Source organism: Acidovorax sp. sif0632 (assembly GCF_019218805.1).
Taxonomy (GTDB): Bacteria; Pseudomonadota; Gammaproteobacteria; order Burkholderiales; family Burkholderiaceae_C; genus Acidovorax; species Acidovorax facilis.
The window spans coordinates 286,226-401,568 of record NZ_JAHUWW010000004.1 but is presented as its reverse complement, the minus strand read 5'-3'; the positions used below and the strand labels follow the sequence as shown (position 1 = coordinate 401,568).

Below are 115,343 nucleotides of genomic sequence, written 5' to 3'. Positions count from 1 at the left end.
ACAGCAGGAAGCCGCTGGCCATGGCGCCAAGCACGAAATACTTCATGGCCGCTTCTGTGGCCGTGGCGTTGTCACGGCGCAGGGCCACAAGCGCGTAGCTCGACAGGGTCAGCAGTTCCAGGCCCAGGTAGATCACGAGGAAGTTGTTGCCCGAGATCATGATGAACATGCCCAGCAGCGCAAACATCGACAAGGTGAACATTTCACCTCCGCGCATCATGCCGCGATCTGCCGCGTAGGGTCGGGCATAGACCAGCGTGATCATCATGGCCACCGTGGCGAAGCACTTGAGCCAGTTGCCCATGGCATCGCTCACCACCATGTTGCCAAACCCATAGAAGGTGTTGCCGCTGCTGGCGTACATGGCCTGCAATCCAGCCACCACGGCGAGCGTGAGCAGGGTGAGCACGTAGGTGGCGGTGCGGCGGGCGCTGTGCACGCCCAGGTCGACCAGCGCGATCACGCAGGCCATGGTCAACAGCACGATTTCGGGGTAAATCGCGAGCCAGCTGATGTTGTCAATCATCTTCTTGAATCTCTTAGTTCAGCTTGGACAGCGCAACATGCTTGAGCAGTTCCGCCACCGAGGTGTCCATCACGTCCGTGAACGGACGGGGATACAGGCCCATGGCCAGTACGGCAATGCCCAGCAAGGCAAGCACCAGGAATTCGCGGCTGTCGATGTCGGTCAGGCCCTTGACGTTGTCATTGCCCACTGGCCCCAGGTATACGCGCTTGAACATCCACAGCGTGTAGGCGGCACCAAAGATCAGCGCAGTGGCGGCGGCCAGACCGATCCAGAAGTTGGCCTTGACAGCACCAAGGATCACCATCCACTCGCCCACAAAGCCGGCAGTGCCTGGAAGGCCGCAATTGGCCATCGCAAACAGCAGCGCAAAGGCCGTGAAGTTGGGCATGGTGTTGACCACACCGCCGTAAGCGGCGATTTCACGCGAATGCACGCGGTCATACAGCACGCCAATGGACAGGAACATCGCGCCCGAAACAAATCCGTGGGCAATCATCTGCACCAGACCGCCAGACACGCCCAGATCGTTGAAGATAAAGAAGCCCAGCGTCACAAAGCCCATGTGCGCCACAGACGAATACGCCACCAGTTTCTTCATGTCCTTCTGGACCATGGCCACCAGACCCACATAGATCACGGCAATCAGCGACAGGGCAATCATCAGCCAAGCCCACTCGCGCGAGGCATCGGGGGCGATGGGCATGGAGAAACGCAGGAAGCCGTATGCGCCCAGCTTTAGCATGATGGCTGCCAGCACGGCAGAGCCTCCGGTGGGCGCCTCCACGTGCACGTCGGGCAGCCAGGTGTGCACCGGCCACATCGGCACCTTCACAGCAAACGCCGCAAAGAAGGCAAAGAACAGCAGCGTCTGCGCCGTACGGCTCAGCGGCAACTGGTGCCACGTGGCAATGTCGAAGCTGCCGCCCGACTGGTTGTACAGGAAGATCAGCGCGATCAGCATCAGCAGCGAACCGAGCAGCGTATACAGGAAGAACTTGAACGCCGCGTAGATCTTGTTGGGGCCACCCCAGATACCGATGATCAGGTACATCGGAATCAGCGTGGCTTCGAAGAACACGTAGAACAGCATGCCGTCCAACGCCGTGAATACGCCAATCATGAGGCCCGACAGGATCAGGAAAGCCCCCATGTACTGGTTGACGCGCTCGGTGATGGACTCCCAGGAAGCCACTACGACGATGACTGTGATGAATGCCGTCAGCGGCACGAACCAGAACGAGATGCCATCCACACCCAGGTGATAGTGGATGTTGAAGCGTTCGATCCAGGCTGCCTTCTCGACAAACTGCATCGCCGCCGTGCCCAGCTGGAACCCATCGTACAGGGGTAACGTCACCAGGAAGCCAACCACGGCCCCCACCAGCGCCAGCCACCGCACCGCGCGGGCATGCTCATCCCGCCCAATGGCCAGCAGCAGTACACCGAAGGCAATCGGTGCCCAGATTGCAAGACTCAACAGACCCATTTGTTGTTTTCCTTATTTGATGAGCTGCAACAGAGCATCGCCCCAGACAAACCAGGTCATCAGCGCGAAGACACCCAGGATCATCACCAGCGCGTAGTGGAAGATAAAGCCCGACTGCATCCAGCGCACGATGCCGGAAACTCCACGCACCAACTTCCAAGAACCGTTCACGAGAGCGCCGTCGATGATGGCCTGATCGCCTACCTTCCACAGCCCGACACCCAGCGCACGAGCACCACGGGCGAGGATGTTCTCGTTGATCCAATCGAGGTAATATTTGTTTTCCAGCAAGGTGTAGAGCGGCTGGACACGTGCCTTGATGCCCGCAGGCAGCGCAGGATTGACCATGTACATGTAGTACGAAGCAGCTACCCCCGCCAAAGCAAGCCAGAAAGGCGCTGTCTGCAGACCATGCAGTGCCATCCCCACCGGACCGTGGAAGATTTCTGCCAGCTTCGCCATGGCCGAGTGCTTGGCCGCATCGACAAAGATCACGTCCTTGAAGAAGTCACCAAACAGCATGGGCTGGATGAACATGAAGCCCACCACCACCGAAGGAATGGCCAGCAGCACCAGCGGCACCGTCACCACCCAGGGGGATTCGTGTGGCTTGGCATCGTGCCCGTGGTGATCATCATGACCATGGTGGTCGTCATGGTGCGCATCCGGGTTCTGGTCGTAGCGCTCCTTGCCATGGAAGACCAGGAAATACATGCGGAACGAATAGAACGCCGTGATGAACACACCTGCGAGCACGGCAAAGTGCGCAAAACCGGCTGCGGGCAGTTGGCTGAAGTGCACGGCCTCAATGATGCTGTCCTTAGAGTAGAAGCCCGAGAACAGCGGAGTACCGATCAACGCCAGCGAACCCAGCAGTGAGGTGATCCAGGTGATGGGCATGTACTTGCGCACGCCGCCCATCCAGCGGATATCCTGGTTGTGGTGCATGCCCATGATGACCGAGCCGGCCCCGAGGAACAGCAGCGCCTTGAAGAACGCGTGGGTCATCAGGTGGAACACTGCCACCGAGTAAGCCGATGCGCCCAGCGCTACGGTCATATAACCCAGCTGCGACAGCGTGGAATAAGCCACCACACGCTTGATGTCGTTCTGGATGATGCCCAGGAATCCCATGAACAACGCCGTGATGGCACCAATCACGAGGATGAAATTCAGGGCCGTATCAGACAGTTCAAACAGGGGCGACATGCGCGCCACCATGAAAATGCCCGCGGTCACCATGGTTGCCGCGTGGATCAGCGCCGAGATAGGGGTTGGACCTTCCATCGAGTCGGGCAACCACACGTGCAGCGGGAACTGGGCCGACTTGCCCATCGCACCAATGAACAGGCAGATGCAGATCACGGTGATCAGCATCCAGTCGGTGCCGGGGAATGGCAGACCACCCAGCTCACCCGTCTTCGCGAACACTTCGCCGTAGTTCAACGTGCCAGCGTAAGCTGCGATCAGGCCAATGCCCAGGATGAAACCGAAGTCGCCCACCCGGTTGACCAGAAAGGCCTTCATGTTGGCAAAGATCGCCGAAGGCTTGTTGAACCAGAAGCCGATCAGCAGGTAAGACACCAGGCCCACAGCTTCCCAACCGAAGAACAGCTGCAGCAGGTTGTTGCTCATCACCAGCATCAGCATGGAGAACGTGAACAACGAGATGTATGCGAAGAAACGGTTATAGCCGTCGTCCTCTTCCATGTAGCCAATGGTGTAGATGTGCACCATCAGCGACACAAAGGTCACCACGACCATCATCATGGCGGTGAGGCTGTCCACCAGGAAGCCCACTTCCATCTTCAGACCACCAACAACCATCCAGGTGTACAGCGTCTCGTTAAAACGCGCGCCATCGATCGCAACGCTCTTGAGCGTCATCGCAGACAACACGAACGCCACGAGCACGCCCAGGATCGTCAGGGTATGGCTCAGGCGTCGGCCTATCCAGTTACCACCAAAGGTCGTACCAAAGATGCCGGCCAGCAAAGCACCCGCCAGCGGAGCCAGTGGCACGGCCAGGAGCGTTGAAGCAGAGAGGGTTTGACTCATTCTTGAGAACCTTGGGAATACGGGTAGCCCATCAACCCTTGAGGGTGTTGAGGTCTTCCGCGTTGATGCTGGACTTGTTGCGGAACAGCAGCACCAGGATGGCCAGGCCGATGGCCGATTCGGCTGCCGCCACGGTCAGGATGAAGAACACAAACACCTGGCCGTGCATGTCGCCCAGGTAGTGGGAGAAAGCCACGAAGTTCATGTTCACCGCCAGCAGCATCAATTCGATGGCCATCAGCAGCACGATCAGGTTCTTGCGGTTCAGGAAAATCCCGATCACCGCGAGCGCGAACAACATCGCACCCAGCGAGAGAAAGTGTCCCAATGTCAGCGTCATGCTTTTTTCTCCTCGACGGCCGGCTCTGCCTGTGCTTCGTCCACCGGCTTCTGGGTCGCTGCGACCTTCACCACTTCCAGGCGGTCCGCAGCACGGACGCGGATCTGCACCGAAGGATTGATGGCCTTGCTGTCCTTGCGCTGGCGCAGGGTGAGCGCAATGGCGGCAATCATGGCCACCAGCAGAATCACAGCTGCGATTTCAACGGGATAAAGGTATTCGGTGTAAAGCAGCTTGCCCAACGCCTTGGTATTCGAATACGGGACCACCTGCCCCGCAGCATCCACCATGGTGGCGACGGCCTTGGGCTCGTCCATGCCACGAAACCCGCCCATCAGCACAGCGGCCATTTCCAGCGCAATCAAAGCGCCTACCGTGGCGGCCAGGGGAAAGTGCTTCCAGAAGCCTTTGCGCACCGTGTCGATGTGAATATCAAGCATCATCACGACGAACAGGAACAGCACCATCACCGCGCCCAGGTACACGAGCACCAAGGCAATGGCGAGGAATTCGGCTTTGAGCAGCAACCACACCGCTGCCGCCTGCGAAAACGCGAGGATGAGATAGAGCACGGCATGCACAGGATTGCGCGCGGTGATCACCCGGAAGGCTGCAAACAGCAGCACAACCGAGAAGAGGTAGAAGAAACCAGTCTTGGCGTCCATGAATCGGGTCTTTATAGAAAGTCTGGCAAAGAGGCTGAAGCCTGCACCGCTCAGCGGTACTTGGCGTCCGCAGCCTTGGCTGCCGCAATTTCACCTTCGTACCGGTCGCCCACGGCCAGGAGCATGTCCTTCGTGAAATACAGATCGCCACGCTTTTCGCCGTGGTATTCAAAGATGTGCGTCTCCACGATGGAATCCACCGGGCAGCTTTCTTCGCAGAAACCGCAGAAGATGCACTTGGTCAGATCGATGTCATAGCGAGTGGTGCGGCGGGAGCCATCGGCACGGACGTCCGACTCAATCGTGATCGCCATGGCGGGGCAAACGGCCTCGCACAACTTGCAGGCGATACAACGCTCTTCCCCGTTTTCATAGCGGCGCAGCGCATGCAGACCGCGAAAACGGGGTGAAAGAGGCGTTTTCTCTTCCGGGAACTGCACAGTCACCTTGCGGCGAAAGGCATAGCGGCCCGTGAGGGCCATGCCCTTGAGCAACTCCACGAGCATGAAGCTCTTGAAGAAATCCTTGAACGAAAAAGGTGCAGCAGCAGCAACAGCAGTCATTTGTGTCCCCGCTTATTTCCAGATATTCCAAGGCGAGAGCAACCACCCGCCGACAAACAACAAATACACCAGCGTGACTGGAATAAAGATCTTCCAGCCCAGACGCATGATCTGGTCATAACGGAAACGGGGGAAGGTCGCCCGGATCCAGATGAACATGGACACCACAAGGAAGGTCTTGATACCCAGCCAGATCCAGCCGGGAATCCAGTTGAACAACGCACTGTCGATGGGGGGCAGCCAGCCGCCAAGGAACATCAGTGCAGCCAGGATGGAAACGAGCCACATGCTGGCGTACTCAGCCAGGAAGAAGATCGCAAAGCCCATGCCGGAATACTCCACCATGTGGCCGGCCACGATTTCCGCCTCGCCTTCCACCACGTCAAACGGGTGGCGATTCGTTTCAGCAACCCCAGAGATCAGGTAGACCAGAAAAATGGGCAGCAGCGGGAGCCAGTTCCAGGACAGGAAGGTCAGGCCCTTATCCGCAGCCATGCCACGCCCCTGCCCCATCACGATTTCGGTCAGGTTCATGCTACCGGAGACCATGATCACAACCAGGAAGCAGAAGCCCATGGCAATTTCGTAGCTCACCATCTGTGCGGAAGCACGCAGCGCACCGAGAAAAGCATACTTGGAGTTCGAGGCCCAGCCTGCAATGATCACACCATAGACCTCAATCGAGGTGATGGCCATGACCAGCAGCAGACCTGCATTCACATTGGCCAAGGCCACATCGGGGCCAAAGGGAATAGCCACCCAGGCAGCCAGTGCCGGCATGATGGCCATGACAGGTCCCAGGACAAACAAGCCCTTGCTGGCCGCCGTGGGCTGGATGATTTCCTTGGTCAACAGCTTCAGCGCGTCAGCGATAGGCTGCAGCAACCCCATGGGACCCACGCGGTTGGGTCCATGGCGCACCTGCATGAAGCCCAGGAGCTTACGCTCCCACAGCGTGAGGTAGGCCACCGCACCCATCAAAGGCGCCAGGATACAAACGATCTTGATCAGGATCCAGAGCACCGGCCAGACGATGCCAGTCCACCACCCAAAAGAAAGCAGGTTCAGGCCCGCGTTGTAGATCGCGTCGATCATGCGGCCACTCCTTCACGTGCCATGCGCGCGTCGGCAGTGAGCTGCAACGACGTGGAACGGCGCACCAGGCCGTCCAGTTGATAGATGGATGCGACCACGGGTTCACCTGCTGCGGCTGTCGCAGCGACTGGCACCGTCCTCACAGCGTTCGACATCTGAGCAGCCGCCAATTGCGTGACCGTGCCCGCTGGGGCATTCGTGGCACGGGCCAGCACGTCCTGCGAGGTTTCAAAGTCGAAGCCCGGTACACCCAGCAGATTGGCCAGAACGCGCAGAACCTTCCATGCAGGACGGGCGTCACCCAGAGGGCGCACCACGGCGTGGAAGCTCTGCAGACGGCCTTCCGCATTGACGAAGCTGCCAGACGTTTCGGTGAACGGGGCAATTGGCAACAAAACGTCACTGAACTCCATGTTGGCCTTGAAGGGGCTCAACGTGATCACCATGTCTGCACCAGACAGCGTGGCAGCAGCGCTGGCGCCCGCAGCGGAGTCGTACACCGGCTCAGTATTGAGCAACAAGGCTGCCTTCAGACCACCGGAAAGCATCTGGCCCGCATTCAAGCCACCATTGACAGGATGAGCCCCCACGAACTGAGCACCCACCGTATTGGCGGCTTCCGTCAGGTAGCCGACGGATGCCCCCGTGTTCTCACCAATCCAGTTGGCCAGCGCCAGCAATTGCGTAGCCTGTGCATGGTGCGCAGCTGCGTTGCCCAACAGCAGCGCCTTGCGTTCGCCACCCAGCAGGGTACGGGCGATCGCCAAGGCACCCTCGGTCACGGCACCTGCCCCCGCAGGCGCAGAAGCACCCTTTTCCTGCGCCACCGCAGCAGCGATGCCGCCAAGCGCCGCCACCCATTGGGCAGCAGGCTGCAGCAGGGAGTGTTTCACCGGCATTGCCCAGTCAGCCAGGGCCGAATCAACCACACTGACCTGACAGCCGTGGCGTACTGCCTGGCGAATGCGCTGGGCGAACAACGGATGGTCCTTGCGCAGGTTGGAGCCCACCACAAGCACACTCTGCAACGTGGACAACGAGGCAATGGACGTGCCAAGCCAGCGGATACCTTCGGGCGCTGCAAAATCAGCATTGCGCAGGCGGTAGTCAATGTTGTCACTGCCCAGACCACGCACCAATGCAGAAGCCAGGTACAACTCTTCGACCGTGCTGTGCGGACTGACCAGAGCGCCAATGCTGTTGGCGCCGTGGTCATTCTTGATGTTCTTCAAACCGTTGGCGACGTATTCCAGTGCGGTCTGCCAATCGACCTGCCTCCACACCCCGCCCTGCTTGAGCATCGGCTGGGTCAGGCGTTCGTCGCTGTTGAGCGATTCGTACGAGAAACGGTCACGGTCGGCAATCCAGCATTCGTTGACAGCCTCATTCTCGAACGGCACCACGCGCATGACCTTGTGGTTCTTGACCTGAACAATCAGGTTGGAACCGGTCGAATCGTGGGGGCTCACCGAACGGCGGCGCGACAACTCCCAAGTACGGGCGCTGTATCGGAAAGGCTTGCTCGTGAGCGCACCGACGGGGCAGATGTCGATCATGTTGCCCGACAGCTCGGAGTCCACCGTATCACCGGTGACCGTTGTGATCTCCGAGTGCTCGCCGCGATGGATCATGCCCAGCTCCATCACGCCAGCCACTTCCTGGCCAAAGCGCACGCAACGGGTGCAGTGGATGCAACGGCTCATTTCCTGCATGGAAATCAACGGGCCAACATCCTTGACAGGTACCACGCGCTTTTCTTCTTCGTAGCGAGAAGAAGAGCCGCCGTAGCCCACGGCCAAGTCCTGCAACTGGCATTCACCGCCCTGGTCGCAGATGGGGCAATCCAGCGGGTGGTTGATCAGCAGGAACTCCATGACCGACTGCTGGGCTTTGATAGCCTTGTCGCTCTTGGTGCGCACGATCATGCCCTGCGTCACCGGCGTAGCGCACGCAGGCATGGGCTTGGGAGCCTTTTCCACATCCACCAAGCACATACGGCAGTTGGCAGCGATCGAAAGCTTCTTGTGGTAGCAGAAATGCGGAATGTAGGTGCCCGCCTTCTCGGCCGCATGCATCACCATGCAGCCTTCGGCGACTTCCACTTTCTGACCGTCCAGTTCAATTTCAACCATATGTTTTCTCGCGATCAGACGGAGGTCGCGGCCTGCGGGGCCTTGTTCCGGATCAGTGCCTCAAACTCGGGACGGAAATGTTTGATCATGGCGCGCACAGGCATGGCAGCGGCATCGCCCAGCGCACAGATCGTGCGCCCCTGGATGTTGTCTGCCACAGAATTGAGCAGGTCCAGATCGCCTTCGCGCCCCTGACCGTGCTGAATACGGTCGATCACGCGCCACATCCAGCCCGTGCCTTCACGGCATGGCGTGCACTGGCCACAGGATTCGTGGGAATAGAAGTACGACAGGCGCAGCAGACTCTCGACCATGCTGCGGGAATCGTCCATCACGATCACAGCGCCCGAACCCAGCATGGAGCCAGCCTTTGCAATGGAGTCGTAATCCATCGTGCATTCCATGATGATGGAGGCAGGCAGCACCGGGGACGAGGAGCCACCGGGAATCACTGCCTTGAGCTGGCGCCCCTTGCGCACGCCACCGGCCAGTTCGAGCAGCTTGGCAAAAGGCGTGCCCATGGGCACTTCGTAGTTGCCGGGCTTTTCCACATCGCCCGAAACCGAGAAGATCTTGGTGCCACCGTTGTTGGGCTTGCCACACTCCAAGTAGGCTTGGCCGCCATTGCGGATGATCCACGGCACGGCCGCGAAGGTCTCCGTGTTGTTGATGGTGGTGGGCTTGCCGTACAGACCGAAGCTGGCAGGGAACGGCGGCTTGAAGCGCGGCTGGCCCTTCTTGCCTTCGAGCGATTCGAGCAGCGCAGTTTCTTCGCCACAGATATAGGCACCGAAGCCATGCGCCGCATGCAGCTGGAAGCTGAAGTTGCTGCCAAGGATCTTGTCACCCAGGTAACCGGCTGCGCGCGCTTCTTCCAACGCTTCTTCAAAGCGGTCGTAGGTCTGGAAGATTTCACCGTGGATGTAGTTGTAGCCCACAGAGATGCCCATCGCGTAGGCCGCGATGATCATGCCTTCGATAACGATGTGCGGGTTGAACTGAAGGATGTCGCGATCCTTGCACGTGCCAGGCTCGCCTTCATCGGAGTTGCACACGAGGTACTTCTGGCCTGGGAACGAGCGGGGCATGAAGCTCCACTTGAGGCCGGTGGGGAAACCCGCACCGCCACGGCCGCGCAGGCCGGATTCCTTGACAGTGGCGATGACCTGGTCCTGCGTGAGCGGTTCACCGCCATCGGTGCCCAGGATCTTGCGCAGCGCAGCATAGCCGCCGCGCGCTTCGTAGTCCTTGATGCTCCAGTTCGCACCATCCAGGCCCGCGTAGATCTGCGGGTTGATGTGGCGGTCGTGGAAGCAGGTCTGGACGCCCGTGGCCTGGAACTGCGAGAGGATCTGTGCAGCGGTGGTCATGCTTGTCCCTCCGCCGCACGCAGGCCGTCGACCAACTGGTCGAGCTTGTCGTTGTCCATGAAGCTGCACATCGTGCGGTCGTTGACCAGCATCACGGGCGCATCGGCGCAGGCGCCCAGGCACTCACACTGCTGCAGGGTGAACAGGCCATCGGCCGTGGTCTCGCCCATGGTCACACCAAGCTTCTTTTCAAGGTGGTGCAGCGCCTTCTGTCCGTCGCGCAGCTGACAAGGCAAGTTGGTGCACACGTTGAGCTTGTACTTGCCCACCGGCTGCTGGTTGTACATGTTGTAGAAGGTCGTGACTTCATGCACGGCGATCTGGGCCATGCCCAGATACTCGGCAATCACCGCTTCACTTTCAGCACTGACAAACCCCTGCTCCTGTTGCACGATAGACAGGCAGGCCATCACTGCAGACTGCTTCTGCTCGGCGGGGTACTTGGCCACTTCACGCGCAAAACGCGCGCGGGTCGATTCGGTAATCATCGGTCAATCTCTCCGAACACGATATCCATGGTGCCAATGATGGCCACGGCGTCCGCAATCATGTGGCCGCGAGCCATTTCGTCCAGCGTGGCCAGGTGCGCGAAACCAGGCGCACGGATCTTGAGGCGGTACGGTTTGTTGGCGCCGTCGCTCACCAGGTAGATGCCAAACTCGCCCTTGGGATGCTCCACCGCAGCATAAGCCTCACCCTCGGGCACGTGAAACCCTTCAGTGAAAAGCTTAAAGTGGTGGATCAACTCCTCCATGTTGGACTTCATGGATTCACGAGCGGGCGCAGCCACCTTGTGATTGTCAGTAATGACAGGACCCGGATTGGCTTTGAGCCAATCCACACACTGCTTGATGATGCGATTGGATTCGCGCATTTCCTGCACGCGCACCAGATAGCGGTCGTAGCAGTCACCTGTCTTGCCCACGGGTACATCGAAGTCCACACGGTCGTAAACATCGTACGGCTGGGTCTTGCGCAGGTCCCAGGCAATACCGGAGCCACGGATCATGGGGCCGGTCATGCCCAGGTTCAGCGCACGCTCGGGTGGCACCACACCAATACCCACGGTGCGCTGCTTCCAGATACGGTTGTCGGTCAGCAGGGTCTCGTACTCGTCTACGCAACCGGGGAAGCGCTTGGTGAAGTCGTCGATGAAATCAAGCAAAGAACCTTGGCGGTTCTGGTTCATGGCCTCCAGGGCCTTGGCGTTCTTGATCTTGCTGACCTTGTATTGCGGCATGGAGTCCGGCAGGTCACGGTACACACCGCCTGGACGGAAATACGCTGCATGCATGCGCGCGCCAGAGACGGCTTCGTACATGTCGAACAGGTCTTCGCGCTCGCGGAAGGTGTAGATCAGAATGGTGGAGCTGCCACAGTCGTTGCCATGCGAACCCAACCACATCAGGTGGTTCAGCAGGCGCGTGATTTCCGAAAACATCACGCGGATGTACTGCGCACGCAGGGGCACTTCCAGGCCCAGCAGCTTTTCGATGGCCAAGCAGTAGGCGTGCTCATTGCACATCATCGAAACGTAGTCCAATCGGTCCATGTAGGGCAGCGACTGGATGTAGGTCTTGTGTTCGGCCAGCTTTTCGGTGGCACGGTGCAGGAGGCCGATGTGCGGGTCGGCCCGCTGTACGACTTCGCCATCGAGCTCCAGCACCAAGCGCAGCACACCGTGCGCCGCCGGATGCTGCGGACCAAAGTTCAGGGAATAGTTCTTGATTTCAGCCATGGTGGTTCACATGGGGCGCGGGCGCCTTAGTGCAGGCCTCCGTACTTGTCTTCGCGGATGATGCGCGGCGTGATCTCCCGCGGCTCGATCGACACGGGTTCGTAAACCACCCGGCGCAGCTCTGCGTCGTAGCGCATCTCAACATGACCAGACAGCGGAAAGTCTTTGCGGAAGGGATGGCCAATGAAGCCGTAGTCGGTCAGGATACGGCGCAGGTCATTGTGGCCGTCGAACACAATACCGAACAGATCAAACGCTTCGCGCTCGTACCAGTTGGCGGAGTTCCACAGGTCGGAGACCGAGGCCACCACCGGAAAATCATCATCGGCGCAGAACACCTTGACCCGCACACGCTGATTCAGACTGACGGACAACAGGTGCGAGACCACGCAGTACCGGGGGCCTTCACGCACGGCATCGGCATATGCCGAATAGTCCACGCCACACAAATCGATCAGTTGCTCAAAGCGGCAACCTTCAGCGTCACGCAACACGCGCATGGATTCGAGGTAGTCAGCCGCATCAACGACCAAGGTGACCTCATCCAACGCCACCGTGATCTGACGCACCATCGCCCCCAGGGCGGCGGCAATATTGTCTTTGAGTTTTTCAGGCCGAATGGCAACAGCGGTCATCATCAACCCTTCAGACACGAGCAATGGTGTTGGTACGGCGAATCTTCTGCTGCAGCTGGATGATCCCGTAGATCAAAGCCTCCGCCGTGGGCGGGCAACCTGGCACGTAGACATCCACCGGAACAATGCGATCGCAACCACGCACCACGGAGTAGCTGTAGTGGTAGTAGCCGCCGCCGTTGGCACACGAGCCCATCGACAACACCCAACGCGGCTCGGACATCTGGTCGTACACCTTGCGCAACGCAGGCGCCATCTTGTTGCACAGCGTGCCGGCCACAATCATGAGGTCAGACTGGCGCGGGCTCGCGCGGAACACCTCCGCCCCAAAACGACCGATGTCGTAACGCGCCGCCGCAGCATGCATCATTTCGACGGCACAGCAAGCCAAGCCGAATGTCATCGGCCACAGAGAGCCGGTCTTGGCCCAATTCACCACCGAGTCGTAACTCGTGGTGATGAAGCCTTCCTTCATCACGCCTTCAATCATTGCATCATCCTTGTTGAGGCTCGCTCATTCCCAATCCAGGGCACCCTTTTTCCACTCGTAGGCAAAACCCACAACCAGAATGGCCAGGAAAATAACGACCGCCACGAAACCAGCGACCCCCACCTCATGCAGCGTCACCGCCCATGGGAAGAGGAATGCAATTTCGAGATCGAACAGAATGAAGAGAATGGCCACAAGGTAGTAGCGCACATCAAACTTCATGCGCGCATCCTCGAAGGCTTCAAAGCCACATTCGTAGGGAGAGTTCTTCGCGGCATCCGGGCGGTTGGGGCCCAGTATGTAGCCGAGTACAAGGGGGACAACGCCTACGGCGATGCCGACCAAGATGAACAAAAGGACGGGGAGGTACTGATCGAGGTTCATCTTGAGGATGTGCTCACCGCTGTGGCCTTGCCCGTCAGGACCCGAGCCGGGTCATGCAGGCAGGCCTTTGTTTTGGTGCCGTCGGCGAGACTCGAACTCGCACAGCTTTCGCCACTACCCCCTCAAGATAGCGTGTCTACCAATTTCACCACGACGGCTGATTTTTGCATCTGGATGGCATGAGGAACCTTGCGGTTTTGGCTTTCCAGACAATCCAGAATTCTACTCCGGAAAAACCCTGCTTCGGCTTACGGAGCCCAATTTAGTGCAGATTATTTGGTGGGGATCTGCGCTGCACCCGAGGCGGGCACGGCAGGAGCCACAGCAGCATCCGAAGCCGACAACGAAGGCGCACCTGCAGGCACTGCAGCAGCGGGATTTTCCAGCACGCTACCCGAACTGGCAGGACGCGCATTGCCGAAATAGGCCAGTGCCAGCGTTGCCACAAAAAACACCGCAGCCAGCACCGCCGTAGTGCGCGACAAGAAGTTGGCGCTACCGCTGGCACCAAACAGGCTTCCGGAACTGCCACTGCCAAACGCTGCGCCCATATCGGCACCCTTGCCATGCTGGATCAGGATCAGGCCAATCATCCCCAAGGCCGTCAGCATCTGCACAGCCAACACCACATTCACGATCACGTTCATTCTCTGTTCACTCCTGATTGAATAGTTTGAAGGGCAGCCTCAACGGGCGGCCGCAATGATTTGAAGGAAATCGGGCGCTTTCAGCGAGGCACCGCCAACAAGGCCGCCATCGATATCCGGCTGGGAAAGCAACTGGGCGGCATTGGCCGCATTCATGCTGCCGCCGTACAGCAGGCGGATTCGATCCGCATGCTCGCTGGCCGCAGACAGCTGTGCCCGCAGCACTGCATGCACTGCCTGCGCCTGCTCAGGCGACGCCGTGCGGCCCGTGCCAATGGCCCAGACCGGTTCGTAAGCCACCACCACTTCGCTGATGCAGTGACCATTGAGGTGGATCACAGCCGCCAATTGACGCTTGACCACCACCTCGGTCTGCCCAGCTTCGCGCTCCTGAAGAGTCTCGCCCACGCAGACGATAGGCGTGATACCTGCCGCCAGTGCGCGCTGCGCTTTCTCGGCGACCACCACGTCGGTTTCACCATGGTATTGGCGGCGCTCTGAATGCCCCACGAGCGCGTACCGCACACCAAAGTCTTTCAACATGGCGGCCGACACCTCTCCGGTGTAGGCACCTGCTTCGTGCTGCGATACATCCTGGGCAGCCACCGCCACCAAAGACCCCAACGCAGCAGCCTGCACCTGCGCCAGATAAGGCGCCGGCACCGCAACGGCCACGTCACAAACCGCGTAAGCCAGCCCCGCCAAGATGCCTTTCAGCAAAGCATCGTTGGCAGCCAGACTGCCGTTCATCTTCCAGTTGCCTGCGATGAGTTTTCTCTTGTTTTTCATGATCACCACGTCAAAACAATCTTGCCAATGTGCTGATTTGACTCCATCAGCGCGTGGGCCTTAGCAGCCTCTGTCGCCGCAAATGTGCTGTGAATGACGGGCCGCACACGCCCCGCCACCAGCAGAGGCCACACATGCTCGCGCAATGCACGCGCAATCGCCCCCTTGAATGCCACAGAACGCGGACGCAAGGTGGAGCCAGTAATGGTCAACCGGCGGCGCAGCACCAAACCCGCATTGAAGTCGCTCTTGATGCCCCCCTGCACCGCAATGATGACAATGCGGCCGTCCTCAGCCAGGCACTGCACCTCGCGCGCCACGTAGTCACCTGCCACCATGTCCAGCACCACATCCACGCCTTTGCCCTGCGTAATGCGATTGGCTTCTGCCACAAAATCCTGCGTCTTGTAGTTGATGGCCTCGTGGGCCCCCAGCTGCAGGCATGCCGCACACTTTTCGTCGCTACCTGCAGTTGCAATGACCGTTGCGCCAAAGGCCCGCGCCAATTGAACAGCCGTCACGCCAATACCACTGGTACCGCCTTGCACCAGCAAGCTTTCACCCGCCTGCAGATGCCCCCGGTCGAACACATTGCTCCACACGGTGAAGAACGTCTCGGGCAGTGATGCAGCCTCGACATCGCTAAAGCCATCAGGCACCGGCAGGCACTGCACCACAGGCGCCACGCACCATTGGGCATAACCACCACCCGCCACCAGCGCACAGACGCGGTCACCCACCCGGATACCCGCCTCGGCCATGGCTGCAGCATCCCCCGACTCCACCACTCCCGCAACTTCCAGGCCCGGCAGGTCAGACGTTCCAGACGGAGGGGCATAGTGCCCCATCCGCTGGAGCACATCGGGGCGGTTGATACCGCTGGCAGCCACACGGATCAGCAGCTCACCGACACCCGCCTGCGGCACGGGGCGCTCACCCAGGCGCAAGACCTCGGGTCCACCAAAGGAAGTGATCTCGACAGCACGCATATTGCGATTCATGGGACGGTCAATTTTTGAGTGATTTTGGCTGCCAGCACTTTATTTAAAAGCACAAGCAGCTACAAAATCAATAGCAAAAATCCGATCAACCGACAATCTGCCCGGAACCGCTGTCCGAAGGCAAGGACTGTTGCTGTTGCTGTTGATCCGCGGGCTGACGGCTCCCGTCACGACCATGGTCACGGCGTGGTTCGCGGTCGCCGCGCTCTGCTGGAGCAGGACGGTCGCTGCCGCCGGCAGGACGATCGGCCAGCACCTTCATCGACAGCTTGACGCGGCCCTTCTCGTCGGTTTCCATGACCTTGACCTTCACGATCTGGCCTTCGGTCAGGTAATCGCCCACGCGTTCAACGCGCTCGTGGGCAATCTGGCTGATGTGCAGCAGACCATCCTTGCCGGGCAGCAGATTGATCAGTGCGCCGAAGTCCAGGATCTTGGTCACAGGGCCTTCGTAGATCTTGCCAATTTCGACTTCGGCCGTGATCTGCTCGATGCGCTTCTTGGCCTCGTCGGCCTTGGCTGCGTCAGTGGCGGCGATGGTGATGGTGCCGTCTTCCTCGATGTTGATCTGGCAGCCGGTTTCTTCGGTCAGCGCACGGATCACCGCGCCGCCCTTGCCGATCACGTCACGGATCTTCTCGGGGTTGATCTTCATCGTGTAGAGCTTGGGCGCAAAGTTCGACACCTCAGTCTTGGCTTCACCCATGGCCTCTTGCATCTTGCCCAGGATGTGCATGCGCGCTTCCTTGGCCTGGGCCAGGGCGACCTGCATGATCTCCTTGGTGATGCCCTGGATCTTGATGTCCATCTGCAGCGCAGTAATACCAGCCGTGGTACCCGCCACCTTGAAGTCCATGTCACCCAGATGATCTTCATCACCCAGAATGTCGGTCAACACGGCAAAACGGTTGGCATCCTTGATCAGGCCCATGGCGATACCCGCCACATGCGCCTTCATCGGAACGCCCGCGTCCATCAGCGACAGGCAGCCACCGCAGACCGAGGCCATCGACGACGAGCCGTTGGATTCGGTGATTTCGGACACCACGCGCATGGTGTAGGGGAATTCTTCCTTCGTCGGCAACACGGCAATCAGAGCGCGCTTGGCCAGACGACCGTGGCCGATTTCGCGGCGCTTGGTCGAACCCATGCGACCCACTTCACCGGTGGCAAAGGGAGGCATGTTGTAGTGCATCATGAAGCGGTCTTCATACTCGCCAGCCAGCGCATCAATGCGCTGAGCGTCGCGCTCGGTGCCCAGCGTGGTCACCACCAGCGCCTGGGTTTCGCCACGCGTGAAGAGCGACGAGCCATGGGCGCGGGGCAGTACGCTGCCACGGATTTCGATAGGGCGCACGGTGCGCGTGTCGCGGCCATCGATCCGGGGCTCGCCGGCTAGGATCTGGCTGCGCACGATGCCAGCTTCGATATCGAACAGCATGCCTTCAACCTTGACAGCGTCGAACTCGACACCCTCAGCCTTCAAGGCTGCCATCACGGCCGCATAAGCTTCGCGGCAAGCCTGCGTGCGGGCTTGCTTGTTGCGGATCTGGTAGGCAGCGCGCAGCTTGTCGTCGGCCAGGGCCACCACTTTGGCGATCAGGGTTTCGTCCTTGGCAGGGGCTTCCCACTGCCATACGGGCTTGCCAGCATCGCGCACCAGTTCGTGGATGGCGTTGATGGCCACATTGCCTTGCTCGTGGCCAAACACCACAGCGCCGAGCATGATTTCTTCGGACAGTTGTTGCGCTTCGGATTCCACCATCAGCACGGCGGCCTCGGTACCTGCCACCACCAGATCCATCTGCGAGTTCTTGCGCGCAGTCTGACCAGGGTTGAGCACGTATTCGCCCTTGATGTAGCCCACGCGTGCGGCGCCGATAGGACCGTTGAACGGGATGCCAGAGATGGCCAGGGCTGCACTGGTAGCGATCAGGGCTGCGATGTCAGCGTCCACCTCTGGGTTCAGCGACACCGTGTGGATCACCACATGCACTTCGTTGAAGAAACCTTCGGGGAACAGCGGGCGGATCGGACGGTCGATCAGACGGCTGGTCAGGGTTTCGTGCTCGCTGGGCTTGGCTTCGCGCTTGAAGAAGCTGCCAGGGATCTTGCCTGCAGCGTAGGTCTTCTCGATGTAGTCCACCGTCAGGGGGAAGAAGTCCTGTCCTGGCTTGGCACCCTTGGATGCCACCACGGTGGCCAGCACCACGGTGTCATCAATGTTCACCAGCACAGCGCCGGAGGCTTGGCGGGCGATCTCACCCGTTTCCATGATGACGGTCTTGTCACCCCACTGGAAGGTCTTGGTGACTTTGTTGAAAATGCTCATGTTCAGCTCCTGTTTTAATAGCTGGTAGTGCTCTACCAGATTGGCTTGGAGAGCAATTCAGAACACGATGCCATTCCAGGGAACCTGCACACCAACCCATGGCGGCAACTTCATTGGAATGACACAGCTTCGCTCTGTTTTGCGACTCCGAAGTAAAAAACGCCTGAGCTAGCGGACTAACCCAGGCGTTTTCGCATGCGATTGCAATTACTTGCGCAGACCCAGCTTGGCGATCAGCGCGGTGTAACGGTCAGCGTCCTTGGCCTTCAGGTAGTCCAGCAGCTTGCGACGACGGCTCACCATGCGCAGCAGGCCACGGCGACCATGGTGGTCCTTGGCATGCGTCTTGAAGTGGGGGGTCAGTTCGTTGATGCGGGCGGTCAGCAGGGCCACCTGCACTTCTGGGCTACCAGTGTCATTGGCAGCACGGGCGTTCGCCTTGACGACTTCGGCCTTGATGGAGGATGCGATCATTGTTTTTCCTTGATAAGGCCCGCAAAGGAAGCTGGGCCGTGGTTTTTACTTGCGCCAGCGGCTGGAACGGCTGCAGGCGTGCGTCTTGCACCATGCAAAACCTAGTGATTATAGCCCCGGTAGCAATTGGACCTTGCCAAGCAGGACACGATCTAGAACACTCGCACCCAACTCGCACCCAACTCGCAACCAACACCACAATCACCCAGTGACACAGAAAGCCTCCAATGACGCAAGCCTATGCAAACAGAGCGCGCAGACTTTTCCGACTCTCCCGGCAACACATTGCTCTCTCCACAGCTCCTGTCGCAATGGCCTTCTGCTTGCTGGCCAGCCCCGAAATCACTTGGGCCAAAAGCACCCAAAACAACCAAATTGCCACGACCAGCAGTTCTACGAAGAAAAAAGGTGTGACCAAAGTAACCCACCAACGAAGTGCCTCTGAAGAAACACCTGCCGAGCGCGATCGAAGGATGTATCGCGAATGCAAAGGCATGCACAACGCTGGGGCATGCAGGGGTTACACGCGGTAGTTCTCCCGTCAGACGCCGCTCATCGCCAAGTCAATGCCACTCATCAAGTGCAGACGAACGGTATCAGAAAAATCCAAATAGTATTTCGCCATGCAGCAAATGCAAACCTCTTATCGCGCTCGCTTCCTGTGGCGCAACCTCAGCACAAGCTACTCACGGGCCAACCGTGGGTTCACTATCGTTGAGTTGATGGTGGTCGTTTTGATAGTGGCCATTCTGGCCGCACTGGCACTACCCAGCTTTAATCCAATCATTGAGCGCTGGCGCGTACAGCAGGCACTTAAAGGCCTGGAATCCAGCATCTACTATGCACGCGCGGAAGCTATCAAGCGAGCGAGTACCATCTCAATCCGCAAGAACCCTACAGGCACTGACGGCTGCACACTTGCTCCAGGTAATGCTGATTGGGATTGCGGTTGGTTCGTTTTTGTAGACACGAATAGCAACGGAGTTTTCGACGCAGGCGAAGAAGTTTTACAGAGATTTACTGCCCCACGGAACACTCAGGTTACGCGCACAGCCAATTCTGCAAGTATGCAATTTGATCGTTGGGGCCGGATCACAGGCCCCTTCGTCGGCTTCAGCCTAGTTCCCCACAATAAAAACATTTCTGATCTGGCTGCTCGCGGCCTTTGCGTAAGTTCTGGGGGACGAATCAGAACCATCAAATCCGAAGAACTGCCATGCACAGCCGGCTAAACCCCATGCCACACATCGCCCCACGTCAGCAGCGCGGTATCACGCTTATCGAATCCCTTGCCGCCATAGTAGTTGCAGCACTGGGCATCGTTGGCGTTCTGGGTATGCAGATGCGAACCCTCAGCGACACCCAAACGAGCGCCTACCGCGCACAAGCCATTCGCCTGATTGAGGATCTGAGCGAGCGCATGAAAACCCATCCCAATGCACTGGGGAATATTGACAGCTATACCGTCGGCTGGCGCGCCGGTCCCGCCCCCACCCCGCAAGCCGCCAAGCTCTGCCAGGGCGCCACCGAGTGCACACACGCAGAGTTTGCGGCTTATGACTTGCGCGAATGGAAACGCACACTGGAGCGAAGCCTCCCATTGGGTGATGCCGCCGTTTTTTTTGCGCCAGCCGAAACCGTAGCCGGTAGCCGCCGCCAATTGGGCGTGATGATCCGATGGCGCGAAAACGAGCGCAGCACCGACAACGCGTATCTCGCAGATTTACTGACAACGGCAAACAATCTGGGGGGCGATGCGGGGGCACCTCTCTGCAACGCCAGCCCCACATCTACACCTAGGTACACCTGCCACCTCCAATACATACCTGTCGGTAGCCGTTGCGCCCCTTACTTTGCCGACTTCACTGTGAAGTATTTCTGCCCAGGGCCGCAGTCCTGACATCGTCTGACTCTACTCGCTTCATTTTTCTATCAGGCAAGCCCGGCATGAAATACTCCACTTTAAGGCCCAACACTCAGCGCGGCGTGACGCTGCTTGAGCTGCTGGTTGGCATCACAATTGGCCTGCTCACGATCGCCGTGGCGATGGGTGCGCTCATGGTGTCGCGCGGCGTCACTAGCAGTGTGGGTGATGTCAGCGACCTTCAGCAGCAAGCCTCCTACGCCTTTCGCGTCATTGGCTCACAGCTGCGGCAGTCTGGGTCCATCAAGCTCAAGTTATCGGCGGCCCAACTGGATGACAACACTCCAGTGCTAGCAGGCGAGGCAGTGGCGTTTGAGACTGACTACACCGACGGCACCAGCTCATTCACCTTGTCGTCAGATACGCTGAGCGGGCTGGACTCCCCCGGAGCCAGCGAATACAAATTGACCACAGGTTATCGCAACTACAAAGAAAACGTTTATCTACGCAAGGATCCTAGTGCGCCCCCGGCGCCTGAATCCGTGTTGCGCGACTGCCTGGGTGAAGAGGGCACCTCCACCCTGCTTCGAAGCCAATTTGTGTTGAATGCAGCAACGAACGAATTGCGTTGCGCTGGCACCGGTGCACCTCAGCCGATTATTAGGAACGTAGCCAACTTCCAGGTTCGTTACCTGATGCAAACGGCCGCAGGCACAGGCAACCCCAACCTGCGTTATGTCAATGCGGCTACCGTAGGCGCTCCCGGCACCCCGGGCTGGGCCCAGGTGTTTGCTGTGGAAGTCTGCCTGGTACTTTACGGCAGTGAGAAATTGAATCTTCCTGCAGGAAGCACCTACACAGACTGCGACGGCGCCACGCCAGTGGACCTGATCACATTGGCAGAACCCCGAAACCAGCGGGTGCACATGGTGTTCCGGAACGTCTACCAACTGCGCAGCCAAGGGCTGTCAGGCTAACCCACCCACAGTATTGCCATGCAACGCATGCCCTTCCCCCATTACTACTCACGACAGCCGCAACGCCAAAGAGGTGTAGCACTGTTTGTTGTTATTGTTTTTGTGATGCTTTCGATGCTGCTAGCACTATGGGCATCGCGCACCTCCATGTTTAGCGAAATGGTGGTTGGGAACGATGCCGATTACCAGCGCGCTTTTGAGGCTGCACAGGCACTGATACAGGATGCCGAACTCGACATCCGCGGAGAAAAGGCGGACGGTAGCGACTGCCGCATTCCAACACCTACAGCGTGTCGCGGAGGAAGATCTAACGTTGCGCAAGTTCCCTTAGAAACATCCGAGGCGGCCGTATTGTTGGCCGATCTAGAAAACATCACCACCGGGCCTCGCTGCATGAATGGACTTTGCCTGAAGCGGACAGGGCGTCAGGATTTCTGGAATAACGCCAGCGACAAAGCAGACCCCCTAGTTGACTTCACGCTGGCTGAAATGACCGTCGATACAGTGGGTGCGCGCTACGGCCAATACAGTGGTGCGCAACTGAGCTCCGACCCCAACGAGCCCAAAGGCAATCCTATTTTGAGAGACCAGTCAGCCAACAACCGGGGCGGCTGGTACTGGATTGAGGTTTTGCCCTACATATCGGATTCAGATAAAGGCGCTTTGATTTCCGGAGGTCCAAATCATTTGCCACTGAATATGCGACCCAATGTCGTATACCGCATTACCGCTATAGCCTATGGACGCAAAGTAAGACGCCAAGCAGGGGTCGACGTCCCGGTAACGATGGCCGTGCTGCAACAGACCTACGCCCGCCAAAAGGTCAAGAACTAGCTGCAAGTTCAAAAATGATAGTTTTTGTCGCTTGATGCAAAAGCACTAAAGCTTAACTTACCTCCATTCGATCAGGAGCACACCATGCCCCAAGCCGTTCGCAACCATAGATATTTCAAAAAGAACCTGATTGCCATGGCCGTTGGCGCGGCGTTGGCACCACACGCCAGTTGGGCGTTGGATTTTTCCCAGTCCCCGCCTGGCACCAAGGAGCCCTATGTGGCACCCAACATCATCATCTCGCTCGACGATTCGACGAGTATGAACGCTAAGGACATGATTGGGAATACGAAGACCCGCACGCAGGTACTCAAGGAGTCGCTGATAGAAGTTTTCAGTGACACCAGCTTACTGCCTGATGGGAAGATCCGGTTTGCATGGCAAACCATGGGCAACTGCACAAAAGTGGGAGGGGTAGCTTGGGCGCCAGATTTGAATGCAGCTGCAGCGTCGGCCACTACAGCCACCAACAAGAATGTCATGCGGAAGCTGGATACGACACACCGGTCGAATTTCCTCTCGTACATGAACAATTACACGGCCTGCACCAACACACCTACCCACGATATGGTGCAACGGGCCGACCAATACATGCGGGCTACATTGCACCAGAATGGCCCGTGGGCTTCTGTACCGGGAACAACCAGCACGCCATATCTTGGATGCCGGCGTAACTTCCACATTTTGTTGACCGATGGTGGCTGGAATGGCACAGAGCGGCAAACAACGCCGCGCAACTATGACAACCAAAATATCACTTTTGCAGGTGATAACACGCAGTACAACAGTGCGAATACTGACACCCGGGTTTATCGCGACACCGAAAACTACACCACCATTGCTGACTGGGCATTCAAAAGCTGGTCGGACCCGTTGAAAACCAGTGGTCTGACAGGCTCTGTCACGCCACGATCTGATTACAACACCGCTCCAGCTACAGAAACCTTTAAGAACAGGGTGACCAACTCCACTGCCACACTGAATAAATATTGGAATCCACGCTACAACCCTGCCACCTGGCCACACATGGTCACCTACACCATTGGCTTTAGTACCGATGCGGCTCCCAAGAGAAACTACAACAATGCAGGCACTGATCAGGGAACAATTACCGCGCCTTCCTCCTTGCTGCCGTACGACTTTGACGGAAGTTTTGCTGAATACGCAAATGGTACCTACTCATGGAAAGCCCAGAGTAAGGACAGGGGCCACGACATGTGGCACACCGCAATCAATGGCCGAGGTCGTTTTTTCTCTGTAGAGAAGGGTGAGGATCTGGCCAAAGCATTTCGCCTGATCATCGGCGACATCAGTACGGCCACTGAACCTGATCGAGGGTCCACGGCCACCAGCGGGAGCAATGCCTCACGGAATGATGTTGCCAAATATATTGCAAACTATATACCAGCAGAAGCTTGGAGAGGTTATGTCACTGCCGAAACAGTGAAGCCGGACGGAACTACGGTTCCTACGCCCGGCTGGGCTGGAAAAAACACGGCAGAACTTCTTGACGAAGCAGGATTCAGCGTTAGTAGCCGCCTGATTCTGAGCTATAGCACCCAAACTAACCTGGCGACTAGTCAGGAAAAGGGAGGTATTCCTTTCCGATGGGCAGCCGACGAAAGCAATCTCAGTACAGCACAGAAGAACCTCTTAAATCTCAAGAAGGACGGTAGTAGCGATACGCTCGGACAAGATCGGCTTAACTATATCCGCGGTGATCGCACCAAAGAGGGCACGGCCACGCCTCCCAACTACACCGCCACCAAACCATTCAGAGAAAGAAAATCACGCCAGGGCGATATCGTTAACTCGGAAGTATGGTATGTCGGAGCGCCATCAAGCAACTATGCATGGAAGGGTTACGCGGCCTTCACTCGGGCACACAAAACCCGTCTGCCAATGATCTACGTTGGTGGGAACGACGGCATGCTGCATGGCTTTTCAGGGGTAGACGGTGTTGAAAAGTTGGCTTATGTGCCCAAAGGGGTGATCCCTGTATTGGGGCGTTTGGCAGATACCGACTACAACGACAATCATCGCTATTATGTGGATGGTTCCGCCATGAGTGGCGATGTGGATGTCAACGGGGGCAAAGACCCTAGCGACCCCGACTACGGCATTTACGCTCCGGATTGGCGCACCCTGCTGGTGGGCACCCTGGGAGCGGGCGGCAAGGGCTACTTTGTACTGAACGTTACGAACCCAGGCACTACAGCACCAGCCCCAGGCGACTTTACAGAAGCCAATGCCCAACAGATTGTAGTGATGGACAAAACGCGCCATGCGAGCGAATCCGTGGCGACCGTCGCAGCTTGCGAAGACACAGCCATCACCCCTGCGGCGAATAAAGAGGCTTGTTTGGCAGCCGCCGACATGGGTCACATCTTCGCCAAACCTGTGCTTGACGAGAACAACCCACAGCGCACCACGCAAATTGTGCGCATGAACAATGATCGCTGGGCTGCGGTGATGGGCAATGGCTACAACAGCAAGAGCGAACGGCCCGTGCTGCTAGTGCAATACCTGGACGGTGGCAAGGAGTTGTTGCGGCTGGTAGCAACGGGCACAACAGCAACGGGCAGCCACACCAACACGACCGACAACGGTCTATCTGCCCCGCGCTTGGTAGACATCAACAGTGATGGCCGTCCTGATGTGGTCTATGCGGGCGACCTGAAAGGCAATGTATGGAAGTTTCTCATTGCGGACAGGGACGAGAGCAAATGGGGCGTAGCACGCTGGGGCAGCCTGGCCGATAGCACCACCAACCACACCACCAACGGGGTGCCGCTGTTTACCGCCAAGGGAGGAACAGAGGGCTCGCCCAACTCTCGTACCCTGGCGCAGTCCATTACAGCAGTGCCTACAGTGCGCGCCAATGATCGCAAGAAAGAAATTGACGCTGGGGGCGGCAAAAAGAAGACTGTGGCCGTGGGCGGCATGATGGTGGCTTTTGGAACCGGACGCAACATCGCTACCGACGACCCACAGAATGCCAACAAACAAACACTTTACTCTGTGCTAGACAACACGAGTTACAAGCTGACTGGGGCTAAAAAGGATCGCGTAGCAGTCTGCGCTTCCACTTCAGACACCGCGTGTGAGGAGCTGGTGAAGTCCACCGACGACTTACCAACACCTGTAACCCAGGCGAGTTTGGTACAGCGCCAGATTCCCACTACATCCGTCTTTACGCGCGATGGTCGTCAGTTCTGGACTATCGATGCAACTACGGCGTTGGACTGGACCACCAACAAGGGTTGGTACATGGATCTGCCTGAAACACGCGAACGCCTGCTCAAGCCTATGGAGTTTTATGACAGCAGCAACATGCTGTCGGTGTTCTCTCAAATCCCCGCCAAAGGCTCACTGGTGGACAACAGTGTGGAGACTTGCGAAGCGGGCTCTGTGGAAAAGGAACGTCAGTATTGGACTCTGATCAACATCATGGACGGCAAACGCCCGAGCGTGCAGATCATGGACACCAATGGGGATGGCAAGTACAACCTAACCTCTGACATGGGAGCTTCCCGCATGTCAGTGGCCGCAGGCTCGCACACAATGATTCAACGCGGAGACAAAATTCGTATCAGTGGCAAAAAGGCCGACGGCACCGAAGACGGCGAGGACAACGCAACGTTCCCAGAGCAGAGCATGCGCCCAAGCTGGCGGCAACTGCGCTAAGCTCAATCTCCATCAGGAGTAGTTTTTATATGAAACGACAACACCGTGGCTTTACGCTCGTCGAGATCATGGTTGTGGTGGCCATTATTGGCATTCTCACAGCCATAGCCATGCCTAGCTACAATGAGTACATTCGTCGTGGGCACCGTGCAGACGCCCGTGCCGGACTGTTACAAGCACAGCAATGGCTCGAGCGTGCGTCAACAGCCACTGGAACATATCCAGTCGTACTGCCGGCACACCTTACGTGGGTTGGGGACACCACCAAGCGATACACGATTAGTTTTCAAGCAGGAAATACCAACTCAGCCTACACCTTGATTGCAACCCGCCGAGCACCTGGCCCTCAAGCAACAGATCGGTGCGGAGACTTCACTCTCACCAGCACAGGTATGCGTGACGCAATCAATCTGACCGGTATCACTGCGGCAGAATGCTGGAACAAATAGCCTCTGAGCTACTATCCCGGGCGCCATGATTGATTTAGCGCCATCCCACACCCACCAAGCGCTTGGGCTCGCAACCCAAGCGCTTTTTGTTTCCAACCCCAACCCGCGTGTTGGTTGCGTCCTTGTTTCTCCCGGTGGCGAGGTCATAGGCCAAGGCTCGACGCAGCGCGCTGGCGGCCCGCACGCTGAAGTCATGGCGCTGCGTGATGCCAAGGATAGGGGACTGGACACCCTGGGCGCTACGGCCTGTGTCACCCTGGAGCCCTGCTCCCACCAAGGGCGAACGGGACCTTGCTGTGATGCGCTGATCCAGGCTGGCATTGCCAAAGTGGTTGCTTCGTTGGCAGACCCCAACCCCCTGGTAGGCGGGCGCGGGTTTGACCGGCTGCGTGCGGCAGGGGTGGAGGTCGTGGTCGGCCCGGGGGCTGAAGAATCCCGAGAACTCAACATTGGTTTTTTCAGCCGCATGATCCGGGGTACACCCTGGGTGCGGCTGAAAGTTGCAAGCTCGCTGGATGGCACCACCGCCCTGAACAATGGCGCCAGCCAGTGGATCACGTCACGCGCTGCGCGGGCGGATGGACACGCGTGGAGGGCCAGGGCGTGCGCTGTATTGACGGGCATTGGCACCGTGCTGGATGACAACCCCCGGCTAGACGTCCGCGAAGTTCCCACGCCACGCCAGCCCCATGTGGTGGTGGTGGACAGCCAGTTGCAGTTGCCGACCGACGCCAATCTGCTGATGAAAGGGCGCGATTGTTATGTCTACACAGCCTCTGACAACGAAACCAAGAAGACAGCTTTGCAAGCCTGTGGTGCTACGGTGATCCACCTGCCCAACGCGAACGGCAAGGTCGATCTTTCGGCAATGCTCCAGGACCTGGGCCAACGGGGCATCAACGAGCTGCATGTAGAGGCTGGGCACAAGCTCAATGGCTCTCTGGTCCGAGAAGGCCTTGTCGATGAGCTGTTGCTGTACCTGGCACCACGGCTTTTGGGTGCGGGACGGGGAATTGCAGACTTTGGCCCGTTGACGGCCTTGGCCGATGGGCTGGCGCTGGAATTCAAGTCCGTAGAGACCTTGGGCGCGGACTTGCGTGTTGTGGCACGGGTGCAGGGACGCGACAGTTTCTAACTCCCCCACCCCACACTCCCGACAGGCACGGGCTTCGCCATGCGGAAGGTAAAAAATGGGTGGGGCAACGACCGAACAACAGCAGCTGGTGGGCTCTGCGGGCGCAGCCAAGTGGGAAGTGCCTGCAAAACAACGCAAGCCCCCAGCCGCAAGGGGCACTCACCCTCGCAGCACAAAGATGACCCGCCACCACCACCCAGCTCAGCCCACCTCCGCAGAAGACGACAGCCTCGGCAAGGCGGCTGCGTTTTGATACTAAAAAAACTCTCACAAAGACACCAGCGCCAAACTCGCTCAAAACTTGGGCTTTGCACAAGCCAGATACCTCGCGACTTTCACTGGATGGCAGTTGCGCGCTCGCGCCGTCGTCATCGCTGCTGGGCGGCGACGACCCTCGCGGCACGGCCCATTGCCACCTCTCCTCCCCAGTCCTTTCCGCACCACACCAAAACAGTGCAAAACAACGCACCATTCTTTGGCGCGATTTTTGCTTCAACTTGGTGCAAATCTGGTAGCTAGGCTCGAAACGCACCAGAACAGATCAACCAATCGCGCGAGGACGTTATGGAAGCACTCAAACAGGGCACTGATGCCCTGTTCATTCTTCTGGGGGCCATCATGGTGCTGGCCATGCATGCAGGGTTTGCCTTTCTGGAACTGGGCACGGTTCGCAAAAAGAACCAGGTGAATGCGCTGGTCAAGATCCTGGTGGACTTTTCGGTGTCCACCGTGGTGTATTTTGTGGTGGGCTACAGCGTGGCCTATGGCACGCATTTCTTTGTGAGCGCGGAATCGCTGGCGCAGCAAAACGGCTACGCACTGGTCAAGTTCTTCTTCCTGCTCACTTTTGCGGCTGCCATTCCGGCGATTGTGTCGGGCGGGATCGCGGAGCGGGCCAAGTTCTGGCCCCAGCTGATGGCCACGGCGGTCATTGTGGGGTTTGTCTATCCGTTCTTTGAAGGCATTGCCTGGAACCAGCACTTTGGGGTGCAGGCCTGGATCAAGGGACTGACGGGCGAAGAGTTCCACGACTTTGCGGGCTCCATCGTCGTGCATGCCATGGGCGGGTGGATCGCCCTGCCGGCCGTGATCCTGCTGGGCTCGCGCGCCAACCGCTACCGTAAAGATGGCGCCATCTCTGCCCACCCGCCTTCCAACATCCCGTTTTTGGCGCTGGGCGCCTGGGTGCTGGTGGTGGGATGGTTCGGCTTCAATGTGATGAGCGCGCAAACCGTGGACAAGCTCTCCGGCCTGGTGGCCGTGAACTCGCTGATGGCCATGGTGGGCGGCACGTTGGCGGCGTTGGTGCTGGGCAAGAACGACCCGGGCTTCGTGCACAACGGCCCGCTGGCCGGGCTGGTGGCTGTGTGCGCGGGCTCCGATCTGATGCACCCGCTGGGAGCGCTGGTGGTGGGTGCCGTGGCAGGAGCAATCTTTGTGGTGATGTTCACGCTCACCCAGAACCGCTGGAAGATCGATGACGTGCTCGGCGTGTGGCCGTTGCATGGCCTGTGCGGCACATGGGGCGGGCTGGCTGCAGGCATTTTTGGCAGCAAGGCGCTGGGTGGGCTCGGTGGTGTGAGCTTCTCGGCCCAGTTGATCGGCAGCACCCTCGGCGTGGCCTGGGCGCTGGTAGGTGGCCTGGTGGTGTATGGCATTCTCAAGAGCACGGTGGGCCTGCGGCTCACGCAGGAAGAGGAATTTGACGGGGCTGACCTGTCGATCCACAAGATCAGCGCCACGCCAGACCGCGAAGTGAGCTGGTAAGCCCGGCGAGGCGCTGAGAAGGCCACTGCCAACCTGGCAGCCGCTGTGGCGGAGTTGGCGCCGCGTCTGACAAGCGCGGCCACCGCCACAAGGTCACAATCGCGCCATGCTTTTATCGACCCCTGCCATTCCAGCGTTTCTGGGCAACACGGCCCGCTACGGCTGGCTGGCGCTTTTGGCCGTCATCGTCGCAGGCGCAACCAGCGGCTGCGCCGGCCTGCCCAAGGACGTGGAGCGGCCGGTGTCGAGCGCCCTGGCCTCCCCCGCAGGGACGCCCCTGGGCCAACTCGTGGAGGAGCGCCGGGCATCGGCAGGCGGCCGCCACCCCTCGGGGTTCCTGCTGCTCAGCGGGCCACAGGCAGCCTACAGCAGCCGCTTGGCGCTGGTAGATGCCGCGCAGAAAACGCTGGACCTGCAGTACTACGCCATCCATGCCGACGCCAGCACCGAGCGCCTGCTGCTCAGTGTGGTGGCCGCAGCCCGGCGCGGCGTGCGTGTGCGGGTGTTGCTGGACGACTTTCACAGCGTGGGCCGGGATGCGCAGGTGATGCGCCTGGCCTTTGTACCCAACATCGAGATGCGCATGTTCAACCCGCTCACCGGGGCACGGGGCTCGCCGCTGGGGCGCATGTTCAGCGCGTTGAGCGACTTTTCGCGGGTGCAGCAGCGCATGCACAACAAGCTCTTCATCGCCGACAACGCCATGGGCGTCACCGGGGGCCGCAACTTGGGGGATGCCTATTTCGGCAATGCCGACTCCGGCAATTTTGTGGACCTGGACGTGCTGGCCGCAGGGCCTGTGGTGCAGGATCTCTCCCGCAGTTTCGACAGCTATTGGAACAACGAGCGCGCCTACCCCGTGCAATCGCTGGTCACGCGGGAGGAACTGGACATTCTGCGCGAGCGCATGCGCAACTCGGATGCCGTGCAGCGCGAGCGTATCGCAGGCCAGGGTGGCGCCCTGGCACCGGACAGCCAGCCCGTGCAAGACGGCCGGCGAACCACCGCCGCCCAGCGTGCGCGCATCTGGGACTACCAGCCCATGGACCTGGCGCAAGCGCAGTTCACCTGGGCCCCTGCGGCGGTGCTGGTGGACAAGCCTGCCAAGATTCCGCCCGATGGCACCTCCCTGGCCGCGCTGCCTGAAAAGCCTCCGTCCCGGGCCACCCCCCTCGCCGTCGTGTCGCGGGGCGCTGCGCGTGCGCCAGCCAAGGCCCCCACCGAAGCCCTGACCGTGGCGGCCGGTGCCGCTGCCACCCCCGAATCGTCAGCGTCCAATCCCGCCAACGGCATCCCATCGGCCACTGCAGCAGTGTCTACCCCCGACCCTGCAACTCTTGATGCCCAGACCGATACCGTGGTGGATGGACTGCTGCACCTCATGGGACAGGCGCGGCGCGATCTGCTCATCATTTCGCCCTACTTCGTGCCAGGGCCCGACATGAAGCAGGCCTTTGCAGCCGCACGCGCGCGGGGCGTTCGGGTGCGGGTGCTCACCAACTCGCTGGCCTCCAACGATGCACCCATTGCCCACGCAGGCTATGCGCGCCACCGGCCCGATCTGCTGGCCATGGGCGTCGAGCTGTACGAAATGCGCAGCGAGCTCACGGGCGTGCTGCGCGGGGCACTGGGCTCCACGGGCAGCACGGGGGGGCGTGATGGTATCAGCGGTGCGGCCAGTTCTGTCGGCAGCTCACGCGCCATGCTGCACTCCAAGATTCTGATCATGGACGGCCGCCTGCTGGTGGTGGGTTCGATGAACCTGGACATCCGCTCGCAGCGGCAGAACACGGAGATCGCGCTGCTGATCCGCAGCAGCGACCTGTCACGCCGCGCCACCACGCAGATCGAAACGGCATTGCGCGAAGCCGCTTGGCATGTGCAGTTGCGCGATGGCGGCCAACTGGTGTGGCATGCCCCCGAGGGCAGCGGCCTGCCAGATGCCACCACCGAACCCGATGCCAGCGCGCCACTGCGGCTGATGCTGCAACTGCTGGGCCCGCTGGCGCCGGATCACCTGCTCTAGGGATGGCCTGCATAACTCCCTGCGGTCGGTGATAGCGCGGCCTCGGGCGGTTCGCTGCGTTGCTTTTCTTGCCAATAGCTGGGCTATTGGCTGCAAAAAGACGCCTTGCGGCCCATCCCGATCCGCACTACCACCGACTCGCGAGGGTTATGCAGGACATCCCTAGATCAACCCTCGGCTGGCTGCAATGCATCCACCCACGCGGTGATCGCCCGCTGGTCCGTCATCGTGCGCACGTGCTGGTAGGCGACCTCGGCCTCCGGAAAGCGCCTGCGCAGGAGGTTGAGCCATTGTTTGAGCCGCCCCGCGCGCTGGCGTGGTTCCAAGTCGTCACACACCAGTTGCCAGAAGGCCGCCAGGTGCGGCAGCAGGTCGGCCCAGGCCACCGTGTCCGCGCCGGGCTGCCCCGCATCCGACGCGCGGATGGCCCGGGCCAGTCCGGGGTCAGCCACCATGCCGCGTCCGAGCATCAGCGCATCGCAGCCCGACACTTCGCGGCAGCGCTGCGCGTCGGCCACGGTCCAGATCTCGCCATTGGCCACCACGGGGATGCCGACCGCCGCGCGGATGGTGGGGATGTGCTCCCAATACGCTGGGGGCCGGTAGCCGTCGGCCTTGGTGCGGGCATGCACCACCAGCTCAACAGCGCCGCCCGCCTGCATGGCCTGCGCACATTCGCGCATCAGCCCGGTGTCGTTGAAACCCAGGCGCATCTTGGCGGACACGGGCAGGTGCAGAGGCACGGCGCGGCGCACAGCGGCCACCACGGTGGCGATGCGCTCGGGCTCCTGCAGCAGCGCCGCGCCCCCGCCGTGGCGGTTGACAACCTTGGCCGGGCAACCAAAGTTCAGGTCGATCCCCTCGGGCCCCAGGGACGCCAGGCGTGCGGCGTTCTCAGCCATGCAGACGGGATCAGAGCCCAGCAGCTGCGCACGCACCGGCACACCGGCCAGCGTGCGGCTGCCGTTGTGCAACTCCGGCACGTAGCGCAGAAACACCTTGTCCGGCAGCAGCGTGCCGGCGATGCGGATGAACTCCGAGACGCAGCGGTCCACCCCGCCCACGCGGGTCAGCACATCACGCAGCACAAAATCCAGGAGCCCCTCCATGGGGGCAAGCAGCAAGGTCATCGCGAGAAAGGCCACCGGGCCCAGCACCCCAGAACAGAGCGCAGCCCGCACACAGCCAAAATATGAATCAAAAAGGGCCCTAGCGCTTGATGGATAAGCGCAAGCAGCTATTAAATATATAGCAAATACTGCTTTTGCAGCCATGCTACGACCAGTGGCAGCCCGCCATTGTGCGGCAGCGAGGTCATCACAGCGTCATGGCGGCTTGCTGCAATCACCGCCATTCACCCGTGAATGGAGAACCCCATGCTGCTACAAAAAACCGAAAAAGCCCGCCTGGAACTCTTGCCCGGCGTCCGCACCCTGAGCCTGCGGGAGCGTTCTCTGCTGCTCCTGGTGGATGGCAAACCGCTGTCCGACTTGCAGGCCATGTACAACGGCATCGGCGCGCAGATTGTCGACAACCTCATGCGCCAGGGTTACCTGGCCGGCCCGGCCGAGCTACCGCCGCCCTCCGTCGCGCAAACTGCTGCACACAACAAGCCATCCATCCAGCGCCCGGAGCCCGGCGATGCCCTGCGCTCGCTGGCCGGCGCACGCATGTACCTGTTCGACACCTGCGAGCGTCTGTTTGTGCGCCGCGACCCCGTGCTGGCGCAGCAGTTTCGCGAGGCGTTGCGCGCCGCCAAGGACCGCGCGAGCATGCTGGACGTGGGCGAAGCCATGTTTGAAGAAGTAGCGATGACCGCGGGGGCCGAACGTGCTGCCAGCCTGCGCGAAAGGTTCGAGCAGTTGATGCCTTCTGCGCCTTCGGCCTCCGAGCCGTTTGACTCGACCCAACCCTCAGCACTGGCTTGAGTGGCAGGTTTTTTGAAACATGACTTGCGCAAAGCGGGGGTCAGGCAAGCGGTTCACCCCATGCCGAGGCGGCTGTTGCATCCCGACTTGCGTAGGTCCTGTGAAAATGATGCCGTGATCAGGCCGCAGCCAGCCGCCACAACGAAGTGACCTCCGCCGCACGGGCAGCGTGCAGGGCGTCACCCGCATCGGCCGCCTTGGCATGGTGCGGCTTCACATCGTGCCGGCCACGCACCACCAGCCCCGCATCGGCAATCCATTCGAGCAGTTGCGCGCGTGGGCGCAGGCCCAGGTGTTCGGCCAAGTCCGACAGGATCAGCCAGCCCTCGCCGCCAGGCTCCAGATGGTCGGACAAACCCGCCAGAAAGCCTTTGAGCATGCGGCTGCCTTCGTCGTACACCGCGTGCTCAATGGGCGAACTGGCCCGTGCGGGCACCCACGGGGGGTTGCACACCACCAGGGGCGCGCGGCCAGGCGGAAACAGGTCGGCCTGCAGCAGCTCAACCTGTGGCATGACACCGAGGCGCTGCAGGTTCTCCCGCGCGCAGGCCAGGGCGCGCGGGTCCTGGTCGGTGGCCACCACGCGCTGCACCCCACGGCGTGCCAGCACGGCAGACAGCACCCCCGTGCCCACACCAATGTCAAAGGCCAATGTCTTGCTAGGCAGAGCCGTGTCGGCCACCAGGCCCACGTATTCGCCGCGCACGGGCGAGAACACGCCGTAGTGCGGGTGGATGCGGTTGAGCGGTGGAGCGCCAAGCGCTGGCACTTCTACACCCTTTTTGCGCCATTCGTGCGCGCCCACCAGGCCCAGCAACTCACGCAGCGTGGCCACCGAGCGCTCGCCCGTGGCCGGGCCCCAGGCCTCGGTGCAGGCCTGGCGCCAATCGGGCGCACGGCGCAGGTCAATGCTGTAGTCGCCTTCGAGCGGGATGAGCACCGACGCCAGCACCCGCGCGCGCTGCGCCTGCGCCTGGCGGTGCAGATGAAAGGCTTCGGCGGGGGTGGCGGCAGCAGCTTTTTCGGCGGCCTTGGCAGCGGACTTGCGGGGTTTGGCCGATTTGCCCGCCTTGCCGGACTTGGCATCGGCCCGGCGCATCAGCGCCTGCAGCAGCATGCGGGCGTTCTGGAAGTCGCCCTGCCACAGCAGACCCGTGCCTTCACAGGCCATGCGGTAGGCCGTGTCGGCGGCCAAGGTATCGTCGGCGGTGACAACCCGGCGCGGGGCCGGGGCACCACTCTCGGAGCGCCACTGGGCTTGTTGAATCTGGCCCTGGCGGCTCCATTCGATCATTGAGTGCCTTTGCGTGACTACGCGTTGATGGGGCGCTTCAGGCGCACTTCTTCGATCTTGACGCCCCCCACCACAGCCGTCTTGGCGGTGGAGAGTTCGCGCTTGAAGCCCGCCAGTTCGTGGAACCGGATGGCGCGCTCGTTGCGCAGCGGCACCCACGCCGTAACGTTGGTGCAACCTTCTTCCTGCAGGCCGTCGCGGGCAGCATCCCACAGAGCCAGACCCACGCCTTGGTTCCAGTGGGTAGGTGCAGCGTAGATGGCCCAGATTTCACCAGTGGTGGGGCGGGATTTTTCATCGCGCGAGCGGTCGTAGCCGACAAAACCGACGATCTTCTCGCCGTCCACGGCCACCTGGACCTGGGGCTCGCAATATTCAATGGCCTCGCGCCAGTAAGCCTGGCGCTTTTCGACCGACATGGATTTCAACTGCTCGTCTGGCACCAGCCCTTTGTAGACCTCTTGGGCTGAGACGGTATGGATCTGGGCAATGGCTTTGGCATCGCGAAGCGTGGCGGGACGAACCTGGATACTGGACATGAAAAAACCGAACGAAAACAGGGAAAGAAAAAACGAAAGGACCGGCATTGTCGCCGCAAACGGTTTTTCCCCCTGTCCGGCCCCCTCGCAAACCCTCTGTGGGGCCCTCTCAAATGCCTGTGTACGTAGCATTGCGGCGCCGGTAAAGCGGCTGCCGCTGCGGGCTGCGCCGCAAGCAACACCCAGCAGCGGGCGCCAAGCAGGATCTCAGGCCAGCGCCATGGAGCCCGAGAGCGAAGTCCCCGCCGCACCGGCTGCCGCCGCTGCACGCTGCACCAGCGCACGCTTGTTGCGGGGGCGCGGCACATGCACGGCAGGAGGCGCGCCGTTGATGGCCGAGAGCCCCAGCACCAGCGTGACGGTGCGCGAACACCCTTCCTCGCGCTCGTCGCTCGCATAGGCACGGTAGCTGCCGTTACCTTGCCCGTGGCGGCGCTGCACCGTGTGGAAAGCCACACGCACGCCGCTGACGCGGTGGCCCCCAAAAGGCAGCACGCGCAGCCGCGCATCGCAGTCCAGCGCCAGCCCCAGATTGCCATCGCGGTTGATGAGATCGGTGCGGATGGCACGCCATGTCTGCCCCTCGTCCATTGAAAACTGCCAGGTGCCTGCCTGGGCGTCCAGGTGCTCGATCACCACGCCAGCCGACGCCTGCGTGCCAGGGCAGTTTTCTTCCACGATCTGGGCCAGCGTGTTGCCCCCCAGCCCCGTGCTGCCCTGCGGCGAAGCGATGGCCGCCGGTCGTCGTTCGCCGTGGTGGCGGGACACATCGGAAGCGGCTGAACCTGGGTGAAGTGCATTGGCAGTCATGGGAAACCCTTTGAAAAACGAAGGTTGCGCATTGATGGATGGTTGGTACGCACCCCCTCAGGTGCTTTTCAATGCTTGACGGAAAGTCTAGAAAGTGCACAACGGAGCGTCCATCGCACAAATGGACTAGTCCGCAACAGTGTGTTGTGCGCAATACTTGCTCATGACTTACGCAAAACAGAGCTCAGGCAAACGGTTCATCCCAAGGCAAGGCGGGTGTTGCATCCCGGTTTGCGCCGGGGCTGTTGCTGTATGACTGCCCGCCTTTTGCTGGTGGACGACCACAACCTGTTTCGCACCGGGCTGCGCCTGATCGTGCAGGACCACCCCCGCGTGGGCACGATTGCCGAGGCGGGCTCGATTGCCGAAGCCTGCGCACTGCAACTGGCCGATGCCGACCTGGTGCTGCTGGACATCCAGCTGCCCGGCATGAGCGGCCTGGACGGGCTGCGCCTGTTGCGCCAGGCCTGCCCCCGGGCGCGCATCGTGCTCGTTTCGGCCAGCGTGGCGCCCGATGCGATCCATGAAGCACGCGCCCGGGGCGCCGATGGTTTCCTGCCCAAATCCGCCAGCGCCGAAGACATCCTGGAGGCCATTTCGTGCGCCTTGTCGGGGCAGCCGTGTTTTCCGATCAACAGCGGCAACAGCGCCACCACGCGCGGGCCGGACACGCCGTCGCTGACCGCTCGCCAGCTCGACGTGCTGTCGCTGCTGTGCACCGGCAAGCCCAACAAGGTCATAGCACGCGACCTGGGCCTGAGCGAAAACACCGTGCGTGTGCACGTGGCGGCCATCTTTGCGCAGCTGGGCGTCAACAGTCGCAGCGCCGCCTTGCTGGCGGCCCAGCGCCTCGGCCTGTCCACCCCCCAGCTCCATGACTCCCTCTGAGGCCCTGCCGGTGCAGCCGGATGCCGCCCAGCCCCCCACCCGCTGGGGATGGCCGGCGTGGGAGCGCGATGAGGTGCTGCGCGAGCAGGTGGCCCTGCTGCGGCACAACTTTCCGATGACGCTGCTCGCATCGCTGGCCACCGCGCTCGGCACGTTGTGGGTCATGGCGCGGGTGGCCGAGCCCCAGGCCATCACGGTGTGGCTGGTGTCCCACGCACTCGTGGTGGCCGGGGTGTACCTCACGCTGCGCAGCATTGCGCCTTTCACCGACCCGGCGCAGCAGGCGGCGCGCAAACTGATCGCCTGCATGGCCGCCATGGGGCTGAGCTGGGGCAGCCTGGGGTATGTGGTGCTCTACTGGGGCACCCCCGAAAGTGTCATCTACGCCATCGGCATCATCAGCACAGTGTCGTCGGGCGCACTCGGGCTGGGGGCCCCGCTGTACCGCGCCTATGTCACCTACCTCACCTGTGCCATCGGCGGCGTGATGATGGCGGTGGCGCTGGCTGGCGGGCCTGTGATGTGGCCCGCGCTGTTTCTCACCGGTGTCTACTATGCGCTCACGGGCATGCAGGCGCGCACCGCCGACCGGGCCACACGGCGCAGCATTGCGCTCAAGCTGGAAAACGACCGGCTGGTGAACCAGCTGCGCGCCGAATCGCAACGCGCCCTCGCGGCCCAGGAGGCCGCCGAGAAGGCCGACCGCGACAAATCCCGTTTCCTGGCCGCTGCCAGCCACGACCTGCGCCAGCCCTTGCACGCGATGGGCCTGTTCCTCGAATCGCTGCAGCGCAGCCCGCTCAACGACCACCAGCTCACCGTGCTGGGGCATGCCCATGCCGCCTCGGGCGCGGCGGCCGAGATGCTGACCACCCTGCTCGACTATTCGCGGCTGGAAGCCGGTGTGGTGAAGGTGCGGCCCGATGCCTTTGCCGTGCAGCCGCTGCTGACGGCGCTGGAGCAGGAGTTCGGCGTACAGGCCGACACGGCGGGGCTGGTGTACCGCACACGGGAGACTTCGGCAGCGGCCTTTGCCGACCGCTCGCTGGTTGGGCTGGTCATGCACAACTTCATCTCCAACGCGCTGCGCTACACCGCCAAAGGCGGTGTGCTGATTGCGTGCCGCACGCGCGGCAAGCGCCTGGCGCTGGAGGTCTGGGACACGGGGCCGGGCATCCCCCGGAGCCAGTGGGACAACATCTTCAAGGAGTTCCACCAGCTCGGAAACCCCGAGCGCGACCGCCGCAAAGGTCTGGGGCTGGGGCTGGCCATCGTGCAGCGACTTGCGCGCGAGATGAACACCTCGGTCGAGGTGCTGTCGCAGCCGGGGCGGGGTTCGGTGTTCCGGCTGTGGCTTGACCGCTGGCAGGGTGCGCTGGAGGACGACACCGCGCCTGCGCCCGATACCGTCAGCCTCGTGGGCCTGAAGGTGCTGGCCATTGACGACGATGAGGCCGTGCGCCTCGGCATGCAATCGTTGCTGCACAGCTGGGGCTGCCAGTGCATCACCGCAGAGTCGAGCGCCGATGCGCTCGAATGCCTGGAAGACATCACACCCGACATCATCATCACGGACTTCCGCCTGCGCCACGAAGAGACCGGCAAGCAGGTGCTGCAGGCCCTGCGCGCCTACCTGGGCACCAGCGTGCCCGCCATCATCATGACGGGGGATACGTCACCCCAGCGCCTGCGCGATGCGCAGTCCACCTCGGCCCTGCTCCTGCACAAGCCGGTGTCTACAGGCCAGCTGCGCGATGCCATGGTGCAGCTCATCACCCAGCCGCAGCCCGTGCCACCGGACAGCATGCCGCAGGACGACGACGAGGGGACGGCTACAACCAGCGCCGCAGCATCCCCATGACCTGGTCAAACCGGGCGCCATAGGGCGGGTAGAACAGCGAGCCCATGGACCAGCGCGACTGCACCAGCACCGACTTCTGGTGGCAAAAACGCAGGAAGCCTTGCTCGCCGTGGTAGGCGCCCCAGCCGCTGTCGCCCACACCACCAAAGGGCAGGTTGTCGTGCGCAATGTGCATCAGCGTGTCGTTCACCGTCACGCCGCCGCTCACGGTGCGGCGCAGCACATCGTCGCGCACGGCCTCGCTCTGGCCAAACCAGTACAGCGCCAGCGGGCGCGGCCCGGCATTGATGTGGGCGATGGCATCGTCCAGCCGTTCGTAAGAGATCACGGGCAGGATGGGGCCAAAAATCTCTTCCTGCATGAGCTGCATCTGCGACGTAGCGCCAAACACCAGCGTGGGCAGCATCTGGCGGCTGGCGCCGTCGCCCAGGGTACCCACCGTGTTCACAACGGGCTTGCCAGCAGCGGGGTCAATGGTCTGCACTTCGGCCCCCTGCGTCTGTGCCTGCTGCAGCATGGTGCGCAGGCGGGCGTGGTGGCGCGGCGTGATGATGGATGCGTAGTCGGCGTTGCCCTCGATGGTGGGAAACAGGCGCGCTACCGCGGCCCGGTAGGCCTGCGCAAACTCGCCCTCGCGGCCGCGCTGCAGCAGCACATAGTCGGGAGCAATGCAGGTTTGCCCCGCATTGAGCAGCTTGCCGTGCGCAATCTTGAGCGCCGCATCCGCCATGTCGCAGTGGCCGTCGATGATGCAGGGCGACTTGCCACCCAGCTCCAGCGTGGTGGGTGTCAGGTTCTGCGCCGCCGCTTGGGCCACCTTGCGGCCCACGGCGGTCGAGCCGGTAAACACCAGATGATCGAACGGCAGGGAGGCAAACAGGGCCGAAAGGTTGGCATCGCCCTGCACCACACAGAACTCGTCAGGTGAAAAAAACTGGGCCACCAGCAACGCCAGCTGGGCCGAGGTGTGGGGTGTCAGCTCGCTGGGCTTGAGCATCACGCGGTTGCCCGCCGCCAGCGCCGTGATGGCGGGCGCCAGGGCCAGCTGCACCGGGTAGTTCCACGGGGCAATCACGCCCACCACGCCCAGCGGCTGGCGCTGGATGTGCGCACTGGCGGGCTGCAGGAAGATGGGCGTGCGAACCTTGCGGGGCTTCATCCACCTGGCCAGGTGGCCCAGCGTATGCGACAGCAGGGTGCGCAGCACAAAGAAGTCGGCCACCTCGGTCAGGCGCGGAGAACGCATTCCAAAGTCGGCCTGCACGGCCGCTGCCAGCACCGGGCCATGCTCATTGAGCATCTTGGAGATGCGCAGCAGCCGCTCGCGGCGCACCAGCAGCGGCACATCCACATGCGCGCGGCTGGCCTGGCGTTGAAGATCGAAATGGGCGTGGATATCGGCGGGTGTCATGGTTGGATCATAGAAGACACCCCGACAGGCGCGTCACGAAAAAAGCAGAGGCGACACCGGTGCAGGCTCCCTGTGGCTCCGCGCTGGATGGGGCATGGTGCGGGGCAGCGCCCGGTCAGGAGCGCCCCCTTCAGCGCACTTCGCGCGCCTCGACGTCCGTGACCTCAGCGGCGCCAGGCAGGATGCCACCTCGGCGCGATGCTGCGGTCTCTTCGCTGGCGTCAGGTGCCGCTGGCGCGGCGCCACGGCGGCCTGCGGACCAGCGCTCGGTAGAGCGAAACACCGTGCTGAAGCCCGTGCGCGGGTCCATGCGCATGACCCACGGGGTCACGGGGCGGCCAGTCAGGCGAGCCCAGCCCGCGCGCAACGCCCAGACCAGCGCGAGCACCATCACCGCCACCAGCAGGCTGGCAAACAGCACCAAGCCCATGGCGACGACCACTACCCGCAGCAAAAGGCGCACAACGCCCGCAACAAAATCATTCAAACGTCACCTCTCCTTCACATCTGGGAAGAGGGGAAAAGGGGTTACCCCCTTCTCCCCTGGTCCCGATCAACCCTGCGGCGCGGCGCTGAACTGGAACACCCCCGGTTCCAGCACCGGGTTCACGCTCACAGCGATCACGCTCTTGGGAGGGAACTGTCCCTCCAAGAGCAGCTTGGACAGCGGGTTTTCAATGCGCTGCTGGATCGCCCGCTTGAGCGGCCGCGCACCAAACACCGGGTCGAACCCCACCTTGGCCAATTCTGCCAAGGCAGCATCGGACACCTGCAATTCCAAATCCATCTTCGCCAGCCGGGTTTGCAGCAGTTGCAGCTGGATCTTGGCGATCGAGGCAATGTGCTGCGCATCGAGCGCGTGGAACACCACGGTCTCGTCGATGCGGTTCAAAAACTCGGGCCGGAAGTGGTTCTTGAGCTCGCCCCACACTGCTTCCTTGATGTCGTCCGAGTCCTGCCCCACCATGGCCTGGATCAGGTGCGAGCCGATGTTGCTCGTCATCACAATCACCGTGTTCTTGAAGTCCACCGTGCGGCCCTGACCGTCCGTCAGACGGCCATCGTCCAGCACCTGCAGCAGCACGTTGAACACGTCGGGGTGCGCTTTCTCCACCTCGTCGAGCAGCAGCACGCTGTAGGGCTTGCGGCGCACGGCCTCGGTCAGGTAGCCGCCCTCTTCATAGCCCACATAGCCGGGCGGTGCACCGATCAGGCGGGCCACGGAGTGCTTCTCCATGAACTCGCTCATGTCGATGCGGATCAGGTGGTCTTCGCTGTCGAACAAAAAGCCCGCCAGCGCCTTGCACAGCTCGGTCTTGCCCACGCCCGTGGGGCCGAGGAACAGGAACGAGCCCGTGGGCCGGTTGGGATCGGACAGGCCCGAGCGCGAGCGGCGGATGGCGTTGGCCACCGCAGCAATCGCCTCTTGCTGGCCCACCACACGCTCGTGCAGCTTGGTCTCCATCTGCAAGAGCTTGTCCTTTTCGCCCTGCATCATCTTGGCCACGGGGATGCCCGTGGCACGACTCACCACCTCGGCGATTTCTTCGGCACCGACCTGCGTGCGGAGCAGGCGGCGCGCGGCAGGGGCGCCGTCCTTGCCCGCCTCTTGCGCCTGCGCTTCCTTCAGCTGCTTTTCCAGCTCGGGCAGCTTGCCGTACTGCAGTTCGGCCACCTTGTTGAAGTCGCCCTTGCGGGTGAATTCTTCGATCTGGAATTTGAGCTTGTCGATGGCCTCGCGCACATGGGCGCTGCCCTGCGCCTGGGCTTTTTCGGACTGCCAGATTTCGTCGTAATCGGCGATTTCCTTTTGCAGCTTGGTGATCTCTTCCTCAATGAGCGCAAAGCGTTTTTGCGAGGACTCATCCTTCTCGCGACGCACCGCTTCGCGCTCGATCTGCAGCTGGATCAGGCGGCGGTCGAGCTTGTCCATGACCTCGGGCTTGGAGTCCATCTCGATCTTGATCTTGGACGCCGCCTCGTCGATGAGGTCAATCGCCTTGTCGGGCAGAAAGCGGTCGGTGATGTAGCGGTGGCTCAGCTCGGCGGCAGCCACGATGGCCGGGTCGGTGATGTCCACGCCATGGTGCACTTCGTACTTTTCCTGCAGGCCGCGCAGGATGGCAATGGTGGCTTCCACCGTGGGCTCGCCCACCAGAATTTTTTGAAAGCGCCGCTCCAGCGCTGCGTCTTTTTCGATGTACTTGCGGTATTCGTCCAGCGTGGTCGCGCCCACGCAATGCAGCTCGCCGCGCGCCAGGGCGGGCTTGAGCATGTTGCCCGCATCCATCGCGCCTTCGCCCTTGCCCGCGCCCACCATGGTGTGCAACTCGTCGATGAAGACGATGGTCTGGCCTTCGTCCTTGGCCAGCTCGTTCAGCACGCTTTTGAGGCGCTCTTCAAACTCGCCGCGGAACTTGGCGCCTGCGAGCAACGCAGCCATGTCGAGCGACAGCACGCGCTTGCCCTTGAGGCTCTCGGGCACCTCTCCCGCCACAATGCGCTGGGCCAGGCCTTCGACGATGGCGGTCTTGCCCACGCCGGGCTCGCCGATGAGCACGGGGTTGTTCTTGGTGCGGCGCTGCAGCACCTGGATGGCGCGGCGGATTTCATCGTCGCGCCCGATCACGGGGTCGAGCTTGCCCATGCGCGCGCGCTCGGTCAGGTCCAGGCAGTATTTGGCCAGCGCGCCACGCTGGCCTTCGGCCTCGGCACTGTCCATCTTCTGTCCGCCGCGCACGGCCTCAATCGCAGCCTCCAGGCTCTTGCGCGTGAGGCCGTTGTCCTTGGCGATCTTGGCGGCTTCGCCCTTGCTATCGATCACGGCCAGCAAAAACAGCTCGCTGGCAATGAACTGGTCGCCGCGCTTGATGGCCTCTTTCTCCGTCGCTTGCAGCACGCGGCCCAGCTCGGGGCCGCCCTGCACCTGGTCGTTGCCCTGTACCTGGGGCAGACGCTTGACGGCGGCTTCCGCCGCTGCCAGCAGGCCGGGCACGTTGGCGCCCGCACGCTGCAGCAGCGCCTTGGGTCCGTCGTCCTGCTTGAGCATGGCCACGAGCATGTGCACAGGCTCGATGTAGGCGTGGTCGTTGCCCAGCGCAATGCTCTGTGCATCGCTCAGGGCTTCCTGGAACTTGGTGGTGAATTTGTCGAGACGCATGTGGATGTCCTCCGAATTGCGCTGCACTTGGGGCAAATCTTCCGGAATTTCAAGACGACGCCCCAGCGCAGGCCTTGCGCCAGATCAATCTTCGCCCAGGCGCTCTGATGCCTTGAACCGATTCATTTGATCACCGCCGGCTCAGACCGCCTGCGCAGAGCCCGCAACGCAAAAAAGCGCAGGCGGAATACCGCCTGCGCTTTTTTTAGGGTCTGCGAGAAATTACTTGGCGGGAACGACGATCACGGTATCGCCCTTTTTGCCATCGGCTCCCGTATCGCCCGTGGCACCGGTAGCGCCAGTGGAACCCTTGGCACCGTCATAACCGGGAGCACCCGAAGAACCGGTGGCGCCAGTGGCACCCGTTTCGCCCGCAGGACCGGGAACGGCCACCGTGGCACCGGTCGAGCCGGTTGCGCCCGTAGCGCCAGCAGGGCCTGCCGGGCCCGGGACCACGACCACGGGGGCAGTAGCGGGAGGGGTCACAACCGTTTTCTCGCAAGCGGCAAGACCAAAAGTAACGATAAGTGCAGCGAGCAGCAGGGATTTTTTCATGGGAAGCCTTGTAGGAGATGAAGCGCACGCGATGATGAAACTGTGCGGAGAGTTTCTTTCTGGCTGCAACTGTGGCGTTCAACAGTCACTGCCAGCGGTAGTGCTAATTTATCGAGGCCCCCCCTGCCGCCTTGTAGGACGGCCCGACGACTGCTTGTGGTTCCTGGCGATGCCTCACCGCAACCCAGTGAGCCGACGAACTCCTGGTGCAGATGAAACCTTCCATCCGCCCCATTCACAATCCCTACAAAATTTATAGCTGCCATCGCATTACCAATAAGCGCTAGCAGCCAATTTTGCTCAAAATCTTGTTTGAGCCACCGCTCCAACAAACTGCGCAGACGTGCGTCGGCCGCTCCGCAACGCCAGCAGCCCCAGCAGCGCGGCCAGCCCACCCAGGCCCCAGGTCGACAGGGTAGGGATGGCCGCCGGGCTGGGTGCCAGCAGCACGGGGACCACCGGGTCGTTGATGGTGCCGTCCTGCGCGCCAAAGCTGTTGTCGCCCCAGCCGCCGTCCGTCACGTCGTAGGTCACGGTGTTGCCGCTGATCTGCAGGTTCACGGGGTCGTAGTAACGGCTGGACAAGGGGCTGTCGGGTGTGGGGCCGTACTTCTTCACCGTGAAGCCCGTGAGGTCTGGAAAGGTCACCGCCACACGCACCGTCTCACCCGGCTGGCAGTTGATGAGCCGCAGGCGGAACGCCCCGTGCGGCAAAGTGGCGCCGGGGTACGGCGCCGGTGCCGCCACCGGGCCGGTGCCCGCCAGGTCCAGCTGGCAACCCGCGCTGCCATCCACCACGCCCACGTTGACCGGCCCCGACCCGGTGTTCGTGGGTGTGGGCAGGGTTTCAAAACGCGCCTGCACAGTGCAAGCGGCCGTCACCGCTGCCGTGGTGTAGGTGCTGCCCGCCAGCGTGCCGCCGCAGCCCGTGACGGCCGCAATGCGGTAGCCCGCAGCGGGCGTGACGGTGAAGGCGCCCGTTTGGCCTTCGGCCACGTTGACGTCCCCAGCCGGATTGATGCTGCCGCCCGCCCCCGCTGTGGCGGTGACCGTGTGCAGGGCGGGTTGACTCCGTTCCACGGTGACGGTGTAGGTGCGCCGGGCCACGCCGTTCTCAGCCACCACGTCCACCTGGATGACATTGGCACCGACCGCAAGCGGCAGCGGCGCAGTCGCCATTCCGCTGGTCACCACCACACCGTTGACCGTGATGGACGCCCCGGCCTGCGCCGCCACCGGTGTCAGCGACAGCTGGGCCACCCCATGGGGCACCGTGGCGGTATACGCCGTCACGCCACCGGCAAATGCCGGGCTGAGCGCCCCCTGCGACAACGCCAGCGACGCGAGCGCGGCATTGGGGGATGGCGAGGCATTCACCAGCACGGTGATGCCCCCCAGACCATTGGCGATGGCAATGTCCAACAGGCCGTCCCTGTTGAAGTCGGCAACCACCATCTGCTCGGGCGTGCCGCCCACAAACCGCAGGAGCGGCGCACCCAGCCCACCCGGGGCGCCCTGACCACGCACGATGGCAAGCTCGCCCGAAGCTGCGTCAGCGGCCACCAGATCGGGCCCGCCATCGCCATCAAAGTCAGAGGCGGCAAGAACGCTGGCAGAGATTCCCGCGCCGTAGGTGCCGACCATGCTCAGCGCCTGCCCGGGCGCGGCAGCCAACGAGGCAATCTGCACTCCTGCGGAGGCAAACACCCCTGCCCGGCCCGTCTGGCTCCAACCGGCAATCGCGCTCAGGGCGCCTACGCCCGCCGGCACATAGACGGGATCGCCCGGATACGAGGCTGAGGACAGCGAGGTGCCCACGGTGCCCACGGACGTTGCGGCCACGATGTCGGCACGGCCGTCCTGGTCGACATCCAGCGGGGCAAACCCCTTCACGTCATCCCACGACGCCACATCCAACATTTCGATGGAGCCCTGCGGGCTCACGCCGACCCACTGGATGCCTTCGTAAACACCTGCCGTCTCTGGCGCCCACACGGCCGCGTACGCGGGGTAGCCAGCCCCCCGGAAATTGCCAATCACCACTGACCGCGGGGCCAGGCCAATGAAGGACCGCTGCCCGGCCACCGTGAAGGTGCCCCGGCCATTGCCGAGGAAGACCATGATCGTCTTGTCAACCTCGTTCACCACGGCCAGGTCCGCATGCCCGTCCCCATTGAGATCGCCAGCAGCCACGGATCCCGCGCCCGCACCGGCATCAAGCCGGGTGCTGAATTCAAATCCACCAGCACCATCGCCACGCATGATCCAGACAGCATCATCGTCACGGTGCGTCACGGCGACGTCGGCGCGCCCGTCTTCATCAAAATCGGCGACGGCTATCGCCTGGGTGTAACGCTCTGGGATTCCGTAGGCACGTGCTGCAGCGAATCGGCCCGCGCCGTCTCCCCGCAGGTTGGCCAGGTAGCCACGCTGGTCGTCCAATACGACGATGTCTGGATGCCCGTCGCCACTGAAGTCCGCCACTGCCGGGGGGCTGGCAGATTCGCCCACCGGGTATTCCAGCCCCTGGGCACTGAATCCGCCGCCGGCAAGGCCCGGCACAACCACCACCGTGCCGCTAAAGCGGGACAGCACCACGTCGGCCCGGCCATCGCCCGTGGCGTCCACGATCTGCCCGCCGCTGAAGCGCCCAAAGGCAGGGCCCACCCCTCTGCGCGAAAAGCCACCCTGCCCATCTCCGAGCAGGAGGACAGGGCTGGCGGAGGTGTTCTGCACAAGTGCCAGGATGTCCAGGTGGCCGTCGCCATTGGCATCCCCTGCGGCCACAAACGGGACGTACTCGTCACCGGTCACGCGCTGGGCCGCCGCAAAACCGCCCGCGCCATTGCCCAGCAGCAAAAACACACCGTCGCCCGACCCCGCAACAATGTCCACATGACCGTCCTCGTTCCAGTCGCCCGAAACAACATGGCGCCCTGCAACACCCAAACCGATGTCAGTGCGGGGGCGACCGTCAAACCGCCCGTCACCATCACCCCACAAGACGGAGACGCCTTTTTGCGCCCCGGAAAAGACGGCAATGGCCAGGTCGAGCCGCCCGTCACCGTCGAAATCCGCCACTGTCAGATCGCGCGGATTGAGCCCCGCACCAAAAGTGACCGGAGCAGACAAACCACCGCTGCCATCCCCCAGGTGAATCGTGGCGGTTCCGTTGTTGAAGCTGGTCACGGCAACATCCAGATGCCCGTCACCATTGAAATCCGCCGCCGCCACGCCATAGGGAGCAGAGCCCACGCTGAATGCTCCCGCCTCGGAAAAACCTGAAACCCCGCCTATGTTGAGCAGGATCTTGACGGTACTGCCCAGGCGATCCACCACCACGAGGTCGGGCCGGCCGTCTTCATTGAAGTCTCCCGTCGCCATCTCACTGGGAAGCCCACCCAGGCGCAAACTGGTCGCGGCCCCGAAAGCCAGATCAGCACGGGCCTGCCCAGAGACCGCCAGGCACAAACCGACGACGGCCAGGCTCAGCCTCCACGCGCGCCACAGCGCTCGTGCTACAGATTTCATGAAGAATTCCTCCCTGTTCAGGCCCTATCTGGGCAGGAGGCGATTCTCGAAATGGACGTGGCTGCGCACAAGTCCAAACATTGCATGGATGTGAATGACGTGCCCGGCAGGATGCGTATCCGCAACGCCGCAGGGCGCCCACTGCAGCGACTGTCTAGGCGTTGTTCGCCACAATGCCCCAGCGCGCCAGCGCCGCGTCGTCAGACACGCGGGCATCCACCCAGCGCGCGCCCTGGGCGGTTTCTTCCTTCTTCCAGAACGGCGCCTGGGTCTTGAGGTAGTCCATCAAGAACTCGCAGGCCTGAAAACTCTGACCCCGGTGGGCACTGGTCACCGCCACCAGCACGATCTGGTCGAGCGGCTGCAGCAGGCCCACGCGGTGGATCACGCGGGCGCCAAAAATATCGAAGCGCCGAAAGGCCTCGTCCACCATGGCTTCGATGGATTTTTCGGTCATGCCGGGGTAGTGCTCCAGCTCCATGGACGACACCTGGTCGCCCTCGTTGCGATCCCGCACTGTGCCCACAAAGCTGCACACTGCGCCGATGCCTTTGTTTTCGCGGCGCAGCGCAGCGACTTCGGTGGACAGGTCGAAGTCCTCGGTCTGGATGGAAACGCGGGGCAGGGTCATGGCAAAAAACTCTCTACGGGGCGTGTGGAAGTCGACAAAAAGAGTCTTCAGGGCGAGCGGTGCAACCGGGGCGCGGCCAGCAGGGCACGCTCTTCTTCCACCACCTTGTTCAACTGCGCCAGTGCGGGCGACGGAGGCAACTGGGCCAGCAGGGTCTGCAGGCGCGTGACGTCTCCGACGGTGGGCGCGACCTTGATCTGTGCGATGGCGGCGGGCAGGTTGCCGCCCCGGACCAGCGCCAGCACCTTGGCGGGCCATTCACTTTTGTTGCGTGCCATAAATAGGTCAAAAGGTTTGTCTGTACGATTCGCCCGCACTGTACCCGCACTTGCTCGCACCACAGCCACCCCTGCACCTTAAGCCCATGGCCACACAAACGATTCAGACCGCTCACTACAAGCTCTACCCGTCCCCGCGCAACACGGTCCGCAACGTGTTCGAGCACCAGGTGTTCGTGCCCCACCCCTACGCCCTCATCGACCTGGATGTGATGGAGCTGGCGGGCAAAACCACCCTGTTTGGCGCCTGCCGCCTGTCGGACATGAAAATGGGCCAAGTGGTGACCTTTGAGCTGGCGTCCGACCAGGCCAAGTTCGAGCGCCTGTTCACGCCGGACTGAATCAGCAACCCTGCACCGCAACACGCCCCATGGACCTGCAAGAATCCTTCGAGGCGCTCGACTCCCGAGCCCCGGACACCTATGCCCAGGCCGTAGAGGCCTATTGCGATGGCATTCTGCGGCTTCACTGGAACGAGCGCCTCATCAACAAGATCTTTGGCCGGGCGCTGCAGTCGCATGCGGCGGGGCGGCTGGTGGTGCAGCACTACCAATGGCAATTGCGGGGGGCACCCCGGCCCACGCTGGCACTGCTGCAGCGGCGCATGCCCGGGGGTGCGCGCACGCTGGCCACGTTCTTTGCGGTGCTGCGCCTTGCGGGCATGGTGGCGGTGGACATTGACCCCGACGACCGCCGGGTGCGCTACCTGGTGCCCACCCCCCGGCTGCTGGACGGCCTGCGCACCTGGGTGCGGCACCACCTGCACTGCGCCGAGGCCCTGGGTGCCCTGCCCCCAGGCCATGCACAGCGGCTGGACAGCGATACGGACTACTTTGCCGCCTTTCTGGCCGGGGCCGACCACATCCTGGATCGCCTGGCCGAAACCCGGGGCCGGTTTGGCGGCTGGGACTGGTTTGACCAGCGCGACGGCGGTGGCCGCATTGCCATGCTGCTGTTGCGCGAACACTGCCGGGTGCACCGCCCTGGAGAAGAAGGGTCCACGCCGTTTCCCCTGCGGGCCAGCGAGCTTGCGCAGCGCCTGGGTTTTTCGCACTCGCATGTGCGCAACCTGGTCAATGAAGCCGCAGCGCAGGGCCACCTCACCCAGGACGCGCCCCGGGGCCTCGTCGCGCTCACACCCCGCTTTCAGGCGGAGCTGCAAATCTGGCTGCAGCACCTGCTGGGCTGGTTTGCAGAGACAGCGGCCATGGCGCAGCACCACCTGCAAGCCCGCTCACAAGCACCCACGCACAATAAGTCCGCTGGTGTGCACAACCCCTGACTGCACCGCTCTGGCGGGCTTTTTTTCCTGCCCCCGAACCGCGCCCACCACCCAACAAGCCATGTACGACGACAACCAGATCCACGTGCCGCCCTCCTTCATGGCGGTGTACACCGACACCCGAGGGCGCCTGACGGAAAAGGCGGACGGCGTGCGCGCCCGCTACGAACTGTGCGAAGACCTGGCAGGCCACCTGGTGGAGCACGCGCAGACGCTGTACCACGTGCAGGCGCCTTCCGAGACCGAGATCCTGCAGCGCATCCACGTGGGGCTGTGCACGGCCGAATCTGGCGTGGCGGTGGCCGAAGCGACATGGATCGTCACCCGGCTGGCCGAGCTGCTGGTGTGGCAATGCCCCGTGCTGGTGCCGCCGCAGCCTGAATCTGCAGCCGACGCGGCCCAGCCACCGCAGGCAGGCTGACCAACCTTGGGACACGGTGGGCGCTTGGCTATACTGCGGCCCATGTCCACGCACACCCCCTTTGCCATGACCGCCGCACTTGCGGTGGCGTTGCAGTGCGTGGGCAAAACCAAAAAACCAGAGCTCATCTGACCGGAGCTGTGGTTCCGTCCGGATGAGCGACGGAACCACCTGGTAGAGAAATTTCCTTTTCTCGTTTCACTCCCCGGCATTCCGCGCGCGCTCCCTCCGGACGGTTCTTCCCTTGGTCGAACCCTGAAAGGACGCTTCGCATGTCTGCCACCGATACCGCTACCTCCCACCAGCCGCTGTTCAGCGGGCTCTGGATCGCCTTGGTCACACCGTTCAAGGACGGCGCCGTGGACCACCCGGCCCTTGCTGCCCTCACCACCCGGCTGCGTGCCGACGGCGTTGCGGGCTTCGTTGCCTGCGGCTCGACCGGTGAGGCCGCAGCCCTCGACAAGGCCGAGCAACTGCAGGTACTGGAGACCGTGCTCAGCGCCGCCCAGGGTTTGCCCGTGGTGATGGGCGTATCGGGCTACCACCAGGGCCAGGTGCTGGAACAGGTGCGGACCCTTGCACACTACCCGGTTGCAGGCCTGCTGGTGTCCGCCCCGCACTACATCCGCCCCTCGCAGGAGGGACTGCTGCACTGGTTCCGCACCCTTGCCAACGCCAGCGCGGTGCCCCTGCTGATCTACGACATTCCGTACCGCACGGGCGCCACGCTCACCACCGAGACGCTGCTGGCGCTGGCGGCGCATCCGCGCATAGAGGCCATCAAGGACTGTGGCGGCAACACGGCCAAGACGCAGGCCCTGATCGCCGATGGACGGCTGCAGGTGCTGACCGGTGAAGACGCGCAGATCTTCCATACGCTGGCCCTCGGCGGTGCAGGCGCCATCTCTGCCTGTGCACACTGGCAGACGCCGCGTTTTGTGGAGTTGATGGCATTGCTGCGCCTGGGCGACCTGCCTGCAGCCCGCCACTTGTGGCAGGCCTTGCAACCCTGGGTGGAAGCGTGTTTTGCAGAGCCCAACCCTGCCCCGCTCAAGGCCATGCTGGCGCATGCAGGGTGGATGCGCAGCGAACTGCGCGCGCCGATGATGCCGGCCTCGGAGGCGCTACAGGATCGTTTGAAGGCGCTTTGAGGTGACCTGCCAGAGCGCGCGAGAGCGCCCGGGCTAACCGCCCGTCACCGGCGGGAAAAACGCCACCTCGGCCCCATCAGCCAGGGTGGCGGATTCATCGCTCAAGGTCTGATTGAGTGCCATGCGCACGGCCCGGCCACGCGCGAGGCTGCTGGCATGGGCGCCGCCACGTGCAATGAGCTCATCGCGCAGCGCACCCAGCGTGGTGGCAGCGGTATCGACCGCCTCGCTGCCTTGCCCAATGGCCTCGCGGATGGAGGCAAAGTAGCGCACGGTGACCGTCATGACAAAAGCTCCGAAAAGGCAATGAACCGCACCGTGTCGCCGGATGCAATCGTCTGGCCCGCCGGGTTGTCCACCACACCATCACCCCAGGCGGCCGAAGTGAGCACGCCCGAACTCTGGTTGTGAAACAGATCCAGCCCACCTGCCGCATTGTGGCGCACGCGCAGAAACTCGCGGCGTTTATCGGCCTTGGGCCAGGCAAAATCAGCGCGAGCAGCTATGGGTTGAGGAGCAACGTCCACCACACCCTGCAGCCGCAGCACAAACGGGCGCACCAGCAGCGCAAAGGTCAGAAAGCTCGACACCGGGTTGCCGGGTAGGCCCATGAAGTGGGCGGCACCACCGTCACGCGGGATCTGGCCATAGGCAAACGGCTTGCCGGGCTTCATGGCGATCTGCCACAGGTCGAGCGTGCCCAGCGACTCGACGGCGGGCTTGATGTGGTCTTCCTCGCCCACACTCACGCCGCCGCTGGTGAGGATGAGATCGTGCGCTGCGCTCGCGCTGCGCAGGGCGTCGATGGTCGCGTCGCGCCGGTCGGGCACGATGCCAAAGTCCGTCACCTCGCAGCCCAGGCGCAGCAGCATGGCGCGCAGGAAGAAGCGGTTGCTGTTGTAAATGGCACCAGGGCGCATTTGCTCAGGCGGCACCTCGCCGGGCATGACCAGTTCATCGCCCGTGGAGAACAGCGCCACGCGGGGGCGACGGGCCACCTGCAGTTCGTGCAAGCCGATGCTGGCGGCCAGGCCCAGCTCGGCCGGGGTCAGGCGTGTGCCGGCCGACAGCACCACGGCACCACGGGTGATGTCCTCGCCCGCGCGGCGGATCCACTGGCCCTGTGGGGGCACGGCGTTGATGCGCACCTGGCCTAGGCCGTCGCCCGTGGCGAGGGCTTCGCAGTCTTCCTGCATCAGGATGGCATCCGCCCCCTCGGGCACTGGCGCGCCAGTGAAGATGCGAGCGGCGGTGCCCGGCAAGAGCGGATCACCCGTGCTGCCCGCAGCAATGCGCTGCGAAACAGGCAAGGTGATCGGCAGCGCCACACCCACGGCCGCCACATCGGCGCAGCGCACGGCGTAGCCGTCCATAGAGCTGTTGTCCTGCGGCGGCACCTGCAGGGCCGAAACACAGTTTTGCGCCAGCACGCGGCCGTCCGCGTCAAACGTGGTAACCGTCTCGGTCCCTGGCAACGGTGTGGCCTTGGCCAACAGGTCGGCCAGCGCCTCGTCGAGCGGCTTCAGGGGCTTCATTGGGGGGCGCATGGCACCAGGCCTCCGTGCAGATCCCAGTTGTACTCAAAGCGGTGTTCGTATTGGAGCAGCCAGTCCACCACCTGCGCCGGGCTGTTGAGGTCCAGCAGGGGCAACTGGGTGGGCACAGGCAGGCCCTGCGGTGCATCGGTGGCCACGGCGACCACAAAATCGTCTTCGGGGTAGCGCACAGGCTTGGCCACCTGGCCGGGTTCGGGGGCACGCCAGACCTCGATCTTGAGCAGGTCGCTGTCCTTGAAGCCCTCCACCAGCACCCAGTCCACGCCCTGGTACAGCTCGGCCAGCAGGTGGTGCACGCTGAGCGTGGCGGGCTGCTCGAACTCGCGCACCAGCATCAGGCGCTTGTCCGATGCCGCGACCACCTCGAAGGCCCCTGCCTCGCGGTGGCGGTAGGTGTCCTTGCCCGGGTGGTCGATGTCGAAACTATGGTGGGCATGTTTGACCACCGACACGCGCAACCCCCGCAGCCGCAGCTCGGGGATCAACTGCTCGACCAGTGTGGTCTTGCCACTGCCGGAAAAACCGGCAAAACCGACAACCTTCATCCACTGCTCCTTGGTTAGCTATTGTATTTATAGCTGCTAACGCTTACCAGACAAGCGCCAGGGGCATTTTTAGTTCAAACCCAGTATCCTGAGCCGCTCCCGCATCTGCATCCGCATCCGCAGCGACAGAGCGGCTACGGATTGCCCACCCTAGAGGGCGGGCGTGCAGTGGCGCTCGATGTATTGCTTGACCAACTGCACGTTGGCCGGCATCACCTGCACGCGCTTGGGCAGGTCTTCGATACCCGCGAACTTGGCGGGCCGCTCGGGCGCATGGCCCAGGGCTTCGACGATGGTCTCGGCAAACTTGATGGGCAGCGCGGTCTCCAGCACGATCATGGGCACCTTGGGGTCCTGATGGTGTTCGCGCGCCACCTTCACGCCGTCGGCCGTGTGGGTGTCGATGGTGACGCCGTGGCGCTCGAAGTTGTCCTTGATGGTGGCCAGGCGGTCGGCGTGCGTGCTCTTGCCGCTTTCAAAACCGTATTTGGTGGCGGCTTCGGCAAACAGCGGTTCGGCGCTCAAGTCGAACCTGCCATAGGCGGGCAGCGCTTTGGCAAACAACGCGTTCGTGCGCTGGCCGTTGCGGCCCAGCAGGTCAAAGATGAACCGCTCGAAATTGCTGGCCTTGCTGATGTCCATCGAGGGGCTCGATGTCTCGTGCGTGTCGGCAGCCGCGCGCACGCGGTAGGCGCCGGTGCGGAAGAACTCGTCGAGCACGTCGTTCTCGTTCGTGGCCACCACCAGCTTGTCAATGGGCAGGCCCATCATGCGCGCCACATGGCCCGCACACACGTTGCCAAAGTTGCCGCTGGGCACCGTGAAGCTGACCTTCTGGTCGTTGGTCTCGGTGGCCTGGATGTAGCCCGCGAAGTAGTACACCACCTGCGCCAGCAGGCGCGCCCAGTTGATGGAGTTGACGGTGCCAATCTTGTACTTGCGCTTGAAGGCCAGGTCGTTGCTGACGGCCTTGACGATGTCCTGGCAGTCGTCGAACACGCCTTCGATGGCGATGTTGTGGATGTTCTCGTCCTGCAGGCTGAACATTTGCGCCTGCTGGAACGCGCTCATTCGGCCGTGCGGGCTGGTCATGAAGACGCGCACGCCCTTTTTGCCGCGCATGGCGTACTCGGCCGCGCTGCCAGTGTCGCCGCTGGTGGCGCCCAGGATGTTGAGTTCTTCACCGCGGCGGTTCAGTTCGTATTCGAACAGGTTGCCCAGCAATTGCATCGCCATGTCTTTGAAGGCCAGCGTGGGGCCGTTGGACAGGGCTTCGAGCCACAGGCCGTCTTCGAGGTGGCGCAGGGGCACGATCTCGCCCGTGCCAAACACCTCGGCGGTGTACGTCTTGGCGCACAGGGCCTTCAGGTCAGCGGCGGGGATGTCATCGATGTAGAGCGACAGGATCTGGAACGCCAGCTCGGCGTAGCCTTGCTCATGGTAAGCCTTGCGCAGCTTTGTCAGCATCGCGTCGCTGACCTGCGGGTAGTGCTCGGGCAGGTACAGGCCGCCATCGGGCGCCAGGCCTTCGAGCAGGATGTCGCAGAAATGCTTGCGGTCGGCGTGGCCGCGTGTGGAGATGTACAGCATCAGTTCAGTTCCTCCTTGCGGATGCGCGTGATGGGCGCCAGCACCGTGGGCAGGGCCTGCATCTGGGCGATCACGGCGTCCATGGTGCCTTCGCGGGTGTCGTGGGTCAGGATGATCAGGTCCGTTTGCGTAGATCCTTCACCACCGACTTCGTCAGCCTCACGCTGCAATACTGCGTCGATGCTCACACCGGCCTCGGCCAACAGGCCGGTGACCTTGGCCAGCACACCGGCCTGGTCGGCCACGCGCAGGCGCAGGTAGTAGCTGGTGACCACTTCGCTCATCGGCAGCACGGGCAGCGTGTCCATGGCATCGGCCAGCGTGTTGGCCTGGAAGGCCAGGTGCGGCACGCGGTGCTCAGGGTCGGCCGTGTGCAGGCGGGCGATATCCACCAGATCGGCAATGACGGCACTGGCGGTCGGCTCGCTGCCCGCGCCCTTGCCGTAGTACAGCGTGGTGCCCACGGCATCGCCCTGCACCACCACGGCGTTCATGGCGCCTTCGACGTTGGCGATCAGGCGCTTGGAGGGCACGAGGCTCGGGTGAACGCGAAGCTCGATGCCCTTGTCCGCGCGCTTCGTGATGCCCAGCAGCTTGATGCGGTAGCCCAGTTGCTCGGCGTACTTGATGTCGGCCGCGCCGAGCTTGGTGATGCCTTCGACATAGGCCTTGTCAAACTGCACGGGGATGCCAAACGCAATGGCACTCATCAGCGTGACCTTGTGCGCGGCGTCCACGCCTTCGATGTCGAAGGTGGGGTCGGCCTCGGCGTAGCCCAGGCGCTGTGCTTCCTTGAGCACCACATCAAAGTCCAGCCCCTTGCTGCGCATTTCGGACAGGATGAAATTGGTGGTGCCGTTGATGATGCCGGCGATCCACTGGATGCGGTTGGCGGTGAGGCCTTCGCGCAGCGCCTTGATGATGGGGATGCCCCCCGCCACGGCCGCCTCAAAGGCCACCATCACGCCCTTGGCCGATGCAGCCGCGAAGATCTCGGTGCCGTGCACGGCCAGCAGTGCCTTGTTGGCGGTGACAACGTGCTTGCCAGCGGCGATGGCTTCGAGCACCAGGGCGCGGGCGATGCCATAGCCACCAATCAACTCGATGACGATGTCGATGTCAGGGTTGGCAATGATGGCGCGGGCGTCGTTGACGACCTGGATGTCAGCACCCACTACCGCCTTGGCGCGCTCCACGTCAAGATCGGCCACCATGGTGATCTCAATGCCACGGCCAGCGCGGCGGCTGATTTCGTCCTGGTTGCGTGCGAGCACGTTGAACACGCCGCTGCCGACGGTGCCGATGCCCAGAAGGCCTACTTGGATGGGTTTCATGGGATTTTTATCAGTCAAAATGGGCTCTGGCGCTTATCCATCAAGCGCTAGCAGCTATGAAAAAATGAGTTTCTGCACCACTCAACGTGCAAGTTACGCAGCCGCCGCCATTTGCACGCGCTTGCGGTATTGCTCCAGGAAGCGCGCCACGCGGCCGATGGCGTCGCGCAGATCGTCTTCGTGTGGCAGGAACACGATGCGGAAATGGTCCGGCGCCGCCCAGTTGAAGCCTGTGCCCTGCACCAGCATGACCTTGGTCTCCTGCAGCAGCTCCAGGAAGAACTGCTGGTCGTCCTCGATGGGGTACACGGCCGGGTCGAGGCGCGGAAACATGTAGAGCGCCGCCTGGGGCTTCACGCAGGTCACGCCCGGGATGGCCGTGATCAGCTCGTACGCCAGATCACGTTGCTTGCGCAGGCGGCCGCCCTCGCCCACCAGCTCGTTGATGCTCTGGTAGCCGCCAAGCGCGGTCTGCACGGCCCACTGGCCGGGCACGTTGGCGCACAGGCGCATGTTCGAGAGCATGTTCAGGCCCTCGATGTAGTCCTTGGCGGGCTTCTTGTCGCCCGACACCACCATCCAGCCCGCGCGGTAGCCACACGAGCGGTAGCTCTTGGACAGCGAATTGAAGGTGAGTGTGAGCACATCCTCGCTCAGCGAGCCAATGGCCGTGTGCTTGGCGCCGTCGTACAGCACCTTGTCATACACCTCGTCGGCAAAGATGACCAGGCCGTGCTCGCGTGCAATGGCAACGATGCCCTTGAGCAATTCGTCCGAATACAGCGCGCCCGTCGGGTTGTTGGGGTTGATGACCACAATGCCCTTGGTACGGGGCGTGATCTTGGCGCGGATATCCTGAAGGTTGGGCATCCAGCCATTGGCTTCATCGCACACATAGTGCACGGGCGTGCCGCCCGACAGGCTGGCAGCGGCGGTCCACAGGGGGTAGTCGGGCGAAGGCAGCAGCAGCTCGTCGCCGTTGTCCAGCAGCGCATTGGTGGCCATCACGATCAGCTCGCTGGCACCGTTGCCCAGGTAGATGTCGTCCAGCATCACGCCCTTGATGCCCTGTTTTTGCGTCTCGTGCATGACGGCCTTGCGCGCCGCAAAGATGCCCTTGCTGTCCGAGTAACCCGCCGAATTGGGCAGGTTGCGGATCATGTCCAGCTGAATCTCTTCCGGCGCATCAAAACCGAACACCGCCAGGTTGCCGATGTTGAGCTTGATGATCTTGTGGCCGTCTTCCTCCATCTGCTTGGCCGCGTCCATGATGGGCCCCCGGATGTCATAGCAGACGTTGGCGAGCTTGGCGGATTTTTGGACGGTTTTCATGCGCTGACGGTGGTGCAGTGGGGTCAGGTGGCGGCCAGAGCGGCTGGCACCTTGGCGAAACCTATAATTTGACCACAGATCACAACCGCGCCCGGGCCCTGCGCCGGGCCTACCCGCAGCGCCAGCGCCTGCAACCGACGCCAACACCCATGAAATTCCAGCCCGACCGCTCGAACGCACAAACCATCAGCGGCTACGGCCCCGGCTGGATCGGCGTGGATGCCGAGAAGATCACGCACAGCGTCATCATCGGCTCGTCGGGGCTGCGCCAGGCCTGGCCCTGCACGCGCTTTGAAGACCTGACCCCCGAACATTTCGCGCAATTGGCAGCCCTGGAGACAGAGCTGGTCATTTTTGGCAGCGGCACACGCAACCGGTTCCCGCCACCGGCGTGGCTGGCGCCGCTCATCGCCCGCCGGCTGGGGCTGGAAACCATGGACACCCCTGCCGCCTGCCGCACGTACAACATTCTGGCCAGTGAAGGGCGCAACGTGGTGGCAGCACTGATTCTGGAAGCCTGAGCTGCAGGCCCGCAACCGCCGCGGCAAGCTGCAAATCCGGCGCTCGCACCTATGCAAGCCCTTGCCTAAATGCCCGCCACTGCGGGCCGGACACACTGTCTTACATTTGGCCGAAGAGTGAATTCGGGGTAAAATCGCCGGTTGCGGTCGGGGGCACCACCAAGAGCAATAACACACTAGCTCCCCCGGCTTACCAACGACTACATCCTGAGAGATTGAAGTGATATGGCGATCGTTGTCAACAAACCCCTCCCTGAATTTGAAGCCAACGCTACCGGTGGACTCAAGGTCTCCAACACCTCCCACCTTGGCCAAATTCTGGTTCTCTACTTCTATCCCAAGGACAACACGCCTGGCTGCACCACGGAGGCCATGCAGTTTCGCGACAAGTACAAGGACTTCGTGAAGGCAGGCGCTGCCGTTTTCGGCGTGTCCCGCGACAATATGAAGTCGCACGACGAATTCAAGGAAAAGCTGGAACTGCCCTTCGAACTCATCGCCGACACCGAAGAAAAGATGTGCCACATGTTCGGTGTGGTCAAGAACAAGATCATGTACGGCAAGAAGGTCAAGGGCATTGAGCGCAGCACCTTCCTGATCGGCCCCGATGGCCTGCTGGTGCAAGAGTGGCGCGGCCTCAAGGTTCCCGGCCACGTGGACGAGGTCCTGAAAGCCGTCAAATCCATCAAGGCCCTGAAAAAGGCCGCCTGATCTGCACATTGGGGCATCGGCGCGACACCCCGCTTGTTTTGCCCAGGCAAGACATCCGGAGTAGGCATAATGGTTTTATGCCCCTGGTTATCGCAACGTTTGCCCTCCTCCAAAAAGCCGCCTTGGCCTCCAGGCGGCTTTTTGCTTTCTGACCCACCCGTTACCCCTTTACCGACCGAGGCCCTGCCACCATGCCCCTGCCCCCCGCCCCCAGCCGGCGCGCTGCACTCCTCGCGCCAGAAGCCTTTGAAGTCGCAGCCCGCCCCCGCGTAGCTACCACCTCGGCGAACGAAGCCGTTGCTACGCCCCAGCGCACCGCCAACGCTACAGCCCCCACCCGCGCCGGACGCAAGGCAGACAGCGTGGCCTCGTCGCTGGCAGCGCCTGACACAGCTCCATTGGTCCAGATTGAGACCCGAGCACGCACACCCCAACCCTCCGCCGCCCCCGTGGCCCGAAGCACCGGCAAGCGCAAGGCACGCAGCACCGACACACCTGCCGCCGTCACCGCCAGCACCACCCCGGCCACCACACGCACCCGCAAATCCGCACCCCAAGGTCCGACCAAGCTCTTTGTGCTGGACACCAACGTGCTCCTGCATGACCCAACCAGCCTCTTCCGCTTTGAAGAGCACGACATCTTCCTGCCGATGATCGTGCTGGAAGAACTGGACGGCCACAAGAAGGGCATGACCGAAGTGGCCCGCAACGGCCGCCAGGCCAGCCGCACGCTGGATGCCCTGGCTGCCGCCCAGGGCGCCGACATGGCCAAGGGCCTCAAGCTTGACTCCACCGGCCAGCGTGCTGCGGGTGGCCACCTGTTCTTCCAGACGGTGCCACTGGACTACAGCCTGCCCACCAGCCTGCCCCCGGGCAAAGCCGACAACCAGATCCTGGGCGTGGTCGAAGCCCTGCGCAAGCTGCACGCACCGCGCGAAGTGGTGCTGGTCTCCAAAGACATCAACATGCGCGTCAAAGCCCGCGCGCTGGGCCTGACTGCCGAGGACTACCAGAACGACAAGACGCTGGAAGATGGCGACCTGCTCTACGCTGGCGTGCTGGCCCTGCCCCCCGACTTCTGGGCCAAGAGCGGCAAGAACGTGGAAAGCTGGCAAAGCGGCGCCCACACCTATTACCGCATTGGCGGCCCCATCGTGCCGCACCTGATGATCAATCAGTTCGTGTACTTCGAAGCCCCCGGCGAGCCCAGCCTGTTTGCGCGCGTGAGCGAAATCCGCGAGAAAACAGCGGTACTGCAGACCCTGAAGGACTACGGTTCGGCCAAAAATGCCGTGTGGGGCGTGACCACGCGCAACCGCGAACAGAACTACGCCATGAACCTGCTCATGGACCCCGAGATCGACTTCGTGACCCTGACCGGCACGGCCGGCACCGGCAAGACCCTGCTCGCCCTGGCTGCAGGCCTGACCCAGGTGCTGGACGATCGCCGCTACACCGAGATCATCATGACCCGCGCCACGGTGAGCGTGGGCGAGGACATCGGCTTTTTGCCCGGCACCGAAGAAGAAAAGATGGGCCCCTGGATGGGCGCGCTGGATGACAACCTGGAGTTTTTGGCCAAGGGCGACGGCGGCAATGCTGGCGAGTGGGGCCGCGCTGCCACCAACGAGCTGATCCGCAGCCGCATCAAGATCAAGAGCATGAACTTCATGCGCGGGCGCACCTTCCTGAACAAGTACGTGATCATCGATGAGGCGCAGAACCTGACGCCCAAGCAAATGAAGACGCTGATCACCCGCGCCGGTCCCGGCACCAAGATCATCTGCATGGGCAACCTCGCGCAGATCGACACGCCGTACCTGACCGAAGGGTCCTCCGGGCTTACTTACGCCGTGGACCGCTTCAAGGGCTGGCCGCACAGCGGGCACATAACGCTGGCGCGCGGCGAACGCTCGCGCTTGGCAGATTTCGCCAGCGAGGTGCTCTGAGTTGGCTGCAGGCTGGGTTGCAGCACTGAAGCTGGTGCCCTGGGGCGACGTCATCGAGGCGACGCCCCAGATTCTCCAGGCGGCCAAGAAGCTGCTGGGCACCACCCGAAAAGGGAACGCTGAAGCTGCTGCGGGAGCACTCGAAGGCGCTGGGGGCGAACCCGCCATTCCCGTGTCCTTGCAGCTGGAACATCTGCGCGAGCGGGTGGTAATGCTGGAGCAGGAGCAGCAGGAATCCGCCGTGCTGATCCAGTCACTGGCCGAACAGAATGCCCAGGTGGTGCAGGCGGTAGAAGTGCTGCGCCAACGCCAGCAACGGCTCACTGTGGCTGTGGGTGTTCTTGCCGTGGGATGTGCGGGTTTGCTGGTGTGGGTGCTGCGACCCTAACGGAACTCCGACCAACACCATCTACCCCGAACAAAACTCCTAATTTGATAGCTACTTGTGCTTACCCAATAAGCGCTAGTGGCTATTTTTATTAGAAATCGTCACCCGAACCCATGGCCAGGTTCTCGAAGCGCGTCTGGTTCTTCTGGAAGAACAGCTTCACGGTACCCGTGGGGCCGTTCCGCTGCTTGCCGATGATGACCTCGGCCACGTTGGGCTCCTTGGAGTCTTTGTTGTAGTAGTCGTCGCGGTAGATGAACATGATGATGTCGGCATCCTGCTCGATAGCGCCTGACTCGCGCAGGTCGGACATCATGGGGCGCTTGTCGGTGCGCTGCTCCACCGAGCGGTTGAGCTGCGACAGCGCGATCACCGGGCACTGCAGTTCCTTGGCCAGCATCTTGAGGCCCCGGGAAATTTCACCCAGCTCGGTCGCCCGGTTGTCCGAACTGGCCGCCGAGCCCGAGCCGCTCATCAGCTGCAAATAGTCGACCACGATCAGGCCCAGCTTGCCGCACTGGCGCGCCAGGCGCCGCGCGTTGGCGCGCAACTCGCCAGGTGTGAGGCCCGGGGTCTCATCAATGTGCAGTGAGACGGTGCGCAGTTTTTCAATCGCCTCGGTCAGGCGCGGCCACTCATCATCGGTGAGCTTGCCGGTGCGCAGATTGCCCTGGTTCACCCGGCCAATCGAACCCACGATACGCACCGCCAGCTGAGCGGCACCCATTTCCATCGAGAAGATGGCGACCGGCAGGCCCTCATTGAGCGCCACGTGCTCGGCAATGTTCACCGCGAACGAGGTCTTGCCCATGGAGGGGCGCGCGGCCAGCACCACCATGTCGCCCGCTTGCAGCCCACTGGTCATGCGGTCGAGGTCTGCAAACCCGGTGGGCACACCCGTCACATCCACAGGGTTGTCTGCCATCTCCTGCACGCGATCGAGCAGGTCGATCACCAGCGTATCCAGCGACTGGAAGCCCTGCTTGGTGCGCGAGCCTTCCTCGCCAATGGCAAAAATCTTGGACTCGGCCTCGTCCAGAATCCGTTCGACCGTCTTGCCTTGCGGGTTGAACGCGTTGGTGGAAATTTCGTCGCTGGCCGTGACCAGCTTGCGCAGGATGGCACGCTCGCGCACGATTTCCGCATAGCGGCGGATGTTGCTGGCGCTGGGTACGTATTGCGCCAGATTGTTCAGATAGGCCAGCCCACCCATCTCTTGCACCTTGCCCTGGTTCTGCAGGTGCTCGAACACGGTGATCACGTCGGCCGGCTTGCTGGCGTTGATCAGTGCGCCGATGGCCGAGTAGATCATCTGGTGCTCATGGCGGTAGAAATGGCTTTCTACCAGCAGGTCGCCCACGCGGTCCCAGGCGTTGTTGTCCAGCAGCAACCCGCCAAGCACGCTGGACTCCGCTTCTATCGAGTGCGGCGGCACGCGCAACTGAGCGATTTCACGGTCGGGCACCGGCGTGAAGCCATCGTCAAGGGGCGGAAAAACAGCAGACATGGAATCCTCGGAGCTAACCCGGCATGCTAGCGCCCGTGCGGCGCGCCGTCATGGCACAAGTCTGTGGATAAAGTTGGGGCAACCAGTGGGTAACCATGTACAAACCAGAGCCGCACAAAAACAAAAGCCGCCCGAAGGCGGCTTTGCGTGAAACACCGAAGTGAATCTCAGGCGGTTTCGCCGTAGACCGACACGGTCACGTCCACCACCACATCGGTGTGCAGAGCCACACTGACAGTGCTTTCGCTCACGACCTTGATCGGGCCGTTGGGTAGGCGGATTTGCGACTTGGCAACCTTGTAGCCTTGCTTGCTCAGCTCTTCGGCGATGTCGTGGTTGGTCACGGAACCAAACAGACGACCGTCCACGCCAGCCTTTTGCGTCAGCTTGACGGTGGTGCCAGCCAGCTTTTCGCCTTGGGCTTGGGCTTCTGCCAGCTTGGCAGCTGCGGCCTTTTCGAGTTCAGCGCGCTTGGCTTCGAACTCTGCCTTGGCGGCTTCCGTGGCGCGACGGGCGCGGCCAGCGGGGATCAGGAAGTTGCGGGCGTAGCCGTCTTTGACCTTGACGATTTCACCGAGGTTGCCGAGGTTCACAACCTTGTCGAGCAGGATGATTTGCATGGGTTGTGCTCCTTAGATCTTGTGCTGGTCGCTGTAAGGCACCAGGGCCAGGAAGCGGGCGCGCTTGATGGCGGTGTTCAGCTGACGCTGGAAGATGGCGCGCGTGCCGGTCAGGCGTGCGGGGATGATCTTGCCGTTTTCGGCAATGAAATCACGCAGCGTATCGACATCCTTGTAGTCGATTTCTTCAACACCGGTCACCGTGAAGCGGCAAAAGCGCTTGCGCTTGAACAGCAGGGACTGGGTGTTGCGCTTTGGGCGCTTGTCTTTGTTGAACTTCTTGAACGTGGCCATTGCGGACCCCTTGAAAATTAATTTTGTTGAATATCCTGGATGTGCAGTACTGCGGTCTTGCCATTGCGCGGGTTGGCCAGAAATCCATGGAAAGTCCAGAGACTTCCGATGTTCTGCCGTGCCAGTCGCTCGGCCATCGCTCCAAAGGCAATGGCTTTCATGGCAGCCTTGACTTCGCGGGGGTGGCCTGCCTCGGTTTGCTGGGACTCGTGTTCGAGGCGCAGCGTAAGGGCAGGCAATCCGGCGGGCGTGTAGCGCAGGGGTTCAGCCTCTGCGATACAGGCGGTCAAGGCGACGCGGTTCTCCACTCCAACGGGCTAGATCAGCGCTCGGCGCGATCTGGGCGCTCGCCGCGCTCACCACCGGCCGCTGCATACTCAGCTTGGCTGGCCTTGCGGGCTTCTTCGCGCTCGACGGTCTTCATCATGGAAGATGGGCCCGTATCGGCCTTCTTCTTCTGAACCGTCAGGTGGCGCAGCACGGCGTCGTTGAACTTGAAGGCGTGCTCCAGTTCAGCCATCACGGCCTGATCGGCTTCGATATTCACGCACAGGTAATGGGCCTTGGCCAGCTTGTTGATCAGGTACGCCAGTTGACGGCGGCCCCAGTCTTCCACGCGGTGCACCTTGCCACCGCCAGCGGTGATCATGCCCTTGTAGCGCTCCAGCATGGCTGGAACTTGCTCGCTTTGATCCGGATGGATCAACAAAATGATTTCGTAATGACGCATGCATACTCCTTTTGGGTAAGACCACCCACTGCGTCTTGAAGTGGTGTGGCAAGGGAAAGCCTGCGATTATAGCCCGGCCTGCGTCGCTTGTACACTCAGTGCTTCGCCGCCCCTGCCCAAGCGTACAAAAAGATGGCATAGATGTCTCCAGCCCCTTGCAAAACCAGTGGCTGGGCCGACATGCAATACAACAAACCGCGATGCATACGGGGCTCGTGAGACTATGCCCCTGGTGCAGACCTTGATTTGTGGTGGCACGCCCCCAGATCCCGCGCGTACCGTTCATTTACTTCCAGACCAAGACATGTCCGACACCAGCCAAACCACCCCCGCACAGAGCGCGTCCGCCCCCGAAGAAGTCGAAGCCGCAATGGCTGCCCACGCCTCTGACGAGCTGGCACGCCTGCAGGGCGAGTTGGCCGAGCTCAAGGCCAAAAGCGCTGATCTGGCCGACCAGTTCCTGCGCGCCAAGGCCGAGGCCGAGAACGCCCGCCGCCGCGCCGAAGACGAGGTTTCCAAGGCCCGCAAATTCGGTATCGAGAGCTTTGCCGAGAGCCTGCTGCCCGTGGCCGACAGCCTGGATGCCGCCCTGGCCATCAAGGAAGCCACGCCCCAGCAGCTGCGCGAAGGCGCCGACGCCACCCTGCGCCAGCTGACGTCGGCACTGGAGCGCAACAAGGTGATTGCCATCAACCCGGCCGCTGGCGCCAAGTTCGATCCGCACCAGCACCAGGCCATCAGCGTGGTGCCTGCCGAGCAGGAAGCCAACACCGTGGTGGCCGTGCTGCAAAAGGGCTATGTGATCGCCGAGCGCGTGCTGCGTCCGGCCCTGGTCACGGTGACGGCTCCCAAGTAAGCCTCAAAAAAATCGACCCGGAAGACTTGAACCACACCAAGTTATCCACAAGTTACTAGCCATCCAAACCATTCAAGCATTCGGAGAAAAATCATGGGAAGAATCATCGGCATTGACCTGGGTACGACCAACAGCTGCGTCTCCATCATGGAGGGCAACACGACCCGCGTGATCGAAAACAGCGAAGGTGCACGCACCACGCCCTCCATCGTGGCCTACCAGGAAGACGGCGAGATCCTCGTCGGTGCCTCGGCCAAGCGCCAGGCCGTGACCAACCCCAAGAACACGCTGTACGCCGTCAAGCGCCTGATCGGCCGCAAGTTCACCGAAAAAGAAGTGCAAAAGGACATCGACCTGATGCCCTACAAGATCGTGGCCGCCGACAACGGCGACGCATGGATCGAAGTGCGCGGCAACAAGCTGTCGGCACAGCAAGTGTCTGCCGACATCCTGCGCAAGATGAAGAAGACGGCTGAAGACTACCTGGGCGAGCCCGTAACGGAAGCCGTCATCACCGTGCCCGCGTACTTCAACGACGCACAGCGCCAGGCCACCAAGGACGCTGGCCGCATTGCGGGCCTGGACGTCAAGCGCATCATCAACGAGCCTACCGCTGCAGCCCTGGCCTTCGGCCTGGACAAGCAGGAAAAGGGCGACCGCAAGATCGCTGTGTATGACCTGGGTGGCGGCACGTTCGACGTGTCCATCATCGAAATCGCCGATGTGGACGGCGAAAAGCAGTTCGAAGTGCTGTCGACCAACGGCGACACCTTCCTGGGCGGCGAAGACTTCGACCAGCGCATCATCGACTTCATCATTGACGAGTTCAAGAAGGAGTCGGGCGTCAACCTCAAGAATGACGTGCTGGCCCTGCAGCGCCTGAAGGAAGCGGCCGAGAAAGCCAAGATCGAGCTGTCGAACTCGGCCTCGACAGACATCAACTTGCCCTACATCACGGCAGACGCATCGGGTCCCAAGCACCTGAACATCAAGCTGACCCGCGCCAAGCTGGAACAACTGGTGGAAGAGCTGATCGAGCGCACCATCGCTCCTTGCCGCATGGCCATCAAGGACGCTGGCGTGTCGGTGTCTGACATCCATGACGTGATCCTGGTCGGCGGCATGACCCGGATGCCCAAGGTGCAGGAAAAGGTCAAGGAATTCTTCGGCAAGGACCCCCGCAAGGACGTGAACCCTGACGAAGCCGTGGCCGTGGGCGCCGCCATCCAGGGCCAGGTGCTGTCGGGTGACCGCAAGGACGTGCTGCTGCTGGACGTGACACCCCTGTCGCTGGGTATCGAAACCCTGGGCGGTGTCATGACCAAGATGATCACGAAGAACACGACCATCCCGACGAAGTTCGCACAGACCTTCTCGACGGCCGATGACAACCAGCCTGCCGTGACCATCAAGGTCTACCAGGGCGAGCGCGAAATCGCTACCGGCAACAAGCTGCTGGGCGAATTCAATCTGGAAGGCATTCCACCGGCGGCCCGCGGTGTTCCGCAGATCGAAGTGTCGTTCGACATCGACGCCAACGGCATCTTGCACGTGGGCGCCAAGGACAAGGGCACGGGCAAGGAAAACAAGATCACCATCAAGGCCAACTCGGGCCTGTCGGAGGAAGAAATCCAGCAGATGGTGAAGGACGCCGAACTGAATGCGGCCGACGACAAGAAGAAGCTGGAGCTGGTGCAAGCCCGCAACCAGGGTGAAGCCGCCGTGCACAGCGTGAACAAGAGCCTGGCCGAACACGGCGACAAGCTCGACGCAGGTGAAAAGGACGCGATCACTGCCGCAGTCAAGGCATTGGAAGAAGCCTTGAAGGGCGAAGACAAGGCCGCGATTGACGAAAAGACCACGGCGCTGATGGCTGCCAGCCAGAAGCTGGGCGAAAAGATGTACGCCGAGTCCCAGGCAGCGCAAGCTGCTCAGGCAGCCGGGGGTGCTGAGGCCGCAGGCGCGTCGGCTGGTGGCGCGTCCGCCAAGCCCGCAGACGACGACAACGTCGTCGATGCCGAGGTGAAGGAAGTCAAGAAGGGCTGAGCACGCCGCCGTTGACCCCAGCCGCCGCGCGGGGCCCTTGACGGGGCTTGCGCGGCGTTCCTGTTCCAACCGGGCTCAGAATGACCATGTCCAAAAGAGACTTTTACGAAATCCTGGGCGTTCCCAAGAACGCCTCGGACGAAGAAATCAAGAAGGCCTATCGCAAGCTGGCGATGAAGCACCACCCTGACCGCAACCAGGGTGACGCAGCCAAGCCTGCCGAAGAGAAGTTCAAGGAGGCCAAAGAGGCCTACGAGATGCTCTCCGACCCGCAAAAACGTGCGGCCTACGACCAGTACGGCCACGCCGGGGTGGACCCCAACATGCGCGGCCCCGGCGGCGCGGGGGCGGAGGGCTTTGGTGGTTTTGCCGAGGCCTTTGGCGACATCTTCGGCGACATGTTTGGCCAGCAGGGCGGGCGTGGGCGCGGTGCCGGCGGCCGACAGGTGTACCGGGGCAGCGACCTCAGCTACGCCATGGAAATCACGCTGGAAGAAGCCGCGCGCGGCAAGGATGCGCAGATCCGCATCCCCTCGTGGGAGAGCTGCGACACCTGCCACGGCAGCGGTGCCAAGCCCGGCACCAGTGCCAAGACGTGTGGCACCTGCCAGGGCGCAGGCACGGTACAGATGCGCCAGGGCTTCTTCAGCGTGCAGCAGACCTGCCCGCACTGCCGGGGCACGGGCAAGATCATCCCCGAGCCGTGCACCACCTGCCACGGCCAGGGCAAGCTCAAGAAGCAAAAGACGCTGGAAGTGAAGATTCCTGCGGGCATCGACGACGGCATGCGCATCCGCTCCACCGGCAACGGCGAGCCGGGCACCAACGGCGGCCCGCCGGGTGACCTGTACATCGAAATCCGCCTCAAGAAACACGACATCTTCGAGCGCGATGGCGACGACCTGCACTGCCAGGTGCCCGTGAGCTTCATCACGGCAGCACTCGGCGGCGAGATCGAAGTGCCCACGCTGGCTGGCAAGGCAGCGATCGACATTCCTGAAGGCACCCAGGCCGGCAAGCAGTTCCGCCTGCGTGGCAAGGGCATAAAGGGCGTGCGTGCCAGCTACCCGGGCGATCTGTACTGCCACATCGCAGTCGAGACACCCGTCAAGCTGACCGAGCACCAGCGCAAGCTGCTGCGCGAACTGGAAGATTCGCTCAAGAAGGGCGGCGCCCGCCACTCGCCCAGCGGCGAGAGTTGGACGGACCGGCTGAAGAACTTCTTCAGCTGACCGCGCACCGGCATCCCATCGAAAACCGCTTGTGGCCTTTTGGCCTAGGCGGTTTTTTCTTGACGCAGGGCAAGAAACTCCCCAAGGCCCGTGCGATGCACGCACAGCGCAGTAGGATGGGTCTCATCGATGATCACCCGGGAGCTTGGGCACATGAACGTCAACATCACCTTCCTGGGCGGCTCCGGCACGGTCACCGGCTCCAAGTACCTGGTGCGTTACAACGGCAAGAGCCTCCTGGTCGATTGCGGCCTGTTCCAGGGCTACAAGCAGTTGCGCCTGCGCAACTGGCAGCCTCTGCCCGTCACGCCGCACCAGATCGACGCCGTGGTGCTGACCCATGCCCACCTGGATCACAGCGGCTACCTGCCGCTGCTGGCGCGCGACGGCTACACCCACGCCATCCACTGCACACCGGGCACACGCGACCTGTGCACCATCCTGCTGCCCGACAGCGGGCACCTGCAGGAAGAAGACGCGGCCTTTCTCAACCGCCACCAGCTCAGCAGCCACAGCCCCGCCCTGCCCCTGTACACCCGGCTCGACGCGCTGCACTGCCTCAAGCAGTTCCAGATCCACCCATTTCACAAGGCGTTTGAGCCCCTGCCCGGCTGGCGTGTGACGTTTTCGCCCGCAGGCCACATCCTTGGTGCAGCCAGCGTGCTGCTGGAGGTGGGAGGCAGGCGCATTCTGTTTTCGGGCGACCTGGGGCGGCCCGATGACCTGCTCATGAACCCGCCTGACGCGCCGCCCCAGGCCGACACCGTGCTCATCGAGTCCACCTACGGCGACCGCGAGCACCCGCCCGAAGGCCCGCTCGATGAACTGGGCCCCGCCCTGCAGCGCCTGGCAGCGCGTGGCGGTATTGCCGTGGTGCCGGTGTTTGCCGTGGGGCGTGCACAGGTCGTGCTGCACGCGATTGGCCTACTCAAGGCGCAGGGTGTGGTGCCCGCATCGCTCAAGGTGTTTCTGGACAGCCCCATGGCCGTCAGTACCACGGGGCTGTTCCAGCACCACATGCAGGAACACCGCCTGAGCGGCCGCGAGGTGCAGGCACTGGAGCATGGCGCCACCATGGTCCAGACGCCCGAGCAATCCAAGGGGCTGGCCAAGCTCCATGGCCCCATGGTCATCCTGTCGGCCAGCGGCATGGCCACCGGGGGGCGCGTGCTGCACCACCTGGCACTGCACGCGGGCGACCACCGCAACATGATCATCCTGACCGGCCACCAGGCCCCAGGCACCCGTGGTGCGCGGCTGGCAGAGGGCGAAAAAACCATCCGTATCCACGGCCAGGACGTGGCCGTGCGCGCCGAGGTGGTTCGGCTGTCCTCTGCATCAGCCCATGCCGACGGCAACCAGCTCATCGCCTGGCTGCACAGCATGGGGCACGCGCCGGACAAGGTGTACGTGGTGCATGGTGAAATGGGCGCGGCCGATCTGCTGCGTCAGCGCATTGAACATGAGCTGCGCTGGCGTGCCGGTGTGCCAGAGCACGGCAGCACCTGCACCGCCTGAGCCACGTTAGCTTTCTGGGCCTCAGCGGTTCTACCCTCGCGCAGAAGGGCAGTGCCGCCATCGCGTATCGCGATGTCAAAGCGGCAATAATGGGGAGAAAATAGGCAACCTTCTCATTTCGAGAAGTTAAAACCCCATGAAAAGCTCCGAGCGCAGTTTTGCGCGCCGTATCGACCTGACCTCGCTGCAACTGTTTGTGGCGGTGTGCGAGCTCGGCAGCATTGGCCGCGCGGCTGAGCGCGAATTCATTGCGGCATCGGCCGTCAGCAAGCGCCTGTCGGACCTGGAAACCGCCGTGGACACCGCCCTGCTCTACCGCCACAGCCGGGGCGTCACGCTCACACCCGCAGGCGAGAGCCTGCTGCACCATGCGCGCACCGTGCTGTTTGGCCTCGAACGCATGCAGGGCGAGTTGAGCGAATACGCCGACGGCGTGCGCGGCCATGTGCGCATGCACGCCAACATCTCGGCCATCTTCCAGTTCCTGCCCGAAGACCTGGGCGCCTTTGCGCGCGAGCACAGCCAGATCAAGATCGACCTGCAGGAGCACCTCTCCAGCGACGTGCTGCATGCCGTGCAGGAGGGCGCCGCCGACCTGGGCATCTGCAACATCGGCATGGCCAGTGGCAACGGTGCCCTGGAATTGCAAAGCCGCCCCTACCGCGCCGACAATCTGGTGCTCGTTGTACCCTTGGCGCACGACCTGTCTGCGCTGAATGCTATCAATTTTGAAGAAGTTCTGGACTGGGACATCGTGGGCCTGCATGCCAACAGCAGCATCAGCCTAGCCATGCGCGCCGCCGCCGCCGCCGCCGGGCGCCCGCTGCGACAGCGCATCCAGGTCACAGGGCTCGATGCCATGTGCCGCATGATCGACAACGGCCTGGGCGTGGGCCTGCTGCCCGACCGGGCGTTTGCACTGATGCGCGGCGTGGGCAACCTGCAAGCCATCCCGCTGACCGATGCCTGGGCCCACCGCGAGCTGCGCGTGGTGGCTCGCGACTTCGATGCCCTGCCCGTCACGGCCCGTTTGCTGGTGGAACACCTGTCACCCCGGCCAGACCCCGACACTAAAATCCAATCACCCACCTGAAAAGCAGAAAGAAAGCCACGCCATGGGACGCACCCTGTACGACAAGATCTGGGACGAGCATGTCGTCCACACCGAAGAGGACGGCACCTCCATCCTCTACATCGACCGCCATCTGGTGCACGAGGTGACCAGCCCCCAGGCGTTTGAAGGCCTGCGCGAGGCGGGCCGCAAGGTCTGGCGCATGAGTTCCATCGTGGCCACCGCCGACCACAACACGCCCACCACCGGCTGGGAAAACGGCTACGACGGCATCACCGACCCCATCAGCAAAGAGCAGATCACCACGCTGAACGACAACATGGCGCAGATCTCGCCCGCTGCGTTCTTCCCCTTCATGCACAAGCGTCAGGGCATCGTGCACGTCATCGGCCCTGAAAACGGTGCCACCCTGCCCGGCATGACGGTGGTGTGCGGCGACAGCCATACCAGCACGCACGGTGCATTCGGCGCACTGGCCCACGGCATCGGTACCTCCGAGGTCGAGCACGTCATGGCCACGCAGACGCTGCTGGCCAAGAAGGCCAAGAACATGCTGGTGCAGGTGGACGGCACGCTCGCCAAGGGCGTGACGCCCAAGGACGTGGTGCTGGCCATCATCGGCAAGATCGGCACGGCCGGCGGCACCGGCTACACCATCGAATTTGCAGGCTCCGTCTTCCGCGCGATGAGCATGGAAGGCCGCATGACCGTGTGCAACATGGCCATCGAAGGCGGCGCGCGCGCTGGCCTCGTGGCGGTGGACGACAAGACCATCGAATACGTCAGGGGCCGCCCCCTGTCGCCCACGGGCGTCGAATGGGACCAGGCCGTGGCGTACTGGAAGACGCTGCACTCCGACCCCGACGCCAAGTTCGACACCGTGGTGAAGCTCGACGCCGCCGACATCGTGCCGCAGGTGACTTGGGGCACGTCGCCCGAAATGGTGCTGGGCGTGGATGCCCGCGTGCCGGACCCCGACAAGGAAAAGGACGCCAACAAGCGCGGCGCCATCGAGCGCGCCTTGACCTACATGGGCCTTCAGCCCGGCAAGGCAATCAACGACATCACCATCGACAAGGTGTTCATCGGCAGTTGCACCAACAGCCGCATCGAAGACATGCGCGAAGCCGCCGCCGTGGTCAAGAACCTGGGCCGCAAGGTGGCCAGCAACGTGAAGCTGGCCATGGTGGTTCCCGGCTCGGGCCTCGTCAAGGAGCAGGCCGAGCGCGAAGGCCTGGACAAGATTTTTGTGGCTGCAGGCTTTGAGTGGCGCGAGCCCGGCTGCAGCATGTGCCTGGCCATGAACGCCGACCGCCTGGAGCCGGGCGAGCGCTGCGCATCCACCAGCAACCGCAACTTCGAAGGCCGCCAGGGCGCTGGTGGCCGCACCCATCTCGTCAGCCCCGCCATGGCAGCAGCCGCTGCCGTGCACGGCCATTTTGTGGACATTCGCCAATTCGCCTGAAGGAGCCCGCCATGAAGAAAATCGCCGCCATCCTCATCGCACTGTCTGCCGCCTTGCTGCTGGGCGGATGCAACACCGTCAAGGGCGTAGGCCAGGACGTTCAACGGGCAGGGGGCGCACTCGAACGCGCCGCCAACAAGTAACAAGGCACCCATGCAGAAATTCACCTTACTCAAGGGCCTGGTGGCCCCGATGGACCGCGAGAACGTCGATACCGACGCGATCATCCCCAAGCAGTTTCTGAAGTCGATCAAGAAGACCGGCTTTGGCGTGAACCTGTTTGACGAATGGCGCTACCTGGACCACGGCGAGCCGGGCCAGGACCCGGCCAGCCGCAAGCCCAACCCCGACTTCGTGCTGAACCAGCCGCGCTATGCAGGCGCCTCCATCCTGCTGGCACGCAAGAATTTCGGCTGCGGCTCCAGCCGCGAACACGCGCCCTGGGCACTGGACCAGTTCGGCTTTCGCTCCGTGATCGCGCCGAGTTTTGCCGACATCTTCTTCAACAACTGCTTCAAGAACGGCTTGCTGCCTATCGTGCTGCCCGAGGCAACGGTGGCCCAGCTGTTCGATGAAGTGCACGCCTTCCCCGGCTACCAACTCACCATCGACCTGGAGCGCCAGGTCATCGTGCGTCCGCAAGGCGAAGAAATTCCGTTCGAGGTGCAGGCCTTCCGCAAGTACTGCCTGCTCAACGGCTTCGACGACATTGGCCTGACCCTGCGCCAGTCCGACAAGATCAAGGCGTTTGAAGCGCAGCGCCTGGCGACCAAGCCCTGGCTGGCGCACACCATGGTGTCGTAAGACACCGCAGGCATCAAAAAATATCATTTAAATTGGCCTCTAGCGCTTTATCCATAAGCGGTAGCAGCTATCAAAATCAAAGCAAATTCAATGAAAATCGCAGTTCTGCCGGGTGACGGCATCGGTACCGAAATCGTCTCCGAAGCCGTGAAGGTTCTGGAAGCCCTGGACCTGAAGTTCGAGATGGAATCTGCCCTGGTCGGCGGCGCCGCCTACGAGGCCCACGGCCACCCGCTGCCCGAATCCACCCTGAAGCTCGCCAAGGAAGCCGACGCCATCCTGTTCGGCGCTGTGGGCGACTGGAAGTACGACAAGCTCGACCGCCCCTTGCGCCCCGAGCAGGCCATCCTGGGCCTGCGCAAGAACCTGGGCCTGTTCGCCAACTTCCGCCCCGCCATCTGCTACGAGCAACTGGTGGGCGCATCGAGCCTCAAGCCCGAGCTGATCGCGGGCCTCGATATCCTCATCATCCGCGAGCTGACGGGCGACATCTACTTTGGCCAGCCGCGTGGTCGCCGCGTGGCCACCGATGGCCACTTCCCCGGTGCCGAGGAAGCCTTCGACACTATGCGCTACAGCCGCCCCGAGATCGAGCGCATCGCCCACGTCGCCTTCCAGGCTGCCCGCAAGCGCAACAAGAAGGTCACCAGCGTGGACAAGGCCAACGTGCTCGAAACCTTCCAGTTCTGGAAGGATGTGGTCACCGACGTGCACAAGGAATACCCCGACGTCGAGCTGCAGCACATGTACGTGGACAACGCGGCCATGCAGCTGGTCAAGGCCCCCAAGGCGTTTGACGTGGTGGTGACCGGCAACATGTTCGGCGACATCCTGTCGGACGAAGCCTCCATGCTCACAGGCTCCATCGGCATGCTGCCCTCGGCCAGCCTGAACAGCAGCAACCAGGGCCTGTACGAACCCAGCCACGGCAGCGCCCCCGACATCGCCGGCAAGGGCGTGGCCAACCCATTGGCCACCATCCTGTCGGCCGCGATGATGCTGCGCTTCAGCCTGAACCAGGAAGCAGCCGCCCAGCGCATCGAAACCGCCGTGCAAAAGGTGCTGGCGCAGGGCCTGCGCACGCCCGATATCTACAGCGAAGGCACCACCAAGGTGGGTACGGCGCAGATGGGCGACGCGGTGGTGAAGGCGCTGACGGCCTGATCCCCCGCTCAGCGGTCACAAAAAAAGCGCCGGACACTCCCGGCGCTTTTTTCTTGTGGATCCGTGGTACTGCCCGTACCGCCTACAGCCACCCGTTGTCGATGAATTCGATGATGGCGTAGCGCCGGTTCTCCAGCGGCCGCTCGCGCACGGCTGCCACGATGTGCGCAACGCCCTCTGCATACGGCGCATCGCCATAAACACGGGTTTCCAGCGTCACGCTGCAAGCCCCATCCTCTATCAGAACCTGGTGGTAGGCATGGCGGCCAAGATGTTCTGAGGGAATCTGCAGCACGCGCTGCTGAACCTCGGCATCGCGCACGGACCGGATATCACCGGGCACCAGACCCAGCGCCTGCGCCATGCTCACGGCCGTACCCGGCACCGACGACTTCTGAGCCTGGTGCGACTCGGTCAGCCCGATGCGATAGCCACGGAACAAATGCCCACTGCGCTCCAGCATGGCCATGAACTTGAGCATGAGAAGGTTGGTGTTGGGACACAGGACCACGGGAAAACCTACAGCCAGGTGTTCCAGCGCTGATCCCGTGGACAGCTCCACCAGGGGAGAGCATGTTGATTCACAGAACGCGCTCACCGCTTGCAGCTCCCGGCCCGAGCCTGCATGCACCACCACCGATTTTTCTGCAGGCAGCCCCCCGGCGGCCCAGGGCACAATCTGGCCAGCGTCCCCAGAGGGCAGCGCCCCCAACAGCTCCCTGGCCAGCTTGCCAGACCCCACAACGATGACTTGCATTTTTCCACTCTCGATGAATCGCAGACAAAGCGATAGGCAGGACTGTAGTGCGGTGCAGACCATGGGCGGGGGCTCCACGCGAAGTCACTGGCATTTTTCCAATGTCTCGCGCAACGGTTCGTCCAAGGCTTGAGCGTGGCAGGGGCTTGTCGCGAATGAAACACAACCGAAAGACGTACTACCAGATGGCAATAGCACCAGACAGCGTGAACACCGAACGCAGGCGATAGCGGAGTTGGTGTGCGATATGCGTATTCGCCAACCCCGGCTGGGCACTCGCAAGCTGTGCCCCATGTTGCGCGAGCCGTTGGCGGGGCAGTGGAACGGGCTTGGGCTCGATGCGCTGTTTGACGTGCTGCGCGACGAAGGGATGCTAGTGCAGACGCGAGAGGTCTATCACAAGACCACTAATTACCACCACTGGTTTCGCCAGCATCTGAAACCTCTCAAGGCGCGCCATCAGTAAGTGCAGGTCACTACCATCGACCAGTAGTGGTGGCTGACGTCCTCTACCTTGTGACCGCCGAGAAGTTCGTCTACTTCAGCTTGGTCACGGATGCTTATTGCAGACCAATCCCGTGGCCCAAACCTAGAAAATGGTCTCGCGTGCGCGCCGAAGTGACAAACGCTTGGTGCGCGATTCGATCAGGGTCTACAACAACGAGGGACCCCGTTAATCGCTGAAAATGCAAACGCTCGATGCGGCGCATCGAGCATCCTTGATCGGCATCTGTCGGCTTGAATCGACATACCAGGTTTCAACCTCGTGCAGGACACCTAATACAACCCTACTTCGGTAATAACAGGGCCTTAAAGCGAGGATCAGTAACAGCCTTAGTAAGTGTTCCCTGCACGGCTGGCGCAAACGCGTCAGCGACGTTTTTGCAAGCACTCCAAGCATCCCAACTCGTGTCAAAACGATGGCTGTTTTCCACACGTAATGTCTGTCCATTGCTAGAAGTCAACGTCAAACCGATTTCCCAGCTCGCGGGACTTACAGAACTAAACGTGAGCCTGTCGACCGTTCCACCAATGGAGACGGGCGCATTGCTTGCATACGCTTTTGCCAAAAATAGTTCCTCTTGAAGTGCTTCCTGAATAAACTGGGCAGCCGTTTTCCCCGAGCCAAACGAAACAGGACCATTCGCGCGACACCACGGACTCCCCTCTACGCCTGGAGCGGATACGAAATCAACAGTCTTCACTTTTGCACCAGCATCGCGAACATAATCTTCAATTGCCACAACGTTTTTTGTAGACGCCTTGTATTGCACTGGCGAGCTAGTGGTGGAACACCCAGCCACTAAAACAACCCCTACGAAACCAACTACAGCAGTCATTTGGCGTATCAATTCGAACCCCTTGAAATACTTAGAAACAGAAGGATATCACTGCTTCAGGACCGCATCGCTCTGAACAATAGTGAGAGTGAGCACACCGCGCTCTAAGGGGACAGGAGCGTTCGCACTGCTACAATGCCAACCCATGTTTGCCGCCCACACGTTCGCCCTGAACATTGCACCCGCCGCCACGGCCGGTGTGGCTGCGCGCGCAACCATCACCAAAACCACGACCATTAAGGGCTGACTCAGCCTGGTTCGTCGTGCGCCCTTCCTGGCCAGACGAGCCAGGCGAGCAGTCCGGTCTGGCACTGTTTCTTACTTAGAAAGGGCGTTGAAATGAGCAAGTTGGTAGGGTTGGTCGGCTGGCGCGGCATGGTCGGCTCGGTCCTGATGGACCGCATGGAACAAGAGAAGGACTTCGATCTGATCGAACCCATGTTCTTCTCCACCTCGAACGCAGGCGGCAAGGCCCCTGCCCAAGCCAAGAACGAGACTGCACTGCAGGATGCGTTCAACATCGAGGCTCTCAAGCGCTGCGAAATCATCATCACCGCCCAGGGCGGTGACTACACCTCTGAAGTGTTCCCAAAGCTGCGCGCCGCCGGCTGGAACGGCCACTGGATCGATGCCGCCTCCACCCTGCGCATGGACAAGGACGCCGTGATCATTCTCGATCCGGTCAACATGCCCGTCATCAAGAACGCCCTGGCCAACGGCGGCAAGAACTGGATTGGCGGCAATTGCACCGTGAGCTGCATGCTGATGGGCGTGGGCGCTCTGTACAAGGCAGGTCTGGTGGAATGGATGAGCACCCAGACCTACCAGGCAGCATCAGGCGGCGGCGCGCAGCACATGCGCGAGCTGCTCACGCAGTACGGCACGCTGAACGCCGAAGTGCGCGCGCTGCTCGACGATCCCAAGAGTGCCATCCTGGAAATCGACCGCAAGGTCATCGCAAAGCAGCGCAGCCTGTCAGCCGCTGAAACCGCCAACTTCGGCGTACCGCTGGGCGGCTCGCTGATCCCCTGGATCGACAAGGACCTGGGCAACGGCATGTCCAAGGAAGAGTGGAAGGGCATGGCCGAGACCAACAAGATCCTGGGTATGGGAGAGGGCTTCAACGCCTCCGCCATTCCCGTCGATGGTTTCTGCGTGCGCGTGGGCGCTATGCGCTGCCACAGCCAGGCGCTGACTTTCAAACTCAAGAAGGATGTGCCCGTGGCCGACCTCGAAGCCATGATCGCCGCCGACAACCAGTGGGTCAAGGTGGTGCCCAACACCCGTGAAGCCACCATCCAGGACCTGACCCCCGTGGCGGTGACCGGCACCATGAACATCCCCGTGGGCCGCATCCGTAAGCTGGCCATGGGCCCGGAATACGTGGGAGCTTTCACCATTGGCGATCAGCTGCTCTGGGGCGCCGCCGAGCCCCTGCGCCGCATGCTGCGCATCTTGCTCGACGCCTAAGCCAGCAATCCCCAAAAAGCGCGCACGGCCCTCGCCGTGCGCGCTTTTTTACGCCCGGCACCTTGACACACTCAGTTACGCCACGTTGGCAATTGGCAACATTTGAATGCCCCAATCTGGTGCGTCTGAACCTCGCTCAAAGCTTCGGAGCCACCTCAGCTTGTCAGTGCAAAACATTGATGCTATGGTGCTTTTTACATATTTTCACGCGCCGGGGCGGGACCAGACCATGAGAAAAAAAGCACCGCTCGACCGAGCCGCACAAAAACCTAATCAGTTGTTGGCAAACATGCATCGTTGGAAATTTTCTGTCCTGGCGGCTGCGGCCGTAGCGTCGGCTGGCTTTTACGCTGGCGACGCCTCGGCCCTGGCGTTGGGCCGCATCACCGTGCAGTCTGCCTTGGGCGAGCCTTTGCGCGCCGAAATTGACCTGCCCCAGATCACCCCCGCGGAAGCCGACACCCTGCGCGCTACGACGGCTACCCCGGAAGTTTTTCGCGCCCAGGGCATGGAATACACGCCCGCGATCAACAACCTGCAAATCCAGCTGCAGCGTCGCCCAGACGGCACCGCCGTGCTGCGTCTGACGAGTGATCGCCCGGTGAACGACCCCTTCCTTGATCTGGTGCTGGACGCCAACTGGGGCTCGGGCCGCATTGTGCGCAGCTATACCATGCTGTTTGACCCGCCAGCACTGCGCCGCGCAGCACCGAATGTGACGGCGTCCCCTCAGATCTCGGCACCTGCTGCCCCATCGGCGCCCGCCGTGCGCGCACCGGTCGCCCCGCGCGCCACCGAATCCTCTGCCGCTGCTGCACCGCCAGCACCACGCCCGGCAGCAGCTGCCCCTCGTCCAGCCCCCGCAGACGGCGTCAAAGTGCAGGCCGGTGACACCGCTGGCCGCCTGGCGAATGCCTACCGCCCCGCCAGCGTGTCTCTGGATCAGATGCTGGTTGCCATGATGCGTGCGAACCCGGACGCATTCATTCAAGGCAATGTCAATCGCCTCAAAGCTGGCGCAGTACTGCAGATGCCCGATGAAGTTGCGGCGCAGGCAACCCCAGCCCCCGAGGCACGCCAGATCCTGGCAGCCCAGGCCAAGGATTTCAACGAATTCCGCCGCAAGCTGGCAGGTGCCGCCCCGACCACGGCAGTGGCCGCTGCCGAGCGCTCTGCGTCGGGCACGGTGCAGACCCGCGTGGAGGACAAGAAACCTGCCACGACCGCACCCGACAAGCTGACGCTGTCCAAAGGCTCCGTGAAGGGCCAGAAGGCCGCCGAGGACCAGCTCGCCAAGGACAAGCAAGCCAGCGAGGCCGCCACCCGGATGGCCGAACTGTCCAAGAACATTACCGACCTGAACAAGCTGGGCGCAGCATCGGCCGCTGCTGGCAGTGCCGCGCCCGCTGGCGGTGCCAGCGCCCCCGCTGGCGTGGCCGTGCAGGCCCCCGCAGTCCCCGCCACGCCTACAGCACCCGCCGCGCCTGAAACACCTGCGTCGGCCCCCGTGCCCCCAGCCAGTGCCCCAGCGGATGTTGCCGTTCCTGCCGAGGCGGCCTCCGAACCCGCCTCTGCACCGGCTCCCGTCGCATCCGCACCCGCAGCCCCCGTACGGATGCCTGCGCCAGCACCAGCCCCTGTTGAAGAGCCGAGTTTCCTGTCCGGCCTCATGGACGATCCGATCCTGCCCTTGGCCGGTGGTGGCCTGCTAGCCCTGTTGCTGGGTTATGGCGCTTACCGTGTGGTGCAGCGTCGCCGCCAGAACGCTGGCGTAGACAGCTCGTTCCTGGAAAGCCGCATCCAGCCTGATTCATTCTTCGGTGCCAGCGGCGGACAGCGCGTGGATACCGCCAACAGCGAAATGACGACCGGCTCGTCCATGGCCTACTCCCCGAGCCAGCTAGATGCTGGCGGCGATGTGGATCCCGTGGCGGAGGCAGACGTTTATTTGGCCTATGGCCGCGACCTTCAGGCCGAGGAAATCCTGAAGGAAGCGATTCGCCACAATCCGGCCCGCGTGTCGGTCCATGTGAAGCTCGGCGAAATTTACGCCAAGCGCCAGGATCGCAAGGCACTGGAAGCGGTGGCAGGGGATGTGTTCAAGCTGACGCAGGGCGAAGGCCCGGACTGGAACCGCATTGCCGAACTCGGCCGCGACCTGGACCCCGAAAACCGCTTGTACCAGCCTGGCGGCCGCCCCGGCATGGCCGAGGACGAATCTCCATCGCTGCCCCCAGGTGGCTTCCCGAGCACCTTCACGGGCGGTGCTGGCAATGCGGCGGCCACAGCGGCACTCCCCCCCGATCTCGACCTGGATCTCGATCTGGACCTGCCAGATGACGCACTGACCGACGCTCCCTCGGTGGCACCAGCACCCCCAGGCGGGTTTGCAGCGGCGGCCGCTGCAGCTGCGGCCGCAGGTGGCACCCGTCGCACTACGGACGCCGATGCCAGCGATGAACCACAAACACTGCGCCCAGAACTGGATTTGCCAGAGCTGCCCTCTGCAACGGCACCAGCCTGGGGTGGTCAAGATACAGCTCCCGGCCCGATGATGGCCCCTCCACCCGTCGCCAACCTCGACTTCCCGAGCGCAGACGACCTGAGCATGGCGCCATCTGGCCCCATGCCGCTGGCAGGCGACGCCAAGGATTCCGGCCCCATGGAATTTGATCTGGGCGAACTGTCTCTGGACCTGAACGCACCGTCCAAGCCCATGGCAGCCCCTGCGGCCAAGGCACCCGCTCCGGCACCCGAGTTCGTCGATGACGGCTCGGCTGCGGCGCAGGATGATCCGCTGGCTACCAAGCTGGCATTGGCCGAAGAGTTCAACGCCATTGGCGACACCGACGGTGCTCGCACGCTGATCGAAGAAGTGGTGGCCGAATCCAGCGGCGCCCTCAAGACCCGCGCCCAGCGTATGCTGGCCGAACTGGGCTGATGCAGCCGGGTTCTCTCACGGCGCGCTTTCCCCACCCCCAGGCCGCCCCATGATGCGGGTGGCGCTGGGTGTCAGCTACAACGGACAGGCATACAGCGGCTGGCAAAGCCAGCTGTCGGGCAACACGATTCAGGACAAACTCGAAGCGGCCCTGGGCCGCTTTGCCACGCACCCTGTCAGCACTTTGTGTGCAGGCCGTACCGACGCAGGTGTGCATGGATTGATGCAGGTGGTGCACTTTGACACGCCGCTGAACCGCCCGCCCTCCTCCTGGGTACGGGGTACCAACACCTTTCTTCCTGCCGATATTGCCGTGCAATGGGCGCAGCCCGTGCCGGACGGCTTCCATGCCCGCGCCAGCGCGATCGCGCGGCGCTATGCCTATGTGCTGCTGCAGTCCCCCGTGCGGCCGAGTGTGGACGCGGGTCGCGTGGGCTGGGTTTTCCATCCGCTGGACCACCAAGCGATGCGGCAAGCTGCGGACTACCTGCTGGGCGAGCACGACTTCACCTCGTTTCGTGCGTCGGCGTGCCAGGCCAAGTCCCCCGTCAAGACCCTGCAGCGCATCGACATTACGCGCCGGGGTCTGGGAGAACCACACCCGGAGCTGGGCTGGAGCCCCTGCTACTGGCGCTTTGAGTTCGAAGCCAATGCGTTTTTGCACCACATGATCCGCAACATCATGGGCTGCCTGATTGCCGTGGGCCAGGGCAACCAGCCTCCTGAATGGGTGGCGCAGGTGCTCGCCGCCAAATCCCGCGATGCGGCAGCGCCCACGTTTTCGCCGGATGGGCTGTTTTTTCAAGGCCCGGTCTATGACGCCGCCTGGGGCTTGCCCCAGCGCACGGCTGCGTATGATTGGTTGCCATGAACGCACAAGACATCTCCAAGCTGCCGCATGCACGCACCCGCATCAAAATCTGCGGCCTGACCCGCGAGCAGGACGTGGACGCCGCCGTGGCGGCAGGCGCCGATGCAGTGGGTTTCGTGCTGTATGCCCCCAGCCCGCGTGCGGTAACACCCGAACGCGCAGCACAACTGGCCAGACGCCTGCCGCCCTTTGTCACCCCAGTTTTGCTGTTCGTGAACGAATCCGCTACCAATGTGATAGCTACCAGCGCTTTAGTAGCAGGCGCTACGGTCCAGTTTCACGGTGATGAATCTCCCCAGAATTGCCTGGCCGCCACCCACCAAGGCGCACGCCCCTACCTGCGAGCCGCCCGAATTCCCCTGGGCGACGGTGCGGCCAGCTTTGACCTCGTAAAATACGCCCACGATTACTCTCACGCCCAGGCCATCCTGCTCGACGCCCATGTCGAAGGTTTTGGCGGCAGCGGCAAGGCATTCAATTGGTCACTCCTTCCACCAAGCGTCAGCTCTCACCTCGTTTTGTCTGGTGGACTCACGCCTGCAAACGTGACCGATGGCATTTTGCAAGTCCGTCCGCGGGGTCTCTCGCTGGCGGTTGATGTCAGTTCCGGCGTCGAAGCCGATGGCCCCGATGGAAAGCCCATCAAGGGCATCAAAGACGCACTGAAGATCCAACGCTTCGTTGCCGCCGTGCGGGCGGCCGATGCACAACTTGCAAAGAATCCCCATGAATTCCTATCAGCAACCTGATACTTCCGGCCATTTCGGCCCCTACGGCGGCAGCTTCGTCAGCGAAACCCTGACCCACGCCATCCAGGAACTGCGCGAGGCCTACGCGCGCTACCAAAACGACCCCGAGTTTCTGGCCGAGTTTCACTACGAACTCAAGCACTTCGTCGGTCGCCCATCACCCATCTACCACGCAGCCCGTACCAGCCGCGAAATGGGTGGCGCGCAGATCTACCTCAAGCGCGAAGACCTCAACCACACCGGCGCCCACAAAATCAACAACGTGATCGGCCAGGCCATGCTGGCCAAGCGCATGGGCAAGCCCCGCGTGATTGCAGAAACGGGCGCAGGTCAGCACGGCGTGGCCACGGCCACCATCTGCGCGCGCTATGGCCTGGAATGCGTGGTGTACATGGGTGCAGAGGACGTCAAGCGCCAAAGCCCCAACGTGTACCGCATGAAACTGCTGGGCGCCACGGTGGTGCCCGTGGAATCGGGCAGCAAGACGCTGAAAGATGCGCTCAACGAGGCCATGCGCGACTGGGTGGCCAATGTGGACAACACCTTCTACATTATCGGCACGGTGGCAGGCCCACACCCCTACCCCATGATGGTGCGTGACTTCCAGAGCGTGATCGGCAAGGAGTGCATCGACCAGATGCCCGCCATGTTGGCAGAGCAAAAGGTGCTGGGCGACCAGCCCGATGCCGTGATCGCCTGCGTGGGTGGCGGCAGCAACGCCATGGGCATCTTCCACCCCTACATCCCGTTCGAGAAAACGCGCCTCATTGGCGTGGAAGCGGCAGGCGAAGGGCTGGAGTCGGGCAAACACTCGGCATCGCTGCAAAAGGGCAGCGCGGGCGTGCTGCACGGCAACCGCACCTTCATCCTGCAGGATGACAATGGCCAGATCACCGAAACTCACAGTATCAGTGCAGGTCTGGACTATCCGGGCGTGGGCCCGGAGCACGCCTGGTTGCAGGAAATCGGTCGTGCCGAATACGTCGGCATTACCGACAAGGAAGCTCTGGAAGCCTTCCACTACCTGTGCCGCACCGAGGGCATCATCCCCGCGCTCGAATCCAGCCATGCCGTGGCCTACGCCATGAAACTGGCCAAAACCATGCGCCCTGACCAATCGATCCTGGTCAACCTCTCGGGCCGTGGTGACAAGGACATTGGCACCGTTGCCGACCTGAGTGGCGCCGATTTTTACTGCCGCCCCAGCTGCCAGGGGCAGTCCGTCAAGGGCGGCGAGCAATCCATCAAGGTGGTGAAGTAAATGAGCCGTATTGCATCCACCTTCTCTGCCCTGCAAGCGCAGGGCCGCAAGGCACTGATTCCCTATGTGACCGCTGGTTTCCCCTTCGCCGACATCACCCCTGCACTCATGCACGGCATGGTGGAGGCCGGTGCCGACGTGATTGAACTGGGCGTGCCCTTTTCCGACCCCATGGCCGATGGCCCGGTGATTCAAAAGGCGGGCGAAAAAGCCCTCAGCCTGGGCATTGGCATGGTGCAGGTGCTCGACCATGTGCGCGAGTTCCGCAAGCGCAACAGCACCACACCCGTGGTGCTGATGGGCTATGCCAACCCCGTGGAGCGCTACGACCAAAAGCACGGTGGAGGTGCCTTTGTGCGCGATGCCGCAGCCGCTGGCGTGGACGGTGTGCTCATCGTGGACTACCCACCCGAAGAGTGCGAGACCTTTGCCGCCAGCCTGCGTGAGCACGGCATGGACCTGATCTTCCTGCTGGCCCCCACCAGCACCGATGAGCGCATGGCCCAGGTGGCGCGCGTGGCCAGCGGCTACGTGTACTACGTGTCGCTCAAGGGCGTGACCGGCTCGGGCGCGCTGGACACCTCGGCCGTGGAGCAAATGCTGCCTCGCATCCGCCAGCATGTGACGATCCCCGTGGGTGTGGGCTTTGGCATTCGCGACGCAGCCACCGCCCAGGCGATTGGCAAGGTGGCCGACGCCGTGGTCATTGGCAGCCGCATCATCCAGCTGATTGAAGACCAAGAGCACGCCAAGGTGGTGCCAATCACGATCGACTTCCTGCGCGGCATCCGCAAGGCAATGGACGCGTAGACGCATAATGCAGCCCGGCGCGCCGCCCTCATCGGGGCACGGCGCGCCACAGATTCCACCCGGCCTGCCCCCTGCGGCGCCCCAGCGCCCCGGCAGGCCGAGCCACTGAAGAGGAGAACACCATGTCCTGGCTCGAAAAACTTCTGCCCTCCAAGATCCAGCAAACCGACCCCACCGAGCGCCGCCAGGTGCCTGAAGGGCTGTGGATCAAGTGCCCGAGCTGCGAAACGGTGCTCTACAAGGCCGATCTGGAGCAAAACCAGAACGTTTGCCCCCATTGCAGCCACCACCACCGCATTGGCTCGCGCGCGCGGCTGAACGCTTTTCTGGACGCCGAAGGCCGCTATGAAATCGGCCAGGAAGTGCTGCCTGTGGATGCCCTCAAGTTCAAGGACAGCCGCAAATACCCCGAGCGCCTGAAGGAAGCCCTGGAAAACACGGGTGAAACCGATGCCCTCATCGTCATCGGTGGGGCGGTCAAGAGCATCAACGTGGTGGCAGCGTGCTTTGAGTTCGACTTCATGGGCGGCTCGATGGGCTCCGTGGTGGGCGAGCGTTTTGTGCGCGGCGTGGAAACCGCCATCGAGCAGAAGGTGCCCTTCATCTGCTTTACCGCCACCGGCGGCGCACGCATGCAGGAAGGCCTGCTGTCCCTGATGCAGATGGCCAAGACCAACGCAGCGCTGACTCGCCTGGCCAAGAAGGGCCTGCCCTACATCAGCGTGCTGACCGACCCGACCATGGGCGGCGTGAGCGCAGGTTTTGCGTTTGTGGGCGACATCGTGATTGCCGAGCCCAAGGCCCTGATCGGCTTTGCCGGACCGCGTGTGATCGAATCCACAGTGCGCGTGACCCTGCCCGAAGGCTTCCAGCGCGCCGAATTCCTGCAAACCAAGGGCGCCGTGGACTTCATCTGCGATCGCCGTGAACTGCGCAACACCGTGGCCAGCAGTCTGGCCATGCTGCAGCGTTTGCCTGCTGACGCAGTGATGTAACACCACCGGGTGGGTGCGTGCGCAAAGCCTCGTGCTGAGGTGATGCGCCCGCCAAATCCGCGAAAACACTATTATTTTGATAGCTGCTAGCGCTTTATGGATAAGCGCTAGGGGTCGATTTCACTGATATTTTGGTATCAGATATCTATTGCCGCGCATCATGCGCAGCCGCCGAAACCGGCGCGGCCCCAACCAGGGACGGCAAGCAAGGGCCGCCCCGCAGCAAGGCCGTCGTCCCCCTGGGGGGAAGGCGCCAAAGGCGACTCAGGGGGGCTACTTCATTACGCTGGCCTGTAAATGGCCCAGCACAATCATCGCCACCTGCAGCAACACCAGCACGGCCAGCGGCGACAGGTCGATACCGCCCACCAGCGGGATGATGCGGCGAAACGGCCGCAGGATGGGCTCGCACAGCCGGGCAATCACATCGGCCAGGGGTGACCGCGCCTGCACCCACGACATCACGGCATAGACGATCAACAAGCCAATCAGCCCCGACACCGCCACCCGCGCGAGGCCAAACAATGCCAGCCACGGCAGCCAGGCCCATGCCGAGGCGGCGCCCAGCAGCAGGGTCAGCATAAAGTACTGCGCCAGCTGCAGCAACACGGCTGCCACCAGGCTCGACACATCCCAGCGCCCCACCGGCGGGATCACGCGGCGCAGCGGCATGATGAGCCAGTCCGTCAGCGCAAAAACCAGCCCGCCGACGGGGTTGGAAAACGGCACGCGCTGCCACTGCATATACAGCCGCAACAGGCATGCCCCGGTGAGCAGGCCACCAACAACGTCGAGCAGGAAAGAGGCGATCTGGTAGAGCATGGATGAGACAAAAATAAGGGGCCGCCGCGAAAGCAGGCTGCGCCATGGGATGATAGCGAGCCAAGGTATCCCCCCTTTCATGACACAACCCCTCACCCTGTCATCCTTGCCCCTTTTCCCTCTGGGCTCCGTGCTGTTCCCAGGTGGTCTGCTGGCCCTGCGCGTGTTCGAAGTGCGCTACCTGGACATGGTGCGCAAGTGCCATCAGGCGGGCGCCCCCTTTGGCGTGGTCGCCCTCACGCAAGGCCGCGAAGTGCGCCAGGCGGGCGCGCCTGAAGAACAGTTCAACGATGTGGGCACCCTGGCCGTCATCGAGCAGATCGACACCCCGCAGCCTGGCCTGATCACACTGCTGTGCCGTGGCAGCCAGCGCTTTCGCATCACCCAGCGCAGCCACCTGCCCCATGGCCTGTGGATCGCCGATGTGGGGCACATCGACCCGGATCTGACAGTGCCGATCCCGCAAGACCTGAGAAAGGCATCGACAGCCCTCGCCCAGGTGCTGCACACACTGAAGCAGCGTGACCCCGAAATTCCGACTGCGATTGTCCCCACGGCAGCCCAGCTGGACGACTGCGGATGGGTGGCCAACCGCTGGTGCGAGCTTTTGCCCGTGCCCCTGGAACTCAAGCAGCGCCTGATGGAGCTGGACAACCCGCTGGTGCGGCTGGAACTGGTGGGCGATGTGCTGGAGCGGACCGGAATTGCCCCCACACAATGAGCCGCCGAATCGCTACTGCCCCCTCTTCTTCTCATAGCCCATGCTGAACCGCATCCTGGGCTGGTCGCGCGCAGCCAAGCGCATGGTGGTGGTGGCCATGGACATCTGTCTGGGTGTCATCGCGATGTGGCTGGCCTTCACGCTGAGGCTGGAGACGCCCCACTGGCCCTCAGGCATGCAGTGGCTTGCGTATGCGCTGGCGCCCGCCCTTGCGTTTCCGATTTTTGCCAAGCTGGGGTTGTACCGCGCCATCTTCCGCTACACGGGGATCACGGCGCTCATCACCACGGGCAAGGCCGTGGCCATCTACGGCGCGCTTTTGCTGGGCTGCCTGCTGGCGGCTCAGTGGGAGGGCGTACCCCGCAGCGTCGGCATCCTCCAGCCCCTGCTGTTCATGCTGCTGGTCGGTGCCAGCCGCGCACTGGGCTGGCTGGCGCTGGCAGGGCGCAGCAGCCATGCGCCGTACCGCCTGCTGATCTACGGCGCTGGCAGTGCGGGCGCACAGACGGCTGCAGGGCTGGGCAGCATGCGCCAGTACCTGCTCAAAGGGTTTGTGGACGACGATGCCAGCAAGATCGGGCGCAGCATCAACGGCGTGCGTGTGCACGCCTCCAACGCGCTGCCCGAGGTGGTACGCCGCCTTGGCATCACCGACGTGCTGCTGGCGCTGCCCAGCACCACGCGCGAGCGACGGCGGCAGATCATCGAAAGCCTGCGCGAGTTGCCCGTGCGGATCCGCACGCTGCCGGGCCTGTCGGACCTGGCCAGTGGCCGGGTGACCGTCACGGACTTCCAGGACCTTGAAATCGAAGACCTGCTGGGCCGGGAGCCAGTGGCGCCGGACCCAGGACTGCTGGGGCGCAATCTGGCGGCCACCGTGGTCCTGGTCACCGGCGCGGGCGGCAGCATTGGCAGCGAGCTGTGCCGGCAGATCGTGCGTGAAGGGCCGTGCCAGTTGCTGCTGGTGGACCACAGCGAATACGCGCTGTACTCCATCCACCACGAATTGGCGGCGCTGGCGCACCAGGGCGAGCATGCATGTGCGCTGGTGCCCCTGCTCGCCAGCGTCACCCACAAGGCGCGCATGGCAGACATCTGCCGACAATACCGGCCCACCTCCATCTACCATGCGGCCGCCTACAAGCACGTGCCCATGGTGGAGGCCAACGCGGGCGAAGGTATTTTGAACAACGTGTTTGGCACCTTGAACATGGTGCAGGTGGCGCTGGAGTGCGGTGCCAACCATTTGGTGCTGATTTCCACCGACAAGGCCGTGCGCCCGACCAACATCATGGGCGCCACCAAGCGTGTGGCAGAGATGGTGCTGCAAGCAATTGCAGCGTCGCCCCGAGCGCCTTTCCCGCAGCTTGCCGACAGCTCACCCGCCTGGACTTGCCCCACCCGCCTGTCGATGGTGCGCTTTGGCAATGTACTGGGCTCCAGTGGCAGCGTGATACCGCTGTTTCGCAAGCAGATCGCGGCCGGTGGCCCTCTTACCGTGACGCACCCGGACGTCACGCGCTACTTCATGACCATTGCCGAAGCCGCCCAGCTGGTACTGCAGGCAGGGGCGATGGCCGAGGGCGGCGACGTGTTCCTGCTGGACATGGGCGAGCCCCTACAGATTCTGGAATTGGCAGAGCGCATGGTGGCCCTGTCGGGATTGACGGTGCGCGACGATCTGCACCCCGAAGGAGACATCGAAATCGTTTTCACCGGGCTGCGCCCGGGTGAAAAACTTTTCGAGGAACTGCTGATTGGAGACAATCCCTTTCCCACCGACCACCCCCGCATCCTGCGGGCGCGTGAAGAATACCGACCCTGGGAGGAGCTGCAGACCTTGCTCCAGGCATTGCAGAAGGCAGCCCAAGCGGGTGACCCCATCGCCATGACCGCTCTGCTGCGACAGCTGGTGCCTGGCTACCACCCCGAAACGCAACCCGTACTGCCATGAAGTCGGGACTTGTACGGGCAACGCTGACCCTGCTCACGGGCAGCGTTGCAGCCCACGCCATCCCGCTGGTGCTGGGCCCGGCACTCACACGCCTCTACAGCCCTGAGGACTTCGGACAGTTTGCACTGCTGTGGGCGCTGGCCACCAACCTGGCGGTGGTGGGCTGCGCGCGCTATGAATTCGCACTCCCCCTCGAAAGCACCGAGCTGCGCGCCGCCCAGCTCATGGCGCTGTGCGCTCGCATCTTGCTCGCTGTCACCACGGCATCTGCTGCAGCCGCAGCCGTGCTTCTGCTGTGGCGCGGCATGCCGATGGTGTGGGCGCTGCCATTGGCGGTGTTCGCAGGCGGTGCTGTGCAATGGCTCACGCTGTGGGCGACACGGTCCCAACGCTTTGGTCTGCTGTCGGCGGCCAGGCTGCTGCAACAAGGCGGTGGCGCCATCCTGCAATTGCTGTTCGGATTCATGAAGACCGGCCCGCTGGGTCTGGTGCTGGGCGCCACATTGGCCAGCCTGGGCGCGGCATGGATGCTGGCCAGGCCTGCCCCTGCGGGTGGCTGGGTGGGTCTGTGGCGCCAGCCGTTGGCCACACTCCGGTCCATGGCCCTACAGCACCGGGACTTTCCGTTGCTCAACACACCCCACGCTTTCATGGGGGCGCTGCAGGACACCCTGACTCTGGTGCTGGTGGCGGCATGGACTGGAGACGCCGCAGCGGGGTTCTGGGCGCTGGCGCTGCGCTACCTCAAGGCCCCCGCGACCCTCATCGGCGGGGCCTTGTCGCAAACCCTGTACCCCCGCCTTCTCAAGGCGCAGAGCCCCAACGAAGCGCGCACCCTGGTGCGCCAGGCCATGATGGGGCTGGCCGCCCTGGCCTGCCCGCTGGCGGCAGTGCTGCTTGCCTGGGGTCCGGACATCTTTTCCCTGGCCTTTGGCGACCAATGGGCGCAGACCGGAGAACTGGCCCGGGCCATTGCGCCGTACATCGCCGTGCATTTCATGGCATCGCCCCTCGCGGTGGTCACCATGGCCTGGGGCGCGCAGGCCTGGGCGCTGCGCCTGGCGTTGGTTGGACAATGCCTGTTTTTCGCGGGCCTGCTGCTGGGCCTCCATCTGGGCGGGCTGACCGGTGCCGGATGGGGCGTGTCAGCGAGCATGCTGGCCTACTTTGCCTACTATTTCTGGGCGTTGGCAAACTGGAAGGACGTCCCCCATGAGAGCCGTGCTTAACCGCTGGCGCCGCCGCCTCTGGCAGGCGCTGTTCTACCGCATGGTGTTCGGGGAAAGCGACCACCTGGGCCGCAGCCTGCCCCACACCCGCATTGCCCCCAGCACCTGCATCGAAGGCGCCGAGGGGCTGCTGCTTTCCGACCACGTGTTCATTGGGCAATTCAACTTCATCGACGCCACGGCAGGCCTGCAGATTGGGCAAGGGGTACAGATCACCAACTTCGTCAGCATCGTCACCCACAGCTCCCACCGCGCCATTCGCCTCCTGGGCAGCAGCTACGCAGTCTACGAGGGCCCCAAGCCTGGCTACATCAGCGCGCCCGTGGAGATCGGCGCCTATACCTTTGTCGGCCCCCACAGCCTGATCGAAGCGGGTACACGCATCGGCAAGGGGGTGGTGGTGTGCGCCTACGCGCAGGTGCGCGGCGAAGTGCCCGATTTCGCCATCATGGCAGGGGCCCCAGCGCGCAAGATTGGCGACGTGCGCGAGCAGGATGAGCGCCTGCTGTTGCAGCATCCGGAACTGCGCCCACACTACGAATCCTGGACACGGGCAAGCTGACATGGCCACACACCTGTGCCTGCTGGGCGATGCCACCAGCCCCCATGTCCAGCGGTGGGCGCGGGAGATGCTCCAGCGCGGCTACCGCGTTTCGCTGATCACGGCCCGCCCCGCGTCCATCGATGGCGTCACGGTGCGGGCCATCCGGCCTGTGCAGCGCTCGCTCGACTGGCTGTTCCGAGTCCGGGAAACCAGGCGCCACGTGGCCGAACTGGCTCCTGACCTCCTGCATGCCCACTACGTCACCTCCTACGGCTATCTGGCCGCACGTTGCGGCAAACATCCGCTGGTGATGACCGCCTGGGGCAGCGACCTGTTGGTGACCCCCGGCAAAAGCGCCTGGATGCGCTGGCTGACCGGCTGGATACTGCGCCAGGCTGACCTCATCACGGGCGACTCCGCCAGCCTGATGAGCGCAGTGGCCCAATTCCAACCCCACTGCATGACCGAGGAAATCCATTGGGGTGTGGAACTGCAGCGCTTCCACCCCGTTCCCTGGAGTCACAAGCAAGGCAGCCAGCTGGTGAGCCTGCGCGCCTGGGAACCCAACTACAACATCGACACCATCATCGAAGCGTTCGCCCTGCTGCAGGCGCGATTGCCGGGCGCCGATCTGCGCTTGCACCTGCTCGGCGGAGGCAGTCTGGAAGGTGCCCTGCGCAGCCAGGTGCACACGGCGCAGCTGGACAACAATGTGCAGTTCCACGGCCGACTCGATGACGCTGGCATGACCCGGGTACTGGGCGAAAGCAAGATATCTGTGTCGGTGCCCAGCAGCGATGCAACATCGGTCGCCATGCTGGAGAGCATGGCGTGTGGCCTCGCCGTGGTGGCCAGCGAACTGCAGGCTAACCGGCACTGGATCGACGCTCAGTGGCTGGTTGCAGCCGGAGATGCGACAGCGCTCGCCGCCCGGCTCGAAGCCCTGCTTGCCAATGACGCCATCGCGGAACAAGCCGGGCTGCAAAATGCTGCCCGCATAGCGCAAGACGGTGACCGCGCGGTGCAAATGAACCGCATGCACGCGCTGTACCAGCAACTGCTCCGTACACCTTGAACCCCATGCCCCAAGGCCTTGAATTGGACAACCTGATCAGCGTGATCGTGCCGTGCCGCAACGAGCGCCAGCACATCGATGCTTTCTGCAGCTCCGCCCTGCGCCAAGAACTGCCCGCAGGCTGGGGCATGGAAGTGCTGATTGCCGACGGCGACAGCGACGACGGCACACGCGAACACCTGATGCAGCGATGTGCTGCAGACCCCCGGCTCGTGCTGGTGGACAACCCCGGTCGCATTGTGTCCACCGGACTCAACGCCTGCATTGCCCGCGCACGGGGCGGCACCATTGCCCGCATGGACGTGCACAGCCAGTTTGCCCCCGACTACCTTGCGCAGTGCATCCAGGCGCTCGAACGCACCCGCGCCGACAACGTGGGCGGCCCATGGGTCGCCCACGGAACGGGCCCCACCGGGGCCGCCATAGGCGCCGCCTTCCAATGCCGTTGGGTGGTGGGTGGCGCACGGTCGCGCGATGTGCAATACGAAGGCGAGGTGGATACCGTCTACCTCGGATGCTGGCCCCGCAGCGTGTTTGACCGGTTCGGGCTGTTTGACGAAGCCCTGGTGCGCAACCAGGACGACGAGCACAACCTGCGCATGCGCCTGGGGGGTGCACGCATCTGGCAGAGCAGCCGCATCCAATCCACCTACCACCCGCGCAATTCGCTCAGGCACCTGTTCGCGCAACAACGGCAATACGGCTACTGGCGGCCTTTTGTGATGCGCAAACATGGGCAGCCGGGCTCCGTGCGACAACTGGTGCCCGCAGCTTTTGTGGCCGCAGCAGTGGGCGCCGCCGCTGCCTTGCCGTGGTCCGCCTGGCCCTTGGCTGCACTGGGCATCGCCTACGCAGGGTATCTTCTGGCGGCATCAGTGGCGGCAGCCCGGTCGGCCCGCAACTGGGGGCTGCTGCCCCGCCTCCCGGCGGCGATTGCAGCGTTTCATGTGGGCTACGGCCTGGGCACCTGGCGCGGGCTCTGGGACATTGCACGCTCGCGCGCGCCTTCTTCTGACTTTGCGCGCATCACGCGATGACCGACAACGAACCCCAGGCCGTCAAGGCCCGCTACGCCCGGCGTGATGCGGCGGCCGACGAAGCCCGCTACAGCCTGTATGCCAACGCGGCGGCACTGCAGGCGCAGCAGGAGCGCCTGCGCACCATGGCACGCATCTGGCAGGCCCACGGCTGGAGCAGCCTGGCCCAGCGGCCCATGCTGGAGGTTGGCTGCGGGAGTGCGGGCAATTTGCACGATCTGGTGCGACTGGGCGCCACGCCCGCTTGCCTGACGGGCCTGGAGCTTCTTCCCGAACGTGCCGCCGCAGCGCGCGCCTGGCTGCCAGCAGGCGTGGCCATTGTGGAAGGGGATGCCGCCTTGGCCCCGGTGCAGCCCGCCAGCCAGGATGCCGTGCTCGCGTTCACACTCTTCAGCTCCTTGCTTGACGAGAGCTATCGCCGCCATCTGGCCGACCTGATCTGGCAATGGGTCGCGCCCGGCGGCGGTGTTCTCGTCTATGACTTTGTCGTCAACAACCCCGCCAACAGCGATGTACAGGGCATTCCACTGCGCGAACTGAGCATCCTGTTTCCCGGGGCACAGATACACTCCCGCCGCGTTACGCTGGCGCCTCCGCTGGCACGGCGCCTGCCCGCGCCAGCGATTGCGCCAGCATCCGCACTGCTGTGGTTTCTGCGCACCCACCGCCTGACCTGGGCCGTGAAGCCACGCTGAGCGCGGCCTCGCTCTGGCCCTTTTAGCACGCACCACAACGCCCATGAACTCCCCCGCCGACCTGCCCTTTCTCCCGTTCGCCCGCCCCGACATCGGGCCGGCAGAAATCGATGCCGTCAGCGCGGCCATGCGCTCGGGATGGGTCACGACCGGGCCCAAGACCAAAGAGTTTGAGCAGGCATTCACCGCCTTCCTGGGCGGCGGTGGTCTGCAGAGCATCGCCGTCAACTCCGCCACGGCGGGCCTGCACCTCGCGCTGGAGGCCCTGGGCATCGGCCCCGGCGATGAAGTGATCGCGCCCACACTGACCTTCACCGCCACCGTGGAGGTGGTGCGCTACCTGGGTGCGGACCCGGTACTGGTGGACGTGGACCCGGTGACCCTCAATATCGACCCGGCCAAGGTACGCGCAGCCATCACACCCCGCACCAAAGCCATCATGCCCGTGCACTACGGGGGCCTGGCCTGCGACATGGACGCCATCCTGGCCATCGCCAAAGAACATCACCTGAAGGTGGTGGAAGACGCGGCCCACGCCTTGCCCACCACCTGGCGCGGCACGCTGGTGGGGCAGTTGCAGTCCGATGTCACGGTGTTCAGCTTCTACGCCAACAAGACCATCACCACCGGTGAAGGCGGCATGGCCGTCACGCACGACCCGGCGCTTGCGCAACGCATGCGCACCATGCGGCTGCATGGCATGAGCCGGGATGCATTTGACCGCTTCACATCCAAAACCCCGGCCTGGTACTACGAGGTGGTCGCGCCAGGCTTCAAATACAACATGACGGACGTTGCCGCCGCCATGGGCGTAGAGCAATTGGCGCGGCTGCCGCAATTTGTGCAGCGGCGCCAGGACTTGGCAACCCGCTACCACGATCAGCTGGCGCCGCTGCCCCTGACCTTGCCCGCCAATGCACCGCAAGGCGACACCCACGCATGGCACCTGTATGTCATCCGGCTGCGAGCGGACGCACCACTGGGGCGTGACGAGGTCATCCAAGCGCTGTCGGACCGGGGCATCGGCACCAGCGTGCACTATGTGCCGCTGCACCGGCACCCGTACTGGCGGGACCGCTATCAGCTCACGCCGGAGATGTTCCCCCAGGCCGATGCAGCCTACCAGGCCATGATCAGCATCCCCCTGTTCACCGCCATGGGTGACAGCGATCAGGACCGTGTGATTGCCGCGCTGCACGAGGTGCTGGGCTGACATGCCCAAGCGGCTGTTCGACCTGTTCTTGGCCGCCCTCGGGCTGCTGCTGCTCGCGCCCGTGCTGCTGGCCGTGGCACTGTGGGTGGTGTGGGACTCGCCCGGCCCAGCGTTCTTTCGCCAACAGCGTGTGGGCCGCGCGGGCAGGTTGTTTCGCATCGTCAAGTTCCGCACCATGCACCCGCGTGCAGAAGCTGCGGGGCCTGCGATTACCGTGGGGGCCGACGCCCGCATCACCCGGGCTGGCCACTGGCTGCGGCGCACCAAGATCGATGAATTGCCGCAGCTTTTCAACGTGCTGCTGGGCCATATGAGCCTTGTCGGCCCCCGACCCGAGGTGCCGCACTATGTGGCACTTTACCCGGACTCTGTGCGAGACCTGGTGCTCAGCGTGCGGCCCGGCATCACAGACCGCGCCTCCATCGAATTTCGCGACGAAAGCACTTTGCTGGGCCAGAGCAGCGATCCAGAGCGCACCTACGTGGAACAGATTCTGCCCATCAAGCTACGCTACGCCGCCGAGTACGCCCGCTCGCACACGCTTTGGAGCGACCTGAAGATCATCGTGAGGACGGCATCCGCGCTGTGGGGCGACCGCCCGTCCAGGGGATAAGAACCTGTTCTAAATCTTTTCGGGGTCGCACAAGTGCCTTGCCGGGATGGGATGCAAGGCGCGGAGCGCAGTGGATAGCCCGGCTATCCACAAGCGCCGCAACGCCGCAGACCGCCCGGCAAGTCACTTGCCCGAAGGGTTGGAGTGAAATCGGGCGATTGGACGCCTCAGCTGCTTGCATGGGCATGAGCCCATGCGGCGCATCCGAAGCGTCCACTCATCCCGATTGCACTCCAATGCGATCCCCGAAAAGATCTTGAACAGGTTCTTAGGACCTGTCGGCAACACATAGCCGATAAAATGAGGGGTTTGGCTGAACCCAGCCCCCATTTCACGCCCCCGCACCGACGGCACCTATGTCAGACCAAAACCACGCCCCCGCTCCCCAGGACGAAAACCAGCTCATCGCAGAGCGCCGCGAAAAGCTCCGCGCTCTGCGCGAAGTCCAGGCCACTGGCGGTGGGGTTGCCTTCCCCAATAACTTCAAGCCCGGCCACAAGGCTGCCCAGTTGCACCTGGAACACAGCACTGCCACGAACGAGTCCCTCGAAGCCACGCCGGTGAACGTCTCGGTCGCAGGCCGCATGATGCTCAAGCGCGTGATGGGCAAGGCCAGTTTTGCAACCGTGCAGGATGGCTCGCTAGGCGACGTGGGCGGGCGCATCCAGCTTTACGTAACCCGCGACGCCGTGGGCGAAGACCTGTATGCCGCCTTCAAGCACTGGGACCTGGGCGATATCGTGGGAGCCGAAGGCACGCTGATGAAGACCAAGACGGGCGAGCTGTCGGTCAAGGTGACCAGCCTGCGCCTGCTCACCAAGAGCCTGCGCCCGCTGCCCGACAAGTTCCACGGCATGGCCGACCAGGAGCAGAAATACCGCCAGCGCTATGTGGACCTGATCACAGACGAGCAGGCCCGCAAGCGCTTCATGGCGCGCAGCAAGGCCGTGAGCGGCCTGCGCGAGTTCATGGTGAGCCACGGCTTCCTCGAAGTCGAAACGCCCATGCTGCACCCGATCCCGGGCGGCGCCAATGCCAAGCCCTTCGTCACGCACCACAACGCGCTGGAGCAGGAGATGTACCTGCGCATCGCGCCCGAGCTCTACCTCAAGCGCCTGATCGTGGGCGGCTTCGAGCGTGTGTTCGAAATCAACCGCAGCTACCGCAACGAAGGCATCTCGGTGCGCCACAACCCCGAGTTCACCATGATGGAGTTCTACGCGGCGTACTGGAACTACCTGGATCTGATGGACTTCACCGAGACCCTGATCCGTGAAGTGGCCCTGAAAGCCACGGGTTCGCTGCAGATGACCTACCAGGGCCGCGCGGTGGACCTGACCCAACCCTTTGCCCGCCTGACGATCCGCGAAGCCATCTTCCAGCACACCGAAGCAGGCGCCCATGTGGACGATGCCGCCTGGCTCATCAGCGCATTGAAGAAGCTGGGCATGACCGAAGAGAAGGACAAGCTCTCGGCCCGCACGCTGGCCAGCCTGCAGGTGCTGTACTTTGAAGAAACGGTGGAAGACAAGCTGTGGCAGCCCACCTTCATCATGGAGCACCCCACCGAGATCTCGCCCCTGGCGCGTGCCAACGACGCGCGCCCCGAGGTGACGGAGCGTTTTGAGCTGTACATCACCGGCCGCGAGTTCGGCAACGGTTTCAGCGAACTGAACGACGCCGAAGACCAAGCCGCCCGCTTTCACGCCCAGGTGGCCGCCAAAGACAGCGGCGATGACGAAGCCATGTTCTACGACCACGATTTCGTGCGCGCGCTGGAATACGGCATGCCCCCCACGGGGGGTTGCGGTATCGGCATTGACCGTCTCATGATGCTGCTGACTGACAGCCCCAGCATTCGCGACGTGATCCTGTTCCCCGCGCTGCGCCGCGAGTCCTGAGTCGCGCGCCCCGGATGCCCTCGGGGCATCCCGGACCCGCCCTTTGACGGCCCCAAGGAGACACTACCGTGCCCTTCAGTTCCAGCAACGCCCCCTACCCGGCCAGCCAGCCCTTGCCCTCGGGCAACGCTTTTTCGGTGCTGGTGGTCGAAGACCAGGGATCCGTGCGCGCAGCGCTGGTGGCCGAGCTGCGGCGGGCTGGGGTGTCAGACATCTTTGAGGCGCCCGAAGGCATCGCAGCGCTGCACCTGTTCAAAACCCACCGCCCCGATCTGGTGCTGCTGGACATCCGGCTGCCCGGCCAGGACGGCTACTGGGTGGCCCAGCAGATGCGCGAGAGCGAGGCGGGCGACTGGACGCCCATCATCTTCCTCTCGGGCCTGGACAACGAACTCGATGTGTGGCGCGGTATTGAAGTGGGTGGTGACGACTACCTCGTCAAACCCGTCAAGCCCATCGTGCTGATGGCCAAACTGCGTGCCATGCGCCGGCTGCTGGACATGCGCCGCAGGCTCGTCTCCATGTCGGCCGAGTTGCATCTGGCCAACCAGCGGCTCAACGAAATGGTGGAGATCGATGCGCTCACCGGCCTGGTCAACCGCCGGGGGTTTGACCGCATTTTGCACAACGAGATCCTGGCTGCTCGCCGGGACGGTACGCCGCTCACGCTGATGCTGTGCGACCTAGACCACTTCAAGCTCTTCAATGACGCCAGCGGGCATGTGCAGGGCGATGCCTGCCTGAAGGAAGTCGGCCGCCTGTTGCGCGAGGTGTGCGTGCGCCCGCGTGACATCGCCTCGCGCTACGGTGGTGAGGAATTCGCCCTCATCCTGCCCAACACGCCACGCTCGGGTGCCATGACCTTCGCGCGGGCCCTGGGACAGCTGCTCAAGGTGCGCGCCCTTCCACACGCAGATTCACCGCTGGGCAACATCCTCACGCTGTCAGGCGGCATCACCACCTGCGTGCCTGACGACAGCACGAACGCCGAAAGCATGATCATGCGTGCCGACCAGGCGCTTTATGCCGCCAAGGCCCAGGGCCGCAATCGCTTCTTCAGTTTTGAAATGCAGATGGACACCGTGGAGCAACTGCGCAATTGAGTTTCTTTTCTGCCCTCACGTTTGACGCCACCGAGCGGAACGCCCGCACCGCCGTTTCGCGCATGCAGCTGCTGAAAACCCGCCTTCCCGACTGGGTACAAGACTGGCTCGAAGTCATCATCCCCGGCACGCAGATCCTGCTGATCCTGTTTGTCGCCTGGCTGCTGCAACGGGTGCTGCGCCGCATCGTGCGCCGCGCCAGCGCGCACTACCAGGTGCCCGACGAACTGGTGGTGCCCATGAACGGGCTGATCCGCTGGCTCATCATTGCCAGTGCGGCGCTGCTGGTGCTGGAACGCATGGGGGTGTCGGCCACCGTGCTCTGGACCGCGTTCACCGGGTTTGCCACTGTCGGGGCCGTGGCCTTTTTCGCGGCGTGGAGTGTGCTCTCCAACCTGTTTTGCGCGCTGCTCATCTTCACCGTGCGGCCCTTCAAGATTGGCGACTACATCGAGGTGCTGGACACCGCCGAAAAGCCCGGGGCCAAAGGACGTGTGGTGGACATCAACCTGCTCTACACCACGCTCGAAGACCATGGCGCTGCGGCGGACCAGGTCGCGTGGCTGCAGATTCCCAATGCGCTGGTATTTCAACGCGTGGTGCGCAGGTTTCAGGGGGTGCCACCACCGCCTGCACTACCCGCCAACGCTGCAGAGGCCGCAGAAAGTGCACCGGCAGCCCCGCCTCCAGTCACGCCAGGGCCTTTCAACACGCCCTAGTCCACTGAAGCCGAGAAATCGGCTGTGCGTGAGGGTCTGGCAGGGTCGCACGCTAGGCGGCGAGCGCAGGCGGGTTGCACACCCGGCGAGCACGGCAACGACGAGGGGCGCCGCACCAGACTCCCGGCCACTGGCTCTCACGGCGTCAGGGCAACAGGTCCAAGGCCTGCAGATAGGCGGGCTGGTACATCAACTCATCCCAGGCCTGGGGAAAGGTTTCGGGCAGCAGCGCCAGGCGGCGGGATTCGCTGTCCACACTCGGCTGCCAGCGGCCCTGGTTCTGGGCCTGTTCCAGGCCGTCGATGAGTTCATCCACGGCCTTGCCATCGCCCACGCTCTGGTTGCACAACAGCACCAGGTCGCAGCCTGCCTCCAGCGCTGCCACGGCGGCATCGGTGTAGCTGACGACCTGGCCGTCCAGACGCCGAGCGCCTTCCATGCTGAGGTCGTCGCTGAAGATGGCGCCGTCAAAACGCATCTGCCGCCGCAGGATGTCCTGCAGCCAGCGCTGCGAGAAGCCTGCGGGGCGGCTGTCCACCTTGGGGTAGATCACATGGGCGGGCATCACGCTGGTGAGCGTGCTGCTGAGCCAGGGGTATGGCGCGGCGTCGTCGGCCAGGATGGCCTTCAAGCTGCGCTTGTCCACCGGCACCTCGGTGTGCGAGTCGGCTTTGACAAAGCCGTGCCCCGGGAAGTGTTTGCCGCAGTTGGCCATGCCGGCCTGCAGCAGACCGTGCATGAGGCTCTTGGCGAGCAGCGCCACCACACGCGGGTCGCGGTGAAAGGCACGGTCGCCGATCACGCCGCTTTCACCCCAATCGAGATCGAGAACGGGGGTGAACGAGAAATCAACCCCACAGGCGCGCAACTCCGCACCCAGCACGTAGCCCGCCGCCGTGGCCGCATTGGTGGCGCGCAGCGCGCCGCTGCCAGGCACGGCCTTGGCGCCCTTGCCATCGTCCATCCACATCTCGCCGAGAGCGCGCATGGGCGGCAGGTGGGTGAAGCCATCGGTGCGAAAGCGCTGCACGCGGCCGCCCTCATGGTCCACGCAGATCAGCAGATCGTCACGCACGGCCTTGATACTGCTGGTCAGCTGCAGCAGCTGCGCGCGGTTTTCCCAGTTGCGGGCAAACAGGATCACGCCGCCGGTCAGCGGGTGGGCCAGGCGGCGGCGGTCGGCGGCAGTCAGCTCTGTGCCTGCCACGTCGAGGATGAGGGGGGCGTGTTCGGTCATAGGGTGTCAAACATCAGGTTGCTATTACAAACATCGCTGCTAGCGCTTATCCATCAAGCGCCAGATGCCATTTTTAATCCAATTTCTCTACCACACAGAAGCTGGCGGCGTAGTCGGTCTCGTCCGTCACGCTCAGGTGCGCTTTCAGCCCTTTGGCGTCAAACCATTCCTTGAGTGCGCCGTGCAGCACGATCACGGGCTGGCCGCTCGCAAGCTTGGCCACTTCGCAGTGGCGCCAGGTCATGGGCATGCGCATACCCAGGCCGATGGCTTTGCTGAACGCTTCCTTGGCAGAGAACCGCGTGGCCAGGTAGCGCAGGCCGCGGTCGGGCCAACGGCCACTCCTCTCGCGCCAGGTGGCCAGTTCGCCGTCTGCCAGCACCTTCTGGGCAAAGCGCTCGCCGTGGCGTTCCAGGCTGGCCGCGATGCGGCGCACGTCGCAGATGTCGGTGCCAATGCCGTAGATCATGGTTTTTGAATAAAATTGGGCTCTAGCGCTTATCCATCAAGCGCTAGCAGCTATCAAATCAGGAGTCATCAGGTTGTGCAGCACAACCTGACTGGATGCAGCCCAGGTAGGCCAACACCGTGGCGGCGTAGCCCAGTTCCAGCGCGTCAGCAATGAGGGCGTGGCCGATCGAGACTTCGAGCACACCGGGCACCTCGCGCACAAAGGCGGCGAGGTTGTCACGGTTGAGGTCGTGACCCGCGTTCACGCCCAGCCCCACATCCAGCGCGGCCTGGGCGGCGGCGGCGTAGCGCTTGAGCTCAACGTCTTGCTGCAGCGTGCCCCAGGCTGCGGCATAGGGCTCGGTATAAAGCTCCACCCGGTCTGCGCCCACGGCCTTGGCGGCGGCCATCTGCTCGGGCACGGGGTCCATGAACAGGCTCACGCGCACGCCCAGTGCTTTGCACTCGGCGATCAGGGGTGCCAGGCGCTCGGCATCCTGCGGAAAGCTCCAGCCGTGGTCGCTGGTGAACTGGTCTTCGCTGTCGGGCACAAAGGTCGCCTGGTGCGGGCGAGCCTCGCGGATGAAGTCCATCAGGTTCTGAGATGGATTGCCCTCGATGTTGTATTCGCGGTCGGGCCAGGCCTTCATCAGCGTGGCCAGCTCGAACACGTCCTGGCTGCGGATGTGCCGCTCGTCGGGCCGGGGGTGCACCGTGATGCCCTGGGCCCCCGCCTGCAGGCACAGCTCGGCCGCCCGGGTGACGCTGGGAATGCCCAGGTGGCGCGTGTTGCGCACCAGGGCGACTTTGTTGACATTGACCGAGAGGGTCGTGGCGTGGGGGGTGCGTGAGGTCTGGTTCATAGGGCCTGCAGATCGATCATGAGCTGGCGGGTGCGCAGCATGGGGCTGCCGCAATGGTATTGCAGCAGGGCGCGCAGCTGGGGTTTGAGTTCTGCAGCCACCGGCGCACAGGCACGCAAGGTGGCGGTGTAGGTGGCGGCGGCGTCCAGCGCGCGTTGCAACGTCTGCCACTGGACGCCGAGCAGGCCCGCGCGGTCGGCCGAGGAGGAGGCGCGCAGGCCGCCTTCGGGCACCAGCGTGTAGCGCGTCTTGGGTTGCAAGACCTCCAACGTCATGGTCTGGACATCCAGGCCAGGAAGCAAGCCAATCTCGCGCAGCAGCAACAGTTCGAAGCTGCGCAGCACGGGCTCTAACGCATCGCCATGTTCGCTGGCCAACACGCGCACCACACCGGCATAGGCATCGAACAGGGCCGCATGTGGATCGGCGCGCGCCAGCAGGCGCAGCAGTAGCTCGTTGAGGTACATGCCCGACAGCAGGGCATCGCCCGCGGGCATCACATGGCCGCCCACCCACTCCGCCCCCTTGAGGGTGTGGATGTCTGCGCTGCCATCGCCGGTGAGCGTGTAGGTCACCAACAAGGGCTGGAGCGGCAGTAGCACCGGGCGGAAGTTGGAGCTGGGCTTCTTGGCCCCCTTGGCCACCAGCGCCACACGCCCTTGCTGACGGCAGAAAACCTCCAGGATCAGGCTGGATTCGCTCCAGTCGTAGCTGTGCAGCACGAAGGCGGGTTCATCGGAGATGCGCTTGGCGGCAGCCATTGGCTTCAGTCCCGCAGAAATGCATGCGGCTGGCAAGCGCCAGACAGCTTATGCCGCCCGGGCAAGACAGGGTCGCGGGCGGGCACGGAGTTATTCGTAACCGAACGAGCGCACGCGCGCCTCGTCGTCGGCCCAGCCGGAACGCACCTTGACCCACAGCTCCAGGAACACCTTGGCATCCATGAGCTTTTCCAGTTCCTGGCGGGCTTCGGTGCCAATACGCTTCAGGCGCTCGCCCTTGTCGCCGATCACCATCATCTTGTGGTTGTCACGCTCGACCACGATGGTGGCAGCGATCTTTACAAGCCGCTTGTGCTGCTTGCTGGCTTCTTCCTCAAACTTGTCGATCACCACGGTAGAGGTGTAAGGCAGTTCGTCACCCGTGAAGCGGAACAGCTTTTCGCGCACGGTTTCGGACGCCAGAAATTTCTCGCTGCGGTCGGTCAGCTCGTCTTCGCCGTACCACCAGCCCTGCTCGGGCAGGTACTTGGCGCAGATGCCGAACAGGCGCTCGATGTCGCCCTTGTTCTTGGCCGACATGGGCACGAACTCTGCAAACGGGTGGCGCTCCTGCATGCTCTTGAGCCAGGGGGCCAGCTCAGCGCGGCGGTGCACCATGTCGAGCTTGTTGGCCAGCAGCAGCGTGGGGATGCCGGGCTTGAACAGCGACAGCACCTTGGCATCGGCCAGCGTGAAGTTGCCCGCCTCGACCACAAAGAGGATCAGGTCCACATCGCCAATCGCGCCCATCACGGTCTTGTTCAGCGACTTGTTGAGTGCGGTGGCATGGCGCGTCTGGAAACCCGGTGTGTCCACAAAAATGAACTGAGTCTGCTCGCGCGTGCGAATACCGGTGATGCGGTGCCGCGTGGTCTGCGCCTTGCGAGAGGTGATGCTGATCTTCTGCCCCACCAGCGCATTGAGCAATGTGGACTTTCCCACGTTGGGCTTGCCCACGATGGCGATCACACCACAACGCTGGCCGGGCACGGCGGCCGGGGAGCCTGCTGCCGCCAGCATGGCTTCGAGGTCATTTTGCGCTCCAGCGCTTGCTGGAGCGGCTTCATTCGCTACATCTTTGGTAGCATCATTCATAATTTCTTTGCTTTCAATGTGGCCAGCATGGCAGCAGCGGCTGCCTGCTCGCCCGCCCGGCGGGAGCCGCCGATGCCGCGTTCGGTGAGGCCCAGTTCAGGAATATCGCACTCGACGTCGAAGGTCTGGCGGTGCGCAGCGCCCACTGTGGCGACGACCTTGTACTGCGGCAGCTTCATTTTGCGGCCCTGGAGCAACTCCTGCAATGCAGTTTTCGCGTCCTTGGATGCAGCCTGCATCTGCGGGTTGATCTCCACGCCCTGAAAAAGGCGGTGCACCAACGCTTCGGCACTCGCGTACCCGGCATCCAGGTAAACCGCGCCAATCAGCGCTTCGAGCGCGTCCGCCAGGATAGAAGGACGTTGCTGGCCACCTGATTTAGACTCGCCCTCACCCAATCTCAGCACGTCGGAGATCTTGAGGCCCAGCGCCAGCTGGTGAAGCGTGTCCTGCTTGACGAGGTTGGCACGCACGCGAGAGAGATCGCCTTCCGGCAACGCCGACAACTGCCGATACAGCAGGCTCGCAACCGCCAGATTCAACACGGAATCACCCAGAAACTCCAGCCGCTCGTTGTGGTCGGCCGAAAAACTGCGGTGCGTGGTGGCGCGCTGGAGAAGGGATGGATCGGAGAAAACATGCTGCAGGCGCGCCTGCAACGCTTGAAGACCGGGAAGCACTACTTGGTCTGTCCTTCAAAGCGGTAGACAAGGAAGGCTGGGCCCGCTAACGCAATCTCACGGGAATACTTATAGGAAACCACGACCTTGTTGTCGCCCCGCTTGGCAACTTCCAGGTCCTTGCCTTGTATGGAGCTGATGTTGTCAATGGCCGCCGCACGGTCAAAGCTGGCTCGGACATCAGACACAGTGGAGGCCTCCTTAGCAGCCTTAGTTGCAGCCTTGTTGATCGCCTGATACTCCAGAAAAATGGGGACAGACTGTCCACCAATCGCAAATACAGCCACGGCGAATACCCCGACGAACACCAAACCAAAGAAAGACAAACCACGTTGCCGAAATGGGCTGGTAGAGCGTTTGATATGCATGTGTTTCCCCCTCAGTGTCCAAAAAAGCTGGTCATCCATCAATGGAACGACCCAATGCGCTTGAGATTACCGAAATTCATCCAGACAAAAAAGGCCTTCCCGACGATATTGCCCTCAGGAACAAAGCCCCAGTAGCGTGAATCGAGCGAGTTGTCCCGGTTGTCCCCCATCATGAAATAGTGGCCCTCGGGCACCTTGCATACAACGCCCTCAACACTGTAACGGCAGTTCTTGCGATAGGCAAAATTGCTGGCGCCTTGCACAAAGGCGGGCACATCCGGGTTGTTCAACAAACGATGGGGCTGTGCACCCAGTTGCTCTTCAAACTGTTTGAAGTAGCGCATCGAGTCTTCTTCGAAAAAATCTGGCAGCGCCTTGGTGTCAATGGCCTGGCCGTTGACCGTGAGGCGCTTGTTAAGGTAAGCCACCTCGTCACCCGGCACACCCACCACCCGCTTGATGTAGTCAAGGCTCGGTTGGGGTGGATAGCGGAACACCAGAACATCTCCGCGCGCAGGCTTGGTGCCCTCGGTGATCTTGGTATGGATCACCGGCAGGCGGACACCGTAGGTAAACTTGTTCACCAGGATCAGGTCGCCCACCAGCAGGGTGGGAATCATCGAACCCGACGGGATCTTGAAGGGTTCAAAAAGAAACGACCTCAGAACAAACACGGCAACGATGACCGGGAAAAGCCCCGCCGTCCAGTCCAGCCACCAAGGCTGCATGAGCAGCCGCCCCTTGGCCTCCTGCACATCCACATCGACCTTCTGGATGCCCATGCGATCCAGCTCCGCACGGCGTGCGGTCGCCGCATCTTCGACGGCCTGGGCAGCTCGGCGGCGTTGGGGCAGAAAGTAGAAACGCTCGGCCAGCCAGTACGCGCCCGTGACCACCGTGGCCAGGAACAACAGCAAGGCGAAATTGCCTTCGAGGGCACCAAAGTACCAAGCCCCGATATAGCCACCAAATGCGGCCAGCACCAGGGATGTGAAAATCTGCATGAACTGGAGCATCAGTCTTCCACCTGCAAAATGGCCAGGAATGCCTCTTGTGGCACTTCGACCGATCCGATCTGTTTCATGCGTTTCTTGCCTGCTTTCTGCTTCTCAAGGAGCTTGCGTTTGCGGCTGACATCGCCGCCGTAACATTTTGCCAGCACGTTCTTGCGCAATGCCTTGATGGTCTCGCGCGCAATGATGTTGGCGCCAATGGCCGCCTGGATGGCCACGTCATACATCTGGCGGCTGATGATCTCGCGCATCTTGGCAACCACTGCTCGGCCACGGTACTGGGACTGAGAGCGGTGCACGATGATGGACAGTGCATCCACCTTTTCACCGTTCAGAAGGATATCCACCTTCACCACGTCGGACGCACGGTACTCCTTGAACTCGTAGTCCATGGATGCATAGCCGCGCGACACCGACTTGAGCTTGTCGAAGAAGTCGAGCACGATTTCGCCCAGCGGCATTTCATAGGTGAGCATCACCTGGCGACCGTGGTACGCCATGTTCATCTGCACACCGCGCTTTTGGTTGGCGAGCGTCATCACCGGGCCGACATAGTCCTGGGGCATGTACAGATGCACCGTGACGATGGGCTCGCGGATTTCCTCAAGCCGCCCCTGGTCCGGCATCTTGGAGGGGTTCTCGACCATGATCACTTCACCATCGGCCTTGACCACTTGGTAGACCACGCTGGGTGCAGTCGTGATGAGATCCTGGTCAAACTCACGCTCCAGACGCTCCTGCACGATTTCCATGTGCAGCAGGCCAAGAAACCCGCAACGAAAACCGAAGCCCAACGCTTGGCTCACTTCCGGCTCGTAGTGCAGCGAAGCATCGTTGAGCTTGAGTTTTTCAAGCGCGTCACGCAGCGAGTCATATTCGCTAGCCTCGGTCGGGTACAGACCGGCAAACACCTGGGGCTGGATTTCCTTGAAGCCGGGGAGCGCCTCGGCGGCAGGGCCCGCATTGTTGGGCAATTTCTTTTCGAGCGTGATCGTGTCACCCACCTTGGCAGCCTGCAGCTCCTTGATACCAGCGATGATGTAGCCCACCTGCCCTGCGTCAAGAGAGTTGCGCGGCTCGTTGGCGGGCGTGAACACACCGAGGTTGTCCGCGTTGTACACCGCACCACTGGCCATCATCTTGATGCGCTCGCCTTTGAGCAAACGGCCATCGACCACGCGCACCAGCATCACCACACCCACGTAGCTGTCGAACCAGCTGTCGATGATCATCGCGCGAAGCGGTCCATCGGCATTGCCGCGCGGCGCGGGCACCTTGGCCACGATGGCTTCGAGGATCTCATCAATACCCATGCCGGTCTTGGCGGAGCAGGGAATCGCGTCGGTCGCGTCAATGCCGATCACATCTTCGATCTCAGCCTTGGCATTGTCGGGATCGGCATTGGGCAGATCCATCTTGTTGAGTACCGGCACCACCTCGACACCCAGATCCAATGCGGTGTAGCAGTTCGCAACGGTCTGAGCTTCCACGCCTTGCGAAGCATCCACCACCAGCAACGCGCCCTCGCATGCCGACAACGAGCGGCTCACTTCATACGAGAAGTCCACATGCCCCGGTGTGTCGATCAGATTGAGGTTGTAGACCTGCCCATCCTGCGCCTTGTATTGCAGCGCTGCGGTCTGCGCCTTGATGGTTATCCCACGCTCTTTTTCGATATCCATCGAGTCCAGAACCTGGGCCTCCATCTCACGGTCCGCAAGGCCTCCGCAGCGCTGGATCAAGCGATCTGCAAGCGTCGACTTGCCATGGTCGATGTGCGCAATGATGGAAAAATTTCTGATGTGGTTCATCAACGGAAAGCGTCAAGTGATTGAATTAAAACGGAGCACACAAGAAAAAAGGGCGCGTCGAATGGCGACGCGCCCTGAACCAACAATCATTGGCAACTGCGATAGTTGGAGCTTCATTGTAGGCAAAAAGCCCGCAGTAAAAAGCCCATCCGACTGCATCCAAGGGGAGTTGCCAGGGTGCAACAGGGATCTTATCAACAACTTATACACAGTCTGCACAACTACAACGCTGGACAACTTGTGGGTGAGCTGTGGATCGGCTGTGCATGACACCGTCACATCCCGCATCGTGAATCAACGTCCAGCTAATATATGAATTAGCGTTGAACAGGGGCCTCTATTCTATCGAAATCAGTTGATAGACCTTCATAAAGTTAGCCAAGGCTAACTTTCAACATCGAAAGAAGGAAAAGACAAAAAAACCAAAATGCCCACACCTTCGACAAAGGCCTGCTGCAAACGTGGGGAAATGGGTCAACCATCTTCCCACATCTGCCACAACGCCACTCGTCATCGTCCGGGACGGATCAAGGCATATTGGGCCCACTCGCCGCGCCGATACAGCACATTGATAGGCTTGTTCCTGTCGGCCTTGGCGAGCACAGCCTCAAACTCCTTCACACCAGACACTTCCGTGTTGGCAATCGCGAGAATCACATCCCCTTCGCGCAGGCCGGCACGTGCTGCGGCCTCTGTGGCGGTCGCGACCAGCACACCGCCCTTGATCTTGAGCTCCTTTTTCTGGGTGTCCGAAAGTTCCGTGACCGCCAATCCCATTTGCTGTGCAGCAGCCGAAGCCTTGGGTTTCTCCTCACGCTCCGCCGTTTTGGCAGTTGGCTTGTCGGGCTCAATTTCTGCAATGGTGATGCCCAGGTCCCGCGAGGCGCCACGGCGGAACACGGTCATCGTGCTCTTGGTACCAGGCTTGGTATTGCCCACCAGTCGGGGCAGGTCCGCAACCTTCTCGATGGACTTGCCGTCAAAGCGGGTGATGATGTCACCAGCCTCCACGCCCGCCTTGTCTGCGGGTGACCCCGCCTCTACCCCGGTCACCAGCGCACCCTGGGCCTTGCCCAGGCCAATGGACTCCGCAACGTCCTTGGTGACCTGCCCGATCTGCACGCCGATACGGCCCCGTGTCACCCGACCGGATGCGCGCAACTGCTCACTCACGCGGATGGCTTCGTCCATCGGAATCGCGAACGAAATGCCCATGAATCCACCCGAGCGCGAATAGATCTGGCTGTTGATCCCCACCACCTCGCCACGCATGTTGATAAGCGGACCGCCCGAGTTGCCCGGGTTGATGGCCACATCGGTCTGGATGAACGGGAGATAGTCCCCCGTATCGCGCTGCTTGGCACTCACAATGCCCGCAGTCACGGTGTTCTCCAGCCCAAAGGGCGATCCAATCGCCATCACCCATTCGCCCACCCGCAGACGCCCCACATCACCCACCTTGACGGCAGGCAAGCCCGTGGCCTCGATCTTGACCACCGCCACATCGGTTCGCTTGTCCGCACCAATGATCTTGGCCTTGAATTCGCGCTTGTCGGTCAGCGTGACGATCACCTCATCAGCACCGTCCACGACATGCGCATTGGTCATCACAAACCCGTCCGCAGTCAGGATGAAGCCAGAACCCACGCCGCGCGGCTGCTCGTCGTCTTGCGGCCGCTGAGGACGTTGCTGCCTGGGCACATTGGGGATCGGCACGCCAAAGCGGCGGAAGAACTCCATCATCTCCTCGTCCATGCCGTTTGCACTTGCACGGCTCGACGCTTTTTCTACCGTCCGAATATTGACCACCGAGGGCCCCACCTGGTCCACCAGATCCGTAAAATCTGGCAACCCGCGAACCGCTGCAGCAGGTTGTGCCAAGGCAGCTTGGGGCAAACCCATGCCGCCAGCAACCCCTGCGAACATGCATGCAAATGCCAAGGAGCGCAGCGCATTTCCATCGAACTTCGACATCATCGACCTTTCGTGATTGGTAGCAAATACAGTCATCAAACTGTGTGTAACTGTGAAGAGTGTGCGGCCATTTGGTTCCCGCATCGCAAATGCACTTCGCATGCCCCTGCAAACGGCCCCGCCACAGCGCTGGCTCAGAGACAGCAGCCGCCAGCGTCACGCCCACTGGCCTCAGTGTCAGTGTCAGCGTGTGCGCTCCAATTGACCCGCAAACAGGCGAAGGGTCTGCAAAGGAACCTCCCCCACTACTGTGAGCCATACATCGGGCAAGACCCGTTGCGCAAGAAGCTGCGTGGCCCCCATACCCGAGACCTGGGGCTGGGAGGGGTGTCGCTGGGGATCAAAGGTCTCGATGAACAGCGATACCGATGCAAGACCATCGGAGTACAGGCACTGCAAGACACCCTGCGCACCGTCGTCAGCAGACACAGCGCGCCGATGGCAGCTCACCGGAACAAAGCCAGCAACCGGCTGACGAAGCACCCAGCCCTCGGCCGTGGCCGTGGTCTTGACCACAACCGGCGCCACCACCTTGTAACCAGCGGTCGCGTCCATCAGGCGTGAAAGCTGCTCCACGCGAACGGGGGCGTTCAAGTCCAACTCCGAGAATGCAGCCTGCTCCAGAACGCGTCCGTTCGCGCCCAAGGTCTGCAGCTTCACGACCAGGCCGGTCTCCCGCTCGCTCCACAGCTTGTAGCCAAAACGCAGCGAGTCCACGGGTTTGAACCACACCACGTCGGCAACAAATCCTGCAACGCGCTCTTGGCCCACAGGGCGTGCGGCATAGAAATGGGATATGGAAGTGCCCTCAACCACCGGAACTCGTGGAAACAGCCCAGAGGCATCCCGTCGATCCGACCGCACCACACGCGACTGTGGCCAGAACGTACGTACCTCGTCGTTGCGCCGAAAAATGGTCCGGGGAGTGCCACTGAGAGCCTCCACGCGCTCCATCTGCTGCGCCCCTTCACAGGCGTGCCAGATGCGTGAACTGGCCATCGCTCCGGAAGCAGCCAGCACCACAAAGGTACCGGCATACGGGCGCGCGCAGGGCGCGCTGTGCATGCGCTCGATCCACTGCAGAATACTGCGCTCCGCAGTCGCGGGAGCCGCCTCTGCTGCAGAAGAAACACCCCCCTCAGCCGACGAGACCCCTGCCGATACGGAGAGTCCTGTCACACACAGGGCAGCAACCACCCCGTGTTTGAACTGCTGCGGCAGTGCTTTCAACCAAACGCACAAAACTCCCGGGTAGCTCATCACACAATCTCACCACGCCAGCAAGCCACTCCCGGCTCAGCGGCTGGGCGTCTCAAAGGTGGCATTGCGCAAAAATCCTGCAGGCATCTGCAATGCGGATGTGCTGCCAAACTGCTTGTGTGCCGCCAGCAACTCATCCAGGCGGGGATCCCGAATCATCACCTGCGCGCCACCATCGGCATCAGCCACTGCGACAACAGGGGCACCGGAGCTGGGGCCATTCGCACCCGACTCGGGAGAGATGGCCAGTTGGGCTCCACCCGTGGCGCCGGGTGCACCATTGCTTTGCAACGTGGCCAAAGAGGTCCAACCAATCGCCGCAACTGCCGCCAAAGACGCAAAACCCGCGACCATTTTCCAGCGAAAGACCGACGCATTGGCAGCATCCGCCATTGCGGGGGCCACCACATCCACCTGCTGCACAGCAGCGGCCGCAGGACGTACGACAGGCCCTTCCTTGGCCAGTTCATCACGCAACCGCGCCATGAAGTTCGGATTGGCAGGTTGCGCGAGGTCGGAAGAACGCAATACATCTCCCACCAAATGGTAGAGCTGCCAAGTGGCATGGCCTTCGGCTTGCGCCGCATAGGCCAAGGCGTCCGCCACCTCGTCCCCATGCAACTGACCATCCGCCAGTGCCGACAATTGCTCGCGCCTGCTTATCTCAGCCACCACAGCACCGCCCACCAATCCATCACTTCGTACAGCGTTGTTCATTTCATTACCTCACCACCGTTTGCCTGACTGGTTCTCAAGCAGAGGACGCACTTTTGCCGAAATGGCCTCTCGCGCCCGAAAAATCCGTGACCGCACCGTGCCGATGGGGCAATCCATGGCCGTCGCAATCTCTTCGTAACTCAGCCCTTCAATCTCGCGCAACGTTACCGCCTGGCGCAGATCGTCGGGCAAAGCCTCCATAGCCGCATTCACGGCTTGCGCGATTTCTCGGGCAGCGAGTACGGTTTCGGGGGTTTCGTCGCTGGTTAGTTCGTGTCCGAGGCGGGAAGTTTCATCTTCGTCCTCGTTCCCCCGCAAAGCGTTCTCAGAGATGACCGGATTGCGTTTCATGTCCATGAGCGCCTTCTTGGCGGTATTGACAGCAATCCGGTAGAGCCAAGTGTAGAACTGCGCATCCCCCCGGAACTGGTGCAGCGCGCGGTAGGCCCGGATGAACGTCTCCTGCGCTATGTCTTGAACGATGTCGGTGTCCCGCACCATCCGGCCAATGAGACGCTCGATACGGCGCTGGTACTTGATGACCAGTAACTCATAGGCACGCTGATCGCCCGCTACCGCGCGCTCCACCAGTTGGAGGTCGCTATCTTCGGAAGGGGAAGGCGGAATTACAGTCATGGATACTCAGGATTCACGCCCACGGCTGCTGGCCGGGGCGGTTTCGTCAGCGTTGTCAGCGCCCGGTCTGGCGCGCGAATATACCGCACGCCGCAGATCCAGCCAACGCTCGGGCTGCGCGGAACACGTCAGCCACAACCAGGTGCGGCGGTGCCCCACCGGAATGACATGCAGCCACAGATGTGACTGCAAATCGAGAAGGACTTCAGGAGGTCCGGACAATGCCATCCAGGCCGCCCCGGAGTTCGGAGCCACCAGTGTCCAGGTCTGGCCATCCCAGTGGATACCACCAGAGAATTGACAGAACCAGAAATGGAATGCGCTGGCGGCAGCCAGACACCAGAGACCACCCGCCATCGCTGCGGGCCATGGGGATGCAGCACCACCACTTCGAACGAACCAAGCAAGCAGCCCCGCTGCGCTGATCAGCAACAATGCCCCCAGCAAGCCCCCGAACAAGCGGCTGCGCCGCAGGGGGTAAAACACCGAAGGTGGTCGCTGCGAAGTCACACCCACGAAACGCTACCGAGGCTGTGCCGCCTGCTTAGCACGGAACATAGGCCCGTGCTGAGCAACCAACGATTGCAGGATCGCAACAAGACACCACGGCCTCGCCAAGTCGGGCGGCAGAGCACCTGACCCAATGATCAGACGCGCTTGAAAACCAGCGTCCCGTTGGTGCCACCAAAACCGAAGTTATTCTTGACTGCAACGTCGATCTTCATGTCACGCGCCGTGTTGGCGCAGTAGTCCAGATCGCACTCGGGGTCCTGATTCGCCAAATTGATGGTGGGTGGTACCTTTTGCTCATGCAAGGCCAGCACTGTAAAAATGCTTTCAATACCGCCCGCACCACCCAGCAAATGACCGGTCATGGATTTGGTGGAGCTCACCACAGCCTTGTAAGCATGGTCGCCCAAGGCCGCCTTGATGGCATTCGTCTCATTAATATCACCCAGCGGCGTGGAAGTGCCATGGGCGTTGAGGTAGTCAACTTGATCGGCATTCATGCCGGCATTGCGCAGGGCGTTGAGCATGGCACGGCGTGGACCATCCATACTGGGGGCCGTCATGTGGCCTGCATCGGCGCTCATGCCAAAACCACCCAGTTCCGCATAGATCTTGGCACCACGGGCTTTGGCATGCTCGTATTCCTCCAGCACCATGACCCCGGCGCCTTCACCCAAAACAAAACCATCTCGGTCCTTGTCCCAGGGGCGGGAAGCGGTCTTGGGGTCATCGTTGCGGGTAGACAGGGCGCGCATGGCCGCAAAACCACCAATGCCCAGCGGCGACACCGTGGATTCAGTGCCACCCGCCACCACCACATCCGCATCACCGTATTCGATCATGCGACCAGCCTCGCCAATGCAATGCAGGCCGGTTGTGCAGGCCGTCACGACCGCGAGGTTCGGCCCCTTGAAGCCAAAGCGCATGGACACATGGCCCGCCACCATATTGATGATGGACGCTGGCACAAAGAACGGCGTGATGCGCCGCGGACCGCGACTGACCAGTTCCGCGTGGGTATTCTCGATCAGTGGCAAGCCACCAATCCCCGAACCGATCACGCAGGCTATGCGTGTTGCAAACTCTTCACTGAGCGCTTCACCCGTGGGCAGACCGGCATCTTCAACCGCCTGTGCAGCAGCTGCAATGCCGAAATGGATGAAGCTGTCCATCGCGCGCGCATCCTTGGCGCTGATGTACGACTCCAGGTCAAGACCTTTGACCTCCCCTGCAATCTTGCAGGCAAAGTTCGACGTGTCGAACTTGGTGATGAGGTCAATACCGGATTTTCCGGCAAGGAGATTGGCCCAGGATTCGGCCACCGTGTTGCCCACGGGGCTGACGCATCCCAGGCCGGTCACGACAACGCGACGACGGCTCATGCGTAAAAACCTTCTGTTGATCGCTTGAGTCAGGCGCAGTGCGCCGCTCAGGCCTTCTGGTGGGTGTTGGCGTAGTCGATGGCGTTTTGCACCGTCGTGATCTTCTCGGCGTCTTCGTCAGGGATCTCGATGCCGAATTCGTCTTCCAGTGCCATCACCAGTTCCACCGTGTCGAGCGAGTCGGCACCGAGGTCTGCCACGAAGGCCTTTTCATTGGTGACTTGGGACTCTTCCACACCGAGTTGTTCGGCAATGATTTTTTTGACGCGTGCTTCGATATCGCTCATGGTTTCCCTCTGGGGGTTGTGAATGAATCCGCGATTCTAGCCGCTTAAGGAGAAGCCCCTCAGCAGCCCGCCGTCCGGATGAACCGGCGTTAACTTGTCTCAATTACATGTACATGCCGCCATTGACATGCAACTCCTGCCCGGTCACGTACCCTGCTTCGCGCGAAGCAAGGTAGGCCACGGCATGTGCGATGTCTTGCGGCTTGCCCATATGCCCCAAAGGGATCTGGGCGTTGAGGGCTTTTTGCTGTTCCTCGGGCAGCACCGACGTCATATCCGTCTCGATAAATCCCGGCGCTACGCAATTGACCGTGATGCTGCGGCTGCCCAGTTCGCGGGCCAGTGCACGGGTCATTCCCGCCACTCCAGCCTTGGCCGCCGCGTAGTTGGCCTGACCGGGATTGCCCGATGCCCCCACCACACTGGTGATGCTGATAATGCGCCCGAATCGCTGTTTCATCATCGGGCGAATCGCCGCGCGGCTCACGCGGAAAACCGCCTTGAGATTGGTGTCCAGCACCGCATCCCAGTCATCGTCCTTCATGCGCATGGCCAGGGTGTCGCGGGTGATGCCCGCATTGTTGACCAGCACATGCAGACCACCCTGCTGCTTGACGATGGAATCCATCAACGCCTCGATGGCAGCTCCGTCATTCACGTTCAGATTGGCACCACGGCAGCCGGGGTAGGTCGCCAGGGCCTGGCTGATGCGCTCGGCGCCATCGTCCGTCGTGGCCGTGCCCACCACCTGGTAGCCACGTACCGCCAGCTCGAGCGCAATGGCCGCACCAATGCCGCGCGATGCGCCTGTGACCAACGCCACTTGCGCGGCCGATGAGGATTGCGTCATGCCAACAACTCCCGGGTTTCGGCCAGCGTGGCCATATCAAACAGTGTCGCACCCACCAGCTCAGGATCGATGCGCTTGGTCAGACCCGCCAGCACTTTGCCAGGGCCACTTTCAATAATATGGGTGACCCCCCGGGCCTTGAGGGCCTGCACACACTCCACCCAGCGCACGGGGCCAAAGGCCTGGCG

The 115,343-nt window shown here is 62.4% G+C and carries 110 protein-coding genes and 1 tRNA gene (2 of these 111 running past the window's edge); 49 read left to right on the top strand and 62 right to left on the bottom strand.

Going from position 1 to position 115,343, the window contains the following annotated elements; translation table 11 throughout:
* The 20 genes from nuoN to rpsO all read right to left on the bottom strand — a co-directional run.
* Positions 1–526: the 5' end (the start) of an NADH-quinone oxidoreductase subunit NuoN gene (nuoN, locus tag KW832_RS15510; protein ID WP_055393244.1), read on the bottom strand. The gene continues 968 nt to the left of window position 1, outside the view; 526 of the gene's 1,494 nt are visible here — the first part of the coding sequence; its start codon is at positions 524–526; its stop codon lies beyond the left edge, outside the window.
* 13 nt (positions 527–539) lie between these two features.
* Positions 540–2,015: an NADH-quinone oxidoreductase subunit M gene (locus KW832_RS15505; RefSeq protein WP_055393242.1), complete on the bottom strand. Its 1,476-nt coding sequence runs from the start codon at positions 2,013–2,015 to the stop codon at positions 540–542.
* Between the two features lie 12 nt (positions 2,016–2,027).
* Positions 2,028–4,073, bottom strand: a complete 2,046-nt coding sequence (nuoL, locus tag KW832_RS15500) for an NADH-quinone oxidoreductase subunit L (protein ID WP_218300597.1) — start codon at positions 4,071–4,073, stop codon at positions 2,028–2,030.
* A 31-nt stretch (positions 4,074–4,104) separates the two neighbouring features.
* Entirely contained in the window at positions 4,105–4,413 is a 309-nt protein-coding gene (nuoK, locus tag KW832_RS15495) for an NADH-quinone oxidoreductase subunit NuoK (RefSeq protein WP_005793248.1), read from the bottom strand.
* Positions 4,410–5,078: an NADH-quinone oxidoreductase subunit J gene (locus KW832_RS15490; protein WP_055393238.1), complete on the bottom strand. Its 669-nt coding sequence runs from the start codon at positions 5,076–5,078 to the stop codon at positions 4,410–4,412. Before KW832_RS15490 ends, nuoK begins: the two co-directional genes overlap by 4 nt.
* 50 nt (positions 5,079–5,128) lie before the next feature.
* On the bottom strand, positions 5,129–5,641 hold the full coding sequence (gene nuoI, locus KW832_RS15485) for an NADH-quinone oxidoreductase subunit NuoI (RefSeq protein WP_218300596.1): 513 nt from the start codon (positions 5,639–5,641) through the stop codon (positions 5,129–5,131).
* A gap of 12 nt (positions 5,642–5,653) precedes the next feature.
* Positions 5,654–6,736, bottom strand: coding sequence for an NADH-quinone oxidoreductase subunit NuoH (gene nuoH, locus KW832_RS15480; protein WP_055393236.1), 1,083 nt, complete (start codon positions 6,734–6,736; stop codon positions 5,654–5,656).
* Positions 6,733–8,868 (bottom strand): NADH-quinone oxidoreductase subunit NuoG, encoded by a 2,136-nt coding sequence (nuoG, locus tag KW832_RS15475; protein ID WP_218300595.1) that lies wholly within the window; start codon positions 8,866–8,868, stop codon positions 6,733–6,735. The genes nuoH and nuoG overlap by 4 nt, the downstream gene beginning before the upstream one ends.
* A gap of 14 nt (positions 8,869–8,882) precedes the next feature.
* A complete protein-coding gene (nuoF, locus tag KW832_RS15470; protein WP_218300594.1) occupies positions 8,883–10,238 on the bottom strand; it encodes an NADH-quinone oxidoreductase subunit NuoF in 1,356 nt (451 codons plus the stop codon).
* Positions 10,235–10,726 (bottom strand): NADH-quinone oxidoreductase subunit NuoE, encoded by a 492-nt coding sequence (gene nuoE, locus KW832_RS15465; RefSeq protein ID WP_055393230.1) that lies wholly within the window; start codon positions 10,724–10,726, stop codon positions 10,235–10,237. Before nuoE ends, nuoF begins: the two co-directional genes overlap by 4 nt.
* Complete coding sequence (locus tag KW832_RS15460; protein ID WP_182119480.1) at positions 10,723–11,976, bottom strand: NADH-quinone oxidoreductase subunit D; 1,254 nt, start codon at positions 11,974–11,976, stop codon at positions 10,723–10,725. Before KW832_RS15460 ends, nuoE begins: the two co-directional genes overlap by 4 nt.
* A gap of 26 nt (positions 11,977–12,002) precedes the next feature.
* Positions 12,003–12,611 (bottom strand): NADH-quinone oxidoreductase subunit C, encoded by a 609-nt coding sequence (locus KW832_RS15455; RefSeq protein WP_218300593.1) that lies wholly within the window; start codon positions 12,609–12,611, stop codon positions 12,003–12,005.
* 10 nt (positions 12,612–12,621) lie between these two features.
* The gene (locus KW832_RS15450) at positions 12,622–13,101 is read right to left on the bottom strand and encodes an NADH-quinone oxidoreductase subunit B family protein (protein WP_007849129.1); all 480 of its coding nucleotides are present in this window, start codon (positions 13,099–13,101) and stop codon (positions 12,622–12,624) included.
* Positions 13,102–13,125: 24 nt separating this feature from the next.
* Positions 13,126–13,485, bottom strand: a complete 360-nt coding sequence (locus KW832_RS15445) for an NADH-quinone oxidoreductase subunit A (RefSeq protein WP_056061547.1) — start codon at positions 13,483–13,485, stop codon at positions 13,126–13,128.
* A gap of 73 nt (positions 13,486–13,558) precedes the next feature.
* Positions 13,559–13,643, bottom strand: a tRNA-Leu gene (locus KW832_RS15440).
* A 114-nt stretch (positions 13,644–13,757) separates the two neighbouring features.
* Entirely contained in the window at positions 13,758–14,132 is a 375-nt protein-coding gene (gene secG, locus KW832_RS15435) for a preprotein translocase subunit SecG (protein ID WP_055393223.1), read from the bottom strand.
* Between the two features lie 39 nt (positions 14,133–14,171).
* Positions 14,172–14,921: a triose-phosphate isomerase gene (tpiA, locus tag KW832_RS15430; RefSeq protein ID WP_218300592.1), complete on the bottom strand. Its 750-nt coding sequence runs from the start codon at positions 14,919–14,921 to the stop codon at positions 14,172–14,174.
* Positions 14,922–14,923: 2 nt separating this feature from the next.
* Entirely contained in the window at positions 14,924–15,910 is a 987-nt protein-coding gene (locus KW832_RS15425) for an NAD(P)H-quinone oxidoreductase (RefSeq protein WP_218300683.1), read from the bottom strand.
* A 97-nt stretch (positions 15,911–16,007) separates the two neighbouring features.
* Positions 16,008–18,254: a polyribonucleotide nucleotidyltransferase gene (gene pnp / locus KW832_RS15420; RefSeq protein ID WP_218300591.1), complete on the bottom strand. Its 2,247-nt coding sequence runs from the start codon at positions 18,252–18,254 to the stop codon at positions 16,008–16,010.
* A gap of 207 nt (positions 18,255–18,461) precedes the next feature.
* Complete coding sequence (gene rpsO / locus KW832_RS15415) at positions 18,462–18,728, bottom strand: 30S ribosomal protein S15 (RefSeq protein WP_005793232.1); 267 nt, start codon at positions 18,726–18,728, stop codon at positions 18,462–18,464.
* A 623-nt stretch (positions 18,729–19,351) separates the two neighbouring features.
* On the opposite strand from rpsO, the gene KW832_RS15410 reads away from it, so the two are divergent.
* From KW832_RS15410 to KW832_RS15370, 9 genes are all read left to right on the top strand, one after another.
* Positions 19,352–19,960, top strand: coding sequence for a GspH/FimT family pseudopilin (locus KW832_RS15410; RefSeq protein WP_255577766.1), 609 nt, complete (start codon positions 19,352–19,354; stop codon positions 19,958–19,960).
* Between the two features lie 5 nt (positions 19,961–19,965).
* Entirely contained in the window at positions 19,966–20,628 is a 663-nt protein-coding gene (gene pilV, locus KW832_RS15405) for a type IV pilus modification protein PilV (RefSeq protein WP_255577765.1), read from the top strand.
* Between the two features lie 47 nt (positions 20,629–20,675).
* Complete coding sequence (locus tag KW832_RS15400) at positions 20,676–21,569, top strand: PilW family protein (protein ID WP_176886583.1); 894 nt, start codon at positions 20,676–20,678, stop codon at positions 21,567–21,569.
* 18 nt (positions 21,570–21,587) lie between these two features.
* Positions 21,588–22,403, top strand: coding sequence for a PilX N-terminal domain-containing pilus assembly protein (locus tag KW832_RS15395; RefSeq protein ID WP_255484970.1), 816 nt, complete (start codon positions 21,588–21,590; stop codon positions 22,401–22,403).
* Between the two features lie 84 nt (positions 22,404–22,487).
* Positions 22,488–26,090 carry a pilus assembly protein gene (locus KW832_RS15390; RefSeq protein WP_218300589.1) on the top strand — a complete coding sequence of 1,201 codons (3,603 nt, stop codon included), beginning with the start codon at positions 22,488–22,490 and terminating at the stop codon, positions 26,088–26,090.
* 29 nt (positions 26,091–26,119) lie between these two features.
* On the top strand, positions 26,120–26,539 hold the full coding sequence (locus KW832_RS15385) for a type IV pilin protein (protein ID WP_176886585.1): 420 nt from the start codon (positions 26,120–26,122) through the stop codon (positions 26,537–26,539).
* 25 nt (positions 26,540–26,564) lie between these two features.
* Entirely contained in the window at positions 26,565–27,674 is a 1,110-nt protein-coding gene (gene ribD / locus KW832_RS15380) for a bifunctional diaminohydroxyphosphoribosylaminopyrimidine deaminase/5-amino-6-(5-phosphoribosylamino)uracil reductase RibD (RefSeq protein WP_218300588.1), read from the top strand.
* Between the two features lie 564 nt (positions 27,675–28,238).
* Complete coding sequence (locus KW832_RS15375; protein ID WP_055393202.1) at positions 28,239–29,441, top strand: ammonium transporter; 1,203 nt, start codon at positions 28,239–28,241, stop codon at positions 29,439–29,441.
* A 106-nt stretch (positions 29,442–29,547) separates the two neighbouring features.
* A complete protein-coding gene (locus KW832_RS15370) occupies positions 29,548–31,467 on the top strand; it encodes a phospholipase D family protein (RefSeq protein WP_218300587.1) in 1,920 nt (639 codons plus the stop codon).
* Between the two features lie 167 nt (positions 31,468–31,634).
* On the opposite strand, the gene KW832_RS15365 is transcribed toward KW832_RS15370, so the two are convergent.
* Positions 31,635–32,597 carry a tRNA-dihydrouridine synthase gene (locus KW832_RS15365; protein ID WP_218300586.1) on the bottom strand — a complete coding sequence of 321 codons (963 nt, stop codon included), beginning with the start codon at positions 32,595–32,597 and terminating at the stop codon, positions 31,635–31,637.
* Positions 32,598–32,843: 246 nt separating this feature from the next.
* Between KW832_RS15365 and KW832_RS15360 the strand changes: the two genes are divergently transcribed.
* Positions 32,844–33,395 carry a hypothetical protein gene (locus KW832_RS15360; RefSeq protein WP_218300585.1) on the top strand — a complete coding sequence of 184 codons (552 nt, stop codon included), beginning with the start codon at positions 32,844–32,846 and terminating at the stop codon, positions 33,393–33,395.
* 118 nt (positions 33,396–33,513) lie between these two features.
* Here KW832_RS15360 and KW832_RS15355 read toward each other — a convergent pair whose 3' ends face one another.
* From KW832_RS15355 to KW832_RS15345, 3 genes are all read right to left on the bottom strand, one after another.
* Positions 33,514–34,689: a methyltransferase gene (locus KW832_RS15355; RefSeq protein WP_218300584.1), complete on the bottom strand. Its 1,176-nt coding sequence runs from the start codon at positions 34,687–34,689 to the stop codon at positions 33,514–33,516.
* 17 nt (positions 34,690–34,706) lie between these two features.
* The gene (locus KW832_RS15350) at positions 34,707–35,228 is read right to left on the bottom strand and encodes a GNAT family N-acetyltransferase (RefSeq protein ID WP_055393295.1); all 522 of its coding nucleotides are present in this window, start codon (positions 35,226–35,228) and stop codon (positions 34,707–34,709) included.
* A 207-nt stretch (positions 35,229–35,435) separates the two neighbouring features.
* Positions 35,436–36,038, bottom strand: coding sequence for a hypothetical protein (locus KW832_RS15345; protein ID WP_055393192.1), 603 nt, complete (start codon positions 36,036–36,038; stop codon positions 35,436–35,438).
* Positions 36,039–36,290: 252 nt separating this feature from the next.
* Here KW832_RS15345 and KW832_RS15340 point away from each other — a divergent pair, with 252 nt between their 5' ends.
* Together KW832_RS15340 and KW832_RS15335 are read left to right on the top strand one after the other, a co-directional pair.
* Positions 36,291–36,926 (top strand): response regulator transcription factor, encoded by a 636-nt coding sequence (locus tag KW832_RS15340; RefSeq protein ID WP_055393190.1) that lies wholly within the window; start codon positions 36,291–36,293, stop codon positions 36,924–36,926.
* Positions 36,913–38,787, top strand: coding sequence for a hybrid sensor histidine kinase/response regulator (locus KW832_RS15335; protein ID WP_218300583.1), 1,875 nt, complete (start codon positions 36,913–36,915; stop codon positions 38,785–38,787). The genes KW832_RS15340 and KW832_RS15335 overlap by 14 nt, the downstream gene beginning before the upstream one ends.
* Here KW832_RS15335 and KW832_RS15330 read toward each other — a convergent pair.
* From KW832_RS15330 to KW832_RS15300, 7 genes are all read right to left on the bottom strand, one after another.
* Positions 38,759–40,198: a coniferyl aldehyde dehydrogenase gene (locus KW832_RS15330; protein WP_218300582.1), complete on the bottom strand. Its 1,440-nt coding sequence runs from the start codon at positions 40,196–40,198 to the stop codon at positions 38,759–38,761. The genes KW832_RS15335 and KW832_RS15330 overlap by 29 nt on opposite strands.
* A gap of 130 nt (positions 40,199–40,328) precedes the next feature.
* Complete coding sequence (locus tag KW832_RS15325) at positions 40,329–40,685, bottom strand: hypothetical protein (RefSeq protein WP_121505790.1); 357 nt, start codon at positions 40,683–40,685, stop codon at positions 40,329–40,331.
* 66 nt (positions 40,686–40,751) lie between these two features.
* Positions 40,752–43,358, bottom strand: a complete 2,607-nt coding sequence (clpB, locus tag KW832_RS15320) for an ATP-dependent chaperone ClpB (protein WP_121505789.1) — start codon at positions 43,356–43,358, stop codon at positions 40,752–40,754.
* 222 nt (positions 43,359–43,580) lie between these two features.
* Entirely contained in the window at positions 43,581–43,913 is a 333-nt protein-coding gene (locus KW832_RS15315; RefSeq protein WP_121420727.1) for a collagen-like protein, read from the bottom strand.
* Between the two features lie 300 nt (positions 43,914–44,213).
* Positions 44,214–47,444, bottom strand: a complete 3,231-nt coding sequence (locus tag KW832_RS15310) for an IPTL-CTERM sorting domain-containing protein (protein ID WP_218300581.1) — start codon at positions 47,442–47,444, stop codon at positions 44,214–44,216.
* A 154-nt stretch (positions 47,445–47,598) separates the two neighbouring features.
* Positions 47,599–48,075, bottom strand: coding sequence for a molybdenum cofactor biosynthesis protein MoaE (locus KW832_RS15305; protein ID WP_218300580.1), 477 nt, complete (start codon positions 48,073–48,075; stop codon positions 47,599–47,601).
* A gap of 47 nt (positions 48,076–48,122) precedes the next feature.
* Entirely contained in the window at positions 48,123–48,353 is a 231-nt protein-coding gene (locus tag KW832_RS15300) for a hypothetical protein (RefSeq protein ID WP_055393176.1), read from the bottom strand.
* An 86-nt stretch (positions 48,354–48,439) separates the two neighbouring features.
* Between KW832_RS15300 and KW832_RS15295 the strand changes: the two genes are divergently transcribed.
* The 4 genes from KW832_RS15295 to dapA all read left to right on the top strand — a co-directional run bounded on the left by KW832_RS15295 (position 48,440) and on the right by dapA (position 51,207).
* Entirely contained in the window at positions 48,440–48,694 is a 255-nt protein-coding gene (locus tag KW832_RS15295; protein WP_055393174.1) for a hypothetical protein, read from the top strand.
* Between the two features lie 29 nt (positions 48,695–48,723).
* Complete coding sequence (locus KW832_RS15290; RefSeq protein ID WP_218300579.1) at positions 48,724–49,635, top strand: hypothetical protein; 912 nt, start codon at positions 48,724–48,726, stop codon at positions 49,633–49,635.
* Positions 49,636–49,696: 61 nt separating this feature from the next.
* Positions 49,697–50,056 carry a hypothetical protein gene (locus KW832_RS15285; protein WP_218300578.1) on the top strand — a complete coding sequence of 120 codons (360 nt, stop codon included), beginning with the start codon at positions 49,697–49,699 and terminating at the stop codon, positions 50,054–50,056.
* A gap of 272 nt (positions 50,057–50,328) precedes the next feature.
* Positions 50,329–51,207 (top strand): 4-hydroxy-tetrahydrodipicolinate synthase, encoded by an 879-nt coding sequence (gene dapA / locus KW832_RS15280; RefSeq protein WP_218300577.1) that lies wholly within the window; start codon positions 50,329–50,331, stop codon positions 51,205–51,207.
* Between the two features lie 33 nt (positions 51,208–51,240).
* Here the strand turns inward: dapA and moaD are convergent, their stop codons facing one another.
* From moaD to KW832_RS15250, 6 genes are all read right to left on the bottom strand, one after another.
* Positions 51,241–51,492, bottom strand: a complete 252-nt coding sequence (gene moaD / locus KW832_RS15275; protein ID WP_055393166.1) for a molybdopterin converting factor subunit 1 — start codon at positions 51,490–51,492, stop codon at positions 51,241–51,243.
* The gene (gene glp, locus KW832_RS15270) at positions 51,489–52,754 is read right to left on the bottom strand and encodes a gephyrin-like molybdotransferase Glp (RefSeq protein WP_218300576.1); all 1,266 of its coding nucleotides are present in this window, start codon (positions 52,752–52,754) and stop codon (positions 51,489–51,491) included. Before glp ends, moaD begins: the two co-directional genes overlap by 4 nt.
* Positions 52,739–53,308, bottom strand: coding sequence for a molybdopterin-guanine dinucleotide biosynthesis protein B (gene mobB, locus KW832_RS15265; RefSeq protein WP_121420733.1), 570 nt, complete (start codon positions 53,306–53,308; stop codon positions 52,739–52,741). Before mobB ends, glp begins: the two co-directional genes overlap by 16 nt.
* 150 nt (positions 53,309–53,458) lie before the next feature.
* Positions 53,459–54,898, bottom strand: coding sequence for a threonine synthase (thrC, locus tag KW832_RS15260; RefSeq protein ID WP_055393160.1), 1,440 nt, complete (start codon positions 54,896–54,898; stop codon positions 53,459–53,461).
* Entirely contained in the window at positions 54,898–56,232 is a 1,335-nt protein-coding gene (locus KW832_RS15255; protein ID WP_121420735.1) for a homoserine dehydrogenase, read from the bottom strand. The genes thrC and KW832_RS15255 overlap by 1 nt, the downstream gene beginning before the upstream one ends.
* Positions 56,233–56,325: 93 nt before the next feature.
* Positions 56,326–57,564: a pyridoxal phosphate-dependent aminotransferase gene (locus KW832_RS15250; protein ID WP_121420736.1), complete on the bottom strand. Its 1,239-nt coding sequence runs from the start codon at positions 57,562–57,564 to the stop codon at positions 56,326–56,328.
* A 149-nt stretch (positions 57,565–57,713) separates the two neighbouring features.
* On the opposite strand from KW832_RS15250, the gene KW832_RS15245 reads away from it, so the two are divergent.
* The 4 genes from KW832_RS15245 to KW832_RS15230 all read left to right on the top strand — a co-directional run bounded on the left by KW832_RS15245 (position 57,714) and on the right by KW832_RS15230 (position 61,133).
* On the top strand, positions 57,714–58,085 hold the full coding sequence (locus KW832_RS15245) for an Mth938-like domain-containing protein (protein WP_055393291.1): 372 nt from the start codon (positions 57,714–57,716) through the stop codon (positions 58,083–58,085).
* A gap of 225 nt (positions 58,086–58,310) precedes the next feature.
* Positions 58,311–58,796 (top strand): peroxiredoxin, encoded by a 486-nt coding sequence (locus KW832_RS15240; protein ID WP_055393154.1) that lies wholly within the window; start codon positions 58,311–58,313, stop codon positions 58,794–58,796.
* 191 nt (positions 58,797–58,987) lie between these two features.
* Complete coding sequence (locus KW832_RS15235; protein WP_218300575.1) at positions 58,988–60,745, top strand: PhoH family protein; 1,758 nt, start codon at positions 58,988–58,990, stop codon at positions 60,743–60,745.
* Position 60,746: 1 nt separating this feature from the next.
* Positions 60,747–61,133, top strand: coding sequence for a hypothetical protein (locus KW832_RS15230; RefSeq protein WP_218300574.1), 387 nt, complete (start codon positions 60,747–60,749; stop codon positions 61,131–61,133).
* Positions 61,134–61,224: 91 nt separating this feature from the next.
* Here the strand turns inward: KW832_RS15230 and dnaB are convergent, their stop codons facing one another.
* From dnaB to rpsF, 5 genes are all read right to left on the bottom strand, one after another.
* Complete coding sequence (gene dnaB, locus KW832_RS15225; protein WP_055399383.1) at positions 61,225–62,640, bottom strand: replicative DNA helicase; 1,416 nt, start codon at positions 62,638–62,640, stop codon at positions 61,225–61,227.
* A 167-nt stretch (positions 62,641–62,807) separates the two neighbouring features.
* The gene (rplI, locus tag KW832_RS15220) at positions 62,808–63,260 is read right to left on the bottom strand and encodes a 50S ribosomal protein L9 (RefSeq protein ID WP_055399385.1); all 453 of its coding nucleotides are present in this window, start codon (positions 63,258–63,260) and stop codon (positions 62,808–62,810) included.
* A gap of 12 nt (positions 63,261–63,272) precedes the next feature.
* Positions 63,273–63,554: a 30S ribosomal protein S18 gene (gene rpsR / locus KW832_RS15215; protein WP_005795932.1), complete on the bottom strand. Its 282-nt coding sequence runs from the start codon at positions 63,552–63,554 to the stop codon at positions 63,273–63,275.
* Positions 63,555–63,571: 17 nt separating this feature from the next.
* Positions 63,572–63,862, bottom strand: coding sequence for a primosomal replication protein N (gene priB / locus KW832_RS15210; protein ID WP_121420739.1), 291 nt, complete (start codon positions 63,860–63,862; stop codon positions 63,572–63,574).
* A gap of 14 nt (positions 63,863–63,876) precedes the next feature.
* Positions 63,877–64,284: a 30S ribosomal protein S6 gene (gene rpsF, locus KW832_RS15205; protein ID WP_055399389.1), complete on the bottom strand. Its 408-nt coding sequence runs from the start codon at positions 64,282–64,284 to the stop codon at positions 63,877–63,879.
* 304 nt (positions 64,285–64,588) lie between these two features.
* Between rpsF and grpE the strand changes: the two genes are divergently transcribed.
* From grpE to leuB, 9 genes are all read left to right on the top strand, one after another.
* Positions 64,589–65,140, top strand: coding sequence for a nucleotide exchange factor GrpE (gene grpE / locus KW832_RS15200; protein WP_218300573.1), 552 nt, complete (start codon positions 64,589–64,591; stop codon positions 65,138–65,140).
* A 93-nt stretch (positions 65,141–65,233) separates the two neighbouring features.
* The gene (dnaK, locus tag KW832_RS15195) at positions 65,234–67,186 is read left to right on the top strand and encodes a molecular chaperone DnaK (RefSeq protein WP_121420741.1); all 1,953 of its coding nucleotides are present in this window, start codon (positions 65,234–65,236) and stop codon (positions 67,184–67,186) included.
* Positions 67,187–67,272: 86 nt separating this feature from the next.
* Entirely contained in the window at positions 67,273–68,418 is a 1,146-nt protein-coding gene (gene dnaJ / locus KW832_RS15190; protein WP_055399485.1) for a molecular chaperone DnaJ, read from the top strand.
* Positions 68,419–68,571: 153 nt separating this feature from the next.
* Entirely contained in the window at positions 68,572–69,936 is a 1,365-nt protein-coding gene (locus KW832_RS15185) for an MBL fold metallo-hydrolase (protein WP_218300572.1), read from the top strand.
* A 136-nt stretch (positions 69,937–70,072) separates the two neighbouring features.
* The gene (locus KW832_RS15180) at positions 70,073–71,029 is read left to right on the top strand and encodes a LysR family transcriptional regulator (RefSeq protein ID WP_121420743.1); all 957 of its coding nucleotides are present in this window, start codon (positions 70,073–70,075) and stop codon (positions 71,027–71,029) included.
* A 22-nt stretch (positions 71,030–71,051) separates the two neighbouring features.
* Positions 71,052–72,473: a 3-isopropylmalate dehydratase large subunit gene (gene leuC / locus KW832_RS15175; protein ID WP_218300571.1), complete on the top strand. Its 1,422-nt coding sequence runs from the start codon at positions 71,052–71,054 to the stop codon at positions 72,471–72,473.
* A gap of 11 nt (positions 72,474–72,484) precedes the next feature.
* Positions 72,485–72,616 carry an entericidin A/B family lipoprotein gene (locus KW832_RS15170; protein WP_055399399.1) on the top strand — a complete coding sequence of 44 codons (132 nt, stop codon included), beginning with the start codon at positions 72,485–72,487 and terminating at the stop codon, positions 72,614–72,616.
* 10 nt (positions 72,617–72,626) lie between these two features.
* Positions 72,627–73,277: a 3-isopropylmalate dehydratase small subunit gene (gene leuD / locus KW832_RS15165; RefSeq protein ID WP_218300570.1), complete on the top strand. Its 651-nt coding sequence runs from the start codon at positions 72,627–72,629 to the stop codon at positions 73,275–73,277.
* 90 nt (positions 73,278–73,367) lie between these two features.
* Positions 73,368–74,441 (top strand): 3-isopropylmalate dehydrogenase, encoded by a 1,074-nt coding sequence (gene leuB / locus KW832_RS15160; protein ID WP_218300569.1) that lies wholly within the window; start codon positions 73,368–73,370, stop codon positions 74,439–74,441.
* Between the two features lie 82 nt (positions 74,442–74,523).
* On the opposite strand, the gene KW832_RS15155 is transcribed toward leuB, so the two are convergent.
* Positions 74,524–75,198 carry a dihydrodipicolinate reductase C-terminal domain-containing protein gene (locus KW832_RS15155; RefSeq protein WP_218300568.1) on the bottom strand — a complete coding sequence of 225 codons (675 nt, stop codon included), beginning with the start codon at positions 75,196–75,198 and terminating at the stop codon, positions 74,524–74,526.
* Between the two features lie 247 nt (positions 75,199–75,445).
* Here KW832_RS15155 and KW832_RS15150 point away from each other — a divergent pair, with 247 nt between their 5' ends.
* Entirely contained in the window at positions 75,446–75,664 is a 219-nt protein-coding gene (locus tag KW832_RS15150; protein ID WP_218300567.1) for a hypothetical protein, read from the top strand.
* A 322-nt stretch (positions 75,665–75,986) separates the two neighbouring features.
* Here KW832_RS15150 and KW832_RS15145 read toward each other — a convergent pair whose 3' ends face one another.
* Complete coding sequence (locus KW832_RS15145; RefSeq protein WP_218300566.1) at positions 75,987–76,538, bottom strand: hypothetical protein; 552 nt, start codon at positions 76,536–76,538, stop codon at positions 75,987–75,989.
* A 339-nt stretch (positions 76,539–76,877) separates the two neighbouring features.
* Here KW832_RS15145 and asd point away from each other — a divergent pair, with 339 nt between their 5' ends.
* From asd to accD, 7 genes are all read left to right on the top strand, one after another.
* Entirely contained in the window at positions 76,878–78,008 is a 1,131-nt protein-coding gene (asd, locus tag KW832_RS15140; RefSeq protein WP_121505776.1) for an aspartate-semialdehyde dehydrogenase, read from the top strand.
* Positions 78,009–78,297: 289 nt separating this feature from the next.
* Complete coding sequence (locus tag KW832_RS15135) at positions 78,298–80,949, top strand: FimV/HubP family polar landmark protein (RefSeq protein ID WP_218300565.1); 2,652 nt, start codon at positions 78,298–78,300, stop codon at positions 80,947–80,949.
* Positions 80,950–81,001: 52 nt separating this feature from the next.
* Positions 81,002–81,820 carry a tRNA pseudouridine(38-40) synthase TruA gene (truA, locus tag KW832_RS15130; protein WP_218300681.1) on the top strand — a complete coding sequence of 273 codons (819 nt, stop codon included), beginning with the start codon at positions 81,002–81,004 and terminating at the stop codon, positions 81,818–81,820.
* A complete protein-coding gene (locus KW832_RS15125; protein WP_218300564.1) occupies positions 81,817–82,569 on the top strand; it encodes a phosphoribosylanthranilate isomerase in 753 nt (250 codons plus the stop codon). The genes truA and KW832_RS15125 overlap by 4 nt, the downstream gene beginning before the upstream one ends.
* Positions 82,547–83,830: a tryptophan synthase subunit beta gene (gene trpB / locus KW832_RS15120; protein WP_121420750.1), complete on the top strand. Its 1,284-nt coding sequence runs from the start codon at positions 82,547–82,549 to the stop codon at positions 83,828–83,830. Before KW832_RS15125 ends, trpB begins: the two co-directional genes overlap by 23 nt.
* Entirely contained in the window at positions 83,831–84,640 is an 810-nt protein-coding gene (gene trpA, locus KW832_RS15115) for a tryptophan synthase subunit alpha (RefSeq protein WP_218300563.1), read from the top strand.
* A 122-nt stretch (positions 84,641–84,762) separates the two neighbouring features.
* Positions 84,763–85,635, top strand: a complete 873-nt coding sequence (accD, locus tag KW832_RS15110) for an acetyl-CoA carboxylase, carboxyltransferase subunit beta (RefSeq protein WP_218300562.1) — start codon at positions 84,763–84,765, stop codon at positions 85,633–85,635.
* 273 nt (positions 85,636–85,908) lie between these two features.
* On the opposite strand, the gene KW832_RS15105 is transcribed toward accD, so the two are convergent.
* The gene (locus KW832_RS15105) at positions 85,909–86,457 is read right to left on the bottom strand and encodes a YggT family protein (RefSeq protein WP_218300561.1); all 549 of its coding nucleotides are present in this window, start codon (positions 86,455–86,457) and stop codon (positions 85,909–85,911) included.
* Between the two features lie 79 nt (positions 86,458–86,536).
* Here KW832_RS15105 and KW832_RS15100 point away from each other — a divergent pair, with 79 nt between their 5' ends.
* From KW832_RS15100 to KW832_RS15045, 12 genes are all read left to right on the top strand, one after another.
* Entirely contained in the window at positions 86,537–87,178 is a 642-nt protein-coding gene (locus KW832_RS15100) for an LON peptidase substrate-binding domain-containing protein (RefSeq protein WP_218300560.1), read from the top strand.
* A gap of 40 nt (positions 87,179–87,218) precedes the next feature.
* Positions 87,219–89,132 carry a nucleoside-diphosphate sugar epimerase/dehydratase gene (locus tag KW832_RS15095; RefSeq protein ID WP_218300559.1) on the top strand — a complete coding sequence of 638 codons (1,914 nt, stop codon included), beginning with the start codon at positions 87,219–87,221 and terminating at the stop codon, positions 89,130–89,132.
* Positions 89,129–90,361: a lipopolysaccharide biosynthesis protein gene (locus tag KW832_RS15090; protein WP_218300558.1), complete on the top strand. Its 1,233-nt coding sequence runs from the start codon at positions 89,129–89,131 to the stop codon at positions 90,359–90,361. The genes KW832_RS15095 and KW832_RS15090 overlap by 4 nt, the downstream gene beginning before the upstream one ends.
* Entirely contained in the window at positions 90,345–90,923 is a 579-nt protein-coding gene (locus tag KW832_RS15085) for an acyltransferase (protein ID WP_218300557.1), read from the top strand. Before KW832_RS15090 ends, KW832_RS15085 begins: the two co-directional genes overlap by 17 nt.
* Position 90,924: 1 nt before the next feature.
* The gene (locus KW832_RS15080) at positions 90,925–91,980 is read left to right on the top strand and encodes a glycosyltransferase (protein ID WP_218300556.1); all 1,056 of its coding nucleotides are present in this window, start codon (positions 90,925–90,927) and stop codon (positions 91,978–91,980) included.
* Between the two features lie 5 nt (positions 91,981–91,985).
* Entirely contained in the window at positions 91,986–93,017 is a 1,032-nt protein-coding gene (locus KW832_RS15075) for a glycosyltransferase family 2 protein (RefSeq protein ID WP_218300555.1), read from the top strand.
* Positions 93,014–93,712, top strand: a complete 699-nt coding sequence (locus KW832_RS15070; protein ID WP_218300554.1) for a class I SAM-dependent methyltransferase — start codon at positions 93,014–93,016, stop codon at positions 93,710–93,712. The genes KW832_RS15075 and KW832_RS15070 overlap by 4 nt, the downstream gene beginning before the upstream one ends.
* A 43-nt stretch (positions 93,713–93,755) precedes the next feature.
* A complete protein-coding gene (locus KW832_RS15065) occupies positions 93,756–94,925 on the top strand; it encodes a DegT/DnrJ/EryC1/StrS aminotransferase family protein (RefSeq protein ID WP_218300553.1) in 1,170 nt (389 codons plus the stop codon).
* Position 94,926: 1 nt separating this feature from the next.
* Positions 94,927–95,538, top strand: coding sequence for a sugar transferase (locus tag KW832_RS15060; RefSeq protein WP_121420759.1), 612 nt, complete (start codon positions 94,927–94,929; stop codon positions 95,536–95,538).
* A 356-nt stretch (positions 95,539–95,894) separates the two neighbouring features.
* Positions 95,895–97,439, top strand: coding sequence for a lysine--tRNA ligase (gene lysS / locus KW832_RS15055; RefSeq protein ID WP_218300552.1), 1,545 nt, complete (start codon positions 95,895–95,897; stop codon positions 97,437–97,439).
* A gap of 68 nt (positions 97,440–97,507) precedes the next feature.
* Positions 97,508–98,542 carry a diguanylate cyclase domain-containing protein gene (locus KW832_RS15050; RefSeq protein WP_121505761.1) on the top strand — a complete coding sequence of 345 codons (1,035 nt, stop codon included), beginning with the start codon at positions 97,508–97,510 and terminating at the stop codon, positions 98,540–98,542.
* Positions 98,543–98,604: 62 nt separating this feature from the next.
* On the top strand, positions 98,605–99,261 hold the full coding sequence (locus KW832_RS15045; protein WP_121422808.1) for a mechanosensitive ion channel family protein: 657 nt from the start codon (positions 98,605–98,607) through the stop codon (positions 99,259–99,261).
* A gap of 145 nt (positions 99,262–99,406) precedes the next feature.
* Here KW832_RS15045 and nagZ read toward each other — a convergent pair whose 3' ends face one another.
* From nagZ to fabD, 17 genes are all read right to left on the bottom strand, one after another.
* Positions 99,407–100,498, bottom strand: a complete 1,092-nt coding sequence (gene nagZ / locus KW832_RS15040; protein ID WP_218300551.1) for a beta-N-acetylhexosaminidase — start codon at positions 100,496–100,498, stop codon at positions 99,407–99,409.
* Positions 100,499–100,571: 73 nt separating this feature from the next.
* Positions 100,572–100,967 (bottom strand): holo-ACP synthase, encoded by a 396-nt coding sequence (acpS, locus tag KW832_RS15035; RefSeq protein WP_121505760.1) that lies wholly within the window; start codon positions 100,965–100,967, stop codon positions 100,572–100,574.
* Between the two features lie 58 nt (positions 100,968–101,025).
* Positions 101,026–101,811 (bottom strand): pyridoxine 5'-phosphate synthase, encoded by a 786-nt coding sequence (locus KW832_RS15030; protein ID WP_218300550.1) that lies wholly within the window; start codon positions 101,809–101,811, stop codon positions 101,026–101,028.
* A complete protein-coding gene (gene recO, locus KW832_RS15025) occupies positions 101,808–102,572 on the bottom strand; it encodes a DNA repair protein RecO (protein ID WP_218300549.1) in 765 nt (254 codons plus the stop codon). The genes KW832_RS15030 and recO overlap by 4 nt, the downstream gene beginning before the upstream one ends.
* 90 nt (positions 102,573–102,662) lie before the next feature.
* A complete protein-coding gene (gene era / locus KW832_RS15020; RefSeq protein WP_121505757.1) occupies positions 102,663–103,667 on the bottom strand; it encodes a GTPase Era in 1,005 nt (334 codons plus the stop codon).
* Entirely contained in the window at positions 103,664–104,347 is a 684-nt protein-coding gene (rnc, locus tag KW832_RS15015) for a ribonuclease III (protein ID WP_176886633.1), read from the bottom strand. The genes era and rnc overlap by 4 nt, the downstream gene beginning before the upstream one ends.
* Complete coding sequence (locus tag KW832_RS15010; protein WP_176886634.1) at positions 104,347–104,715, bottom strand: DUF4845 domain-containing protein; 369 nt, start codon at positions 104,713–104,715, stop codon at positions 104,347–104,349. The genes rnc and KW832_RS15010 overlap by 1 nt, the downstream gene beginning before the upstream one ends.
* A 38-nt stretch (positions 104,716–104,753) precedes the next feature.
* The gene (lepB, locus tag KW832_RS15005; protein WP_218300548.1) at positions 104,754–105,731 is read right to left on the bottom strand and encodes a signal peptidase I; all 978 of its coding nucleotides are present in this window, start codon (positions 105,729–105,731) and stop codon (positions 104,754–104,756) included.
* Complete coding sequence (gene lepA, locus KW832_RS15000) at positions 105,731–107,539, bottom strand: translation elongation factor 4 (protein WP_055399457.1); 1,809 nt, start codon at positions 107,537–107,539, stop codon at positions 105,731–105,733. The genes lepB and lepA overlap by 1 nt, the downstream gene beginning before the upstream one ends.
* A gap of 510 nt (positions 107,540–108,049) precedes the next feature.
* Complete coding sequence (locus KW832_RS14995) at positions 108,050–109,513, bottom strand: DegQ family serine endoprotease (protein WP_370628717.1); 1,464 nt, start codon at positions 109,511–109,513, stop codon at positions 108,050–108,052.
* Between the two features lie 183 nt (positions 109,514–109,696).
* A complete protein-coding gene (locus tag KW832_RS14990) occupies positions 109,697–110,773 on the bottom strand; it encodes a MucB/RseB C-terminal domain-containing protein (RefSeq protein WP_218300547.1) in 1,077 nt (358 codons plus the stop codon).
* A gap of 36 nt (positions 110,774–110,809) precedes the next feature.
* Positions 110,810–111,490 (bottom strand): sigma-E factor negative regulatory protein, encoded by a 681-nt coding sequence (locus KW832_RS14985; RefSeq protein ID WP_218300546.1) that lies wholly within the window; start codon positions 111,488–111,490, stop codon positions 110,810–110,812.
* A 9-nt stretch (positions 111,491–111,499) separates the two neighbouring features.
* Positions 111,500–112,126: an RNA polymerase sigma factor RpoE gene (gene rpoE, locus KW832_RS14980; RefSeq protein WP_055399464.1), complete on the bottom strand. Its 627-nt coding sequence runs from the start codon at positions 112,124–112,126 to the stop codon at positions 111,500–111,502.
* Positions 112,127–112,773: 647 nt separating this feature from the next.
* Entirely contained in the window at positions 112,774–114,018 is a 1,245-nt protein-coding gene (fabF, locus tag KW832_RS14975) for a beta-ketoacyl-ACP synthase II (RefSeq protein ID WP_055399467.1), read from the bottom strand.
* Between the two features lie 47 nt (positions 114,019–114,065).
* Positions 114,066–114,305 carry an acyl carrier protein gene (acpP, locus tag KW832_RS14970; protein WP_003058049.1) on the bottom strand — a complete coding sequence of 80 codons (240 nt, stop codon included), beginning with the start codon at positions 114,303–114,305 and terminating at the stop codon, positions 114,066–114,068.
* 103 nt (positions 114,306–114,408) lie between these two features.
* The gene (gene fabG / locus KW832_RS14965; RefSeq protein ID WP_121505749.1) at positions 114,409–115,155 is read right to left on the bottom strand and encodes a 3-oxoacyl-ACP reductase FabG; all 747 of its coding nucleotides are present in this window, start codon (positions 115,153–115,155) and stop codon (positions 114,409–114,411) included.
* A protein-coding gene (gene fabD, locus KW832_RS14960) for an ACP S-malonyltransferase (RefSeq protein WP_121505748.1) crosses the window boundary here: on the bottom strand, positions 115,152–115,343 show its 3' end. It continues 759 nt past the right edge of the window; only the last 192 of its 951 coding nucleotides appear in the window; the start codon falls outside the window, past its right edge — the gene reads right to left on this strand; it ends in the stop codon at positions 115,152–115,154. The genes fabG and fabD overlap by 4 nt, the downstream gene beginning before the upstream one ends.

Coding starts and splice junctions, on each gene's coding strand:
- ribD (WP_218300588.1), top strand. CDS start 26,565: ATGATTGATTTAGCGCCATCCCACACCCACCAAGCGCTTGGGCTCGCA.
- KW832_RS15285 (WP_218300578.1), top strand. CDS start 49,697: ATGTACGACGACAACCAGATCCACGTGCCGCCCTCCTTCATGGCGGTG.
- trpA (WP_218300563.1), top strand. CDS start 83,831: ATGAGCCGTATTGCATCCACCTTCTCTGCCCTGCAAGCGCAGGGCCGC.
- KW832_RS15170 (WP_055399399.1), top strand. CDS start 72,485: ATGAAGAAAATCGCCGCCATCCTCATCGCACTGTCTGCCGCCTTGCTG.
- lepA (WP_055399457.1), bottom strand. CDS start 107,539: ATGAACCACATCAGAAATTTTTCCATCATTGCGCACATCGACCATGGC.
- thrC (WP_055393160.1), bottom strand. CDS start 54,898: ATGCTGTACATCTCCACACGCGGCCACGCCGACCGCAAGCATTTCTGC.
- KW832_RS15080 (WP_218300556.1), top strand. CDS start 90,925: ATGGCCACACACCTGTGCCTGCTGGGCGATGCCACCAGCCCCCATGTC.
- leuB (WP_218300569.1), top strand. CDS start 73,368: ATGAAAATCGCAGTTCTGCCGGGTGACGGCATCGGTACCGAAATCGTC.
- dnaJ (WP_055399485.1), top strand. CDS start 67,273: ATGTCCAAAAGAGACTTTTACGAAATCCTGGGCGTTCCCAAGAACGCC.
- KW832_RS15085 (WP_218300557.1), top strand. CDS start 90,345: ATGAGAGCCGTGCTTAACCGCTGGCGCCGCCGCCTCTGGCAGGCGCTG.
- rplI (WP_055399385.1), bottom strand. CDS start 63,260: ATGCAAATCATCCTGCTCGACAAGGTTGTGAACCTCGGCAACCTCGGT.
- KW832_RS15075 (WP_218300555.1), top strand. CDS start 91,986: ATGCCCCAAGGCCTTGAATTGGACAACCTGATCAGCGTGATCGTGCCG.
- KW832_RS15290 (WP_218300579.1), top strand. CDS start 48,724: ATGGACCTGCAAGAATCCTTCGAGGCGCTCGACTCCCGAGCCCCGGAC.
- nuoE (WP_055393230.1), bottom strand. CDS start 10,726: ATGATTACCGAATCGACCCGCGCGCGTTTTGCGCGTGAAGTGGCCAAG.
- lysS (WP_218300552.1), top strand. CDS start 95,895: ATGTCAGACCAAAACCACGCCCCCGCTCCCCAGGACGAAAACCAGCTC.
- KW832_RS14990 (WP_218300547.1), bottom strand. CDS start 110,773: ATGAGCTACCCGGGAGTTTTGTGCGTTTGGTTGAAAGCACTGCCGCAG.
- pnp (WP_218300591.1), bottom strand. CDS start 18,254: ATGAGCATTTTCAACAAAGTCACCAAGACCTTCCAGTGGGGTGACAAG.
- grpE (WP_218300573.1), top strand. CDS start 64,589: ATGTCCGACACCAGCCAAACCACCCCCGCACAGAGCGCGTCCGCCCCC.
- mobB (WP_121420733.1), bottom strand. CDS start 53,308: ATGAAGGTTGTCGGTTTTGCCGGTTTTTCCGGCAGTGGCAAGACCACA.
- KW832_RS15410 (WP_255577766.1), top strand. CDS start 19,352: ATGCAGCAAATGCAAACCTCTTATCGCGCTCGCTTCCTGTGGCGCAAC.
- nuoG (WP_218300595.1), bottom strand. CDS start 8,868: ATGGTTGAAATTGAACTGGACGGTCAGAAAGTGGAAGTCGCCGAAGGC.
- KW832_RS15150 (WP_218300567.1), top strand. CDS start 75,446: ATGCGTATTCGCCAACCCCGGCTGGGCACTCGCAAGCTGTGCCCCATG.
- KW832_RS15445 (WP_056061547.1), bottom strand. CDS start 13,485: ATGAACCTCGATCAGTACCTCCCCGTCCTTTTGTTCATCTTGGTCGGC.
- KW832_RS15060 (WP_121420759.1), top strand. CDS start 94,927: ATGCCCAAGCGGCTGTTCGACCTGTTCTTGGCCGCCCTCGGGCTGCTG.
- fabF (WP_055399467.1), bottom strand. CDS start 114,018: ATGAGCCGTCGTCGCGTTGTCGTGACCGGCCTGGGATGCGTCAGCCCC.
- moaD (WP_055393166.1), bottom strand. CDS start 51,492: ATGACGGTCACCGTGCGCTACTTTGCCTCCATCCGCGAGGCCATTGGG.
- KW832_RS14995 (WP_370628717.1), bottom strand. CDS start 109,513: ATGTCGAAGTTCGATGGAAATGCGCTGCGCTCCTTGGCATTTGCATGC.
- KW832_RS15125 (WP_218300564.1), top strand. CDS start 81,817: ATGAACGCACAAGACATCTCCAAGCTGCCGCATGCACGCACCCGCATC.
- trpB (WP_121420750.1), top strand. CDS start 82,547: ATGAATTCCTATCAGCAACCTGATACTTCCGGCCATTTCGGCCCCTAC.
- KW832_RS15505 (WP_055393242.1), bottom strand. CDS start 2,015: ATGGGTCTGTTGAGTCTTGCAATCTGGGCACCGATTGCCTTCGGTGTA.
- acpS (WP_121505760.1), bottom strand. CDS start 100,967: ATGATCTACGGCATTGGCACCGACATCTGCGACGTGCGCCGCATCGCG.
- pilV (WP_255577765.1), top strand. CDS start 19,966: ATGCCACACATCGCCCCACGTCAGCAGCGCGGTATCACGCTTATCGAA.
- fabG (WP_121505749.1), bottom strand. CDS start 115,155: ATGACGCAATCCTCATCGGCCGCGCAAGTGGCGTTGGTCACAGGCGCA.
- KW832_RS15360 (WP_218300585.1), top strand. CDS start 32,844: ATGCTGCTACAAAAAACCGAAAAAGCCCGCCTGGAACTCTTGCCCGGC.
- KW832_RS15155 (WP_218300568.1), bottom strand. CDS start 75,198: ATGCAAGTCATCGTTGTGGGGTCTGGCAAGCTGGCCAGGGAGCTGTTG.
- era (WP_121505757.1), bottom strand. CDS start 103,667: ATGAATGATGCTACCAAAGATGTAGCGAATGAAGCCGCTCCAGCAAGC.
- KW832_RS15305 (WP_218300580.1), bottom strand. CDS start 48,075: ATGACCCTGCCCCGCGTTTCCATCCAGACCGAGGACTTCGACCTGTCC.
- KW832_RS15135 (WP_218300565.1), top strand. CDS start 78,298: ATGCATCGTTGGAAATTTTCTGTCCTGGCGGCTGCGGCCGTAGCGTCG.
- KW832_RS15340 (WP_055393190.1), top strand. CDS start 36,291: ATGACTGCCCGCCTTTTGCTGGTGGACGACCACAACCTGTTTCGCACC.
- KW832_RS15185 (WP_218300572.1), top strand. CDS start 68,572: ATGAACGTCAACATCACCTTCCTGGGCGGCTCCGGCACGGTCACCGGC.
- KW832_RS15255 (WP_121420735.1), bottom strand. CDS start 56,232: ATGAAACCCATCCAAGTAGGCCTTCTGGGCATCGGCACCGTCGGCAGC.
- KW832_RS15370 (WP_218300587.1), top strand. CDS start 29,548: ATGCTTTTATCGACCCCTGCCATTCCAGCGTTTCTGGGCAACACGGCC.
- acpP (WP_003058049.1), bottom strand. CDS start 114,305: ATGAGCGATATCGAAGCACGCGTCAAAAAAATCATTGCCGAACAACTC.
- KW832_RS15065 (WP_218300553.1), top strand. CDS start 93,756: ATGAACTCCCCCGCCGACCTGCCCTTTCTCCCGTTCGCCCGCCCCGAC.
- nuoL (WP_218300597.1), bottom strand. CDS start 4,073: ATGAGTCAAACCCTCTCTGCTTCAACGCTCCTGGCCGTGCCACTGGCT.
- KW832_RS14985 (WP_218300546.1), bottom strand. CDS start 111,490: ATGAACAACGCTGTACGAAGTGATGGATTGGTGGGCGGTGCTGTGGTG.
- leuC (WP_218300571.1), top strand. CDS start 71,052: ATGGGACGCACCCTGTACGACAAGATCTGGGACGAGCATGTCGTCCAC.
- KW832_RS15390 (WP_218300589.1), top strand. CDS start 22,488: ATGCCCCAAGCCGTTCGCAACCATAGATATTTCAAAAAGAACCTGATT.
- KW832_RS15400 (WP_176886583.1), top strand. CDS start 20,676: ATGAAATACTCCACTTTAAGGCCCAACACTCAGCGCGGCGTGACGCTG.
- KW832_RS15490 (WP_055393238.1), bottom strand. CDS start 5,078: ATGGACGCCAAGACTGGTTTCTTCTACCTCTTCTCGGTTGTGCTGCTG.
- rpsR (WP_005795932.1), bottom strand. CDS start 63,554: ATGGCCACGTTCAAGAAGTTCAACAAAGACAAGCGCCCAAAGCGCAAC.
- KW832_RS15045 (WP_121422808.1), top strand. CDS start 98,605: ATGCAGCTGCTGAAAACCCGCCTTCCCGACTGGGTACAAGACTGGCTC.
- recO (WP_218300549.1), bottom strand. CDS start 102,572: ATGGCTGCCGCCAAGCGCATCTCCGATGAACCCGCCTTCGTGCTGCAC.
- clpB (WP_121505789.1), bottom strand. CDS start 43,358: ATGCGTCTCGACAAATTCACCACCAAGTTCCAGGAAGCCCTGAGCGAT.
- KW832_RS15455 (WP_218300593.1), bottom strand. CDS start 12,611: ATGACCGCTGTTGCCATTCGGCCTGAAAAACTCAAAGACAATATTGCC.
- accD (WP_218300562.1), top strand. CDS start 84,763: ATGTCCTGGCTCGAAAAACTTCTGCCCTCCAAGATCCAGCAAACCGAC.
- KW832_RS15095 (WP_218300559.1), top strand. CDS start 87,219: ATGCTGAACCGCATCCTGGGCTGGTCGCGCGCAGCCAAGCGCATGGTG.
- KW832_RS15105 (WP_218300561.1), bottom strand. CDS start 86,457: ATGCTCTACCAGATCGCCTCTTTCCTGCTCGACGTTGTTGGTGGCCTG.
- KW832_RS15245 (WP_055393291.1), top strand. CDS start 57,714: ATGAAATTCCAGCCCGACCGCTCGAACGCACAAACCATCAGCGGCTAC.
- leuD (WP_218300570.1), top strand. CDS start 72,627: ATGCAGAAATTCACCTTACTCAAGGGCCTGGTGGCCCCGATGGACCGC.
- KW832_RS15335 (WP_218300583.1), top strand. CDS start 36,913: ATGACTCCCTCTGAGGCCCTGCCGGTGCAGCCGGATGCCGCCCAGCCC.
- KW832_RS15385 (WP_176886585.1), top strand. CDS start 26,120: ATGAAACGACAACACCGTGGCTTTACGCTCGTCGAGATCATGGTTGTG.
- glp (WP_218300576.1), bottom strand. CDS start 52,754: ATGCGCCCCCCAATGAAGCCCCTGAAGCCGCTCGACGAGGCGCTGGCC.
- KW832_RS15250 (WP_121420736.1), bottom strand. CDS start 57,564: ATGAAAACCGTCCAAAAATCCGCCAAGCTCGCCAACGTCTGCTATGAC.
- KW832_RS15070 (WP_218300554.1), top strand. CDS start 93,014: ATGACCGACAACGAACCCCAGGCCGTCAAGGCCCGCTACGCCCGGCGT.
- KW832_RS15355 (WP_218300584.1), bottom strand. CDS start 34,689: ATGATCGAATGGAGCCGCCAGGGCCAGATTCAACAAGCCCAGTGGCGC.
- rpsF (WP_055399389.1), bottom strand. CDS start 64,284: ATGCGTCATTACGAAATCATTTTGTTGATCCATCCGGATCAAAGCGAG.
- rpsO (WP_005793232.1), bottom strand. CDS start 18,728: ATGATCGCATCCTCCATCAAGGCCGAAGTCGTCAAGGCGAACGCCCGT.
- nuoI (WP_218300596.1), bottom strand. CDS start 5,641: ATGACTGCTGTTGCTGCTGCTGCACCTTTTTCGTTCAAGGATTTCTTC.
- tpiA (WP_218300592.1), bottom strand. CDS start 14,921: ATGAAAAACAAGAGAAAACTCATCGCAGGCAACTGGAAGATGAACGGC.
- asd (WP_121505776.1), top strand. CDS start 76,878: ATGAGCAAGTTGGTAGGGTTGGTCGGCTGGCGCGGCATGGTCGGCTCG.
- KW832_RS15090 (WP_218300558.1), top strand. CDS start 89,129: ATGAAGTCGGGACTTGTACGGGCAACGCTGACCCTGCTCACGGGCAGC.
- KW832_RS15365 (WP_218300586.1), bottom strand. CDS start 32,597: ATGACCTTGCTGCTTGCCCCCATGGAGGGGCTCCTGGATTTTGTGCTG.
- KW832_RS15180 (WP_121420743.1), top strand. CDS start 70,073: ATGAAAAGCTCCGAGCGCAGTTTTGCGCGCCGTATCGACCTGACCTCG.
- KW832_RS15315 (WP_121420727.1), bottom strand. CDS start 43,913: ATGAAAAAATCCCTGCTGCTCGCTGCACTTATCGTTACTTTTGGTCTT.
- KW832_RS15450 (WP_007849129.1), bottom strand. CDS start 13,101: ATGATTGAAGGCGTGATGAAGGAAGGCTTCATCACCACGAGTTACGAC.
- KW832_RS15010 (WP_176886634.1), bottom strand. CDS start 104,715: ATGCATATCAAACGCTCTACCAGCCCATTTCGGCAACGTGGTTTGTCT.
- KW832_RS15145 (WP_218300566.1), bottom strand. CDS start 76,538: ATGACTGCTGTAGTTGGTTTCGTAGGGGTTGTTTTAGTGGCTGGGTGT.
- nuoK (WP_005793248.1), bottom strand. CDS start 4,413: ATGACGCTGACATTGGGACACTTTCTCTCGCTGGGTGCGATGTTGTTC.
- KW832_RS15100 (WP_218300560.1), top strand. CDS start 86,537: ATGACACAACCCCTCACCCTGTCATCCTTGCCCCTTTTCCCTCTGGGC.
- dnaB (WP_055399383.1), bottom strand. CDS start 62,640: ATGTCTGCTGTTTTTCCGCCCCTTGACGATGGCTTCACGCCGGTGCCC.
- KW832_RS15235 (WP_218300575.1), top strand. CDS start 58,988: ATGCCCCTGCCCCCCGCCCCCAGCCGGCGCGCTGCACTCCTCGCGCCA.
- KW832_RS15310 (WP_218300581.1), bottom strand. CDS start 47,444: ATGAAATCTGTAGCACGAGCGCTGTGGCGCGCGTGGAGGCTGAGCCTG.
- nagZ (WP_218300551.1), bottom strand. CDS start 100,498: ATGACCGAACACGCCCCCCTCATCCTCGACGTGGCAGGCACAGAGCTG.
- KW832_RS15240 (WP_055393154.1), top strand. CDS start 58,311: ATGGCGATCGTTGTCAACAAACCCCTCCCTGAATTTGAAGCCAACGCT.
- nuoH (WP_055393236.1), bottom strand. CDS start 6,736: ATGATCGACGCGATCTACAACGCGGGCCTGAACCTGCTTTCTTTTGGG.
- KW832_RS15350 (WP_055393295.1), bottom strand. CDS start 35,228: ATGTCCAGTATCCAGGTTCGTCCCGCCACGCTTCGCGATGCCAAAGCC.
- lepB (WP_218300548.1), bottom strand. CDS start 105,731: ATGCTCCAGTTCATGCAGATTTTCACATCCCTGGTGCTGGCCGCATTT.
- KW832_RS15300 (WP_055393176.1), bottom strand. CDS start 48,353: ATGGCACGCAACAAAAGTGAATGGCCCGCCAAGGTGCTGGCGCTGGTC.
- dnaK (WP_121420741.1), top strand. CDS start 65,234: ATGGGAAGAATCATCGGCATTGACCTGGGTACGACCAACAGCTGCGTC.
- nuoF (WP_218300594.1), bottom strand. CDS start 10,238: ATGACCACCGCTGCACAGATCCTCTCGCAGTTCCAGGCCACGGGCGTC.
- KW832_RS15395 (WP_255484970.1), top strand. CDS start 21,588: ATGCAACGCATGCCCTTCCCCCATTACTACTCACGACAGCCGCAACGC.
- truA (WP_218300681.1), top strand. CDS start 81,002: ATGCGGGTGGCGCTGGGTGTCAGCTACAACGGACAGGCATACAGCGGC.
- rpoE (WP_055399464.1), bottom strand. CDS start 112,126: ATGACTGTAATTCCGCCTTCCCCTTCCGAAGATAGCGACCTCCAACTG.
- KW832_RS15375 (WP_055393202.1), top strand. CDS start 28,239: ATGGAAGCACTCAAACAGGGCACTGATGCCCTGTTCATTCTTCTGGGG.
- dapA (WP_218300577.1), top strand. CDS start 50,329: ATGTCTGCCACCGATACCGCTACCTCCCACCAGCCGCTGTTCAGCGGG.
- KW832_RS15345 (WP_055393192.1), bottom strand. CDS start 36,038: ATGACTGCCAATGCACTTCACCCAGGTTCAGCCGCTTCCGATGTGTCC.
- KW832_RS15330 (WP_218300582.1), bottom strand. CDS start 40,198: ATGACACCCGCCGATATCCACGCCCATTTCGATCTTCAACGCCAGGCC.
- KW832_RS15030 (WP_218300550.1), bottom strand. CDS start 101,811: ATGAACCAGACCTCACGCACCCCCCACGCCACGACCCTCTCGGTCAAT.
- secG (WP_055393223.1), bottom strand. CDS start 14,132: ATGAACGTGATCGTGAATGTGGTGTTGGCTGTGCAGATGCTGACGGCC.
- KW832_RS15425 (WP_218300683.1), bottom strand. CDS start 15,910: ATGCGTGCTGTCGAGATCACTTCCTTTGGTGGACCCGAGGTCTTGCGC.
- KW832_RS15295 (WP_055393174.1), top strand. CDS start 48,440: ATGGCCACACAAACGATTCAGACCGCTCACTACAAGCTCTACCCGTCC.
- KW832_RS15460 (WP_182119480.1), bottom strand. CDS start 11,976: ATGGCTGAAATCAAGAACTATTCCCTGAACTTTGGTCCGCAGCATCCG.